Annotated in this window: 69 protein-coding genes, 1 tRNA gene and 1 pseudogene; 48 read left to right on the plus strand and 23 right to left on the minus strand. The window is 45.6% G+C overall.

All coding sequences use genetic code 11. The features are described 5' to 3' along the window. The 13 genes from AB4558_RS04155 to AB4558_RS04215 all read left to right on the plus strand — a co-directional run. The coding region (locus AB4558_RS04155) for a chemotaxis protein CheW (protein ID WP_372082571.1) at window positions 1-925 on the plus strand (925 nt) is incomplete at its 5' end. Between the two features lie 72 nt (window positions 926-997). After that, entirely contained in the window at window positions 998-1,492 is a 495-nt protein-coding gene (locus AB4558_RS04160; RefSeq protein ID WP_017064109.1) for a chemotaxis protein CheW, read from the plus strand. After that, entirely contained in the window at window positions 1,492-2,004 is a 513-nt protein-coding gene (locus AB4558_RS04165; RefSeq protein WP_017060660.1) for a DUF2802 domain-containing protein, read from the plus strand. Before AB4558_RS04160 ends, AB4558_RS04165 begins: the two co-directional genes overlap by 1 nt. Before the next feature lie 278 nt (window positions 2,005-2,282). Beyond that, entirely contained in the window at window positions 2,283-2,900 is a 618-nt protein-coding gene (gene ccmA / locus AB4558_RS04170) for a cytochrome c biogenesis heme-transporting ATPase CcmA (protein ID WP_017060659.1), read from the plus strand. Between the two features lies 1 nt (window position 2,901). Next, window positions 2,902-3,570: a heme exporter protein CcmB gene (ccmB, locus tag AB4558_RS04175; protein ID WP_017060658.1), complete on the plus strand. Its 669-nt coding sequence runs from the start codon at window positions 2,902-2,904 to the stop codon at window positions 3,568-3,570. Window positions 3,571-3,718: 148 nt separating this feature from the next. After that, complete coding sequence (locus AB4558_RS04180; RefSeq protein ID WP_102332830.1) at window positions 3,719-4,459, plus strand: heme ABC transporter permease; 741 nt, start codon at window positions 3,719-3,721, stop codon at window positions 4,457-4,459. Window positions 4,460-4,473: 14 nt separating this feature from the next. Continuing rightward, complete coding sequence (gene ccmD / locus AB4558_RS04185; protein ID WP_009848525.1) at window positions 4,474-4,680, plus strand: heme exporter protein CcmD; 207 nt, start codon at window positions 4,474-4,476, stop codon at window positions 4,678-4,680. After that, the gene (gene ccmE, locus AB4558_RS04190; protein WP_017064106.1) at window positions 4,677-5,159 is read left to right on the plus strand and encodes a cytochrome c maturation protein CcmE; all 483 of its coding nucleotides are present in this window, start codon (window positions 4,677-4,679) and stop codon (window positions 5,157-5,159) included. The genes ccmD and ccmE overlap by 4 nt, the downstream gene beginning before the upstream one ends. Further along, window positions 5,156-7,126 (plus strand): heme lyase CcmF/NrfE family subunit, encoded by a 1,971-nt coding sequence (locus AB4558_RS04195; protein ID WP_136979573.1) that lies wholly within the window; start codon window positions 5,156-5,158, stop codon window positions 7,124-7,126. Before ccmE ends, AB4558_RS04195 begins: the two co-directional genes overlap by 4 nt. A 5-nt stretch (window positions 7,127-7,131) precedes the next feature. Continuing rightward, window positions 7,132-7,683 (plus strand): DsbE family thiol:disulfide interchange protein, encoded by a 552-nt coding sequence (locus AB4558_RS04200; protein WP_017060653.1) that lies wholly within the window; start codon window positions 7,132-7,134, stop codon window positions 7,681-7,683. Next, window positions 7,680-8,171: a cytochrome c-type biogenesis protein gene (locus AB4558_RS04205; protein WP_372158167.1), complete on the plus strand. Its 492-nt coding sequence runs from the start codon at window positions 7,680-7,682 to the stop codon at window positions 8,169-8,171. Before AB4558_RS04200 ends, AB4558_RS04205 begins: the two co-directional genes overlap by 4 nt. After that, window positions 8,171-9,391 carry a c-type cytochrome biogenesis protein CcmI gene (ccmI, locus tag AB4558_RS04210; protein ID WP_017064103.1) on the plus strand — a complete coding sequence of 407 codons (1,221 nt, stop codon included), beginning with the start codon at window positions 8,171-8,173 and terminating at the stop codon, window positions 9,389-9,391. Before AB4558_RS04205 ends, ccmI begins: the two co-directional genes overlap by 1 nt. Before the next feature lie 124 nt (window positions 9,392-9,515). Continuing rightward, entirely contained in the window at window positions 9,516-10,301 is a 786-nt protein-coding gene (locus tag AB4558_RS04215) for a VacJ family lipoprotein (protein WP_372158170.1), read from the plus strand. Window positions 10,302-10,392: 91 nt separating this feature from the next. Here AB4558_RS04215 and AB4558_RS04220 read toward each other — a convergent pair whose 3' ends face one another. The 4 genes from AB4558_RS04220 to AB4558_RS04235 form a co-directional block, all read right to left on the minus strand. Continuing rightward, a complete protein-coding gene (locus AB4558_RS04220) occupies window positions 10,393-11,697 on the minus strand; it encodes an outer membrane protein transport protein (protein WP_372113795.1) in 1,305 nt (434 codons plus the stop codon). A gap of 296 nt (window positions 11,698-11,993) precedes the next feature. Beyond that, window positions 11,994-13,256 (minus strand): outer membrane protein transport protein, encoded by a 1,263-nt coding sequence (locus AB4558_RS04225; protein WP_102320197.1) that lies wholly within the window; start codon window positions 13,254-13,256, stop codon window positions 11,994-11,996. Window positions 13,257-13,553: 297 nt separating this feature from the next. Beyond that, window positions 13,554-14,282 carry a DUF3379 domain-containing protein gene (locus AB4558_RS04230; protein ID WP_372073029.1) on the minus strand — a complete coding sequence of 243 codons (729 nt, stop codon included), beginning with the start codon at window positions 14,280-14,282 and terminating at the stop codon, window positions 13,554-13,556. Continuing rightward, complete coding sequence (locus AB4558_RS04235) at window positions 14,275-14,823, minus strand: sigma-70 family RNA polymerase sigma factor (protein ID WP_017060646.1); 549 nt, start codon at window positions 14,821-14,823, stop codon at window positions 14,275-14,277. The genes AB4558_RS04230 and AB4558_RS04235 overlap by 8 nt, the downstream gene beginning before the upstream one ends. Window positions 14,824-15,375: 552 nt before the next feature. Between AB4558_RS04235 and fadI the strand changes: the two genes are divergently transcribed. Together fadI and fadJ are read left to right on the plus strand one after the other, a co-directional pair. Continuing rightward, the gene (gene fadI / locus AB4558_RS04240) at window positions 15,376-16,683 is read left to right on the plus strand and encodes an acetyl-CoA C-acyltransferase FadI (RefSeq protein ID WP_372073027.1); all 1,308 of its coding nucleotides are present in this window, start codon (window positions 15,376-15,378) and stop codon (window positions 16,681-16,683) included. Then, a complete protein-coding gene (gene fadJ / locus AB4558_RS04245) occupies window positions 16,683-18,899 on the plus strand; it encodes a fatty acid oxidation complex subunit alpha FadJ (RefSeq protein WP_102332825.1) in 2,217 nt (738 codons plus the stop codon). Before fadI ends, fadJ begins: the two co-directional genes overlap by 1 nt. Window positions 18,900-19,202: 303 nt before the next feature. On the opposite strand, the gene AB4558_RS04250 is transcribed toward fadJ, so the two are convergent. After that, window positions 19,203-21,980: an insulinase family protein gene (locus AB4558_RS04250; protein ID WP_017064099.1), complete on the minus strand. Its 2,778-nt coding sequence runs from the start codon at window positions 21,978-21,980 to the stop codon at window positions 19,203-19,205. A 305-nt stretch (window positions 21,981-22,285) separates the two neighbouring features. Between AB4558_RS04250 and sixA the strand changes: the two genes are divergently transcribed. Continuing rightward, window positions 22,286-22,750, plus strand: coding sequence for a phosphohistidine phosphatase SixA (gene sixA, locus AB4558_RS04255; protein WP_372073024.1), 465 nt, complete (start codon window positions 22,286-22,288; stop codon window positions 22,748-22,750). Window positions 22,751-22,861: 111 nt separating this feature from the next. Here sixA and smrB read toward each other — a convergent pair whose 3' ends face one another. Beyond that, on the minus strand, window positions 22,862-23,392 hold the full coding sequence (smrB, locus tag AB4558_RS04260; protein ID WP_372073022.1) for an endonuclease SmrB: 531 nt from the start codon (window positions 23,390-23,392) through the stop codon (window positions 22,862-22,864). 62 nt (window positions 23,393-23,454) lie between these two features. Here smrB and prmB point away from each other — a divergent pair, with 62 nt between their 5' ends. The 10 genes from prmB to hflX all read left to right on the plus strand — a co-directional run bounded on the left by prmB (window position 23,455) and on the right by hflX (window position 35,742). Beyond that, on the plus strand, window positions 23,455-24,387 hold the full coding sequence (gene prmB / locus AB4558_RS04265; RefSeq protein WP_017060640.1) for a 50S ribosomal protein L3 N(5)-glutamine methyltransferase: 933 nt from the start codon (window positions 23,455-23,457) through the stop codon (window positions 24,385-24,387). Between the two features lie 253 nt (window positions 24,388-24,640). Further along, window positions 24,641-25,282 carry a LysE family translocator gene (locus tag AB4558_RS04270; protein ID WP_017060639.1) on the plus strand — a complete coding sequence of 214 codons (642 nt, stop codon included), beginning with the start codon at window positions 24,641-24,643 and terminating at the stop codon, window positions 25,280-25,282. A gap of 535 nt (window positions 25,283-25,817) precedes the next feature. After that, window positions 25,818-27,275: a protein adenylyltransferase SelO gene (locus AB4558_RS04275; RefSeq protein WP_372073020.1), complete on the plus strand. Its 1,458-nt coding sequence runs from the start codon at window positions 25,818-25,820 to the stop codon at window positions 27,273-27,275. Window positions 27,276-27,434: 159 nt separating this feature from the next. After that, on the plus strand, window positions 27,435-28,163 hold the full coding sequence (locus AB4558_RS04280; RefSeq protein WP_017060637.1) for a response regulator: 729 nt from the start codon (window positions 27,435-27,437) through the stop codon (window positions 28,161-28,163). 45 nt (window positions 28,164-28,208) lie between these two features. Then, window positions 28,209-29,654, plus strand: coding sequence for an ATP-binding protein (locus AB4558_RS04285; protein WP_372073018.1), 1,446 nt, complete (start codon window positions 28,209-28,211; stop codon window positions 29,652-29,654). 110 nt (window positions 29,655-29,764) lie between these two features. Then, window positions 29,765-31,012, plus strand: coding sequence for an ABC transporter substrate-binding protein (locus AB4558_RS04290; protein ID WP_372073016.1), 1,248 nt, complete (start codon window positions 29,765-29,767; stop codon window positions 31,010-31,012). A 181-nt stretch (window positions 31,013-31,193) separates the two neighbouring features. Continuing rightward, on the plus strand, window positions 31,194-32,132 hold the full coding sequence (locus AB4558_RS04295) for a carbohydrate ABC transporter permease (protein ID WP_009848503.1): 939 nt from the start codon (window positions 31,194-31,196) through the stop codon (window positions 32,130-32,132). Then, the gene (locus tag AB4558_RS04300) at window positions 32,129-32,986 is read left to right on the plus strand and encodes a carbohydrate ABC transporter permease (RefSeq protein WP_009848502.1); all 858 of its coding nucleotides are present in this window, start codon (window positions 32,129-32,131) and stop codon (window positions 32,984-32,986) included. Before AB4558_RS04295 ends, AB4558_RS04300 begins: the two co-directional genes overlap by 4 nt. 6 nt (window positions 32,987-32,992) lie before the next feature. After that, window positions 32,993-34,105 carry an ABC transporter ATP-binding protein gene (locus tag AB4558_RS04305; protein WP_017068959.1) on the plus strand — a complete coding sequence of 371 codons (1,113 nt, stop codon included), beginning with the start codon at window positions 32,993-32,995 and terminating at the stop codon, window positions 34,103-34,105. Window positions 34,106-34,374: 269 nt separating this feature from the next. After that, complete coding sequence (gene hflX / locus AB4558_RS04310) at window positions 34,375-35,742, plus strand: GTPase HflX (RefSeq protein ID WP_017056924.1); 1,368 nt, start codon at window positions 34,375-34,377, stop codon at window positions 35,740-35,742. Window positions 35,743-35,839: 97 nt separating this feature from the next. Here hflX and pfaD read toward each other — a convergent pair whose 3' ends face one another. From pfaD to AB4558_RS04330, 4 genes are read right to left on the minus strand one after another with little or no spacing between them, the layout of a single operon-like run. Beyond that, the gene (pfaD, locus tag AB4558_RS04315) at window positions 35,840-37,477 is read right to left on the minus strand and encodes an eicosapentaenoate synthase subunit PfaD (RefSeq protein WP_372073013.1); all 1,638 of its coding nucleotides are present in this window, start codon (window positions 37,475-37,477) and stop codon (window positions 35,840-35,842) included. 30 nt (window positions 37,478-37,507) lie between these two features. Continuing rightward, a complete protein-coding gene (locus AB4558_RS04320; RefSeq protein WP_372158177.1) occupies window positions 37,508-43,405 on the minus strand; it encodes a beta-ketoacyl synthase N-terminal-like domain-containing protein in 5,898 nt (1,965 codons plus the stop codon). Continuing rightward, window positions 43,402-45,459, minus strand: coding sequence for a PfaB family protein (locus tag AB4558_RS04325; RefSeq protein WP_372158179.1), 2,058 nt, complete (start codon window positions 45,457-45,459; stop codon window positions 43,402-43,404). The genes AB4558_RS04320 and AB4558_RS04325 overlap by 4 nt, the downstream gene beginning before the upstream one ends. Continuing rightward, on the minus strand, window positions 45,459-53,267 hold the full coding sequence (locus tag AB4558_RS04330; protein ID WP_372158182.1) for a phosphopantetheine-binding protein: 7,809 nt from the start codon (window positions 53,265-53,267) through the stop codon (window positions 45,459-45,461). Before AB4558_RS04330 ends, AB4558_RS04325 begins: the two co-directional genes overlap by 1 nt. Before the next feature lie 721 nt (window positions 53,268-53,988). On the opposite strand from AB4558_RS04330, the gene AB4558_RS04335 reads away from it, so the two are divergent. Next, window positions 53,989-54,801 (plus strand): 4'-phosphopantetheinyl transferase superfamily protein, encoded by an 813-nt coding sequence (locus AB4558_RS04335; protein ID WP_372158185.1) that lies wholly within the window; start codon window positions 53,989-53,991, stop codon window positions 54,799-54,801. Window positions 54,802-54,876: 75 nt separating this feature from the next. Here the strand turns inward: AB4558_RS04335 and AB4558_RS04340 are convergent, their stop codons facing one another. Continuing rightward, complete coding sequence (locus tag AB4558_RS04340; RefSeq protein ID WP_004736070.1) at window positions 54,877-55,284, minus strand: thioesterase family protein; 408 nt, start codon at window positions 55,282-55,284, stop codon at window positions 54,877-54,879. Between the two features lie 346 nt (window positions 55,285-55,630). Between AB4558_RS04340 and AB4558_RS04345 the strand changes: the two genes are divergently transcribed. The 3 genes from AB4558_RS04345 (at window position 55,631) to AB4558_RS04355 (ending at window position 58,810) form a co-directional block, all read left to right on the plus strand. Then, window positions 55,631-56,626, plus strand: a complete 996-nt coding sequence (locus AB4558_RS04345) for a TRAP transporter substrate-binding protein (protein ID WP_017071719.1) — start codon at window positions 55,631-55,633, stop codon at window positions 56,624-56,626. Window positions 56,627-56,690: 64 nt separating this feature from the next. Continuing rightward, window positions 56,691-57,446 (plus strand): TRAP transporter small permease, encoded by a 756-nt coding sequence (locus AB4558_RS04350; protein WP_029235189.1) that lies wholly within the window; start codon window positions 56,691-56,693, stop codon window positions 57,444-57,446. Window positions 57,447-57,448: 2 nt separating this feature from the next. After that, entirely contained in the window at window positions 57,449-58,810 is a 1,362-nt protein-coding gene (locus AB4558_RS04355; protein WP_017060625.1) for a TRAP transporter large permease, read from the plus strand. A 54-nt stretch (window positions 58,811-58,864) separates the two neighbouring features. Here the strand turns inward: AB4558_RS04355 and AB4558_RS04360 are convergent, their stop codons facing one another. The 3 genes from AB4558_RS04360 to AB4558_RS04370 form a co-directional block, all read right to left on the minus strand. Next, the gene (locus AB4558_RS04360; protein WP_017060624.1) at window positions 58,865-59,038 is read right to left on the minus strand and encodes a hypothetical protein; all 174 of its coding nucleotides are present in this window, start codon (window positions 59,036-59,038) and stop codon (window positions 58,865-58,867) included. A gap of 78 nt (window positions 59,039-59,116) precedes the next feature. After that, complete coding sequence (locus AB4558_RS04365) at window positions 59,117-60,466, minus strand: sigma-54 dependent transcriptional regulator (RefSeq protein WP_065676670.1); 1,350 nt, start codon at window positions 60,464-60,466, stop codon at window positions 59,117-59,119. A gap of 29 nt (window positions 60,467-60,495) precedes the next feature. Then, window positions 60,496-62,316, minus strand: a complete 1,821-nt coding sequence (locus tag AB4558_RS04370; protein ID WP_372158188.1) for an ATP-binding protein — start codon at window positions 62,314-62,316, stop codon at window positions 60,496-60,498. A gap of 163 nt (window positions 62,317-62,479) precedes the next feature. Between AB4558_RS04370 and AB4558_RS04375 the strand changes: the two are divergent. The 8 genes and pseudogenes from AB4558_RS04375 to AB4558_RS04410 form a co-directional block, all read left to right on the plus strand. Next, a pseudogene (locus AB4558_RS04375) lies at window positions 62,480-62,662 on the plus strand (hypothetical protein); the annotation flags it as partial. Between the two features lie 294 nt (window positions 62,663-62,956). Further along, on the plus strand, window positions 62,957-64,255 hold the full coding sequence (tig, locus tag AB4558_RS04380) for a trigger factor (RefSeq protein WP_017060621.1): 1,299 nt from the start codon (window positions 62,957-62,959) through the stop codon (window positions 64,253-64,255). Window positions 64,256-64,360: 105 nt separating this feature from the next. Then, window positions 64,361-64,987, plus strand: coding sequence for an ATP-dependent Clp endopeptidase proteolytic subunit ClpP (clpP, locus tag AB4558_RS04385; RefSeq protein ID WP_004736080.1), 627 nt, complete (start codon window positions 64,361-64,363; stop codon window positions 64,985-64,987). A gap of 81 nt (window positions 64,988-65,068) precedes the next feature. Then, window positions 65,069-66,349, plus strand: coding sequence for an ATP-dependent protease ATP-binding subunit ClpX (clpX, locus tag AB4558_RS04390; RefSeq protein ID WP_009847283.1), 1,281 nt, complete (start codon window positions 65,069-65,071; stop codon window positions 66,347-66,349). 132 nt (window positions 66,350-66,481) lie between these two features. Then, complete coding sequence (gene lon / locus AB4558_RS04395) at window positions 66,482-68,833, plus strand: endopeptidase La (RefSeq protein ID WP_017060619.1); 2,352 nt, start codon at window positions 66,482-66,484, stop codon at window positions 68,831-68,833. Between the two features lie 168 nt (window positions 68,834-69,001). Further along, window positions 69,002-69,295, plus strand: coding sequence for an HU family DNA-binding protein (locus AB4558_RS04400; RefSeq protein WP_012604504.1), 294 nt, complete (start codon window positions 69,002-69,004; stop codon window positions 69,293-69,295). A 218-nt stretch (window positions 69,296-69,513) separates the two neighbouring features. Beyond that, window positions 69,514-71,379, plus strand: coding sequence for a peptidylprolyl isomerase (gene ppiD, locus AB4558_RS04405; protein ID WP_372073000.1), 1,866 nt, complete (start codon window positions 69,514-69,516; stop codon window positions 71,377-71,379). 224 nt (window positions 71,380-71,603) lie between these two features. Beyond that, window positions 71,604-71,903 carry a helix-hairpin-helix domain-containing protein gene (locus AB4558_RS04410; RefSeq protein WP_017060617.1) on the plus strand — a complete coding sequence of 100 codons (300 nt, stop codon included), beginning with the start codon at window positions 71,604-71,606 and terminating at the stop codon, window positions 71,901-71,903. Here the strand turns inward: AB4558_RS04410 and rrtA are convergent. Further along, the gene (rrtA, locus tag AB4558_RS04415; RefSeq protein ID WP_017060616.1) at window positions 71,894-72,442 is read right to left on the minus strand and encodes a rhombosortase; all 549 of its coding nucleotides are present in this window, start codon (window positions 72,440-72,442) and stop codon (window positions 71,894-71,896) included. The genes AB4558_RS04410 and rrtA overlap by 10 nt on opposite strands. A 9-nt stretch (window positions 72,443-72,451) precedes the next feature. Here rrtA and AB4558_RS04420 point away from each other — a divergent pair, with 9 nt between their 5' ends. Beyond that, window positions 72,452-73,051 (plus strand): tRNA-uridine aminocarboxypropyltransferase, encoded by a 600-nt coding sequence (locus AB4558_RS04420; protein WP_017060615.1) that lies wholly within the window; start codon window positions 72,452-72,454, stop codon window positions 73,049-73,051. A 26-nt stretch (window positions 73,052-73,077) separates the two neighbouring features. On the opposite strand, the gene AB4558_RS04425 is transcribed toward AB4558_RS04420, so the two are convergent. From AB4558_RS04425 to AB4558_RS04435, 3 genes are all read right to left on the minus strand, one after another. Beyond that, window positions 73,078-74,421 carry an anti-phage deoxyguanosine triphosphatase gene (locus AB4558_RS04425; protein ID WP_017060614.1) on the minus strand — a complete coding sequence of 448 codons (1,344 nt, stop codon included), beginning with the start codon at window positions 74,419-74,421 and terminating at the stop codon, window positions 73,078-73,080. A 55-nt stretch (window positions 74,422-74,476) separates the two neighbouring features. Continuing rightward, a complete protein-coding gene (gene yfbR, locus AB4558_RS04430; protein ID WP_017060613.1) occupies window positions 74,477-75,061 on the minus strand; it encodes a 5'-deoxynucleotidase in 585 nt (194 codons plus the stop codon). A 344-nt stretch (window positions 75,062-75,405) separates the two neighbouring features. After that, on the minus strand, window positions 75,406-76,638 hold the full coding sequence (locus AB4558_RS04435; protein ID WP_017060166.1) for a pyridoxal phosphate-dependent aminotransferase: 1,233 nt from the start codon (window positions 76,636-76,638) through the stop codon (window positions 75,406-75,408). Window positions 76,639-76,934: 296 nt separating this feature from the next. Between AB4558_RS04435 and AB4558_RS04440 the strand changes: the two genes are divergently transcribed. From AB4558_RS04440 to menE, 6 genes are all read left to right on the plus strand, one after another. After that, window positions 76,935-78,242: an isochorismate synthase MenF gene (locus AB4558_RS04440; RefSeq protein WP_065583685.1), complete on the plus strand. Its 1,308-nt coding sequence runs from the start codon at window positions 76,935-76,937 to the stop codon at window positions 78,240-78,242. Then, window positions 78,239-79,963: a 2-succinyl-5-enolpyruvyl-6-hydroxy-3-cyclohexene-1-carboxylic-acid synthase gene (gene menD / locus AB4558_RS04445; protein WP_372158192.1), complete on the plus strand. Its 1,725-nt coding sequence runs from the start codon at window positions 78,239-78,241 to the stop codon at window positions 79,961-79,963. The genes AB4558_RS04440 and menD overlap by 4 nt, the downstream gene beginning before the upstream one ends. Window positions 79,964-79,972: 9 nt before the next feature. After that, a complete protein-coding gene (gene menH, locus AB4558_RS04450; RefSeq protein WP_132743519.1) occupies window positions 79,973-80,773 on the plus strand; it encodes a 2-succinyl-6-hydroxy-2,4-cyclohexadiene-1-carboxylate synthase in 801 nt (266 codons plus the stop codon). A gap of 102 nt (window positions 80,774-80,875) precedes the next feature. Further along, complete coding sequence (gene menB / locus AB4558_RS04455) at window positions 80,876-81,742, plus strand: 1,4-dihydroxy-2-naphthoyl-CoA synthase (protein ID WP_010439547.1); 867 nt, start codon at window positions 80,876-80,878, stop codon at window positions 81,740-81,742. A gap of 75 nt (window positions 81,743-81,817) precedes the next feature. Then, entirely contained in the window at window positions 81,818-82,825 is a 1,008-nt protein-coding gene (menC, locus tag AB4558_RS04460; RefSeq protein ID WP_372072996.1) for an o-succinylbenzoate synthase, read from the plus strand. 64 nt (window positions 82,826-82,889) lie between these two features. After that, the gene (menE, locus tag AB4558_RS04465; RefSeq protein ID WP_372072994.1) at window positions 82,890-84,326 is read left to right on the plus strand and encodes an o-succinylbenzoate--CoA ligase; all 1,437 of its coding nucleotides are present in this window, start codon (window positions 82,890-82,892) and stop codon (window positions 84,324-84,326) included. Window positions 84,327-84,450: 124 nt separating this feature from the next. Here menE and nagE read toward each other — a convergent pair whose 3' ends face one another. Beyond that, the gene (gene nagE / locus AB4558_RS04470) at window positions 84,451-85,896 is read right to left on the minus strand and encodes an N-acetylglucosamine-specific PTS transporter subunit IIBC (protein ID WP_017064077.1); all 1,446 of its coding nucleotides are present in this window, start codon (window positions 85,894-85,896) and stop codon (window positions 84,451-84,453) included. 193 nt (window positions 85,897-86,089) lie between these two features. Between nagE and AB4558_RS04475 the strand changes: the two genes are divergently transcribed. After that, entirely contained in the window at window positions 86,090-86,968 is an 879-nt protein-coding gene (locus tag AB4558_RS04475; protein ID WP_017064076.1) for a LysR substrate-binding domain-containing protein, read from the plus strand. A gap of 106 nt (window positions 86,969-87,074) precedes the next feature. Next, on the plus strand, window positions 87,075-87,242 hold the full coding sequence (locus AB4558_RS04480; RefSeq protein WP_017060175.1) for a hypothetical protein: 168 nt from the start codon (window positions 87,075-87,077) through the stop codon (window positions 87,240-87,242). Window positions 87,243-87,375: 133 nt separating this feature from the next. Here AB4558_RS04480 and AB4558_RS04485 read toward each other — a convergent pair whose 3' ends face one another. The 3 genes from AB4558_RS04485 to AB4558_RS04495 all read right to left on the minus strand — a co-directional run bounded on the left by AB4558_RS04485 (window position 87,376) and on the right by AB4558_RS04495 (window position 90,925). Further along, on the minus strand, window positions 87,376-88,296 hold the full coding sequence (locus tag AB4558_RS04485) for a YeiH family protein (protein ID WP_017060176.1): 921 nt from the start codon (window positions 88,294-88,296) through the stop codon (window positions 87,376-87,378). A 146-nt stretch (window positions 88,297-88,442) separates the two neighbouring features. Further along, a complete protein-coding gene (locus AB4558_RS04490; protein ID WP_372072992.1) occupies window positions 88,443-90,317 on the minus strand; it encodes an MFS transporter in 1,875 nt (624 codons plus the stop codon). A 17-nt stretch (window positions 90,318-90,334) separates the two neighbouring features. Next, window positions 90,335-90,925, minus strand: a complete 591-nt coding sequence (locus tag AB4558_RS04495) for a TetR/AcrR family transcriptional regulator (RefSeq protein WP_048613073.1) — start codon at window positions 90,923-90,925, stop codon at window positions 90,335-90,337. A 196-nt stretch (window positions 90,926-91,121) separates the two neighbouring features. Between AB4558_RS04495 and AB4558_RS04500 the strand changes: the two genes are divergently transcribed. After that, window positions 91,122-92,030 carry a Tim44 domain-containing protein gene (locus tag AB4558_RS04500; protein WP_017068945.1) on the plus strand — a complete coding sequence of 303 codons (909 nt, stop codon included), beginning with the start codon at window positions 91,122-91,124 and terminating at the stop codon, window positions 92,028-92,030. Between the two features lie 491 nt (window positions 92,031-92,521). Here AB4558_RS04500 and AB4558_RS04505 read toward each other — a convergent pair. Further along, window positions 92,522-92,606: transfer RNA gene (locus tag AB4558_RS04505), tRNA-Tyr, on the minus strand. Between the last annotated feature and the right edge of the window lie 7 nt (window positions 92,607-92,613).

The raw sequence follows: 92,613 nt of genomic DNA on the forward strand, positions 1-92,613 counted from the left end.
GCCAGAGCCAGAGCCAGAGCGCCAATTTTCGAGTCACCACTCAAGCTACGCAGAAATACGCGCGGCTGAGTTTGAGGTTCCTAACCTTGAAGATGTTCAGAAACTACTCAGCCGTTTAGAGGCGACCAATGTTGTTGATGAACTGAACCTTGATGAGTTGATGGATCAGAACACCCAGAAAATCGCCCAGCAAGCAGACATGCAAATGTTTGATGCCGCGGTTGAGTCTGTTCAAGTGTTCGAAGAGCCAGAGATTCAGGATTGGAATCTTCCAGAACCCGATTTATCAATTGTTGTAGAGCCACCTGTTGAATCGCAGCAAATTGAAGAGTTACAAGCTGAATCGTTGGAGACGGAACAAGTAGAAGTTAAGGCTGTTGAGCCTGAACTTGACGTTCCTGATCCCGAGACAGTTATTGAACCCGAAACTCAAGCAGGAGGTGCTGACCAGTTTACCTCTTGGGAAAGTACGGTTCGCAAAGAAGACTTTCAAGTCTTGTATTTTGATGTAAACGGCGTGACCTTTGCGGTGCCACTTGATGAGCTTGGCGGCATCCATCGCCTTGAAGAGTTAAGTCATATCATTGGTAAGCCAGCTTGGTATTTGGGTTTACAAACCAACCGTGATAGTCAGCTAGATGTGGTCGACACCGCAAAATGGGTGATGTCTGAGAAACTATCAGGTGACGAATACAAAGAAAACTATCAATATATAGTGATGCTTGGAGAGAGCTTGTGGGGCCTGGCGGGCACAGAGCTCAAAGGCACCGAGCTACTTAATACAGACAAAGTACGTTGGCGAGAAATGGCAGGGAAACGCCCATGGCTCGCTGGTATGGTAAAAGAAAAAATGTGTGCTTTGATTCATGTTGAAGCATTAATCGCCATGCTAAACGCAGGGCTAGATGTAAAAGCATTAAGCTAGTAATAAGCATTGGGCTAACAATAAGCATCAAGTTAATAATAGTGGTCGGTAACGACGGCAAGAGGATTATCTATGTCTCATATGAGTGAAGTTGAAGTAAGAAAAGAGCAAACGAATGATGAAGTACTTCAATGGGTGACTTTCCAGCTAGAAGAAGAAACTTACGGCATCAACGTAATGCAAGTACGTGAAGTACTACGTTACAGCGAAATTGCTCCAGTACCGGGTGCTCCAGATTACGTTCTAGGTATTATTAACCTACGTGGTAACGTTGTTACTGTTATCGACACTCGTTCTCGCTTTGGTTTGATGCAAGGTGAAATCACAGACAACACTCGTATCATCGTTATTGAATCTGAGCGTCAAGTAATTGGCATTCTAGTAGATAGCGTTGCTGAAGTGGTTTACCTGCGTTCTTCTGAAATCGACACAACGCCAAGTGTTGGTACTGATGAAAGTGCTAAGTTCATCCAAGGTGTAAGTAACCGAGATGGCAAGCTACTTATCTTAGTAGATCTAAACAAACTACTAAGCGAAGACGAATGGGATGAGATGGCTCACCTGTAATGTTTGAAGCGCTTCCTTTAAGCCCTGTCGCTCTGATATCAGGCGTTGGGGTTTTTACGTTATTTATCCTGATTTTGATTAGCAAAGTAAAACGTGCGATTCAAAAGCAGCTCGATCAGTCACGCCTGCAAGTTCGTAACTTGGACAAAGAGCTTCAAAAATCGAGTAAGCAATTACTTGAGGTTCGCTCTGTTGTGGTTGGTCTTGGCCAGAAAGTGACGGAACAACAAGATCTTATCAAACATTTGAATGAACGTATTGTTGAGCTGGAACATGCGGATACCGATGGACGTTTGTACACACGTGCAACGAAAATGGTTCAGCTTGGCGCTGGGATTAACGAGTTAATTGAAGAATGTGAATTACCCAAAGCAGAAGCTGAGCTGATGATGTCTCTGCAGAACAAGCTTGCTGGTAAAGAGAAAATTCCTTCATTACGAAGCGACCCTTCATCGTACGATCAGCAACCCGATGCCTCTCGCGATCGCAGAGACCCGCCTCGACGTCGTTAAATTGAGCGCTTAATTCGTATTGAGCAATTGATGTTTATTACGTATTCCTCTTAAAAGAAGCTTCGGCTTCTTTTTTTATGCCTGTCCGATCTATATAGAACGATGTTTATAAGTGCTTGTATCTACGACAATATCTTGTTTGTTGATGAAAATGTGTAAATTGTGATGAGGTGGTAACAGTTTCTTACCGACTTTGTTCTATCGAAAACGCCTAGTCCTGTTTTGTCACCATGTTGGTGTGCTACTATAGCGCTCTCATTACTCGACTAAATTTACCTATGCTAGAAGTCTCAAATTTAACTGCTATTCGTGACGACAGGATTCTGTTTGAATCGTTGTCTTTTCAATTGAAACCAGGTGAGCTGGTTCAAGTTGAAGGTCGTAACGGTACCGGGAAAACGACACTCCTTAGGATTATTACTGGCTTAGGCGATCGCGATGACGGCACTATCTCTTGGGACGGTGAGTCTATTGAATCGAGTCGAGATGTTTATCATCAAAATTTACTTTTTCTTGGTCACCAAACAGGCGTAAAGCGCGAGCTTAGTGCTTATGAGAATCTGAGCTTTTATCAGTCGATTCACAGTGGCGGTACCAGCAAAGAAGAGCTTTACCACGCGCTGGCTCAAGTCGGGCTTGCGGGCAGAGAAGACGTACCTGCGGGGCAACTTTCAGCAGGCCAACAACGCCGAGTTGCGTTGGCTCGCCTTTGGTTGAGCAAGCAAATGTTGTGGATTCTTGATGAGCCGCTGACTGCCATTGATAAGCAGGGCGTGAAAGTTCTCGAATCTCTTTTTTCTCAGCATGCAGACAACGGTGGCATTGTGTTGTTAACCACACACCAAGATATGTTTGCTGATAGCCCGAAACTAAGAAAAATAAAGTTGGGTGAGTAATATGATCTCTTCAATGACCACGATTATCCGACGCGAACTGCTTATCGCGTTTCGACGTCAAGCGGATATCTTTAACCCTTTGTGGTTCTTCATCATTGTTATCACGCTTTTCCCTTTGAGTATTGGCCCAGAGCCAAACCTACTTGCGCGTATTGCTGCGGGTATTGTTTGGGTGGCCGCTTTGCTCTCTGCATTGCTCTCTTTAGAGCGTCTTTTCCGTGATGATTTTCAAGATGGCGCCCTTGAACAGATGATGCTGATGCCAATCCCGTTGCAGTTGGTAGTATTGTCCAAAGTCATAGCACACTGGTTGTTGACCGGGTTACCATTGATTTTAATCAGCCCATTATTGGCTGTTTTGTTGTCTTTAGATTTTGATACATGGCTCTCAGTTGTGTTGACCTTGCTGGTAGGAACACCTGCATTGAGTTTTATTGGTGCGATTGGTGTTGCGTTAACCGTTGGGTTACAGAAGGGCGGAGTCCTGTTAAGCCTGTTAATCTTGCCGCTTTACATCCCCATTTTAATCTTCGCGACGTCAGCAATTGACGCTGCGGCTTTGGGCGTTGCATACAACGGTCAATTGGCGGTGCTTGGGGCAATGTTAATGGGTGCGATGACTATGACGCCTTTTGCGATCAGTGCCGCACTTAGAGTAAGTGTGAACTGATTGGGGTTCCGTTATCGTATAGCCAATGTGAACCAAATGTGTCGATTGGACTCATAGAGTCAATAAAACTGAAAGCAAGACAAATAAAATTATTATAATTATAGCTTTAATAGCTGTAAGCAATATGAAGTAAGAGTGAGATTACAACATGTGGAAATGGCTCCATCCCTATGCCAAAGCAGAAACCTCTTATCAGCTTGCTGGTAAACTTTTGCCATGGTTTTCGATCCTAGCGCTATTGTGTCTATCCGTCGGTACCGTGTGGGGGCTTGCATTTGCGCCTTCTGATTACCAACAAGGCGATAGCTTCCGTATCATCTACATCCATGTTCCGTCTGCAATCTGGTCGATGGGCGTTTACATGTCGATGGCGATTGCTGCCTTTATCGGTTTGGTATGGCAGGTAAGGCTATCAGACATGGCCGCACTGGCGATGGCACCGATTGGCGCTGTGTTTACCTTCATTGCGTTACTAACTGGCGCAGTTTGGGGTAAACCAATGTGGGGTGCTTGGTGGGTTTGGGATGCGCGTTTAACCTCAGAGCTGATTCTTCTATTCCTATACTTGGGTGTGATCGCACTACACCACGCTTTTGACGACCAAAAAACAGCAGCGAAAGCGGCGGGTATCTTGGCTATCGTAGGCGTGATTAACCTCCCTATCATTCACTTCTCTGTAGAGTGGTGGAATACACTTCATCAAGGCGCGACCATTACTAAGTTCGCAAAACCTTCGATCTCAAGTGACATGCTATGGCCGCTTCTTCTTAACATCTTCGGCTTCGCCTTTTTCTTTGGTGCTGTGACTATGGTTCGTTTCCGTAACGAAATCATCAGTAAAGAGAGTCACCGTCCATGGGTTCGCAAGCTTGCGGCCGAAAAAGCGTAGTAGGGTAGGTAATTATGTATTTTGAATCTTTGAGTGATTTCTTTGCCATGGGGGGCTACGCCTCATATGTATGGAGTGCATTTGGAATCACATTTCTCGCGATGATCATTTTACTGGTCGTAAGCGTTCGTCGTGGTAAGCAATTACTAAATGAAGTACAAGCTAAGATTGATCGTCAGGCTCGTATCGATGCAGCAAAAAATATGGAGAACACTCTATGAACCCAAGACGTAAAAAGAGGCTGGGCATTGTCTTAGCGATCTTTTTTGGTATCAGTGCGACTGTTGGATTGATGGTTTATGCACTTAACCAGAACATGGATCTGTTCTACACACCAACTGAGCTGGTCAACGGCAAAGATGGTAAAAAACCTGAAGTTGGTCAACGCCTACGTATTGGTGGCATGGTCGTAGTCGGCTCTGTAAGCCGTGACAATGAATCACTACGTGTAAGCTTTGATTTGCAAGATGTAGGCCCTAAAGTAACGATTCTATACGATGGCATCCTTCCTGATCTTTTCCGTGAAGGCCAAGGTATTGTTGCTCAGGGTGTGCTTAAAAATGCAACGACAATCGAAGCGTTTGAGGTGTTGGCAAAGCACGATGAAGAGTACATGCCTTCTGAAGTTGCGGAAGCAATGAAGAAAACCCATGAGCCTTTGCAATACACGACTGAACAAAAAGAAGGAAATGCTCAATGATAGCCGAGATCGGCCATTTTGCGATGATCCTGTCCTTGGGACTTGCATTGCTGCTAAGCGTGCTCCCATTGTATGGAGCCGCTCGAAATAACACATTATTGATGAACAGCGCACGACCGTTGTCGTGGGGTATGTTCGGATTCTTAGCGATTTCGTTCTTTATCTTGTGTTACGCGTTCTACACCAATGATTTTACGATTCAATACGTAGCAAGTAACTCGAATAGCCAACTGCCTTGGTACTACCGAATTACGGCGGTTTGGGGCGCTCACGAAGGTTCATTACTGCTTTGGGTTCTTATCCAAGCGGGTTGGACAGTTGCAGTAGCGACATTCAGTCGTGGTATGCCTCAAGAGTCTGTGGCTCGTGTTTTGGCTATCATGGGTCTGATTACTGTCGGCTTCTTGCTGTTCATTATCGTGACGTCTAACCCGTTCTTACGTACATTGCCTTTCTTCCCTGTTGATGGCCGTGACCTGAACCCACTACTGCAAGATCCGGGTTTGATTATTCACCCGCCAATGCTTTACATGGGTTATGTAGGTTTCTCTGTTGCGTTCTCTTTCGCAATCGCTTCTCTAATGAGTGGTCGTCTTGATACGGCATGGGCTCGTTGGTCGCGTCCTTGGACAATCGCAGCTTGGTTATTCCTAACGGTAGGTATCGCACTAGGTTCATGGTGGGCTTACTACGAACTTGGCTGGGGTGGCTGGTGGTTCTGGGATCCAGTAGAAAACGCTTCATTCATGCCTTGGTTGGCTGGTACTGCTCTAATGCACTCACTAGCGGTAACTGAGAAGCGTGGCACATTTAAAGCTTGGACAGTACTGCTGGCTATCTCTGCATTCTCGCTAAGCTTACTAGGGACATTCTTAGTTCGTTCGGGCATCTTGGTATCGGTTCACGCATTCGCGTCGGATCCTGCTCGTGGTATGTTTATTCTAGGTTTCCTAGTCTTTGTTATCGGTGGCTCACTGCTGTTGTTTGCTATTAAAGGCGCATCGGTTCGTGTTCGCGGTAACTTCGATCTGGTTTCTCGTGAAAACGCACTGCTTGGTAACAACATCTTACTGATTGCAGCGCTTGTCGTTGTGTTAGTAGGTACGCTACTGCCATTAGTTCACAAACAGTTAGGCTTGGGCTCGGTATCTATCGGTGCACCATTCTTTGATATGTTGTTCTTCTGGTTAATGATCCCGTTCTCGTTCCTGCTTGGTATCGGTCCTCTGATCCGATGGAAACGTGACAACCTGTCTAAGCTTGTTAAACCAATGCTGATTTCAGGTGCACTCTCACTTGGCTTGAGTGCGCTAATGGTTGCTCTACTGGCTGACCGCTTCAGTGGTACTGCGTTTGCTGGTTGGGTAATGGCGTTCTGGATCATCTTCATGCACGGCTTTGAGCTGCATGAGCGTGCGACTCACCGTCATACATTCTTGAAAGGTCTAACTAAGCTACCTCGTAGCCACTGGGCAATGATGTGTGGTCACATAGGTTTAGCCGTGACAGTGATTGGTATCGCGATGGTGCAAAACTACAGCATCGAACGTGATGTACGTCTGGCGCCAGGTGAAAGCTACCAGCTTGAAGAATACAGCTTCCTGTTTACAGGGGTTCGTGACAAAGATGGTCCTAACTACGATGGTTACATTGCTGACTTTGAAATTACTAAAGAAGGCAAATACATCAACACGCTTCACGCTGAAAAACGTTTCTACACCACAGCTAAGTCTATGATGACAGAAGCAGCGATTGACCGTGGCGTAACGCGCGACCTTTACATTGCAATGGGTGAACGTTTAGACGACAACAAATCTTGGGCTGTACGTATCTACTACAAACCATTTGTACGTTGGATCTGGGCAGGTTCTTTGATTATGTCGATTGGTGGCGCTATTGCTATCAGTGACCGTCGTTACCGTTTCCGTAAGCCAATCAAAAAGTCGGCTGAAGAGCAGGAGGCTTAATTCGAATGAACAAGAAGATTTTATTCATTCCATTGATTGCGTTCATGGTTCTAGCTGGAATCTTTGCAACGCAATTAATGCGCAACCAGTCGGGCGATGACCCAACTAAGCTAGAATCCGTATTGATTGGTAAGCCTGTTCCTGAGTTTGGTCTAGAAGACTTAGAACAACCAGGTAAGTTTCATGATCAAGCGATCTTTAAAGGCGAGCCACTGCTTCTTAACGTGTGGGCGACTTGGTGTCCTACTTGTTATGCAGAGCACTCTTACCTGAACAAGCTTGCGGATCAAGGCGTTAAGATCATTGGTCTTAACTACAAAGATGATCGCAACAAAGCGGTTGGTTGGCTAAAAGAGTTGGGTAACCCGTACCTAATTAGCCTGTTTGATGGTAATGGCATGCTAGGCCTTGACCTTGGCGTGTATGGCGCGCCTGAAACTTTCCTAATCGATGCTAACGGCGTAGTTCGCTACCGCCATGTTGGTGACGTGAACCCAACCAACTGGGCATCGACGCTTGAGCCGATGTATCAAGAGTTGTTGGAGGAATCGAAATGATTAGAAAGGCACTGATTACTCTATTCGCTACGTTCGCAATTTCAGCGACTGTTTCTGCTGCACCTATCGAGTTCCATGAATTTGATACCGTAGATCAAGAACAGCAGTTCAAAGAGTTGAGTAATACGCTACGTTGCCCTAAATGTCAGAACAACACGATTGGTGATTCGAATGCTGAGCTAGCGGTCGACTTACGCCAAAAAGTGTACGAGATGACAAAAGACGGCAAGTCTGAGCAAGAAATTATTGATTACATGATTGCTCGTTACGGTAACTTTGTAACGTACAACCCGCCACTGACCTTAGCTACATCGATCCTTTGGATTGGTCCGTTTGCGGTTGTTGTGTTTGGATTTGGTTTGATTATTTTACGAAGCAGAAAGTCAAAATCAAAAGCAGCAGTAGAGTCAGATAAATACTGGGATGCAGACAAAGAAGCTCGCTTAAAAGCGTTACTCGATGAAGAGAACGACGGAGATAAGAAGTAATGACTCTATTTTGGATTTCTACCATTATCCTTTCGCTAGCGGCAATTTTCTTAATTGTTCTGCCTTTCATTAACAAGAAGGCAAACAATGACGAAATGCTTCGCGACGAGTTGAACAAAGCATTCTATAAAGACCGTCTTGTCGAGTTAGAAGTAGAAGCAGAGGAAGGTCTTGTTGATAACCAACAAGAACTGATCGATGATTTGAAACAGTCTCTGCTTGATGATGTTCCTGCACAAGAAGAGATGAAGAAGACTCAAATCTCTACGCTTGGTGTGGTTGTACCGTCGATCATCCTTGTCGTCGTTGTGACTTATGGTATGTACTTTAAGTTCGGTGCGTTGGACAAAGTTCAACACTGGCAAGAAGTGAGCTCGAACCTTCCTGAATTGTCTAAAAAGCTAATGTCATCGGAAGGTGGTGCACTAACGGATGATGAGTTGGAAGATTTGACTCTAGCGCTTCGTACTCGTCTGCATTACCAACCAAAAGATTCAACAGGTTGGTTGCTACTCGGTCGTATTGCACTGGCTAACCGCGACGCTGAAACAGCAAAAGATTCTATGGAACGAGCTTACAAGCTTGAACCTAAGAATGAAGATGTTCAGTTAGGTTTCGCACAAGCACTGATGCTTTCTCCTGATGAAGCTGATCAAAACCAAGCTCGTTTGATTTTGAGCCGTTTGATTCAAAACGATTACGTTGACCTTCGTGTGTTCTCACTGCTTGCGTTTGATGCGTTTGAGCGTCAAGACTACCCAGGTGCGGTGAAGTACTGGAGCATCATGCAGCAGATGATTGGTCCACAAGACAGTCGCTATGAAATGCTTTCGCGCAGTATTGAAAGTGCTCAGAAGAAAATGGGCGACAATATGGGTGTCGACCAAGGTAAGACTGTTGCTGTAACGCTCGATCTATCTGCAGACGTGAATGCTGACCCTAACTCAGTGTTAATTGTTTCAGTACACAGAGCAGATGGTTCTCCAATGCCTATCGCAGCCGCTCGTTACCCACTAGGGACTTTCCCTCGTACTGTTGTTCTAGATGACGGCAACAGCATGCTGGAAGGACAAGAGCTGTCTAGCCTTGAAACTCTGATGGTTAGAGCTAGGCTTGATACAGACGGCAACGTTTCAACTCGCGAAGGCGATTGGTACGGTGAAAGTGAAGTGGTTGAACTGGGTGCTCCAGTTACCATTGATATCAATAAGCAATATTAATCACCACTTTGCATAGGTGTTAGCTATTCCGATTTGCAGATAAACGGTATAGACTTAGCCAAACAATTGAGGCCAGCGATTGCTGGCCTTTTTTATTATTTGAATTCCTTATGGAAAAGGTGATATGTCTGTCAGTGTTTTAAGACTCTCGAGTTTACTTTTTATCGCAAGCTTAACGGTTGGGTGTTCAAGTGCGCCGGACGAAAGTGTTGACGATGATAACCTCGAAACCTCTGAATACGTCGAAGAGTCCCACCCGAATGATCCTTTTGAAGGCTTCAACCGAGCGATGTGGGATATCAACTACGAATATCTAGATCCTTATTTAGTTCGCCCTGTTTCCCTCGCTTATGTTGACTACACCCCTGTGCCAGTACGTTCTGGTATATCCAATTTTCTAGCCAACTTAGACGAACCATCAAGCATGGTGAATAACCTTATTATGGGCAATGGTGAAAAAGCACTCGACCATTTCAATCGTTTTTGGATTAACTCAACGATTGGTTTGTTAGGCTTAATCGATATTGCTAGCGAAGCTGGGATCACCAAGTACGATGATAAGTCGTTCTCTGATGCGATTGGTCATTACGGGGTAGGAAATGGTCCGTACTTCATGGTACCGGGTTATGGCCCAGTAACAACGCGCGAAGTGACTGAAACCGTTGATGGTATGTATATGCCTCTGTCTTTCTTGAACTTCTGGGCTAGCTTAGGAAAGTGGGCATTCGAAGGCATGGAAACTCGTGCTCAGTTAGTTTCTCAAGAAGCTCTGTTGGATGACTCGCCAGATCCATATGCTCTGACTCGTGAAGTTTACATTCAACGTCGTGACTTTAAAGCCGAAATCGAACCGGAAGAAGTCGATCTTGAAGAAGAAGATTTCATTGACGGATACCTAGAAGATTACTAGATATAAGATTTTGAATAACTGATAAAAGAAAGGCTCGATGTTGAAAATAACATCGAGCCTTTTTAATGCTTTCTACTTTTAGGGAGGTAGATTAGAAGCGGTAGTTAGCTTGGATACCTACTAGCCAGATGCTACCTGTTACTTCACCTTCGAAGTCACCACCAAATGGTGCAGAACTTGCGTCATCTTCAACCATTTTTGCGTCTTTAGCTAGAATGTAAGTGAAGCCAGCATCTAGAGTTAGTTGCTCAGACCATTGATATCCAGCACCAATGCTTAACCAAGTGCGGTCTGTTTCTGGGATCGTTGCCGTACGGTGCTCATCGCTTACCGCTGAAGTATCGTATGCGATACCAGAGCGTAGAGCTAACTTAGGCGTCATTTGGTAAGTAGTACCAAGAGCAAAGCGGTAGTTATCTTCCCAGTTCTCTTGCTTGATATCTTGAGTTCGAGCAGGACCGAATTCAGGGATGTCAGCTACTAGTTCTTTAAAGCTGCTCCAGTTAGTCCAGTTAACGCTCGCATGTACAGCGACCTTATCTGATAGTTGATGGAAGCTTGCTAGCTCGGCGGTAGCTGGCAATGCAAGTTGCATTGAGCCGTTATATTTTGACTTCACAGGAGTACCTAAAGCGCCAGCAACAGCATCAAAAGCGACACCATTTGCGTGGCCTTCAAGCGTTAGGTCTACTTCTGACTTGTAGGTAAAACCAAGGCGGTTGTTTTCATTGATCTGCCAAGCGGTACCAACTTGCCAGCCCCACGCTGTGTCATCACCTTCCATGTATTTTAAAGCTGTACCTTGAGGCATAGGAACTAGAGAGTTAACTGTAGATACCGCTCCAAAGCTACCTTCAGCCATGATGTAACGAATACCACCACCAATAGATACGCTTTCAAGTACTTGGTAAGCCGCGTTTAGGTTTAGCTCCATCGTAGTAACACTTGCTTCGTTACCGTGGTTTGCGCCACCAAAGTCTTTACCTAGGTCTGTTTCCATACCGTAGTTAGTGCCAGCAGCAAAGCCTAATGCGAACTTGTCGTTGTACTTATGAGAAACATAAAAGTTTGGGATTACTGCACTGTGCGCAAAATCGCTAGAATTTGACGAAGTAGATTGTCCCATCATGGACGTAGAAGTACCGTCGATATCGATGTTAGGGTCAACATAGATAGCACCAACAGAAACCTGAGTACCTTCTAGGTAAGTCAGCATGGCAGGGTTACGCCATTGTGCGTCTGCGCCGTCAGCCATTGCAGCTTCACCAGCGTATGCGCGGCCAAGGCCTGTTGCTGAGTATTCTGCTAGTTGAAAACCTGCCGCGTGAGTGACGGTAGAAGTCGAAAGTAGTCCAACTGCCACTGCAGCAGATAGAAGAGTCTTATTCATTTTCATTATTATGTTCGCTGAATCATAAGTATTTAGTGGCGTGATTCTACGTTTAGAGTCATTACTTTAAAAATGAAATTCGAATAAAACAGTGTTTTAGGGATTTAATGAGTAAATGTGTTTAATTATTAGAGAAATAATCTAAATGTTTCTGCTGTGTTGCGAAGTTTGAGCGTACACTTGTAGTCATATATTGACCTTGCAGGCTACAGTTGTAAGCTTAAATTGATGTAGGTCAGTGGTTTAGGCAATAAAAAAGGGTCGCATTATGCGACCCTTTGAGGTTTATAACCTAGCTTTTATTAGAAGCTACGGCTGTACTGTAGACCCATTAGGATTGCATCTGCACGAGTTGTTGCTGAAATTGACGAAACAACAGAAGTTGATTCATTAACTTTAACATCGTCGCCCATTAAGTATGTGAAACCAAAGTCTACGTTTGACGCTTCGTTGATGTGGTATGTGAAACCAGCTGAGAACCATTGGCGATCTGAATCTGGAACTGAAACTGAAGTGACTTCATCTTGTGCACTTGTGTCATACATGTAGCCGGCACGAAGTGTCCAATCGCGATTCATGTAATATGTACCACCTAGAGAGTAGTGCATACCATTCTGCCATTCGTAATTGTTTAGAACACCTGCTTTGTCTGCTTCTAGCTTGTCAAATGAGCTCCAACCAATCCATTGCACTGAGTAATGAACTGCGAATTTAGTATCTTCAATCTTGTGGAAACCAGAGAACTCAACCATATCAGGTAGAGGCATATGAAGAGTATCATCTTTATATTCAGTGCCTTGGTAGCTGATATCGCCTTCAGCTTCAAGTTTCGGAGAGTAGTGGTAAGCCAAACCAAAACGGTTATTTTCATTTAACTCGAAAACAGTACCAAGGTTAAAGCCCACAGCCCAACCATCCGCTTCAGCATCAAGAACTGTTTGACCTGCTTGTGGCAAGCCTGGGATTGGCGGAGTATTAACTTCCGAGCTCATTGTTCGTTTCAGTTCGCCTTTACCGTAAATAAGGTCAAGGCCTGCACCAAAGCTCCACTGTTTGTTTAGACGGTATGAACCAGCTAAACCAAAGTTAACACTTTTTACATCTGTTAGGCCGCCGTATTCACCACCCACATAGCTATCGCTGAATTCAGTTTTTGTACCGAAGTTAGAATAAGCATTTACACCCCATGCAAATTTATCATTTACTGGAACGATTAGATGAATGTTTGGTGCAATCGAAGTATCGCCAGCATCGTCATAGTCAGCATTGCTAGAATTACCGCCCATGAAGCCTGTGTAAGTAGCATCCTTGACTTCAATCATAGAAGTGATGCTTTCAAAACCAAGAGATAGTTCAGTTTTGTCAAACAGTGCCATTGCCGCAGGGTTACGTGCCATTACTGACGCGTTATCTGCGATTACTGCATCACCAGCGAAAGCACGGCCGATACCGGTAGCTGATTGGGCGTTAAGTTGGAAACCTGCTGCCATCGCTTGCGAAGACGCCAGTGTAATTGTTACTGCTAAAAGAGACTTTTTAAACAGACGCGTGTTGTTGGTAGTCATTCATTTATTCCTTTATATATCCGCCTCTACAGGGCGATTAATTTGAGCAATTGCTCAATGGTGGCTGATCCTATTCGCAAGTATACGATATACAAATCCGACCATTGGGAATTTTGAGTGGAAAATTATGGAAATGACGCCTATCTGGCACGAAAATGGTGTGAAATGCTGTTTTTTAGAGTTTTAACTCTAGAGGTATTGGTGGTGTGAATGGTTTTGTGGTTTATTTATAAATAAAGCCCAGCAATATCAGTAATATAATTGCTGGGCCTTTTGTGACGGGGCTTTAAGAGCGAATTAGCTCATTGGTTTGATCATTTTTGTCAGCTTTTCGGCGATTTTGGAAACATCCTCACCATTTTCACCCACAAGGATTAAGCTGCTGCCATCTACGGGTGTTACCGAGCCGGACATGCCTTTTTCATCAAAATCGATAGGTTTGTCTGTTGGAATACCGGTTAAAAACAGTGTTACTTTGCCTTTTGCGCCTTGGAAGACCATATGTACTGCGTTGGATTTACCAAAGCCACAGTGGTTTAGGTAATAAACATGGTAAGGGAAAGCGTCATCAAACTGAAAAGCAAATGGGTTCATTTTTGCGTTGATCTGCTGCGATGTAACCTGTTCATCGATGCTACTAACAAAGCTCTTCTCATCAACAACATGCTTCATCGCTGTATCAACTAAACTAGCTTGCGCAGGTGAAACGAATGCATTTCCCCAATTCACTTGGCCAACTAATAAACCTGCAACGAATGCTACTGAGGCGGCCATTGCCATTGCTCGTCTCGCAAACGTTGGCCTTACTACTTTGCTTTCTTCGCTTGAGGTCTGATTGAACAGAATACGATCAGCAAGATCGTCTGGCACATCCACATTCATCGCAGAGTGGATCTGTTTATCAAGCGCTAGTACATCTTCTAAGAAGTTACTATTGGCTTCGCTATTCGCGGTCGCATCAACAATATCTTGTGTACGTTGTTTAGGTTCCGACAATACACGACGACGAAATTCCAAATCATCCATTATGTTGCCCCCTCTCTGCCTCTTCTGTATCCAACAGCTCTTTCAACTGATTTCGAGCTCTGAATAAACGTGTCATCACCGTGTTTTTGTTGAGATCGAGAATATCGGCAATCTCATCACCACTAAAACCACCAATCACTTGCAAGAAGAGAGGTTCACGGTAATCAATTTCAAGTTTCATGATCTGGGCTTGCAACCACTGATGCTGATGGTGCGGGTCATCACTGACACTAGCATCGTTACCGTGATCGTCGATATCAACCAGATCAAACTGTTTGCGTTCAAAACGTCGAGCGTTCTCGCGTCTCAAGATGGTAATCAGCCAAGATTTGGCGGCTTTTTCATCTTGAAGGCTATCGAGTGACTTCCATGCACGAAGGCAAGTTTCTTGAACTAAGTCTTCGGCAATGCTTTTGTCTTTGCATAACCAATAGGCGTAGCGAAAGAGGTCACGATGATAGGCGCGCACAAGTGCTTCGTATTTTCTTTGTTTGTCCATATCAGAGTTGACCGGACGCTTGGCTGTTTTCTTTCCAAACATTTTTATTATTGACACACGAGCCTCCATAATTGCTCTGCGTATAGCTGTCCTCTATACGTTGTGCTTCGTTTTTATATTTTTAGAGCTAACGATCGGCAGGAAATCGTAAAATCACATTAAAATTGATCTACTTCAAAATCTAAGGCCTCGAACTCGTTATAGTACACCTTGTCGTCTAGTTAGTCATTCGTGGCTAGCATGTTGAGCAAGACGACACTTCCTTTTGAAGGCTGACTTTACTTTCTCCTAATCAGGAAACTGATTATTTCAATTGGCGCTAAGTTAATTGCTTTATATACATTCCGACCACACAGCTTTGTGTGGTTTTTTTTTGCCTCAAGAAAACCATTCCCTACACAGCGATAACAGTCTTTGCTTACAATAGTTTAGTCTCTTACGACAACCTTTCCCCCAAAAAGGTTCGCCTGAATGCGCAGTTATATTTTCAAACAGTGAGATACTCGTATCACGTTTATTTAAACGCTCGTTTGATTTAATTAACAACTTCTTTACAATACTTCAGGTCAGACCTCTTAACTTTAAGGAGAAACCATGGGCAAACAGGAAGTCAAAACGCGTTCTGGAGAACGTGTTGCCGTTGTCGCTGGATTACGAACCCCATTCGCTCGTCAGAGCACAGAATTTAGCCAAGTGCCTGCGGTCGACTTAGGCAAAATGGTTGTGAGTGAAATGCTTGCAAGAACGGATGTCGATCCTGCGCTTATCGAACAAGTTGTGTTCGGCCAAGTAGTGCAAATGCCAGAAGCGCCGAACATTGCGCGTGAAATCGTGTTGGGCACAGGCATGAACATCAATACCGATGCCTACAGTGTCACACGAGCATGTGCGACCAGCTTCCAATCGGCAGTTAACGTGACCGAAAGCATTATGGCTGGCACGATTGATGTCGGTATTGCGGGCGGTGCGGACTCTTCTTCTGTATTGCCTATCGGTGTTTCGAAAAAGTTAGCGGCAAATCTATTAGCGCTGAGTAAAACGAAAACTATGGGTCAAAAGCTGAAGATTCTTAAAACGCTTTCCGTAAAAGATTTGATGCCAGTACCACCTGCAGTTGCAGAGTACTCGACCGGTTTATCCATGGGACAAACGGCTGAGCAAATGGCTAAGACGCATGGTATTACTCGCGAAGCTCAAGACGCACTTGCTCACCGTTCTCACTCTTTGGCTTCTCAGGCATGGAAAGAAGGCAAGATTAAAGACGAAGTGATGACGGCATTCCCGGCACCTTACAAAAAGTATCTAGCGGAAGACAACAACATTCGCCACGACTCAACGGTTGAAGGATACGCCAAGCTACGTCCTGCTTTTGATAGAAAGTACGGCAGTGTAACGGCAGCCAATGCTACGCCTCTTACCGATGGCGGTGCAGCAGTGATGTTGATGCGCGAAGGTAAAGCGAAAGAACTAGGCTTAGAAGTGCTTGGTTATATTCGTGGTTATGCGTTCTCAGCGATTGGTGTTGAAACAGATATGCTGATGGGCCCGACTTACGCGACCTCACAAGTATTAAAGAACACCGGTTTAGAGTTGTCAGACCTAACACTGATCGAAATGCACGAAGCATTCGCTGCCCAAGTTTTGGCTAACGTGAAAATGTTCGCAAGCGATGAGTTTGCACAGAAGAATCTTGGCCGCGATAAAGCGATCGGTGAGATTGATATGGAGAAGTTCAACGTGCTGGGTAGCTCGATTGCTTACGGACATCCGTTTGCAGCGACTGGCGCACGCATGATGACTCAAACATTACGTGAACTGAAACGTCGCGGTGGCGGCTTGGCACTGAACACAGCGTGTGCGGCTGGTGGTTTAGGTGCAGCAATGATCTTGGAGGTAGAATAATGTCTACGACTCTTGATGCAACAACAGAAAAAGAAACAGTCGCTCAACCAGATTCAACCTCTGCGACTGAATCAACCAAAAAGAAAGCGACAGCATTTACTCTCAATATCGATGAGCAAGATATTGCTTGGTTAGCGATTGATGTACCAAACGAGAAAATGAACACGCTGCAAGCGGCTTTTGCTGAAGAAATGAAAGCCATCTTCGAGCAACTCAAAGAAAAGCAAAGCCGAGTTAAGGGCCTAATCGTTCATTCTCTTAAGCCAGATAACTTTATCGCTGGTGCTGATGTAAGAATGCTTGATGCGTGTAAAACGGCTGACGAAGCACAGTCTCTGGCTCGCCAAGGGCAGGAGATGTTCCAAACGCTTTCTGAACTACCGTACCCAGTAGTCGCAGCGATTCACGGCCCATGTTTAGGTGGTGGTTTAGAGCTTGCACTGGCGTGTGATTACCGTGTATGTACCGATTCAGATAAGACTCGCGTTGGTCTGCCAGAAGTACAGTTAGGTCTGTTACCAGGCTCTGGCGGTACACAGCGTCTACCTCGCCTTATTGGTTTGCTGCCATCTCTTGACCTAATCCTTACGGGTAAGCAACTGCGCGCTAAGAAAGCGAAATCGCTCGGTGTTGTCGATGCTTGTGTGCCTGAAACTATCCTGCTTGAAGTCGCTAAAAGCTTTGTTGAAAAGAATACGGGCAGTAAAAAAGGTAAGCGCCTTGCGTCGAAAAGCCAAGCGTCGACCAAAGAAAAGCTGATTTCACGTAACGGCCTTGGTCGTAAAGTGATTTTTGAACAAGCTTCTAAGAAGACCAATCAGAAAACACGCGGCAATTACCCAGCAGCGGATGCGATTTTAGACGTGATTCGTTATGGCCTTGAGAACGGCTTTGATAAAGGTCTTCAGTATGAAGCGAAGCGTTTCTCAGAACTGGTTATGACTTCAGAGTCTAAAGCCCTTCGTTCGATTTTCTTTGCAACCACGGAAATGAAAAAAGAACACGGCGCAGACGCAGAACCCAAAGCGGTTAAGCGTGTTGGTGTGCTAGGCGGTGGTCTTATGGGCGCAGGCATCAGCCATGTCAGTGTTGCTAAGGCGAAAGTGCCTGTACGCATTAAAGACGTATCAAATGAAGGTGTACTGAACGCGCTTAACTACAACTTCAAGTTGTTCGATAAGCAGCGTAAGCGTCGCATTCTGAGCCGAGCGGGCCTTGAAAGTAAGATGCTTCAACTGTCTGGTGGTATCGACTTTACGAGCTTTAATCACACCGATGTGGTGATTGAAGCGGTATTTGAAGACCTCGACCTTAAGCAGTCAATGGTTGCGGACATCGAAGCCAATGCCAAGCCAGAGACTATTTTCGCGACGAATACGTCTTCATTGCCGATCCATAAGATTGCGGAGAAGGCGCAGCGACCAGAAAACGTGGTCGGTCTTCACTACTTCAGCCCAGCCGAAAAAATGCCGCTAGTAGAAGTTATCCCTCATGAAACTACGTCAGAAGAGACGATTTCGACGGTTGTAGCATTAGCGAAGAAGCAAGGCAAAACGCCGATTGTTGTTAAAGACACGGCTGGTTTCTACGTGAACCGTATTCTTGCTCCGTACATGAATGAAGCCGCGCACTTATTATTGGCAAACGAGCCGATTGAAAAGCTCGATAGCACGTTATTGGACTTTGGTTTCCCGGTTGGTCCTATCACCTTATTAGACGAGGTGGGTGTTGATATCGGCGCGAAGATTATTCCAATTTTAGTGAATGAGCTAGGCGACCGTTTCCAAGGCCCTGATGTGTTCGATATTCTTTTGAATGACAACCGTAAAGGCCGTAAGAGTGGCAAAGGTTTCTACACTTACAAAGGTAAGAAGAAAGAAGTCGATAAGTCAGTTTATAAGCTGCTTAAGCTGCAACCAGATCCTAAGTTGAGCGATAACGATATCGCGATGCGCTGTGTGTTACCTATGCTAAACGAAGCGGTTCGTTGTCTAGACGACGGCATTATCCGCAGCCCTCGTGATGGTGATATCGGTGCGATTTTCGGTATCGGTTTCCCGCCATTCCTAGGTGGTCCGTTCCGTTATATGGATCAAATCGGCATTAAGTCACTGGTTGAGATGATGAACGATTTCGCTAAGAAGTACGGTGATCGTTTCGCGCCATGTGATGGCCTACTGACACGTGCTGGATTGGGTGAGTCTTTCTACAAGTAACTCTCTAACTCATTGATTAAGAAGCCCGTATCAAGCAATTGATGCGGGCTTTTCTGTTTTATGAACGAGTGTGAAAGGAATGAGATTCCCGACTCAGTCGTTCCTCCTTCTCGGGAATGATGATTGAGAGATAAAAAGTAAGTTATTGCGTTGATTAGAAAGGTGGTCAAACACACGTCAATCAAAACTACCGTCATCTCCTAAAGCGACGAAGGAGCGTAATAGGAGATCTGCTTTTGGACTGCATCCAATAAAAAAGGTTGATGCTTTCACATCAACCTTATGATTTTCATTCCAGCTTTATCAGCCTAGCTCAGTATCTTTCGGGCGTAACTGAAACTCATCAATAGAGCCAATTTCAACACCTGCTGACAGCTTCTCTTCCTCATTATGAGCATTACCGTGAGCATGCATAATCAGGCGATTTGCCGTGCGTGGTTTTAGCTGGCTAACCACAAAACGCATCATGTCAGAGCGAGTTAACCCCTTAAGGTCTTCTAATACGCGCTCTCTCTGGTTGAACTCAACATCCTTATTGCCTATCGCAACCCATAAGCGCTGAGCTCGTCCTCGCAAAGTCGTATCTGGTGTCGAAATCTGATTCCAGAGACCGCGTTTACTGCTGTGCCATTGGTAGTCATTAAGCTCCAACAACACCATATAAAAGGCATTGAGGAACTCATCTATTGAGGCTAACAAGTCAGCAGGGGCTGCATTTGGTGATTGCACGTACAACACAATACCTGGGTGTCGGTTTAGTGGCATATTGCCGGTACCGACCATGTAACCTAGCTGCTGCTTGGTTCGTATCTCATGGAAGAAAGTGGCCGACATCAAATGGTTTGCCAGTGAATACAGCGCGATGTTTTTAGGAGAAATATCAGGACATTGGTAATAAACCACGATGGCCGAATCATCTTGGTTACACACCACTTCACGTTGGAAGCTGCCATTTTCACCGAGCATGATGAGCGGACGCAGTGATTCTTCGTAAGCCTGATCTTGAACACGCAGTGCATCTTTTAGCGTTTCAGCCATCTTGTGTGCATCGGCTTTTTTCCAGTCGCCATACACAAACATCTCAACATGAAGTTCCGCCAAGATTGCTTGAACAAAAGAGGAGAGCTCATCGACCTCTATCGTTTCTAAGGCTTCAATTAACACGGAATAGGGCGGGTTATTTGGTTGAAGTATCCCAGTCATTGCATTAAACAACTGCGAAATAGGGCGATCTTGCGACGCGTTGTTCCAGTTTCTGAGCAATTGATGTTTGATGGTTTCGAAGCGTGTTGGACTAAAGTCGCGTGCTTGGAAACGTTCAAGAATCATATTGAGCAGTTGTGGCTGTTTCTCGCTAAACCCGGACAGAGTGAGCGTTACACCGCCCTGATGGGTGTACATGTTGTAGCCCATTCCGGCGATTTCAGCCTGATACGTATCTTTTTCGAGTGAGTCTAAGAACATCTCTACGCACAAGCGTGTTTTAACGATATTTCTTGGGCTAGCAACTGAGTGCGGGCTATCGATAGCGACATACACCACACCTTTAGGAACTCGAAATTGATGGTCTTGCAGGTGCCACAGCTTAAAGCCGTCGAGCTCTTCTAACAGTTGTGGGAACTTAGCGTCACCTTCCAGTTCAGTCGGGTCTAGATCGTAGCAAATAAACGGGTTTTTGCTTGGGAGTTCAAACTGCCAACCGGGGTTAATGCACGTAAAGCATTGAACTTGTTCAGCGCTAAAAGGTGTGACCGAGTAGGGAGTAAAGTACCACTTCGCTTCCCTGTCATACTCGAATCCCTGAGCAACAATGGTCGCTCGCATGTTGTCTACGGTTAAGTAAGGCAGCAAAGAACGCTGTAATTCGTCATCGAAATGCGACATTTTGTAATCGCCATACACCACATCTTGCTCTTGGTAGTGCTGCATGTTGATGACGAGGTGGCTGACGACATCAAGCGGTCTTGCTGGCTCTTGAAAGCGGAAAGCAGACTCTAAAACGGCGCGTTTTTCTAGGTAGCGCCACTCTTCTATGCCTTGTTGTTCGACTAACTTGATGTACTGAAATATCGCTTGGATGATGTTATCGGTTTTGGTTAAACCTTCTATGGTCAATGAGCAACTGACTGTGAAATCACGGTAGTTACTGCCACTCGCGCCACCACCTGCAGAGAGAGATGTTATCCAGCCTTTCTCTTTGAGTTGCATCATCAAACTGCCTTCACCTTCGTAACCTAAAAGGTGGGCAAAGAACGACAAAGGCTTAACGCCGTAGTGTTCGTCCATGCTTGGCATCGGGAAGGTTAAGATCAGTTTGCGCACTTCTTTAATCGGCTCAACGCGGACTTGTACACCCGTACTTAACTCGCCGACAATCGGAACTTCAACCTTTTTGCCTTGTAGGTTGTGATTGGTGATTGAGCTAAAGCGATCCTCAACCCAGCTTTGCATCTCATCTAACGACTGATTGCCAGACAGTGTCAGTGTCATCAAGTCAGCAGAGTATTGTTGCTGGTGGAAAGCCAAGATCTCTTGTCGAATCGTCTCGCCGTTTCTGTCACCCAACGTATCGATATTACCGACAGAAAACTTCGAGAATGGGTGATTGTGATTCACCAGTTCTTTGGTAACTTGGTACAAGCGTCGTGAGTCGTCGTTGAGTTTCATCTTGTATTCGGAGTCAACGGCTTGGCGTTCTTTGTCTAACGCTTCTTCGTTGAAAAGGGGAGCGGTAAAAAATTGGCTGAAGCGATCGAGTGCGGTTTCAAAGGCATTCAATTCAACGTCAAAAAAGAAGCAGGTGTGCTCTGTTCCTGTCCAAGCGTTGTTGCTACCGCCATGCTGGCTGATAAAACTTTGGAACTCTCCGACCTTTGGATACTTTTCAGTTCCCAAAAATAGCATATGCTCTAAGTAGTGAGCTAAACCCTCTCGGTCTGTAGGGTCATCAAAATGCCCCACATTGACGGCTAATGCGGCTGCTGCTTTTTGAGCATTTTGATCCTGAACTAACAGTACACGTAACCCGTTATTTAAGGTTATGTAGCGGTATTGATGTTCATCATTTGGGCTTAAGTGCACAGGAGCATCTCCAGAGAAGGTGGTTTTTAAATTATGTACCCGATGATTCGGCGTGCAAACCTTGTGATCATATTTTGGGATATGAAGTGCTTTTTGGCGATTTCTAAATCACTTTTATCGATTTTTATCAGTAATTTATTTTCTTTTAACAAGATTGTTAAGAAAGTCGAACTCTTTGGCAAGTGACTTGATATAATTATTTATATTGACTGCGGTTTCTCTGGATTGAGAGCCAAACCTAAGTAGCGTTTCGCTGATATATGGGATATATCGACTTTCGACATGTTACGAAGACAGGATTGAACATGAAAATATTCATTATGCGCCACGGTGAAGCAGAACATTTTGCCAACTCGGATGTAGAAAGAGCGTTGACCAAGCGCGGGAAAATGGCTTCTCTTGCCGTGGCACAAGCTGCAAATGAGCAGGGGATTAGTCAATTCGATAAAGTGCTGGTGAGCCCATATTTAAGGGCACAAGAAACGTGGTTAGAGATCTCTCAGGCGTTTTCTGGAAAGAAAGTAGAAACCTGTGATGATATTACGCCTTATGGAATGTCCGACGATGTGTTTGATTTGACCTTAGCAATGGCTGAAGTAGAAAAACTAGAGACCATTTTATTTGTTTCTCATTTACCTCTAGTTGGCTACCTAACTGCAGAGTTTGCAACAGGCATGGCGCCGCCTATGTTTCCCACTTCGGGCCTAGCGTGTATCGACTTCAACCTTGAGACACAAAAAGGTGAGTTGCTTTGGAACATCAATCCATAAGCTCGTTGAGCTCTGTTTGATGACAAAGTTGCAGACAATTAGAAAGGGCATCTCAATATGATTGGGATGCCCTTTGTTGTTTTTTGGTGAGAGAGAGTTTGTTAACCAGAATTACTTCTCAGGAACCGAAAGCAAGACTAACAGCGCGCCATTGCCGCCAAACTCTAACGGTGCTTGGTGGAAAGCCATCACGTCTGGGTGCTGTGCTAACCACAAAGGCACCTTCTGTTTAAGGATGTGTTTACCGATACCGTGTTGAACACAGGCACACGCCACGCTCTCTTTCACGCATTGCGCAATCATCGCGCCAAGCTCACGTTTGGCTTCTTGTTGAGTCATACCATGCATATCGAGATACACGTCAGGCACGTAGACACCACGACGGAGGCGCTTGACCTCATATTTAGAGACATCATCACGCGCATAACGCGTCGGACCGTCTTCGCTAAGATGCGGAATGAACTCATCCGAGAAATAAAACTCGCTATCACTGGCTTGTCTTGCCGTTCGAGTAATTTCTTTTTGCTTGGCATTTCTTTTTGGCTGCTGGACTATGGTATCCTGTTGCAACTTTTTAACGCCCTTTACTGCATCGTTGAACAGGGCGAAATCGTCATCGAAGTCGGTGTCTTTTTTGCTCATCAGGTTATGAATTCTAATTAGAAACGTAATTAGCAGTATTGTAGCGCTTTTCGGAGACAATTTTGGATAAGATTTTTGTAGAAGAAGCGGTATCAGAACTACACACGCTTCAAGATGTGATTCGTTGGACTGTTAGCCGCTTTAACGCAGCGGGCCTATTTTATGGTCACGGCACTGATAACGCGTGGGATGAGGCAGTACAACTTATCTTACCTACTCTTTATCTGCCGATTGATGTTCCTTCGCATGTGATGAACTCTCGTCTAACGAGCAGCGAACGTCTACGTATTGTTGAGCGCGTAATCAAGCGTATTAATGATCGTACACCAACGGCTTACCTAACCAACAAAGCTTGGTTCTGTGGTCTTGAGTTCTTCGTTGATGAGCGCGTTCTTGTGCCTCGTTCTCCAATTGGTGAGCTGATCGAAGCTCAATTCCAACCTTGGTTAACTGAAGAGCCAACTCGCATCATGGATATGTGTACGGGTAGTGGTTGTATCGCTATTGCTTGTGCTCACGCATTCCCAGACGCTGAAGTAGATGCGATTGATATCTCTACTGACGCATTGCAAGTTGCAGAGCAGAACGTTCAAGATCACGGCATGGAGCAGCAAGTGTTCCCAATCCGTTCAGATCTTTTCCGTGATTTGCCAAAAGAGAAATACAACCTGATCGTATCTAACCCACCTTACGTGGACGAAGAAGATATGAACAGCCTGCCAGATGAGTTTACTCACGAGCCAGAACTTGGCCTAGCAGCGGGTACAGACGGTCTGAAATTGGTTCGTCGCATCTTAGCTAATGCACCAGACTACCTAACTGACGACGGTATTCTTATCTGTGAAGTTGGTAACTCAATGGTTCATATGATGGATCAGTACCCAGAGATTCCATTCACTTGGATTGAATTCTCTAACGGTGGTCATGGCGTATTCATGATCACTCGTGAGCAGCTTGTTGCTTGCGCTGATGAGTTCTCTATCTACAAAGACTAGGTTTCAATTATTAGGTTAGTGCCCCTATCTTAGGGCTGTAAGCTTAGAACCTGACATCTAGTAAGACGTTCGATTTGAAACGTTTTTATTTAAACGCCATGCAGCAATGCATGGCGTTTTTTATTGCCTAGATTAAAGATGTTTGCATTTATATCGAAGACGTTAAGCGCAATATTTAGTTGATTAATATGAGGGCTTATTACATATTGGTGTTTAATATTTAGTCGTTTTAGTGAGTTAAGGAGGATTCACGATGAGCTTTGATACATGGATTTATTATTTATTAGCGGTGCTAATTTTAACGGCATCACCAGGCCCAAGTTCTTTATTGTGCATGACCAAAGGTGTGCAATCTGGCTTTAAATTATCGATATTTACTGCCTTGGGGAGCTTAACTGCGATTACTGGTATTTTAACTTTATCGTTTACCGGGCTAGGGGTAATTATTGCTTCGTCTGAAGTGGTATTTAATGTCATAAAATGGACTGGTGCAGCTTATCTGATCTTCCTCGGTTGGAAGTCTCTGCGCTCTAGCCAACAAGATTATGACAAGTTATCGGATCAACAAGGCGGTGCTCAATCTGTCAAAGAAAGCGCTGCGCAGCATTACTTAAGTGGCTTTATTGTTGGCGCGAGTAACCCCAAAGCTATCTTGTTTTTTACTGCACTTTTCCCACAGTTTATTGATCCCTCAATTGCGCTATTACCACAGTTTACCGTGTTTGCTTTTACCTTCGCAGTGATGGAATTGTCTTGGTTATTGGTGTATGCCTACTTGGGGGCGAAGTCGTCAAATTGGTTGTTTGCGAAAGGTCGAGCCAAGGTCTTTAATCGTGTCACTGGAGGTGTCTTTATTGGGGCTGGCGCACTGCTTTCGACGACCAGTCGAGCATAACTTTCTGTTTTATCAGAGAGGTGAATGATTACAGAATATTCTTGATGCTGTCATAAAAGGTTAATATTAATGTGCTTGCTGCTTTTGGCGAAAAGCCGATATATTGTAGTTACACCATCACGTTCTCAAGGAGAGACATATGCAGCATCAAGAAATGATTCAACACAGTAACTTTGGCGTAATCAGTCGTACTTGGATTTTCTCTACCCTTTCTCTAGTGGGTATTCTTGCTCTAATGTAGTCAGCTTCATGGCTCTATAGTTTTAGTTTTTATTATGAAATCACTTGTTAAAAAGTCTTCAAAGTCAGAACTCTTTCTCTTATAAATGTGGCTTTTCTCATCAGGCTAGCCACTTAACTTTTTCTTAGTCATCTTCTTCTAGCAAGCATCCCCCAGTAATTTACTCCTAGTCACCACTTTCTTCCTGTGGAATGGTTTATCACTTTACCTCTATAAACAAGCGCCATCGCACTTCTGAAGTTGTTACGAAACTGTGATAATCTTAAGTTATCTTTTATCTACAGTGTATCTCTCATGTCTGTCTGGGATTCTATTTCATTTAACAATCGATTTACTGCATTACCTCGACTGTTCTATACCCCAATTCAACCTACACCGCTCAGCAATGTCCAATGGCTCGCATGGAACCATAAGCTTGCGGATGAACTCGGTTTTTTGTCATTTGATGATGCTTCCGAGGAATTGCTTGAAACGTTATCTGGCAATGTTGAACCTGAGCAGTTTTCGCCTGTAGCAATGAAATACGCAGGCCACCAGTTTGGTTCTTATAACCCGGATTTAGGTGATGGAAGAGGGCTGTTATTAGCTCAAATTGTCGCGAAAAGTGGCGAAACGTTCGATTTACACCTTAAAGGTGCCGGTAAAACGCCCTATTCACGTATGGGCGATGGACGCGCTGTTATTCGATCAACCGTTCGTGAGTACTTATGTAGCGAAGCGATGGCAGGGCTCAATATCCCAACCACTCGCGCGTTGGCTATGATGACCAGCGACACACCGGTATATCGAGAGAAGCAAGAGTGGGGCGCATTGTTGGTGCGTGCTGCCGAATCACACATCCGTTTCGGTCACTTTGAACATCTGTTTTATACCAATCAGTTGGCTGAGCATAAGTTGCTGGCCGATAAAGTCATTGAATGGCACTTCCCTGAGTGTCTCGATGAAGAGAAACCCTACGCTGCTATGTTTAATCAGATTGTTGACCGTACCGCGGAGATGATTGCGTTGTGGCAAGCGAATGGTTTTGCTCATGGCGTGATGAACACCGATAACATGTCGATCATCGGGCAAACTTTCGATTATGGTCCGTTCGCGTTTCTTGATGAATATGACCCAAGATTGATCTGTAATCACTCGGATTACCAAGGTCGTTATGCTTTTAACCAGCAGCCAAGAATAGGGCTTTGGAACCTGTCGGCACTGGCTCACTCACTTTCTCCGCTGGTGGATAAGGCCGACTTAGAGGCGGCTTTAGAGCAGTACGAACCGCAAATGAACGGTTACTTTAGTCAGATGATGCGTCGTAAGTTGGGGCTACTTTCGAAACAAGAAGGTGACAGTCGTTTGTTTGAATCTATGTTCGAGCTGATGTCGCAAAACAAAGTCGACTACCCAAGATTTTTTAGAACGTTGTCGAATTTGGATACCTTGCAGCCGCAAGAAGTGATTGATTTGGTTATCGATCGCGAGGCCGCGAAGCTATGGGTAGATAACTATTTACAGCGCTGCGAATTAGAAGAGAGTTCAGTGGTAAAGCGCTGCGAAAACATGCGACAGGTAAACCCGAAATACATTCTCAGAAACTATCTAGCTCAACTAGCTATCGATAAAGCTGAGCGCGGTGATAGTAGCGACATTGACGCTTTGATGGTGGTGCTTGCAAACCCTTATGCGGAACATCCGGACTATGAACATCTAGCGGCTCTACCTCCTGAGTGGGGCAAAGCCATGGAGATAAGCTGCTCGTCATAATCAACTAATAGCGGATTAAGCCGTTAAGATTCAGATAGAGGTCACTAAGTTGTGATCTTTATCTGTTTGTTCTTCTAACTTTACAAACATGTCAATAATCAAACAATCGGCCAGCCTATACACTATGTGAATAAGTTGTAAATTTAATAGGTTTGGGCGATGCCAACAAATACTCGAATTCTCGTGGTGGATGATGATCAAGAAATCCGCGAGCTGCTGGAAGAGTACCTCACAAAATCTGGTTTCGATGTTTCTTCTGTGGGAGACGGTGTTGAACTAGAAGCTCATCTGCAAAACCAAGGTTATCCAGATCTGATTCTGCTTGATGTGATGCTACCCGGTGACGATGGTTTTACCTTGTGTCAACGCGTCCGTAAGCAATCGAATGTGCCTATCATCATGCTGACTGCCGTATCGGATGAAACCGACCAAATTATCGGCTTAGAAATTGGTGCTGATGATTACATTGCCAAGCCGTTTAGCCCTCGTCAGTTAATGGCGCGTATCAAAGCGTTGTTGCGCCGCGTTCAAGTGGTGGATGACAAGACAAGTGATGCATTGCCAAAACAGATTGTTTTTGGTGATTGGACGCTTGATACGTTAGCGCATCGAATTTCCCACAATGAAAACTCGGAAGAGATGGATTTGTCGGGCAGTGATTTTTCTCTGTTGATGTTGTTCTTAACTCGCCCTAACGAAGTTCTCGACCGTGACACTATCTCATTCGCGACCAGAGGCCGTGAAGCGTTGCCTTTTGAGCGAGGCATTGATGTGCAGCTTAGTCGTCTGAGAAGCCGATTGGGCGACAGTGGCAAGTATCCTCACTACATCAAAACCATGCGCGGTAATGGCTATATCCTCGCTGTGCCTGTTCAGTATGAACACTGATAATCAAGTGATGTTAATGAGCACCTCGGCAATGAAGTATTTCCTATGAACGGGTTGAGTCGGTTAAAGCCAAACTCTTTGGTTGCCAGAACATTGTTACTGACCTTGTTAGCTGTGGTGATAGCTCAAGGTATCGCAACGTCTATTTGGTATAGCGAATCCAAACACAAAGAACTGGAGGGGATTCGTTCTGCCTCTTCAAGCATGGCCAATATGTTTGCCTCGACGGTGACTTTCTTCCAGTCTCTGCCCGTTAAATATCGCCATATCGTGTTGGATCAAATCCGCAATATGGGCGGTACGCGCTTCTTCGTTTCTTTCAATAAAGAGGCTTTGATTGTTGAGCCTATCCCTGACACCCGCTTAAAAACCGCATCGATAGAAGCGATAGAAAGTGTTTTAAGTAGCAAGCTCAATAAAGTCGAATCGGTAAGGGTCGACTTTTCGCGACCTGAGCATCTTCGTTTGCTTAAAAATGATATCTATTTAAGCGACCTCCCGCGATCGTGGGCACATCATACTCTAACGTTAGAACCTCTCAATCCTCCTATTCTGGTTGTCCAAATAGAATTAAAGAGCCATGAATGGGTCTATATTGCGGCGTTGTTGCCTGCGCCTTATGTAAAGCTCGACGATACAATTCTCGGTCGGGAACAGGTGATTTTCTTAGTATCTTCAACGCTCATTCTGCTTGTACTTACCTATTTTATGATTCGTCGCCAAGTGCGTCCTCTCAAAAAGTTAGCAAGAGCGGCTAATGAAATGAGTATGGATATTCAGCAGCCTCCGCTTAACGAAGAAGGGGCAACAGAACTGGTCACCGCGACCCGAGCTTTTAATCGCATGCAGCAACGGATTCGTCGCTATGTTGCCGACCGTGAACATCTTTTCTCTGCTATTTCTCATGACTTAAAGACACCTATCACCCGACTCAGGTTACGGGCAGAATTGTTGGAAAGTGAAGTAAAGAAAGACAAATTCAATAAAGATCTTGATGAGCTTGAGATGATGGTTAAAGGTGCTCTTCAGGCTGTGAGAGACACAGACCTTCATGAAAACAATGCCATTATCGATCTCAACGAGATGATGCTCTCTGTAATTGAACTGCACAACCAACATCAAACCTTAGTTGAGTTTGAGCCGTCCGTGGTTGAACCGTTAGTCGCCAAACCATTAGCCATAAAACGTGTGCTGACCAACCTCATAGATAATGCGGTGAAATATGGGAAATCAGCTGAGGTAGATATCGGTAGTGATTCTGTATGGGTGGTTGTGACGATTCAAGATCACGGTAAGGGTATCCCTGAAGACAAGTTAGAGTTGGTTTTCGAACCCTACTTTAGGCTCGCAACCGATGACCAAGGACACGGACTTGGCCTCGGGATCTGTCGAAACATTCTGCATGGACACGGCGGAGATCTCATTATTCGCAACTCCTCTCATGGTGGCCTAGAAGCCAAAGTCTATATACCAAGAGGCTTAGAAGTATAATGTAACAATTGTGTTACATAAGTCTTACCTTTTGTTTCAATCCTAAAAATCAAAATAAGTAGACTCTTTATTGAACCGGACGTCGAGTCCGCTAAACATGGAAGATTATAATGAAAATCAATAAAACCCTACTTACTCTATCTCTTCTTGCTGCCTCAACATTTTCTCAAGCTGGTGAAGTGGAAGTGCTTCACTGGTGGACTGCCGGTGGCGAAGCGAAATCCGCTGCGGTACTGAAAGAGATGATTGAAGAACAAGGCCATACTTGGAAAGACTTTGCAGTGGCTGGTGGCGGCGGTGAAAGTGCGATGACCGTTTTAAAAACGCGAGCAGTATCAGGCAACCCACCATCTGCAGCGCAGATCAAAGGTCATGATATTCAGGAGTGGGGTGGTTTAGGTTTTCTAACGTCTCTCGATGCAACAGCGAAACAAGAACAGTGGGATGAACTACTACCAGAAGTAGTGACTAAAGTGATGAAGTGGGATGGTGAATATGTCGCGGTTCCTGTTAACGTTCACCGTGTTAACTGGCTTTGGGCTAACCCTGTTGTTTTAGAAAAGTCAGGCGTTACGGTTCCAACTACGTTAGATGAGTTCTTTGTTGCTGCAGACAAGATTAAAGCGGCTGGCTTCATTCCACTGGCTCATGGTGGCCAGCCTTGGCAAGACGCGACGGTATTCGAAGCAGTAGCACTTGATGTATTAGGCAGTGAAGATTACAACAAAGCGTTCGTTGATCTTGATATGGATGTGTTATCTGGCGACAAGATGGTGGAAGTCTTCACCAAGTTCAAAAAGATGCGTGACTACATCGACAGCAACTCTCCCGGTCGTGATTGGAACGTATCAACGTCAATGGTTATCAATGGCGAAGCCGCGATGCAAATCATGGGTGACTGGGCGAAAGGTGAATTTACTGCGGCAGGTAAAGTGCCGGGTAAAGATTACATCTGTGCACCAGCTCCAGGTACTGACGGCCAATTTACCTTCAATATCGATAGCTTTGCGTTCTTTGAGTTAAGTGACAAAGAGAACCAAAAAGCGCAGCAAGACCTAGCGAAAACCATTCTTACCAAAGATTTCCAAGAAGTCTTTAACCTTAACAAAGGTTCTATCCCTGTACGTCTAGATATGGATATGTCTAAGTTTGACCAATGTGCGTTGGACTCAATGGCAACCTTCAAAGCAAGTGCTGAATCGGGCGATCTTGTTCCGAGTATGGCTCACGGCCTAGCGACAACAAGCTACGCTCAAGGCGCTATCTATGACGTAGTGACCAATTTCTTCAATGAGAAAGATGCCGATCCGAAACAAGCGGCAGCTAAGTTAGCAAAAGCAGTGAAAGCGGCTATCTAATCAAACTTGATAAGTGACACACAACGCACGTGAGTGTCGGGTTGTGTTGCTTTATCGAACCCCCAGGGTGGGTAGGCTCGTAGGGAGCCTATCTGCTCTTCACTCCCCATTCTAATATGCGTGATGCTGATGTGGTGCCGAAAGGTAAGCCATTGGCTCGATTGTGCAACAAGGATAAGTTATGGAGCATGTTTTGACTGAGTCGACTCCAAAACCAACAAGGAGCCAGCCGGCACCGAAACCGAGTTTTGCTGACAGGTTGCAACATTGGTTACCTAAAATTGTGCTGGCGCCAACTGCGTTAGTGACCGTGGTGTGTATCTACGGTTATATATTTTGGACGGCCGCATTGTCGTTCACCAACTCTCGATTTCTGCCGAGCTTTAACTTCGTTGGTTTAACCCAATATGAAAAGCTGATGGATAACGATCGCTGGATCACCTCAATCACCAACCTCGGTGTGTTTGGTTTTCTATTCATGGCGATTGCTATCTTGTTAGGTGTTGGTTTGGCTGTGTTGCTTGACCAAAATATCCGCCAAGAAGGCGCGATTCGTACCATTTATTTATACCCAATGGCCTTGTCATTCATCGTGACGGGTACCGCTTGGAAATGGATTCTCAATCCGGGTCTTGGCATTGAAAAACTGATGCAAGATTGGGGCTTTACCGACTTCAAATTCGATTGGTTAGTCGACTCTGAAATGTCGGTGTATACCTTGGTTATCGCAGCACTTTGGCAGTCGTCAGGCTTCGTGATGGCGATGTTCTTAGCCGGCCTTCGTGGCATTGATTCTTCAATCATCAAAGCCGCTCAAATTGATGGGGCAAGCTTACCCACTATCTATCTCAAAATCATTCTACCTTGCTTGCGCCCTGTGGTTTTCAGCGCGGTGATCATCACCTCACACATTGCGATTAAGAGTTTCGACCTTGTGACGGCAATGACGGCAGGTGGCCCAGGTTATTCATCGGATCTTCCTGCGCTATTCATGTACGCACACTCATTTACGCGTGGACAAATCGGCCTTGGTGCTGCCAGTGCCATGATGATGCTTGCTGGTATCTTAGCGATTCTCGTGCCTTATCTTTACTCTGAACTTAGGGAGAAAAAGTCATGATGAATAACATCAATTTTGCTCGAATCTTTATTTATTCAGCACTGCTTTTCTTCTGCTTGGTGTATCTAATGCCATTGTTTGTCATGGCGCTGACCTCATTCAAAACTCTGCCAGACATTAAGGCAGGTAACTTGATGAGCTTACCGAAAGAGTGGGTGTTTGATGCTTGGTATAAAGCGTGGGACACCGCCTGTACGGGCGTGAAATGTGAAGGCATCAAAGGCTACTTCTGGAACTCGTTCCAAATGGTGATTCCTGCGGTTGCGATTTCAACATTGCTCGGTGCATTCAATGGTTATGTAGTGACGAAATGGCAATTCCGAGGCTCGAATCTGTTCTTCAGCTTACTGTTGTTTGGTTGCTTCATTCCGTTCCAAGTGGTGCTACTACCAATGGCAACCATGCTCGGCAAGATGGGGCTAGCGAACACAACCATCGGCTTGGTGATTGTGCACGTTATCTACGGCATGGCGTTTACAACTCTGTTTTTCCGTAACTTCTACATCTCGATTCCGGATGAATTGATCAAAGCAGCAAAACTGGATGGTGCAGGCTTCTTTACCATTTTCTTCAAGATCTTATTACCGATCTCTACGCCTATCATCATGGTGACGGTGATCTGGCAGTTCACCGCAATCTGGAACGATTTCTTGTTCGGGGTGGTGTATTCCGGCTCAGAGACTCAGCCAATCACCGTAGCATTAAATAACTTAGTCAACACCAGCACGGGCGTTAAAGAATACAACGTTGATATGGCTGCCGCGATCATCGCCGCGCTGCCAACGCTGTTGGTGTATGTCTTCGCAGGAAAATATTTTGTTCGTGGCCTAACGGCAGGATCAGTAAAAGGATAATTACCCATGGCAACATTAGATTTAAAACAGATCCGTAAAACCTATCGCAACGCGGACAACGAAACGTTAAAGGGCATCGACATCAGTATCGATTCGGGGGAGTTCTTGATACTTGTCGGCCCTTCGGGGTGTGGAAAATCCACCCTAATGAACACCATTGCTGGGCTAGAAAATATTAGCTCGGGTGAAATCGTGATTGATGGTGTTGACGTGGCCCAGGTTGAACCTAAAGACCGCGACATCGCGATGGTATTCCAGTCGTACGCACTTTACCCAAACATGACGGTACGCGGCAATATCGCCTTCGGCTTGAAGATCCGCAAGATGCCACAAGACGAAATTGATGCAGAAGTGAATCGAGTCGCTGAAATGCTACAAATCGAACAACTGCTTGATCGTAAACCATCACAGCTATCTGGAGGTCAGCGTCAACGTGTCGCGATGGGGCGTGCTTTGGCGCGTCGTCCTAAGCTGTATCTGTTCGATGAGCCGCTTTCTAACTTGGATGCCAAGCTGCGTGTGGAAATGCGTCATCAGATTAAACGTCTGCACCAAAAGCTCAACACTACCATTGTTTACGTGACTCATGATCAGATTGAGGCGATGACTCTGGCTGATCGTATTGCGGTAATGAAAGATGGAGAGCTGCAGCAACTCGGTACGCCACAAGAGATCTACACCAAGCCAAACAATATGTTTGTCGCGGGCTTTATGGGTTCACCATCAATGAATTTCATTAAGACCATGGTGGATTTGGATGATGATCAGAATCCGATCATCAAAGTAACGGGTACGTCTGAGCAAGAGCACCACATTCGATTACCACAAAGCATGCGTGAACAAGATGGCAAAGAAGTGGTGATTGGCCTGCGCCCTGAACACATCACTGAGCAGGAAAGTGAAGATGTGTCGGCAACGACCAAGCTAGATTTACAGCTGGAAGTCTTGGAACCTACAGGGCCAGATACGATTGCGATGGTGAAAGTGAACGACCAAGAAGTAGCGTGTCGCTTGTCGCCAGAATTTGAAGTGTCAGTTGGGCAAATGGCGCCGCTGCATTTTGACTTATCAAAGGCGGTATTCTTTGATGCTCAGACTGAAGCGAGAATTGATTTTTAGTTTTTGAGACAGTAGCTCAATGAGAGTCTAAGCTTAAACAAAGGCAGTATCACTAACTTATAATAAGTAACGTGATGCTGTCTTTTTTGTGTTTTAGCCTGTTTTATTTCCTCACGAAAACAGAGGGATAAACGAGATAAATGGATTAACTGCAATAATATCGCTAATTAGCCTCCGTTAGCTCTATAAAGCTGACCGAGAACAGCGTAGGATCGCGCTACTTTAGACCAAATACTAGGTTGCACATTAGTGCATAAACAGAAGAATACATGAAACTAACAGCAAAACCCTCAGCTAGTAACGCTTTACTTATTTCTATTACGACACCGGACTTCAAAGGTGACGAAGCAAAAGAGTCTCTTGCCGAACTTGCTCGCTTAGTAACAACCCTAGGGTTTAAAGTGGTTGGTACTCAATCGCAGCACCACAGTTCAGCTCAACGACAAAACGTGTTGGGTGCTGGTAAGCTTGCGGAAATTGCTCATCTAACTGGTTACCAAGGTTCGATTGAAGAAGCAGAAGATGAAGACTTCCTTGATGAATCAGGCCTATTTGATTCAGAAATCGACGAGCTAGATTTTGATGATCTTCCAACGGGCAATTTCCAATACGGCGCTGCTGATGTTGTGGTCTTTGACTGTGATTTAAGCCCATCTCAACTGCGCACTGTTGAGGCGAGTTTGGGTGTGGAAGTATTTGACCGTACTGGCATCATCATCGAAATCTTCAGCCGTCACGCTCGTACTCGTACTGCTCGCCTGCAAGTTGATATCGCTCGTCTAAACTACTTAGTGCCACGACTTCGTGAAACGGCTGAGGGTGATAAAGAGCGTCAAATGGGTCAGGGCGCCGGTGAAACTTCACTAGAGCTAGACCGTCGTAACGTACGTGACCAAATTGCTGCGCTTAAGCGTGAACTAGTCAGCGTACAAGATGAAATGAAGACCCGACGCACAAGGCGCGCGGAGCTTTTCACTGTTGCTTTAGTTGGCTACACCAATGCCGGTAAATCTTCGATGATGCGTGCAATGACCGCAACCGAAGTGGTGGGTGAAGATAAACTGTTCGCAACGCTAGACACCACGGTTCGTGCGCTTCAGCCAATCACTCAACCGCGTATTCTGGTTTCAGATACAGTGGGTTTCATCAAGAAATTGCCACACGATCTGGTTGCTTCGTTCCACTCAACGCTAGCAGAAGCGCATGATGCTTCGTTGCTGCTTTATGTCGTTGATGCTTCTGACGTTTCATTCCGCGCACAACTTGATGTAGTGCACGACGTATTAGCTCAAGTGGGCGTTGAAGGCAGCGAAAAACTATTAGTGCTGAATAAGTGCGATAGATTGACTGAAGAGCAGCAATTAGAGCTGATCGAAGAATTCCCAGATGCGATGCTAACGTCAACTCGTGATCCTCTGGATATCACCAAACTGCACAAGTACATCGTTGGTGTTGCTGAAGAAGGCATGATCGAAGAAGAGATCACGATTCCTTATTCTGGCCAAGGCATCATTGGTGAGATTCGCTCAAACATGAGTGTGGTAAAAGAAGAGTACGACTACGAGTGTATTAAGTTGACCGTTCGCTCTAGTGAAATTGACTTAGCTCGACTGAAAAAGCGTATGCAGAAATCTTGATCGTCTATCTAGTTTAGATAAGAACGCCTAAAGAAAAAGCGACCTTAGTGGTCGCTTTTTTTATTCGTTGAGCTTAATTAACGCTACATTGAAATGCCTATGCCATTCTTTGCGTTGGCTTCCAACGTGCTAGCTCTGGATCAAGTTTGATACCTTGTGAAGTCAACAAGTTAACACGAGCCAAGTACGCCGCACCGTGCATCAAATGCTTAGCAAGGTCGACCGCATTACGCTGTTGGTAATCGTCTAGGTAGCTGTCTTTCGCCCATGCGTTGAATGCGCCAAGTGCCGGGCCTGCCCATACTTGGTAATCCATCTCACGACCTTGTTCGCCCGTGTTTGACCAACGGCTCGAAAGCCCCAAGTACCAACGGAAGATCAACGCCATTTTGCGTTTTGGATTGCCTTCAGCACGTTCGATCTGTTTAGGGTCGCGCTCGTTAAAGTGCGCCACAGTACCAGCCCAAATATCATCCAGAGTTGAACGGAATACCTGCTTCTCTAGCTTTTGACGCTCTTCAACTGGAATCGCTTCAATCGAGTCGTAACGTGTGTAGATCTCGTACAGCTTGTTTGCACGCATTGGGAACAAGGTGCCACGTTTAACCACTTGCAGCTTCACGCCCATTTCGAACATGTCTGCTGCCGGAGCCATAGTCACGTCAGCCATTTCGGTTGTCGAAAGTAGCTTACGTGTGTGCTCGCTCGCGCCAGCCTCAACACACGCTTGGTTGATAGAACCGGTAACAATGTATGCCGCACCCATGTTAAACGTTGCTAGAGCAGCGTCAGGCGTACCTACGCCACCACCACAACCGACACGTAGCGGTGTTTTGAATTGGTACTGAGCTTGGATTTGCTCTTTCAGGGCAAGAATCGTTGGTAGTAGAGTTACTAGCGGACGATTATCGGTGTGACCACCAGAATCGGCTTCTGCAGTAATGTCATCCGCCATAGGAACCAGCTGTGCTAGCTCCATCTGTTCTGCTGTGATTCGGCCTTCATCAACCAAAGCTTGCAGCATTTTCACAGGAGCAGGCTGCATGAACTTACTAGCGACTTCAGTACGGCTTACCTTAGCAATAACCTTGTTGCCAATCTGAATCTCACCTTGTGCATCGCGGCTAAGGCCAGCGGCACGGTAGTGAACGATTTGCGGTGTTAAACCTAAGAATGCTGAAGCCTCAACCGTTTTCACTTTGTGCTTCAAAAACAGCTCAACACTACCGCGCTCTAGCGCGGGTTCACTTGGGCTGTGAATCAAGTTAAACGCGTAAGGACCGTTTGGCAGTGCAGCTTGAATGCGGTTGATAGCTTGCTCAACGCGAGACGGGATTAAGCCCGCCGCGCCAAATGAACAAAGAATGCCTGCCTGGCCAAGCGCAATCACCAACTCTTCAGATGAAATGCCGTTAGCCATTGCGCCCGCGTAGTAAGCGTATTTCACGCCGTGGCAGCGACGAAAATCTTCGTCGCCTAGGCTTTGTGTACCAAGAGCGGGAGCAAAGGCGCTAACAGGTTGGCTGTTCGAAGAGCTTGCTGAATCGCTTGATGCAATCTCAGCTTGTTGGCTTACGCCTAAGCCTTTTTCTGGGTGGTTCACCACGTAACAAGCAAGGCTTAAATCTTTCAAGATTGTCGACATTGCTGCGTTATCGAAACGCGTTGTGTTCTCTTCGATCTGCCAAGGCCACGGAGATAGCTTTTCGTTATTGATTGTAGTTTGAGTTGTCATAGTTATTTCTTTCCTAGTTCCGTGTCAGGCTTATGCTTCTTCGATACAAATAGCGATGTCTTTCACTTCGTAAATACGCAGACCATCTTTGCTCAGGTTTGCGTCACCAACGATGATGCGTTTACCGTCTTCATCTTTAATCGCAGTGATGTGGACATCCAGAGACATCTGTTTGTTCAGAGGGTTAATCTGACCACGATATTTCCATTTCACTTCCGATTGGATTTGACCAAACTTCGGGTTGCGGAAGCCAGCGCCAAGATCTTTGTTTAGCGCGTATGTTTGCATCAGTTCGATGATCGCTTCGACACCTAGAGAGCCAGGCATTACCGGATCTTGATGGAAGTGGAACTGGAAGAACCAATCGCTTGGGTCAATCGTACGCTCAGCGTATAGGTAACCAAGGCCGTCTTTACCACCATCGCTAGTGATCTGCACCGTATCGATAAAGTTCAAACGACCACCAGCCAGTTGGTAGTGCTCTTGCACTTCACCAGTAGCAGAAACAGGTGCATTGAAGTAACGCGTCGTTTTGTCTAACAGGTTGATGTTTACATCCGGTGTGCGGTTGTTATCAACGTGCCAAGGATGAGTCACCTTACCGTTGTCCAAACCAAGTTGGTCTTTCAGTGCTGCGCCTTTGAAGTAACCAAATACCGCTGTACCTTCGTAGAAAGGCACGCCGTCAGTGCTCAGTTCGAAGCTAAAGCTCTGTACGATGTTTGTACCCATCATTACGGTTGAAAGCAGGCGAGAATCGTTGGTGATCGTTTTGCCACGCAAGTCGACGTTACGCAGCATTTTGCCGCTGCCGTCTAGGTTACGGAAAAACAGTTCTTCACCTGGGAAGCCTAGTGTGGTGCCCATGTAGCCAGAGATGAAGCCGTTTGGCTGCAGTGAAATCTCCATCAATACTGAATAAGGCATCAAGGTATGGTGGCTGTTTTCATCAAAGTACCATGCATTTTCTGGCACTTCGTATTCAGCGATACACGATGAAGGTTTCTTGAAGTCGCCACGCTTGCCGTCGATCTCAACGACACGAGTGGTTAACTGCAAGTCGCCACACGGAGTACGTGGTGGAATCATGCCACGGTAAATAGAGAAGTCAGGGCCGAAACATTTCTCGATATCACCAGTCGCGAATTCGAACATGTGATAAGGCGTGAACGGAACCGTATCGGGTGTTCGGTTCGGGTAATCTGGAGTCACCGGAGCTTCAACGTGTTGAAGTGGAATCACACCTTTGTTTGGCGCAGTTTCTAGGTCTTCAATTTGAGCCATAAGTGGCGCATTTGCTGAAGCTTGTTGGTTCACTGCTGGTGTATGGCCCAAGCTTTTATGGTCCAAGTTTTCGATAACAGGGGTCGCGACAGCTGTTTCTAAAGAAGGTAGGTAACGAGTACATTCGTCGTCTTCTTTGATCATCACACCCAAGTTTTGGAAATCAACAATCACTTTGCCGTTCAGTAAAATATCGATGTTAGCTTTCGCGTATGGGCGAGGGCTTAGACTAATCTCGGTCACTTCCATGCGGTAAGTCAGCTCTGCCGATTGTGGGAGAACTTGACCACGACAGCGTACTTGTTGAGGCGCATTTTCAAGCGGTTGGAAACGACCATTTTGAACAAGCGTATGCATGCCAAGGTGCATCATGAAGAATTGAAGCAGTTGACCACAACCTTCTGCCATCAAAGAGCCAGCCATTACTGAATCATCTTTGAAGTGACAAGGGAAGTACCAGTGCTCAGGTTCTAGCTGCTTGTGACCTTCAATCAGCCCAAGTCCCCATGTGCCGCCTTGCGGTTCAACACGGCTGACCTTTTCGATCATCATGAACTTCTCTGAGCTGAAGCATAGAGAAGGCTGGTGGCGATCAGATTGGTGAGTTGGACCAAAACACTCTGCAATGTTTGCAGTCAGTAGGTGGCGCAGTTCTTGGTGGTTAAACTGGGTTTTAGGACAATGCAACATAGGGTCGAAGCGTTGCTTAGTTGCCAGCTTACGAGCCTTGATTTCATCTTCAGTGTGAATCACACCTTTGCCATCGGCTAGCTCTTCATCAGTAAAGAAGCCTGCACAACCGTTATCCATTTTCAGGATCATCTTGTCGCCAACGAAACATTCGTACGAGAAGAAGAACAGTAGCGTGTCGCCATTGCGAGCAAAGCTGTTGATTGAGATGTCGTAACGCAGCGTATCGCCACCACGAGGCAAGTCGCCAAGGAAGGTCAGCGTACAATCAAGCAGGCGATAAACACGCTCGCCTTTGTTTTCAAAATCAATGCCTAAGTAGCTGATCAGCATTAAGTCACACTGACCAGATTCAACTGCAACAGCCCAAGGGATCTGACCATCAACAAGATACGGCGCATCAACTGGGATGTCGTATTCGGTGGTCATTGTGCTTGGTTTGTACTCGTTCATTGTCGCGTTGAGCTTAGTGACACGAGATACCAGTAGGTAGTCGGTGGTTGGCAAACGAACGCGGCGCGAGTAGCTATCGATGATCGCGTAGTCAGGGCCAAATACGTTGGCGATGTCGCCTTCCGCGTACTCAACCAGATCATCGTAATCCCAGATACATGGTTTACGGATAGGTTTTACTGGTGCAGGTGTCGCAAGTGCGTTTACTGGCGCTGACTGAACCTGAGTTGGTTGAGCTTGAACAGGCTGAGTTGATGTTTCGGCTGAGCTATCTAAACCAGACGTCACTGCGTTTAGCTGTGCTTTTAATAGCGCATCAGCCATCTGCATGCCTTGGGCACGTGTGTGCAGGAATGCTTTGTGTACTTGCTGTGCTGCTTGCTGGTTTTGAGCAAAAGCTTGGTTGTGTGGTGTTACAGACGGCTGTAATGTCGCGTCGATTTGAGACGCGCCATTTTTAGCGGATAGGACATGAGTCATATTGCTGTGGTTACCTGTTAGCTGACTGTGGCGAGTTGGCGCCAGAGTAGGGGATACTGATTTAGGAGTTTCGATGACTGGCTCTGCCGCGTTCTGCGCTAATGCCTTCTTCTCTAACTCTTTTTGCGCAAGGGCTGCTTGAATGCTTGCTGTCGTTGGAATCGACGCCACTCTTGCTGCTTGTTTACCAGAAGCTTTCTGTTGAATATGCGCTAGGTTAGCGATTGGTGTCTCTGCGATGTGTTGATAAATATCGCGACCACCAAGAGCCACTTGTTTAACCAATTGACGCTTAGCATCACTCGCCAGTTCACTGCTTAAACGAACGGACAGTGATTGAGATTCAACACTCGACTGGCTTAGTAGCAGCTGTGAACATTGTCCTTCGCTGATGTTGGCAACAATCGCGTTCTTAGAACTGACATTCGGATTCAGAGACTCAAGGTTCAGGTTGAGCAGACTGTGTAGCAGGCTTGCCATACCAGAAGCTGCAGAGCAATGACCAACACGCTGACTCGCTTGAGTCGTCTTTGTGTTCGCGAAACTTAGAGACGAAGACTGATGTAATGAAGATTCAGGTGCATGGTTAAGCTCAAGCAGATAAACATCGTTTGAGCTCATACCGACTTGAGTCAGTAACTCATCAGCAACGGCGTTGTTATTCTCGCTTGAACCAAACGCCAATGCGTTGATGCTGCCGTAAGCCGCATCTTGGTTGCTCGCCACTCGACTCTCTTCAACAAGAACAATTGCACCTGCGCCTTCGCCCACATTCCAACTGCCGTCTTGCGGTTGTCCGAATTTTGGAGCAAGTGACACTGGGGTCACGCTGTTCTTCAGAATCACATGTTCTGCACTGCCGCTTAGGTCAACGGCTGCAATTACAACGGCGTCCATTGATTCTTGCGACATTAAGTTTTGCGCGACATCGATACAACGAGCAACCGACTGTTCAGCGGCTGAAATCGTAAAGGCAGGGCCGTTAAAGTCCCACAATGAAGAGATACGCGAAGCCATGATATTGCCGATGAAACTGGTGTATTGGTTCAGTTTGGCTGCGTCCATCACACTGTCCATCGCGATGGTTTCTAGCGATTGGTATTCGTCTTGTGTTAGCTCAATACCCATGTTGGCAAAGCTGTCAGCCAGTTGGCTATGCAGGTTTACGCGTCCACGGAATTGGTGCATCTCAAGCTCAGTTTCCATTGCGACGAGTACAGCAACCTTTTGACCAGCAACAAGCTTGGCATCTTTGATCGCTTCGTCTGCAACTTTCATCAGTAGCAACTGCTGAGAGATCAAACGGTCATCTTCATTTGGCGGCACTTTGAAGCGAAGGAAGTCGAGATCGAACTGATCGATGTAGGCTCCGTTTGGAATACCGTGTAAACCAAACTGACTCAGTAGTTCTGGATGTTGGTCTAAGCCTTTCCAGCGTTTCTTAGGTAAAGCAATGAAAGCATCGTTGTTGGTCTCAATCGCAGTGCTTAGCGCGTTGATGCTTTGCAGAGAACCAAAGTGAGACGCTAGACCTGTAATGCTTAAATTAGACGGTTGTAGGCTTGGAGAAGCCGACTCTTGAGTCTGGTTTACATGACGAGTGTCTGAATACGCTTCAAGCAATAAGTGAGCGTTACAACCACCGAAACCAAAGACAGAAACACCCGAACATCGCTCTGAGTTGCCCGCTTTACTTGGCCAAGGTTGAACCTGTGTTGGTAGCGTCTGTGGGCCAAATAAACCTTCAGGTGACGATAGTGGTTTGTCCAGATTAATACTTGGAGGAAGCACGCCTTCTTTCATCGCAAAGATCATCTTCATGATCCCTGGCATACCTGCCGCAGTCAGTAAGTGACCGAGGTTTGACTTCGCAGAGCCAATCAATGGCGGGTTAGAACCATTCAATTTCTCAGTAAAGAATCGTTCCATTGAGGTTAACTCAACCTTGTCACCTAATGGTGTTCCAGTTGCGTGACACTCAATCACTTCGATGCTGTCTGGTGTTAGATTTGATGCCTCGTAAGCGCGTTCAAAGGCTTGTACTTGTCCTTTGCTGTTTGGGCTTAATACGAACTGGCCACGGCCATCGTTCGACAAGCCAATACCGCTGACGACTGCGTAGATATTGTCGCCATCATGCTCTGCATCAGCCAAACGTTTTAGCACTAAAACACCGGCACCTTCGCCAGCAAACAGACCTTTACTATTGCTATCAAACGGAACCGACACACCGTGATCAGGGTAAGCGTGGAAGATGGAAAAACCCATGTTGATAAAGAATGGGTCAGCACCGGATACCGCGCCTGCCAACATCATGTCGGCTTTGCCCGTGTTCAAGTAATCACACGCTAACTTCAATGAATATACTGAACTTGCACATGCGGCATCTAGGCTAAGTTGCACGTTGCCTAAACCCAAGGCATCAGCCACTAACTTAGAGGCGTTGTGTGCCGCTGCACCATTGATCGGATTGAGGTCTTGCGCGGTTTCATTGGTTGGTAGCAGTGAAAACTGGTCATTAGCCAATTTATCTTTAAGTGCTTTTTCGACCACTGAGTGATACATCGGCAGAAACAAATCGTTTGAACGTGTAGTTGGGAACGAAAGGGCACCCATGATCACGCCTGTACGCTCTAAAATATCGGCATTCAGATCAATACCTGCGTCGACTAACGCCTTACGGCTGGTATCTAACGCCCAAAGGAAACTCTGGTCGACACCCTTGAACGATTCCGCTGTTAAGCGGTAGCCATTGCTGTCGAAATTGAAGTTTTCGATGTAGCCGCCTTTATCACAGTAAAAGCGGTCTGATTCGCCTTGCACACCCTGATAGCTTTCAGGTTTAGCACCTAATTTTTCAGCGCTTAATGTGGTTCGAGAATCTTTTTTGTTTAGCAAGTTTTGCCAAAAATCTTTTGGCGTATCAGCTTCGGGGTATTGGTTGGCAATACCGACAATCGCGATCTTATTGCACTTCACTTGCTGCTTAGTCTTGGCTTGAGCCTGATATTGAGAACTCATACTAGCTCTCCTTGATGATTCACTGCGCTGCCTTGAGACACACCACGTAATTGCTTAGCGGCGGTGATCTGTTGTTCTAGCCCTTGAATAAGTGGCTCGACAGACAGTGGAATTTGATGAGTGATGAGCTGACCAATGCACTTGATGAGCGTGACAACATCGTCACCACCCTTGGCATTAGAAGCGATTGAGCAGTACTGGTCGGCTAGGTTTTCGCTGCGGTTGATCTTGTCGATCAATGTGCTAGTTTGACGATCGGCACCTACTTCGACAAACAGACGAGCACCTTGTTGACGAGCACTCTGGATCAACGCGGTGAAATCCAGCGTTGAACAGAAAGTATCGGCAATCGAAAGGGCGATGCTGTCGCTGTCTATATTGATTGGTGCGCCAGTCGGTAGACCTGCTGCGCTGATAAAGCGGATATGCTTTGGCAATTCGTCGAACAGTGGTTGCGTGTAAAACTCACGCACTTGGCTATGTTGGCTCAATGCTGGTGTAGTGTGCATTGCGGTAACACGATTCGCGGCAATGCCACGTTTACCCAGTTTCTTAAGCAATGCACGACAGGTGCTTTCACAACCTGCCAGTACACAAGTGTCACCTTGGATGATAGCGAGATAAGCGCGTGGGAACTTTGGTAACAGAGCCTCAATCGCTTGCGCATCACTGCGAACCACAAAGCTATTCCATTGGATGCTTTCGTCACCGTTCAGCTGCCAATCTTGACGTACTGCGGTGAGTTCGCCAGAAATAGCCGTAGTGAAGATAGGACTGGTTTGAGTCATCTCAATTAGCGCATGTGGGTTTTTCCAAACATTTAAGCTAGCCCACATGGATGCTTCACCTTTGGAGTAACCCAAAGCGAAATCTGGCTGCACTTTAAATTCATCACATAGCAGTTGTGTTAACAGATAACTACTGCCCACACCTGCAATAGCCAGCTCACTGAGCGACATTTCTTGCGAGTCTTCAGCGTAGGTTTTGTCAGCCTGCAGCATCTCTTTCAAGTTACCTTCTCGTTCTAAGCGAGCAAATAACTGTGGGAAATGGTGATAAAATTCACGCAACATACCGGGATAAACCGTGCCAACACCAGGGTAAACAAATGCAACGCCACCTTTGCTTTGAGGCTTCGGTGAGAAACAACTGCCCGCTGGAGTCTTGTATTGACTATTGTCAGCCATTACTTTTGGAAACGCATTTTCTATCGCTGTGATCTCTTGTAGTGTAGCCTCAATTGAAGCTGCTTGAATCACGATGTTCGCGCCACGGTCAACATTGTGTTGAACGCTTTGGAAGTGACTTAGGTTTGAATGCATCAAGCTGGCGATAGCAAGTTCACTGTCTGCCGATTCGCTAACACATTTAAGCTCAGTTCTTAGTGAAGCTAGCTGAGAAACCAATTCAGCTTGGTCATTGCCAGAAACCACAAACATTAAACGTTCGCTGGATAGCAAGGGTTTTGGTTGTTGCAAACCGGTCGCTTGAGTCAATATCAGGCTGGTGGATTGTTGGCTATCGTCACTGAAAGTTAACGCGGCAACACGGGCTTTGTTCGGCTCAGTGAACCAGTAATAGTTAGGTAATGAATGGCTCGGCAATGAACGGCTCGATATCGCATTAACCATATTCAACAATTCGTCAAATTGCTGCGAAGCAGAAAGTGCTGAGTATTGCTGTTGATGGCTTAAATCTGAAGCGGGGCGGTGTGCAATATCCAGAGCAAGCTGAATGCTATCTCCATTCTCTAGATCGAGAGCTTCGACAAAACCCGCTAAATTCGCGTGTGGGTGAATCTTATTCTGAGCAGCATTCAGCGCACTTAACATCAACAATGATGGTGAGTGAGAATCTAAACAAAGTTTAATAACACTACCTTGAATGACAGCCTCAATCGCTTGAGCAAGTGCTTGATTAAAATTGCCATCGACCACAACAGTAACCATCTCTGGAAGCGAAGGTGATAAGTCGGCAGAAAGCTCAGCCGCGTTTGCTGGCTGAGCTAAAAGAGCGATGCGCAATGGCATCGCTTTATTAGTAGGAACAGTCACTATGACAATTGCTCCTTTTCTGCGTTTTTAGTCGCCTCTTTCTTTGATACTGCTGAGCTAGACTTTGGCAAAAATGCATCGTTTAAACTCTTGCTGATGGTGACTTTGGCACCTTTCATTACCGCGCTTAAACGACCATCTTGGTGGTAAAGTGAGATATCAGCTTGCAGCGAACGAGCCGTGCTTTTTATCACGCTCAGCTCTAGCCAACCTTGGTCACCATTGTGCATCGGTGCGTAACAAATAAACTCACCGATTGCAGACGGTAGGCTTGCCGCGCCGTACTTCAATCGAGCCCATACCAGCATTGCTTGCAACAGATAATCTTCAGCAAATGGTTGGCTATCGCCAAAGCCTTGCTTAGGAATAAATGATCCGCAGTCGCTGTTTTCAATCTGAGGCAACTGGCACTGAGCCAATAAGCCTAAGTCGTCAAAGCGCTCAACTGAGGTAATACCTTGCAATCTTGGTCCATGAAACAGAGTGCCGTCACTGTATAGAGCTTGTGCCGTTGTTACAGGTGCTGAAGTGCTGGCTTCAAAGCGTTTTGTCGACGCTTGTTGAACATCTTCAGACATTTGCACAGAGGCAACTTGCAACTGAGCTTGATACTGTGGTCGTCCTTGGCAGCTGATTACTGCTTTTAGCTGATCTTTTGATTTAGCATCAGAGGAAAGAACCAGTTTCAGCTCTTTCACTTCATCAGTATCAAAAATCACACCTTTCAGCAGTTTGTAGTTGTGAACGCTAACGTTCACCCCTAACAGTTGCTCTGCGACTTCACGCATCCATTGGATGGCACACACTGTCGGTAACACTGGGTTACCGGCAATGCAGTGATCTTGAATGAAAGGCAATGCCTTTGGATCAAGATGACGTGTCACAGTAATGCTTGTATTCAGCGGACTCTCTGCAAGGTGCACAGACTCCGCATTAAGCTTTTTTACAGCAGCTTCCTTGTTGTCAGAACCTTGCATGCTCGTACCAACCAGCAGTTGAATGCCAGTTTCGTTCAGTAGTTGAGAACTAAATAGCTCTGCACCCGCCTGAAGAGGAATTACGTACACACCGCGCTCTGTAAACATACGTTTCAGTGCTGCGTTGACCATGCCACCGTCCCACGGTCCCCAGTTGAAGCTCATCACTTTCGCTTGAGGGTTACGAGCAGACAGCTGTAGAGCCGCTTTGTTCAGGATCTCGTTGGACATTGAGTAATCGCTTTGGCCTGTGTTTCCGTAGAAACCCGCCGCCGAAGAGAACATCGCAATCAGTTTTAGCTTGCTGCTATCAAGACCACCAAGAACCGCTTCTAGTCCGCCCACTTTGGTGCCGTAAACCATGTTCAGTTCATCAAGCGTTTTGTCTTGAATATGCTTGTCAGCCAGTACACCTGCACCGTGGATAAGACCTGTGATGCCTTCGAAGTTTGCCAGTGTTTTTGCTACTGACTCATGGTTCGATACATCTAGGCTTAGGTATTCAGCGCTCGCGCCGATCTCATTGAAAGCGGCAAGTGCTGCGTTGATTTCAAGGCTGCTCAATACAGGTTTTAGCAAGGCATCTACTTTCTTCGGCGTTGGTTTGTCACCTGTTGCTTGTAGGTGGGCGATAGCCGCTGTTTTTAGCTCTTTCTCTTGCTTACCTTGTGCCCACTGAGGTAGCTCAACTGAAGTAATATGCTTACTACGACCTGCAAGAACGAAATGAGATTTACATTGCTTAGCAAGCGTCAGTGCACATTCAAACGTCACGCCTTTAGCGCCACCAGTTACGAGAACTTTGTCGCTCTTGGTGAGTTGAGCGCCTGTGTTTTTAGTTTGTGCAGCGCCTGGTGTTGTCGCAATCAGTGTTGCACGACCAGATTCACCGTTTTCCGTATGGCTAAGGCCGATTTCAACCGTGTTGGTATCGATATCGAACAGTTCACCTGTGATAGCTTCAGCTAGGTGACGAGCATCAATAGAAGCGTCAGCATCCAATGCACGGCAGAATACGTTTGACCATTCATGGCTCAGTGTCTTAGTTAGACCAGATAGAGCCGCTTGGTTAAGTTCTGCATTCGCTAATTGCTTAGTATCTAGGTAACCAAAGCCACCATCGATACGGCTTAGTGTGAAGAACACGCTACGACCAGAAACGGCATTCAGTTGGCCATTTAGGTGCTTGGCGAATAAGAACGCTGTCGTCAGTGAAGCTCTTGAGTCTGCATTCAAGTTAACCGCTTGCTCGTTGCTTTGTTTAGCATCAACGATAGCTTGTAGGTGAATGAAGCCAGCAATCACTTTGTTCGACGTTTTAAGGTCTGCTTCGATGTCGTTAATAACTGCAGTCACACCAGCATCATCGACGCTGTTGAGTGTGTAGCTTGCGATTTCACTGTTTAAAGGTGACGCGGCAGAAAGAGCACTACGCACTACAGCAACTTGAATGCCGTTAGCGGTCAACTTTTCTGCTAGAACACCGGCGTTGTGACCATCATCTGTGATCACGACACAAGCGTCTTTTGAGAAACAATCGACGAGTTTATCTGCCGCTGGTAGCTTTTTTAGCGCTACCTCATTGTGTGGAGGAAGTTCCGCTGTCGCTGTTTCTGCGATAGGCGTTACTGATTCAGCTTTTGGAGTCGCTACGGGAGCAGCAGCGGATAGCTTGCTTTGCATGTAGGTAACGATTTCACCAAGCGTACGACACTCAGCTAAGTCTTCAGGGTTTAGCTCTGGCAGCGTTGGCAATTGGTCTTGAACTGTACCTAGAATTTCAACGCGTTTGATTGAGTCGATACCAAGGTCTGCTTCCATGTCCATCGCTAGGTCGAGCATTTCTGCTGGGTAGCCAGTTTTATCGGCAACCACTTCCATCATTGTCGATTGAACATGAGCAGGGTTTAGGTCGTTGCTCGTGCTTTCTACAGCGGCTTCTGGAGCACGCGCTGCGTTAGGAGCTTCATTAGCGCCTAGCTTGCTATTCATGTAGTCAACGATTTCGCCCAGAGTACGACACTCAGCTAGGTCTTCAGGGTTTAGCTCTGGCAAGGTTGGTAGTTGGTCTTGAACCGTACCAAGGATCTCAACACGTTTGATTGAGTCGATGCCAAGGTCAGCTTCCATGTCCATTGCTAGGTCGAGCATTTCTGTTGGGTAGCCCGTTTTATCCGCTACTACGCTCAACATTGTGCTTTGAACTTGTTCTGCGTTTAAACCGTTTGATACTGCTGGCGCAGATGCTTGAGCTGCTACTGGAGCAGAAGCTGGAAGCTTGCTGTTCATGTAGGCTACGATTTCGCCTAGAGTGCGACATTCAGCTAAGTCTTCAGGGTTTAGTTCTGGAAGAGTCGGTAGTTCATCTTGAACCGTACCAAGAATCTCAACACGCTTGATTGAATCGATACCAAGGTCAGCTTCCATATCCATTGCTAGGTCTAGCATTTCAGTCGGGTAGCCCGTTTTCTCTGCTACTACTTCTAACATGGTTTTTTGAACGACAGCCGCATCTAGTCCGTTGTTAGCTGCTGCTGGCGCCACTACTTCCGTTTTTGCTGCAACTGGTGCAGAAGTCGGAAGTTTACTGTTCATGCTTTTAGTATTCATGTAAGCAACAATTTCGCCAAGAGTGCGGCACTCAGCTAAATCTTCAGGGTTTAGCTCTGGAAGAGTAGGCAGTTCATCTTGAACCGTGCCTAGAATCTCAACCCGTTTGATTGAGTCGATACCAAGGTCTGCTTCCATATCCATTTCTAGATCAAGCATTTCCGTTGGGTAACCTGTCTTCTCAGCAACCACTTCAAGCATGGTTTGTTGAACGACTTTCGCATCAAGACCGTTAGCGGCTTGAACAGGAACGGCTGCGCTTGGCTGTGCTGCCACAGGCGCTGATGCTGGCATCTTGCTGTTCATGCTTTTACTGTTCATGTACTCGACGATTTCGCCAAGAGTACGACACTCAGCTAAATCTTCAGGGTTCAGCTCAGGTAGGTTTGGCATTTCGTCTTGAACGGTACCAAGGATCTCTACGCGCTTGATTGAGTCGATACCAAGATCTGCTTCCATGTCCATTTCTAGATCAAGCATTTCCGTTGGGTAACCCGTTTTCTCAGCGACCACTTCTAGCATCACTTTTTCAGCATCGGCTGATTGTACTGCTACTGGTGCAGCCACAGGAGCCGGTTGTGCTTTAACTGGCACAGGCTGAGCTGCAACCTGTGCTGCCGCTTGAGCCGCTACTTGTGGTGCAGGAGCTGCTTTCTGTACTGGAGCTTGCTGAGCTGCTGTCTTTTGAAGCGGTGCAGCTTGAACTGGCGCAGCTTGTACAGGAGCAGCTTGAATCACTGGCTGAGCATTTACTGGCGCAACGAAGGTTGGTTGTACCGTTTGTACTGAACCTTGTGTCAGCATATTAAGTGCTGAGTTGTTGCTGTGCGCTTGCATTTCTAGGTAATGAGCGTGAGCTTTTAGCGTTTCAGCTTGGTGCTGGTGGAACATCTCCATAGAACGCTGTAGGTTCTCAGGAATTGCTACGCCTGCTGTTGCCATTTTCGCTTGCTCAGACATTAGGGTGTTGAACGTGTCACCGTATTGCTGAGGAATTGCAAGGAACTGCTGATGTACTTCTGCTGCTTGTTGTTGAGCATTGAAGAATGATTGCAGTGAAGACTCATCAACCGTTACTGAAGCTGTTGGTTGAATAGTCGCCGATGCAGGTTGTGCCACTTGAGGTTGCTGAGCTGCTTGTGCACTTGGCGCTGCTGCAACTGACTGTTGTACATTTGAAGCTTGAGGAGCAGCCACAGGTACTTCAACGATTTCTGTTTTAATCACTTCTTTTTCCACGATTTTCTCGACTTCAACTTTCACTTCAACAATCTCAGTCTTTTCGGTGACGTTGCCCGAAGCCAATGATTGATCCATTTTCTTACGAGTAGCAGGGCTGATGTAGTTGGTTGCATTCAGCTTGATGTTCATTGGTGATGCCTTTGCAGGTTCAGCAATGTCAGCTTGGTAAGGGTCAATGTTGTCTAATGAAACACCAGCCACGCACAGTTGAACGGCAGCTAAACGAAGCTGTTGGTCACTGTCGCCTTTAGGGTTTGGGTTGATGCTGATTGCATAAAGTTCTTCGTTCTTATCAGCCAGTGTTTTTTCAACCAGCTTTTGAAGAATGTTCTTGGGACCGAACTCAACGAATACACGCGCACCGGCTTCGTACATCGCTTCAATTTGCTCGCTAAAACGAACCGATTGCAGCATGTGTTGCTTGAACGCTTTCTTAATCGCTTTAGCGTCTTTGCTGTGCAGTTTGCCCGTTGCGTTTGAGTAAAGCGGCAGCGTTGGAGCGCTAAATGAAGCTTTATCAATTGCAGCTGCAAATGGCTTTTGAGCATGAGCAACAAGCGGGGTGTGGAAAGCACCAGATACTGGCAGAGCAATTGCTTTGAAGCCTTGCTCAGTTAGCGCTTGGGCTGCCTGCTGAACGGTTGCTGTTGGACCAGCAATAACCAATTGAGTCGGAGCGTTGTAGTTGGCAATGCTCACGCCTTCGAATTGGCTGATGCAGCTTTCAACGGCTGGAAGTTTGTCTGCGTCTAGAATGACCGCAAACATAGTACCGCTGTCGCCTTGTTCAGGTGTCGCCGCCATCGCATCGCCACGAGCGAAAGCTAGTTGGTAGTAATCGTCTTGCGAGATAACACCCGAAGCACATAGTGCGCTTAGTTCACCAAAGCTGTGGCCTGCAACCATGTCTGCTTTGAAGCCAGCTTGAGTCATGATGTCGAACTGACCCATAGACACAGTACCAATTGCACTTTGCGCATTGGCCGTGTTGGTTAACACCGCTTCTTGAGCTTTGGTTGCTTCTGGTGTGAAGGTTGGAATGGGGAATAGAATTTGGGACAGAGCCGTCTTCTTGTGCTGACCAAATACTTGGTCCGCTTGAGCAAGCTGTTGGCGCATCTCTGGGTAATGACAAGCAAGCTCGCGACCCATGTTGAGATATTGCGAACCTTGACCTGCAAATAGCGCTGCTACTTTACTAGTGCCGTTTTCAGCAATCAGTGCTGACTCACGGTAGCTAGTACCGTTTGGCATCTGCCAATGTGCTTTGGTTTGGCTCTCAAGCATAGGAATCGCTTGAGTCAGTTGCGCTTGAAGGTCTGCTTGGTCAGTGACAACTAAACCAAGACGAGCATGCTTAGCGTCAACTTCGCGTAGAGCGTGTTGCTCAGCAAGCGCTTCCAGTTTGAACGCTGCATCTGCAGTTTGAGTTGAAACCTGTTTAAGTTCATTGATCAGTGCTTGACGAGATTCTGCGCTGAATAACAGAGTTTGCGGCACTTGGCGTTGACGGTATTTGTCACCGCGAGTGTGCTCTGGTGTGTACTCTTCCAATACCACGTGGAAGTTAGTGCCACCAAAACCGAATGAGCTGATACCTGCACGGCGTGGTGTGCCGTCGACACGTTGCATCCAAGGACGCGTTTGTGTGTTTAGGTAGAACGGCGAGTTTTCGATATCCAGTTTAGGATTCGGAGCCGATACGTTAATCGTTGGCGGCAGTACTTTGTGGTGCAGTGCTAAGGCAGCTTTGATTAAACCTGCAGTACCCGCGGTTGATTTAGTGTGACCAATTTGAGATTTCACAGAGCCTAACGCAATGTGTTGCTTCTCTTCATTGTTCTCACTGAATACCGAGTTTAAGCCACCAAATTCAGCAACATCGCCTGCTGCAGTACCTGTGCCGTGCGCTTCTAGTAGGCCAAGCGTGTGCGGTGCGAAACCTGCATCATCATAAGCACGTTTGAGTGCTTTTGCTTGTCCTTCAGGGCGAGGCGCGTAAATACTCTTGAACTTACCATCCGAAGAAGAACCGACACCTTTAATCACTGAGTAGATTCTGTCGCCGTCACGTTCAGCATCTTCAAGGCGCTTAAGAGCAACCATGCCGATGCCTTCACCAATCATCATGCCTTTTGAATCGATGTCGAAAGGTTGAATGGTTTCGTTTGTAGTGAATGCTGGGGTTTTAGAGAAGCTCATGTACATGGTTGGTGAGTTATCAGTACACACACCACCAGTGATCATCATTTCACTGCGGCCTTCAACCAGCTCGCTCAGTGCCATGCGCATTGCGGCTAGAGAACCTGCACACGCAGCATCTACTACACAGTTGATGCCACCAAGGTCAAAGCGGTTAGCAATACGACCTGAAATTACGTTACCTAATGAACCAGGGAATGAGTTCTCTTCCCAGTGGATGTATTGGTCTTGGAATTTTTTGATCAGCATTTCGCTGTCTTCGTCGTTGATGCCACTGCTCTTGAAGACTTTTTTCAAAACAGGGTATTGAAGACGAGCATTCAAGCTTTGAGCGATCTTCTGACCACCGCCTACACCGAGTGTAATACCGATCTTATCGCGATCGTAACCTTCAGGAAGTTTCGCATCTTCAAGTACTTCTTTTGCCACGATCAGAGATAGCAGCTGTGACGTATCAGTCAGTTCTAGGATATTTGGCGGAAGGCCGAATTCCATAGGGTTGAAGTCAACTTCTGGGATGAAGCCACCGCGCTTACAGTAAGATTTGTCTGGCGTAGTACGATCTGAATCGTAGTAATCTTCTGGGCGCCAGTGTGTATCAGGCACTTCGGTAATTGCATCGATCTTTTCGCTGATCAAATCCCAGAATTTGTTTAGGTAGCGAGAGTTCGCAAACATGCTTGCCATACCAACGATAGCAATAGGCATGTCTTTAAGACGTTTATTAAGTCGAGTGTCGTCGACTGATTCCGGTGTATTTTTTTCGGGTTGGCTCATTATGAGTCTCCACTTGAAATCACTGAGGGCGATGTCGTGTTTTGAGGCTGCGCTTTTAATTGAATCGAAAATAAATCTGAAACAGATTTGGGCAAACGCAGCTGAAGAGTAAGGCTGCCGAAAGTTGGCCACCTGACTGAAATAGGGGGTGCGAAGTTCATTGACTTGCAGACGTTGAGAACGTGTTTCATGCGTGAAGGGGGTATTCGAATGTGAGGTTAATGTCCATTTAAATCCTGTCCAAAGTACTGCTTTATGCAAAGCAGGTATCCGCAATAAAAACGTGTGAATTTGTTTAATGGTTGAGCAGGCTACCCGAGGTGAGTGGCCGATACAATGCTCCCAGAGGCCACTATGATCTGTTCAGACCAGATGATTTTACTGAACTTTTGTTTTTTGTATTTTTAATGCAATTAACTTATTGATAATTAATGGATATGAGTAGTTTTTTAGTGTTTATGCTCTATTTTTTGACTTGGTGAGATCTATGTCAGATTTTTGTAAGTAACATTTAATGGATGACTGTTCCGTAAGGCTGAGTGTGATCTGTGTTTTAATTTGTTATTATTTGAAAAATTAGTTTTAAGTCCGCATATGAAGGGTGTTTCCTGCCCAAATTCTCTATGTTTCTCTCAAAACATAGGTGAGTTAAATTTGTTCGTTTTGATGTTTTATTGATGGCTTTATGAATAGTGATTTTTAAGAAGTGAGTGCTCAAAAGATGGAAACACCAGTCGTTGATTTGTGGCTTTGTTCTCTAAGCAATTTGGATGAAGGTACTGATCATGTGTCGTGCCTTAAACAGAAACTGACCGACGATGAAGTCGCTAAGGTTGAGCGTTATCGAATGCCTTCATCTCAGATCCAAGCGCTCTATGTTCGTAGCTACTTACGAGAGGTTCTGTCGATCTACTCTGATTTGACGGCTGAAGAGTGGCGATTTGAGTATGGTGAAAAAGGCAAACCAAGCTTGATTGCAGAGCAGCAACACAAAACCGGACTGAATTTCAATATTAGCCACAGTCAAGATCATTTACTGATTGCTGTCTGCCGAACGAAAGGGCAACCACTACAGCTTGGGGTGGATATAGAACATGCAAGAAGCTCGACCAACATCGCGGCGATCATGAAGCATTACTTTTCGGAATTTGAGATTAACGATTTACTCGAGCTGGATGAGGTATCTCAAAGAGAACGTTTTTTTGATTTGTGGGCACTGAAAGAGTCGTACATCAAAGCGACAGGTAAGGGGTTGGCCACATCATTGAAAAGTTTTTCGTTCGATTTTTCCAATCTAACTCAACAAACGCTGCCAGTTCATTCGTCGGGTTTACGACCAGAGTTACATGGAGGAATCATTGTCCATAACGGTGTAGGGTTGGATGCTGCTGAAAATGACAATACTTCAACAGATTGGCAATGCAGTTTAGGAAGGCTGGATAACCAGTTTCGATTTGCCGTGACGCTTGGTGGTGCAACGCTTCCTATGCAATTAGAGATTAAGTGCTTCCCCAAATCGAAGCTACTTGGCTGAGTTTACGTTCGTTACACTAGAACCTTTAGCTTCTAATCTTGAACACGGCTCGCTCTCAGCCATTCGTAATATTGGCTAACTCGTTTCGCCAAGCATCGCTTTTAATACTTCTGCGGGTACAGGCTGAAGTTGTTTGTCTTTATCTAGGCAAACCATCTCGATATCACCAATCACGGCAGGTTTGGTTGCATCTTTACGCCATACCTCTTGTCGCCATAAGGTTTTGTATTTGCCATCGAGCTCAAAAGAGGTTCGGATATCGCAGATCTCTGCGAACTCAACGCCGTCTTGAAAGGTCATATTGGCTTTATACACCGCAAACCCCAGTCCATGTTCATTCCACAACTCTGCCAGTTTATCGCTGCCCAAGACATGTTCGCGCGCACGCTCGAAGTATTTAAGAAAGTTAGGGTGATAAACCACACCAGAGTGATCGGTATCTTCATAGTAAATTTGTACTGGGTGATGGTAGATCTGACTCATTGGTATCAACTCTTGGTAAGTAGTGGGACAGTAAATCTGGCTAAGTTGTGCAGCACTCTACAGGATAGGTCGAAATTACTTCAAGGCATCATCGGTAATGTGGCTTTTGGTCAGACCTCATTCATTACTATTACATTGGTCAGCTTCCACCCATTTACAAATATTCTATGTGTCATTTTCCACCCATTAATTTTTGTAGCGAGTTAGCGGCAACTGCAGGCAGATCTGATGAAGCCTTGCGGTTAAAGGCTTGTTAATGAATTGTGTCAATGTGGCGCGCTAATTGCCTTAGTGAAAGCACGCAGTTCCCATTGAAGGGCTGCTTTGTTTACTAAGGAGAATAATAATGTTTAAGCCTCTTACCCTGCTGTCTGTATCTGCTCTGGCGCTCACAAGTTTTAATGCTGCTGCAAACTGTGACCCTGGTGAAATCGTGATTAAATTCAGTCATGTAACCAATACCGATAAGCACCCGAAAGGCATCGCCGCTTCTTTACTGGAAGAGCGAGTAAACACAGAAATGAATGGAAAAGCTTGTATGCAAGTTTTCCCTAACTCAACACTTTACGATGATAATAAGGTACTGGAAGCCCTGTTAAATGGTGATGTTCAAATGGCGGCGCCATCGCTGTCAAAATTTGAGAAGTTCACTAAGAAATACCGCATTTTTGACCTTCCTTTCCTATTTGAAGACGTAGAAGCCGTTGACCGTTTCCAAAACTCAGAATCTGGTGAAAAGCTGAAGAACGCGATGAAGCGTCGTGGCCTGCAAGGTCTTGCGTTTTGGCACAATGGCATGAAACAGATGTCGGCGAACAAACCTCTTATCAGCCCTGAAGATGCAAAAGGTTTGAAATTCCGTGTTCAAGCATCGGATGTATTGGTGGCTCAGTTTGAACAACTGGGTGCTAACCCACAGAAGATGTCTTTCAAAGAAGTATACGGTGGCCTACAAACTAAGGTTATCGATGGCCAAGAGAACACATGGTCAAACATCTACGGTAAGAAGTTCTTTGAAGTACAAGACGGCGTGACAGAAACTAACCACGGTATCCTTGATTACCTGGTAGTAACGTCGAACGACTTCTGGAAAGACCTACCTGAAGATGTACGCACACAGCTTGGCACTATCGTTCAAGAAGTGTCTGAGACTCGTAACGCAGAATCTTCAAAAGTTAACCTAGCGAACAAAAATAACATCATCGAAGCGGGTGGTGAGGTTCGTACGCTTACGCCTGAACAGCGTGAAGCATGGGTAACTGCGCTTCAACCAGTATGGAAGAAGTTTGAAAAAGACATCGGTTCAGACCTTATCGATGCAGCGTTAGCTTCAAACCAATAACACCGCTAAGGGAGTGGCGAGTATTCGTCACTCCTTATTAAAACAATTATAAGCGGAGTCAATTATGGAAAAGCCTCAAATGGAACAACCAAATTCTAGCGAATCAGCACTGGAAACCTCTCTTTTTTCCAAAGTCGGAAGAGTTACGGATGTGATTGAAGAGTCACTAATCGCATTTTTCCTTGGCGCAATGACGCTACTTACTTTTGCCAACGTGGTATTTCGATACGCATTCAATGACAACATCTTATGGGCACTGGAACTGACCGTGTTCATGTTTGCTTGGATGGTGTTAGTGGGCGCATCTTATGGCGTTAAAAAACACTTCCACATTGGTGTTGATGTGATCATCAACCTTGCCCCAGAAAAGCTACGCAAAGTGTATGCGCTCATCGCCGTGACAAGCTGCTTAGCATTTTCAATCTTACTTCTTATCGGTTCTTGGAATTATTGGTACCCATTCGCGACCGATCGCGCATGGTACGAGACCGACGATATTCCAATGCCAGAGATGCTTCAGTTTCTTGCTGACTGGCTGAATGAAGGCGAGCGATACGAGAAACTGCCACGTTTTATTCCTTATATGGCGCTGCCGATTGGTATGGCAATGCTAACGTTCCGTTTTGCTCAAGTTGCTTACCAAGTCGTCACAGGCAAGCTTGACCGCATGATTGCAGGACACGAAGCCGAAGAAGAGCTGGATGCGTTGAAAGCAGACGTGCTAGCGGGCCCTGACGAAGATGCAACAGCGGTATTGAATTCGACTCCGCAGAACAAAGCGAATGAGTCGAGTACAAAATCTAACGGTAAGGAAGACTAATCATGGCAATGTTATTTCTATTTTTAATGGTAATTGCTTTCATGTTGGTCGGTGTACCAATTGCAATTTCCCTCGGTTTATCGAGCGTAATATTCTTATTGATGCACTCAGATGCGTCATTAGCTTCAGTCGCACAAACGCTGTTTAATGCATTTGCAGGCCACTACACACTCTTAGCGATTCCTTTCTTTATCTTGGCCTCTAGCTTTATGTCTACTGGTGGCGTGGCGAAACGTATTATCCGTTTTGCTATCGCGATGGTGGGTTGGTTCCGCGGCGGCTTGGCGATGGCGTCGGTTGTGGCATGTATGATGTTCGCAGCCCTTTCTGGTTCATCTCCTGCAACGGTAGTGGCGATCGGTAGTATCGTTATCGCAGGTATGATCAAAAACGGCTACTCAAAAGAGTTCGCGGCAGGGGTTATCTGTAACGCAGGTACGTTGGGGATCTTGATTCCACCGTCCATCGTGATGGTGGTATACGCGGCGGCGACCGATGTATCGGTAGGTCGTATGTTCTTAGGTGGCGTTATTCCTGGTTTGCTGGCGGGTGTGATGTTGATGATTGCTATCTACATTGCAGCACGTATTAAGAAGATTCCGGCACAGCCATTTGTGGGCTGGGGCGAGATGTTCGCAGCTGCGAAAGATGCGAGCTGGGGCTTGCTGCTGATTGTCATCATTCTAGGTGGTATCTACGGCGGCATCTTTACTCCGACAGAAGCGGCGGCAGTGGCTGCGGTGTATGCCTTCTTCATTGCCAACTTTATCTATAAAGATATGGGGCCTTTCGCTGACAAGAACAATACAAAGCCTGCTTTGGTTAAGGTGTTCCAAACGTTTTTCCATAAAGACACCAAAGACACACTTTACGATGCAGGCAAGCTGACGATCATGCTGCTGTTTATCATTGCCAATGCTCTGATTCTTAAGCATGTACTGACCGAAGAACGCATTCCTCAAATGATCACTGAGTCTATGCTATCTGCGGGCTTGGGTCCGATCACCTTTTTGATTGTAGTAAACGTTTTACTCTTGATTGGTGGGCAGTTCATGGAGCCATCAGGCTTGCTGATCATCGTTGCTCCTTTGGTATTCCCAATTGCAATTGCGCTCGGTATCGACCCAATTCACCTAGGTATCATGATGGTGGTGAACATGGAGATAGGGATGATAACGCCGCCTGTCGGGCTCAATTTGTTTGTGACCGCAGGTGTCGCGAAGATGTCGATGATGAACGTGGTAAAAGCCGCATTGCCGTGGGTTGGGGTGATGTTCTTATTCCTGATTATCGTCACTTACGTACCTTGGGTATCAACATGGTTACCAACCACCTTGATGGGACCAGAGATCATAACCAAGTAGCTATTTGAGTCATTCACTGACATGGAATTTAATCCATAAAAAATGAGGAGGTCGCTAGACCTCCTCATCTATATTTCTGCCACGATTTGAATGAGGCTTTATCTGCTCATACAAAGCGCGTTTTGCCTCTAATTCTGGCGTGTGTAGATCGACATGATTGTCAGCATAAAAAATACCATCTATCTCGAAAGTATCGGTAATCGATGGCACTTTTGTTTTCTCACCCATAACCACTTCCTTATTATATTTATTGCATAACATCCTGTTGTCGAAATAAGTATAGGTGATCTTGCTCCCAAATCTAATTTAGTTTGGTTCTACCTTATAAGATTCTTTCGTTAGCTGGTGCTTTTGCATCTTATCGTAGAGGGTTTTCCTCGGTAATTGCAGCCTCTCCATGGTCTCTTTTATACTGCCATTGCATTCAATAAGTGCCTGCTTCAACGTATTTTTTTCAAAGTCAGATACCAATTCTGCCAAAGACAGTTCTTGAGTAGTTTCAGTGGCGCTGTCTGATAAGTGAGAAAGCTTACCTAAAAGTACAAAACGCTCTGCAGTATTACGTAATTCTCGAACATTTCCCGGCCAATCATGAGCCAAAAGTGCGTGCAGCTCCTTTTGTGGAAGGGCAGGGGCAGTCTTGCCATAACGCGCCGCAGCGACCAGTAGGAAGTGGTGGAAGAGTGCTGGGATATCTTCTTGTCGGCTTCTTAACGGCGGTAAATCTAAGGTCACAACATTGAGTCGATAATAGAGGTCTTGGCGGAAAGTGCCTTCTTCAGCGGCTTTCTTTAGGTCGACTTTAGTTGCCGCAATCACTCGAATGTCTAGAGGGACTAAACCATTAGACCCAACCCTTTCGATGACGCGTTCTTGCAAGACGCGCAACAGGCGAATTTGTGCCTGCATTGGCATGGACTCAATTTCATCTAAGAATAGAGTTCCGCCCTGAGCAAATTCAAATTTACCGACACGTTTGCTTTCTGCGCCAGTGAATGCCCCTTTCTCATGGCCATACAGTTCACTCTCAATCAGATTTTCAGGTACTGCGCCGCAGTTGACTGCGACGAAGTTTTGTTCTCGCCTGCTGCTTTGTTCATGCAGAGAGCGTGCAACTAATTCTTTGCCAGTGCCTGTTTCGCCAAATAGCAATATGTCGGCATTGGTATCGGCAACGTGAGTGATGATAGACCGCAGCTCCGTCATTGATTGCGTGTCACCAATGATCCTTGGACCAAGTGCTTGGCTGGCTTTGAGTGAACGTTTTAACTCAAGGTTCTCGAGGGTGAGCTGACGTTTTTCTATCGCTCGCTTAGTGGTTTCGACTAGGCGTTCATTAGCGAAAGGTTTTTCAATGAAGTCATAGGCGCCGTATTGGATGGCTTGAACGGCCATTGAAATATCGCCGTGACCAGTAATCATGATCACAGGGATCTCTTTGTCTTTGTGCATTACGGTGTTGAGCAGATCATGCCCGGATAGACCCGGTAAACAGATATCAGTGATGATCACGTGAGGTAAGCCGTTTTCTTGAATCGCGAGCAGAGCAGACTCCGCATCGGGAAAGAATTCGGCATCAATGTCGGCGAGCTCGAAGCTCTGTTCAATCGCCATTCTTAGATCGGATTCATCATCAATGAAATAGACGTGACACATAGTGATTCCTTTACTTCTTTGTATTCTGGTTATTGCTGAGTTTTTGTTTGCTGTTCATGTCCAACAAGGGGCAACTCTATGCTGATTCGAGCACCGCCTTGAGGGCTACTACCGGTAACGAGCTTGCCATTTATTCCGTTGATTATTTGTTGAGAAATCGATAGCCCAAGTCCAAGTCCGTTTTTCTTGGTGGTATGGAAGGGTTCAAAAAAGTTTCCGCTAGAAGGGGAGGTGAAGCCGGGGCCGTTATCATCGACATGAATTAGCAAGGTATTGGCTTGTTGATGGTCGGACTCTCTAATCTCTAACAGAATAGCTAATTGTTTGTCATCTTGTTGTTCCACCGCCTGAATCGCGTTGGTCAGCAGGTTAATGATCACCTGTTCCAGTTGAATGGCGTTGGCGAGCACGCAAGCATCAAAGGTCTCAGGGAGTTCGTTGACCTTAACTCGCTCGCTCTTGAGTTGTGGCTTCATCAGCTCTTTCGATGAATGTAAAACTGGGAGTATTTGTAAGGTGTGTAGCTCTTCCGAAGTAGATTTTTTGGCGAACGAGCGAAGCTGGTGGCTGATTTTCGCCATACGATCAGTGAGTGCCGAGATTCGCGATAGATTGTCATCGACACGATCGGTTTTTTCTTTGGCAAGAAACAATCGGCCGTTGTCGGCATAACTGCGAATCGCGGCAAGCGGGTTATTCAGTTCGTGACTGATGCTCGCTGACATCTGCCCTAGCACTGCTAGTTTGGCGGCTTGGATGAGCTCGTCTTGGGTTTGCCTCAGAACATGCTCGGTTTCGATACGGTGTTTGATCTCAACATGTAACTCCGATGTACGTTCAAGCACTTGAAATTCGAGTTTTTGCTTGGCTTCGGATTGCAGCCTGTCTATCTGTGCTCGTCTTTGTTGTCTATGGTGGTTGAGCTGCATTGTTAGATAAATAATCGCAAAGATTAGGCTCAAAACCACAAGGTAAGCAACCAAGTCCCACCAAACTAAGTGGGTTGGAGAAAATACCCGTATGGTGAGTCTTGGTTCGGCTAGGAAACGCAAAGAACTAAAGAACTGCTCTTGGACGAGTTTGTGTGGCGACTCAATACGACTGGTGGCACTGTCTAAATCGCCGGAGAAGTGCAGGCTTTCTATTTTTGTATCGAGATACTGCCTGCTTTCTTGAATTCGAGTGTGTTGTACTTCGCTTAGCGGCTGAAGGCTTTTGAACAGCCACTCAGGGTTACTCGACATAAATACAATTTGATCTTTATCGTCAGCAACAAAAAAACTCTGTTTGCCTTTCCAACTTGCTTCAATCAGCGATAAATCCATCTTTACGACAATGACGCCAATAATCTCGGCGGCATAGGAGACGGGGTAAGAATAATAATAGCCTCGCTTTCCAGAGGTTGAACCTAGCGCAAAATATTGATTTTCATTGCCAATAATCGCTTCTTGAAAGTAGGGGCGGAAAGCAAAGTTACGACGAATAAAAGAACGCGGTTGATTCCAGTTACTGGCTGCAATGGTGGTGCCGATACTGTCTAGTAGGTAGGTGTCGGATGCTTGAATCACCGAGTTTACGTGCTCTAGATAACGATTAGTGAGTTCGATTTGCGCAGAGTTACTTGGAGAGTGCAGGGCATCGACCAGCTCTTTGTCTTTTGAAAGCAGCTCGGGAATGTGCGCGAACTTATCCAATTGGCTTGAAATATGAACAGAAAAGCGGTCCAGCTTAGATTGATGATCATTTAACAAACTTTCATGGCTCGTGCTCCACACCCAATGACCGCCAAACACCATCAGTAAACTGTATGTAACCATTAACAGTATTGGGATTTTAAAAGCTTGAAACATGAAGGCTCTCCGCTGATTTCTTTGGTAAACAATCAAGCCTGTCTTCTCTCGTTTATGGTAGCAAATAGCGGTAGTTTTTGCTGAAAGCAGAGAGTGAACAGATGGATGTAGGTTAAGGGTTTGTAACGGGGATTGTTGAAAAAGTTATCGACTCTGAGGGGTAAAACAAGAGCAAGATCTCTTTTTAAGGTTTTTAGCAAAAAAAGCCCTCGATTCCCTTGAAAAAGTCGCTATTGTCCCCATTTCTGTTGTGCTAAGTGATGATTTGATCGTTTTTGTATCACTTAGTTGGACGAATTTAGAGCATTCATCATCATGCAGAGGTGAACGGCTCGACAGAGATTAAACAGATCGCTAGAATGTCGCGTCTAAAATTTCTGTCCTGAGGCTAATCGGAGATACCTTTCTTGTTTCTGAAAACAAGCTTTATTGCGTTTTAATCGACGTGTGAAGAACGAAGATATCGCTGATTAGTCTGGTGTTTGGTTGAATAATCAATTCAGACATCAATGCTCGATTTTAAATTAGGTGTTCGGATAGAGCACTACACAAGGATGCAGCCAACAACGTCTGCTTTTGAATTAAAGCTAAGTTACGGCTCATATGCTCAGATTACTGAGCCAGTTTTGAGGTTTATATAATGCAAGTTACTGTTGAAACGCTAGAAGGCCTAGAGCGCCGTCTTAATATTACTGTTCCTGCTGCTAACATCGAAGATGCAGTTACAGCTGAACTACGCAACATCGCGAAAAACCGTCGTTTCGATGGTTTCCGTAAAGGCAAAGTGCCAATGAAGATGGTTGCTAAAATGTACGGCAAAGCAGTACGTCAAGACGTGATGGGCGAAGTAATGCAACGTCACTTCATCGAAGCGATCGTTAAAGAGAAAATCAACCCAGCTGGCGCACCTACTTTCGCACCAGTTGAAAACAACGAAGGCGCTGACCTAGTATTCAACGCAACTTTTGAAGTTTACCCAGAAGTTGAGCTGAAAGGTCTAGAAAACATCACTGTTGAGAAACCAGCAGTAGAAGTTAAAGAAGCTGACGTTGAAGAGATGATCGAAACTCTACGTAAGCAACAAGCAACTTGGACTGAAGTTGAAGCTGCTGCTGACGCTGGTTCTCGTGCAACTATCGACTTCGTTGGTTCTATCGACGGTGAAGAGTTTGAAGGCGGCAAAGCTGAGAACTTCCCACTAGAGATGGGCGCTGGTCGAATGATCCCTGGCTTCGAAGACGGTATCGTTGGTAAAACAGCAGGTATGGAATTCGAAATCGACGTAAACTTCCCAGAAGATTACCACGCTGAAAACCTAAAAGGTAAAGCAGCTAAGTTTGCAATCAAAGTAAACAAAGTTGAAGCTCGTGAACTTCCAGAACTAAACGAAGAATTCGTTGCTAAGTTCGGCGCAACTGACGGCGTTGAAGGTCTTAAAGCTGAAGTTCGTAAGAACATGGAGCGTGAGCTTAAGCAAGCTGTTAAGAACCGCATCAAAGAGCAAGCTATCGACGGTCTAGTTAACGAAAACAACATCGACGTACCTTCTGCTCTAATCGATCAAGAGATCGGTGTTCTACGTCAACAAGCTGCTCAACGTTTCGGTGGCAACACTGAAGCTGCTGACCAACTTCCACGTGAGCTGTTCGAAGAGCAAGCTAAACGTCGCGTAGTTGTAGGTCTTCTACTTGGTGAAGTAATCAAGACTGAAGAGCTAAAAGCTGACGACGAGAAAGTTAAAGCTATCATCGAAGAGATGGCTACAGCATACGAAGATCCAACAGAAGTTATTGCTTACTACGAGCAAAACGAGCAAATGATGAACAACATGCGCAACGTTGCTCTAGAAGAGCAAGCTATTGATGCAATCATCGCTAAAGCTCAAGTTTCTGATAAAGAAGTTAGCTTCAACGAGCTAATGAATCAGCAACCTGCTTAATATAGTAATATCTGACGTAGAAGGTTGACGTACGGTCAACAATTCTGCTAACAATGGTCCGTATGATTTAATCATTCGGGCCATTTATTTTAGGGACATAAGAATATGAGCTACCAAGAAAAAAATACAATGCCATCGATTATGGACGCACTAGTTCCTATGGTGGTTGAACAGACTTCCCGTGGTGAACGTTCTTACGATATTTATTCTCGTCTATTAAAAGAACGTATCATTTTCTTAACAGGTCAAGTGGAAGACCACATGGCAAATCTTGTCGTGGCTCAACTGCTTTTCTTGGAATCAGAAAACCCAGACAAAGATATCTATCTTTACATCAACTCACCTGGCGGTAGCGTAACAGCAGGCATGTCTATCTACGACACAATGCAGTTCATCAAGCCAAACGTGAGCACAGTATGTATGGGTCAAGCTTGCTCTATGGGTGCATTCTTACTAGCGGGTGGTACTCCTGGTAAGCGTCACGTGCTTCCAAACTCACGTGTAATGATTCACCAGCCACTTGGCGGTTTCCAAGGCCAAGCGTCTGATATTCAAATTCACGCGCAAGAGATCCTAACGATCAAACAAAAGCTAAACAAACTATTGGCAGAGCACACAGGTCAGCCTCTAGAAGTTGTTGAGCGCGATACAGATCGTGATAACTTCATGTCTGCTGATCAAGCAGTAGAATACGGCTTGGTGGATTCAGTTCTTAATCACCGCGGTCAATAATTGCAGGGCAATTGTTTAACGCAAAGTGATTCAAATTGATATACACTCAAGCATAGAGAGTTAAGGCTAAGAGGTTAGCGAATGACAGATAAAAGCAAAGAGGGTGGTAGCGGTAAACTGCTTTACTGCTCTTTCTGTGGCAAAAGCCAACACGAAGTTCGCAAGTTAATCGCAGGTCCTTCTGTTTACATTTGTGATGAATGTGTCGATCTTTGTAACGACATTATTCGTGAAGAAATTAAAGATGTTCTTCCTAAGAAAGAATCGGAATCGCTGCCAACGCCGCGTGAGATTCGTGAGCATCTTGACGACTATGTAATCGGTCAAGAATACGCGAAGAAAGTGCTAGCAGTTGCAGTTTATAACCACTACAAGCGTTTACGTAATGGTGATACGACAGCTGAAGGCGTAGAGCTAGGTAAGAGTAACATTCTTCTTATCGGTCCTACTGGTAGTGGTAAAACACTACTGGCTGAAACATTGGCTCGTTTCCTAGACGTTCCTTTCACAATGGCAGACGCAACAACACTAACCGAAGCGGGTTACGTGGGCGAAGATGTTGAAAACATCATCCAGAAGTTGCTTCAGAAATGTGATTACGACGTAGCGAAAGCGGAACGCGGCATTGTTTACATCGATGAAATCGACAAGATTTCTCGTAAAGCTGAAAACCCATCAATCACGCGTGACGTGTCTGGTGAAGGTGTACAGCAAGCTCTACTAAAACTTGTTGAAGGTACAGTAGCTTCTGTTCCACCTCAAGGTGGTCGTAAGCATCCACAGCAAGAGTTCTTGCAAGTGGACACGTCTAAGATCTTATTTATCTGTGGTGGTGCGTTTGCAGGCCTAGATAAAGTGATTGAACAGCGTGTAGAAACAGGTTCAGGTATCGGCTTTGGCGCAGAAGTGCGTTCAAAAGATGAAACCAAAACTATCGGTGAATTGTTCACTCAAGTAGAACCTGAAGATCTAGTGAAATATGGTCTGATTCCAGAATTCATTGGTCGTCTACCTGTGACAACAACACTGACAGAGCTTGATGAAGAAGCGCTAATCCAAATCCTATGTGAGCCAAAGAATGCACTTACAAAACAGTACGCAGCATTATTTGAGCTTGAGGATACAGAGCTAGAATTCCGTGAAGATGCTTTACGTGCCATTGCTAAGAAAGCAATGAACCGTAAAACAGGTGCTCGTGGTCTACGTTCTATCTTGGAGGGTGTTCTACTAGAAACTATGTACGAACTGCCATCTTCAACTGATGTAAGCAAGGTTGTGATTGATGAGTCGGTAATTAATGGTGAGTCAGAACCACTATTAATTTACAGCAACTCAGATAACCAAGCAGCTGTTGCAGAGTAGGTCTTTTTTAGACAAGTCACTCAAATTGAAAAAGGAGGTAAGCAATTACCTCCTTTTTTTTATTCTTCCATTGAATCCAGTCGTTTAAGCCCCATATACTGCTTTATAAGTTAAAGCGGAAGAGAGAAATATATGAACTTGGAACGTTCCGAGCGTATCGAAATCCCCGTGCTACCTCTACGTGATGTAGTGGTTTACCCACACATGGTTATTCCATTGTTTGTTGGTCGTGAAAAATCGATTACTTGCCTTGAATCGGCAATGGAAGCTAACAAACAAGTACTACTTGTAGCGCAGAAAGAAGCGGACACTGATGAGCCTTCAATTGACGACCTATTTAAAGTAGGAACTGTCGCTACCATTCTTCAGTTACTAAAGCTCCCTGATGGTACTGTTAAAGTGCTTGTCGAAGGTCAGCAGCGTGCAAAAATTCACCAATTCAAAGAAAGTGAGTTTTTCTTAGCGGACGCAGAATACGTTGTAACCTCAGAACTTGACGAAAAAGAACAAGAAGTGGTTGTTCGCAGCGCGATCAATCAATTCGAAGGCTTTATTAAGCTGAACAAAAAGATTCCACCAGAAGTTCTAACATCTCTGAACGGTATTGATGAGGCAGCTCGCCTTGCTGATACGATTGCTGCACACATGCCACTTAAACTGGTAGACAAGCAGCACGTTCTAGAAATCTTAGATGTGACTGAACGTCTGGAATTCTTGATGGGCCAAATGGAGTCAGAAATTGACATCTTGCAAGTTGAAAAACGCATTCGTGGCCGCGTTAAGAAGCAAATGGAAAAATCTCAGCGTGAGTACTACCTGAATGAGCAAATGAAAGCGATTCAGAAAGAACTTGGCGAGATGGACGACGCTCCTGATGAATTCGAGACTCTGAAGAAGAAGATCGAAGACTCTAAGATGCCTCAAGAAGCTCGTGAAAAAACCGAGCAAGAACTGCAAAAACTGAAAATGATGTCGCCAATGTCTGCTGAAGCAACAGTAGTACGTAGCTACATTGATTGGATGGTGGGCGTTCCTTGGGCTAAGCGTTCAAAAGTGAAAAAGAATCTAGCGAAAGCGGAAGAGATCTTAAACGAAGACCACTACGGCTTAGAGCGTGTTAAAGAACGTATTCTTGAATACTTGGCAGTACAAAACCGTATCAACAAGCTAAAAGGCCCAATCCTTTGTCTTGTTGGTCCTCCTGGTGTAGGTAAAACCTCGCTAGGTCGTTCGATTGCTGCGGCAACGGGTCGTAAGTACACGCGTATGGCACTTGGTGGCGTTCGTGATGAAGCTGAGATTCGTGGTCACCGTCGTACGTACATCGGTTCACTTCCGGGTAAACTGATCCAGAAGATGTCTAAAGTTGGTGTTAAGAACCCACTGTTCCTATTAGATGAGATCGATAAGATGTCTTCTGATATGCGTGGCGACCCATCTTCAGCACTTCTAGAAGTTCTAGATCCAGAACAAAACAACGCATTTAACGATCACTACCTAGAAGTAGATTACGATCTGTCAGATGTTATGTTCGTGGCAACATCGAACTCGATGGACATTCCTGGGCCTCTACTGGACCGTATGGAAGTGATTCGTCTATCTGGTTACACAGAAGATGAGAAGCTGAACATTGCTAAGAGCCATTTACTGGACAAGCAAGTTCAACGCAACGGTCTTAAGCCTCATGAAATTGAGATTGAAGACTCTGCAATCATCGGCATCATTCGTTACTACACGCGTGAAGCGGGTGTACGTAGCCTAGAGCGTGAAATCTCAAAGATCTGTCGTAAAGCAGTGAAGAACATCTTGCTAGACAGCGATCTTAAGTCTGTAACGGTTAACATTGATAACCTGAAAGAGTACTTAGGTGTTCAACGCCACGACTTCGGTAAAGCGGATGAAAGCAACCGTATCGGTCAAGTAACAGGCCTAGCGTGGACTCAAGTGGGTGGTGATCTACTGACTATCGAGACCGAAGCAATGCCGGGCAAAGGTAAGCTAACGCAAACTGGCTCACTTGGCGACGTGATGAAAGAGTCGATTCAAGCGGCAATGACAGTGGTTCGTTCTCGTGCTGAAAAACTGGGTATCAACTCAGATTTCTACGAAAAACGTGACATTCACGTTCACGTACCAGAAGGTGCTACACCGAAAGATGGCCCGAGTGCGGGTATCGCAATGTGTACTGCACTTGTCTCTAGCTTGACGGGTAACCCGGTTAAAGCAGAGGTCGGTATGACAGGTGAAATTACCCTTCGTGGTGAAGTTTTACCTATCGGTGGCTTGAAAGAAAAACTGCTTGCTGCACACCGTGGCGGCATCAAAACTGTACTGATCCCTAAAGACAATGAGCGTGATTTGGAAGAGATTCCAGACAACGTAATCGCTGACTTGAAGGTGATCCCGGTTCAGTGGATTGATGAAGTACTCAAAGTCGCGCTAGAACGAGATCCGTCAGGGGTCGAGTTTGACGTGAAAAAATAGTGATGCATAGCAAAAATAAGTAAAGAATTACGCTGATAGGCCCGAAAAGGCTTGTCAGCGTTTTTTTTGGACGCTAAGTTATTGATCAAAGCGGCAGCCCTTTTGCAATAAGGCTTGCGGCTAAATTAAAACCAAAATGGAACGTACAGTCATCAGAAGTAGTCACAGATGACACATAGGGGAAAAACAGTGAATAAAACACAACTAGTAGAATCAATCGCAGAAAACGCAGACATCTCTAAAGCTTCAGCTGGCCGCGCTCTAGACGCATTCATCGAAGCAGTTGGCACAACGCTACAATCTGGTGACCAAGTTGCACTTGTTGGCTTTGGTACTTTCAGTGTTCGTACTCGTGCTGCTCGTACAGGTCGTAACCCAAAAACTGGTGAAGAGATCCAAATCGCAGAAGCTAAAGTACCTGGCTTCAAAGCGGGTAAAGCACTTAAAGACGCATGTAACTAATTTTCACTGCTGAAACCTCCATTTAAGAGGGGAAGGCAGTAAAATGCGTTTACTGTTTGAAAAATGATGTTTCATTCTTAAACAGTATGTGTACAAAGCACATTGAACTTATTTAAATTATGCGCATCCTACTGATGCGCATTTCTTTTTCTGATAATATCGCGTGAATAGATTTTTATTTTGAAGCCAATGCTTCATATCCGGAGAGCACTTAAATTATGATGGATCGATTACGCGAAGGCGTGAATAGCATCGCGGTAAAAATTATCCTTGGGTTGATTATCCTGTCATTCGTATTCGCAGGTGTAGGCAGCTACATCACCGGTGGCGGTAACAACGCAGCAGCTAAAGTTGGCAACACAGAAATTGCTCGTGGTGAGTTCGAACAGGCTTACCAAAACGAACGTAATCGTATGCAGTCTCAACTTGGCGATTACTTCGCGCAAATGCTTGCAGACCCTGCTTACGTAGAGTCTTTCCGTAAATCAGTACTTGATCGCATGATCAATGACGTACTGCTTGAGCAGCAAGCTGAGTCTCTAGGCCTACGAATCAGTGATTCTCAAATCCGCACCATGATTCTAGAAATGCCTCAGTTCCAAACGGCGGGTCAATTCGACCAAGAAGTTTACCAATCGGCACTACGTCGTGCAGGTTTCAGCGCAGAGAGCTTCGCTGAATACATGCGTCGTGACCTTATGCGCAACCAGCTTGTGACTGCACTTCAAGGCAGTGAATTCGTTCTTCAGGGCGAAATCGATACTCAGAGCAAGCTTATCGCACAAACTCGTGACATTCGCACAGTGACACTGTCTGTTGCTGACCTTGCAAAAGACATCGAGTTAACTGACGAGCAAATCGAACAGTACTACCAAGAGAACCCAGCAGCTTACACTCGTCCAGAGCAAGCTAAGGTATCTTACATTGAGCTTTCTGCTGAAGCGCTTAAGTCTCAGCTTGAAGTAAGCGATGAAGAAGCACAGAAATACTACCAAGAGCACCTAGACAAGTACTCAACGGAAGAGCAACGTAAAGTTAGCCACATCCTAGTTCAAGGCGATGACGAAGCGAAAGCTCAGGCAATCCTAGACGAGCTAAATTCAGGCGCTGATTTTGCTACGCTAGCGGAAGAGAAATCTGACGACTTCGGTAGTGCAGACGTTGGCGGTGACCTAGGTTGGATTGAGCGCGATGTTATGGACCCTGCATTCGAAGACGCGGCTTTCGCTCTTGAGAATATTGGCGATACTACTGGCCTAGTTAAATCTGATTTCGGCTACCACATCATCAAGCTAGACGAACTAAAAGCGTCTCAAGCTCAGCCTTACACTGAAGTAGCGGCAGAGATTAAGACAGAGCTTCTAGACCAACACGCAGTTGATCAGTTCTACGAGCAACAAACTGAGCTAGAAAAAGTAGCGTTTGAATTCCCAGATTCTCTAGATGATTCTGCAGAAGCTATCAACGCGAAGATCACAACGACAGATTTCATCTCTCAAGTTGACGCTCCAGAAGTTCTGATGACGCCTGCAGTTATGCAAGCTATCTTGAGCCCTGAAGTGAAAGAAGACGGTCTAAACTCGGAAGTTATCGAAGTTGCACCTGAGCACGTAATTGTTGTTCGTGTAGAAGAGACTCGTGATGAGACAGTTCTTCCTCTAGCTGAAGTGAAAGATCAAGTTGTCGCTGCACTGTCTGCTGTACAAGCAGAGCAGCAAGCGGTTGAGCTAGGTGTTTCTCTAGTGAACGAACTTGAGCAAGGCAATGAAGCAGTACTAGCGGACAACAACCTTGAGTTCACTGAACTTGAAACGATTGACCGTAACTCGCCATTAGCGGCATCTGTATTCGCTCTAGCGAAACCAGAAGCAGGTCAAGCTGTGTTCGGTCAATCTAAAGACCAAGACGGTAATATCGTTGTTGTTGAGCTTTCTAAAGTAACGGCTGAGATCAACCCAGCCTACAGCACTCAAATTGGTGCACAGTTGGAGCGAGTTGGTAACCAGCAAGACCTGACTAACGTATTAAACGTACTTCGTAAAAACGCAGACGTTGAATACTACGTAGTGGGTCAAGGTCAGTAAGCGTTTGATTACCTCAGTAGCAAGCTCAAGTTAGAGCTTACTACTGAAATCAACACGTGATTGTTAGGCTTTAATTCAGATTTGTGAGCCAACAAACAAGCTGATGAAAATAAGATGTATAACGAAGCGGGTCACTTAGGTGATCCGCTTTATTTTTATCTGGTGATTGTGTTATCTAGCGCGGCAAATGCATAAGTTACGTTTTTTGAACAAAGGAACTATTTATGCGCACGATATATTCAACACTAATTCTTTCATTTCTGATGCTCTTAAGCCCTGCCGTGTTTGCAGACAGCCCAACCAAGGCTGAGCTTTACGAAGGCATTGAGATTACGGTCAACATCAATACCGCGACGGCAGAAGAACTTTCAGCACTATTGGTTGGCGTGGGTGACAAGAAAGCCAAAGAAATCGTCGATTACAGAGATCAGAACGGGGCATTTACTACTGCTGATGATTTGGTGAGTGTCAAAGGGATAGGTGAAGCGACGGTTGAAAAGAACCGCGAAAGAATTCAACTTTGACCCGTTTTTCTACTTGTTAGAAATGAAGCGATAGATATGAAGCCTCCGGCCAATGCACCTGCTAGGTGGGCTTCAATCGCGATACGAGCATTAATCAGTTCACCAGTCGTGCTAGAAGGGCCAATAAGCTGCTCCCAAGCGATTTTAGCGACTAATCCGAATACTAACAGCCAACTAGACTTCCTGCCGTTTAAAGCCTCTCTGAGCGCGAATAAGCCAAACAACCCATGCAAAGTGCCCGATAGGCCAACGTAGATCTGAATACTTGAAAACAACAGAGCGACGCCAGTCACTAAACTGATCACAAGCAAAGCAACAACAAGCTGTTTTTTACTCGGTTGAAACAGGTAGCTGATGATCCACAAGCCTGCTAGATTCATCAGAAGATGCGAGTAGTTGGTATGTGAAAAGTTTCCTGTTAGGATTCGCCACCATTGCCCATCGGCAATCGCATTGCTATCCCAAACGACCCAAGCTTGTATTGGCTCAAATTGGAATAAGACGCATAAAAGTGAAATGAAAATTAAAACAGGGTACACATTAAATCCATGTCTCGTTATTGCCCCCAATGCAGCAAGGCTTTGAAAGCTTGTATTTGTCAGTGGGTTACACCACTCGAATCGAATGTTGAGCTTATCATTCTTCAGCACCCATCAGAAGAGCATCGTCCGATGGGAACAGCGCGTATTCTCTCGTTATCTCTTAATAACAGCGTGACGTTTGTTGGCGAAGACTTTTCAGACAACGAACAACTCAACGCATTGTTGTGCGATGAACAGTATCAACATGTGATTTTATACCCAAGCGAAAACTCTGTTTCAGTTGAGTCGGCGACATCTCCCAATAAGAAGCTGCGTGTGATTTTATTGGATGGCACGTGGAAGAAAGCATTCAAGATGTGGCAAGTATCGAGTAACTTGCATGCGTTGAACACGGTTCATTTACCGAAAGATCTCAAGGGTAATTACCGAATTCGCAAAGCACCCAGTGAAAATAGCCTTTCAACCGTTGAAGCTGGCTATCATTTACTTAGCTTGTTAGAGCGTGATGGCGACTTTAGCCCTTTGCTAACGGCATTTGACCAAATGATTCAGTTTCAAATCAATCAAATGCCGCCGGGCGTGTTTGAGAAAAACTACTTAGATTAAGCCGTTTTAGTAAAGTGAGTCAGGAATTAAAACTCGGTATGAGCTGAGAACAGTTGCTGATGCATTTTCTGCGCAAGATCATCAGTCATCGATGAAATGTAATCGGCTATCACGCGCATTTTTCGAGACTCATCTTGATGTTGTAGCCATTGCTTCTTGATGGGCAGTGGCAGCAAGCGTTCAGGATCTGCGCTGAATGCTTCAAACATATCCATGATGATCTGTTGACCTTTGTATTCGATGACCTGAACCTGTGGCACTTGAATAACGAACTCGCTGACAAAGTGTTTCAGCTTATCGAGTGTGCCGTCCATGCTCGGCTCGAGCACCGCATTGTAAGCCAACAGTACATTCTCAAAGTTAGCCTCCACTCGCTTAATCGAGATACTGGTCAACAGTGCGTTGACTATCCCACCAATCGCATCCTTTCGACGATACTGTTCACCAGAGAAAAGCATCTCTGTAATTGAATCTAGGTGTTCACAAATCCATGGGTCGGCCATCTCTTTCAGTTGAGGGTAAGCCGACTCGACCCACTGAGCTTTGGTCACAGAGCCAAGCACAATCGCATCTTCTAAATCGTGCACGCCATACGCGATGTCGTCAGCAAGTTCCATGATCGAACAATCCAGTGACTTATATTTGGTCTTGTTGTGCTCAAGTGGCTCGGTATGCGTTTTTCTTTTCTGTTTTAGGAGCTGTTGGTCGCTGCTTGAAAGCGGTTCAAGCACCCAGTTAAACAACTCTTCATCATGATCGTAGATGCCTTTTGCTGGCATCCAATCTTTAGCTCGGAGTTGTCGTTGATGCTTAACGGGTTCAGACTGCAATTTAGCTTGAACCTCACTCAGCAGAGAAGGGTACTTAATTAGACCTAACAAAGTGCGTCTAGATAGGTTCATCCCGTGATGTTCAGTGTAAGGTTCTAGCTGTGTGACTATGCGAAACGTTTGAGCGTTGCCCTCAAAGCCGCCGTGGTCGCGCATCATGTAGTTGAGTGCGACTTCGCCGCCATGTCCATAGGGTGGATGACCGATGTCGTGAGCCAAACACAGTGAATCAATCAAACTGTCTGAGGGTAATAGGTCTCGAAATTCGGGCTGCTTTTTCTTCAGTTGAGCGACGATACCGGTGCCAAGCTGAGCGGCCTCAAGAGAGTGGGTAAGGCGCGTTCGGTGAAAGTCGTTGACCGTGGTGCCATGGATCTGGGTTTTCGCTTGTAAGCGACGGAAAGCAGCAGAGTGAAGCACGCGCGCACGGTCACGCTGATACGGGCTGCGGTGGTCATCCCGTCTTATTTTATGTTCATCGTCATTTCGATGCTGCCATTCTTGTTCGAGTACAAAGGGTGGTTCGAGTTGAGAATTCAAAATAGCACCTATCAAATTGATTTTATTTAGCTAATTAAAAACAACTTATACCCAGCTAGCTTATCTCGTCTAGTGATAATTCAAAGCTCGGTGCGAATGTGGTGAGAAAGTAGTCCATTTCTGGGCTTTTGCGTTGTTCGAGTGTCTCTTCCAATCGGCGCTTGGCTTGCTCGTATTCATGATTGCCCGCACTGAGCTCTTCCAAGCATTTCAGGTACGCACAGATAGTATCTGCCTGCTTGACGATGCTTTGCTCTTCTTTACTCGCAGTACCAGATATTAAGAAGGGGGCGAAGTCGTCTCTGAACTCTTCTGGCAACATCGAAAGCAGTCTTTGTTCTGCCGCGGCTTCTATCTTCTTATACTCTTGTGCAATATCCGGGTTGTAGTATTTAACAGGCGTTGGCAAATCTCCAGTCAGTACCTCACTGGTGTCGTGGTACATGCCAAGCAGAGCAATGTGCTCGGGGTTAAGCTGACCATCAAACTTCTTGTTTTTGATCAGTGCCAAGGCGTGTGCCACGAAAGCAACCTGTAGGCTATGTTCTGAAATGTTCTCGCTTGATACCGAACGCATCAGAGGCCAGCGTTGAATTAGCTTCATGCGTGCGAGATGGGCAAAGAAATGGCTCTGTTTCATAAATGTCCTTATAGTACCAATCGTAGTAAATAACTGGTCATCCTAGCTTGTTAAAAAACTCGATAACTATGTTAGAATTTTTGATTGTAGAATAACTACTTATCGAAGCTGCTTGTCGAAAATAGCTGCCTTGTTCTCAAGCTTTTTCCCTACGCTATTTCTGAACACTTACTTACTGTGATTGGTATAAACAATACTCCACTCGTATCTTGTGTTTGCACAGGGATACGAGACAGCGGATACAAAAAAGGCTCCTAAACAGGAGCCTTTTAAGCATAGAAGTGAATGAATACAAGTTAAAGTCTTTTAAAACAGCAAATTGTAGCCATCTTTCTTTGTGCTCATTAACCTTCGATGAGGTCGTCTTGGCTGTAAGTCTGTAAGAAGCGCTCTAAACGACCAATTGCGATTTCTAGATCTTCGATGTGCGGCAGAGTCACGATACGGAAGTGATCCGGTTTCGGCCAATTGAAGCCCGTACCTTGAACCAATAGCACCTTCTCTTGCTTAAGGAAGTCGAGTACAAACTTCTGATCGTCTTTGATGTTGTACATGTTGGTGTCGATTTTAGGGAACAGGTACATTGCACCTTTCGGTTTCACACAAGAAACGCCAGGGATCTTGTTGATCAGTTCCCATGCACGGTCACGCTGTTCAAGCAGTCGACCGCCTGGAAGAATCAGCTCATTGATACTCTGATAGCCACCGAGTGCGGTTTGGATAGCGTGTTGCATCGGAACGTTGGCACACAAACGCATTGAGGCCAGCATTTCTAGTCCTTCAACGTAGCCTTTCGCTAGGTGTTTAGGGCCTGTTAAGAACATCCAACCACCACGGAAACCACATACACGGTAAGCTTTAGATAGGCCGTTGAACGTGACCATTAATACGTCTTCAGCAAGCGTTGCCACTGAAGTGTGTACCGCACCGTCGTAAAGTACTTTGTCGTAGATTTCATCGGCGAAGATGATCAAACCGTGCTCACGAGCAATCTCAACCACTTGCAGTAGGAAATCACGGCTGTATACCGCGCCTGTTGGGTTGTTCGGGTTGATAAGAACGATGCCGCGCGTCTTTGGTGAGATCTTCGCGCGCATGTCGTCTAAATCTGGATACCAATCAGCATCTTCATCACACATGTAGTGAACCGGTGTACCACCAGAAAGCGCAACAGACGCTGTCCATAGTGGGTAATCCGGAGCGGGAACTAAGATTTCATCACCATTATCCAGTAGCGCTTGCATAGACATAACGATAAGCTCTGATGCGCCGTTACCAATGTAAACGTCTTCTACATCAAGGTTACGTAGGCCTTTTTTCTGGTAGTGCTGAACAACCGCTTTGCGGGCTGAATAGATGCCTTTTGAGTCGCAGTAACCTTGAGATGTCGGTAGGTTACGGATTACGTCAACAAGGATTTCATCAGGGGCGTCAAAACCAAATGGGGCGGGGTTACCAATATTAAGCTTCAGTATTTTATGCCCTTCTTCTTCCATGCGCTTAGCATGTTTTAGTACAGGTCCCCTGATTTCGTAGCATACGCTGTTGAGTTTTGACGACATCCCGATATTTTGCATTGCCGATTTCCTGAAATTAATTTAAATACTTTATTAAAGTACCGCAAAATGGCGTTTGATAGAATAAAAATCTGATGAATGTCGCATTTCAGTGTCACGTTTAGCCTTTTTGTTGTCACTCTTTTCTAAATTTTAATTAATCGCTTTCTTGGTTATTGGCTAAGATGAATAAAGGGGCGGGATCGCTTAAAATCACAGGAATGTTGAAAAGATATAGTACATTCTTGATCTAAGTGGGTACTGCCCATAAAGTATCAAACTAATATAATAATAATTTAGATGTGAACGAGGTCGATTTGTCACATTTCCAGCAAACTATCTCCGCTTTGATTGAGCGAGTACAAAATGCCCAAGCAAGCGAAGTTCGTTGTGTTGAAGTTCTAACGCAAAAACCATCGTTTGCATTTATAGAATGGCTTCATGCTCAACCGCTCTTTCCAAAGTTCTACTGGCAGTCACGCGACACTCGTGAAGAGGTTGTTGCGCTCGGACAGTTACATACGTTTTCAGATCCTGCACCCGCGTACGCTATTCTTGGTGAAGACCAACGAATCTGGGGTGGACGCTCGTTTGATGGGCACACCGCAAAGAACCGTCGCTGCATGGAGTCGTTTTTCTTCCTTCCTCAGGTTGAATTGATCCGCTTTGACAATACTTGGTCGCTGGCGGTTAATTTGTCCCCTGATCGCGTTTCTTCTATTAATGCTTTGAATAAGCTTTCTGTAGAAGCCGCGATATTGGCGCCTTTGTCTGCCCATATTGAACAGATCAATCACGTTCCAGAAAGAGAGCAGTGGGGCAACCTTGTCGATAAAGTGCTGCAAGGCATTAGCGATGAAGAGTACAAAAAAGTCGTTTTAGCACGTAAAACCACACTGCAACTCGATGCGCCTATCTGCGCAGCTCAATTACTTAAAGCCAGCTATCTGCAAAATCACCACAGTTTCCACTTTATGTTGGTGCTGGATTCTAAACACAGTTTCATTGGCTCGACACCAGAGCGCTTATATAGCCGACATGGTACGGAGCTTGATACCGAGGCGCTTGCTGGAACCATTGGTCGCGGAGAGAACGCTACTGAGGATATGGAACTGGCCAACTGGCTTTCTCAAGACAGCAAAAACCTCAATGAGAACCAGTATGTGGTCGACGACATCATTGAGCGTCTCACTCCTCATTCTCAAACGGTCCATGTTGAAAAGGATGCGCGTCTAGTGCGCTTGCGTAAGGTGCAGCATTTGAAGCGCAATATCCATGCTCAGCTCAACAATGGCGTTAATGGTGTGCAGTTGCTTGCTGCCTTACAGCCAACTGCTGCGGTGGCGGGTTTACCTCGTAAAGAGGCGATGGATTTCATTCTTGAACACGAACCGTTTGCACGAGGTTGGTATGCAGGCTCTGTAGGCTATATCAGTCATCAGCGAGCGGAATTCTGCGTGGCGATTCGAAGCGCCTTGATTGTAAACGATCAAGTACAACTGTTTGCTGGCGCGGGGATCGTGCCGGGATCGGTTGCCGAACATGAATGGCAAGAGCTGAACAAGAAGATGTCTACTCTGCTTAGCTTAATTTCAGATCACCCTCCATTGGGTGTCGCGTCATGAATCACGACCAAGCCGTATTAAATAGAGTTTGGTGTCACACGTTACTTGAAGAGCTTGCACGCAATGGCGTTGAACATGTTTGTGTTGCTCCGGGCTCTCGCTCAACGCCGCTAACTCTCGAAGCTGAAGCCAACTCCAAGTTAACCTTACACACGCACTTTGATGAGCGTGGTCTTGGGTTTTTAGCTTTAGGCTTAGCAAAGGCTAGCAACAAACCGGTTGCGGTGATTGTGACATCAGGAACCGCTGTGGCGAATTTGCTTCCTGCGACGGCTGAATCTGAGCTGACCCGAGAGAAGCTGATCTTGCTAACCTCTGATAGGCCCATCGACTTGGTCGACTGTGGTGCCAATCAAGCGATTCAGCAGCAGGGTATCTTTTCGTCTCACGTTGAAACGGCACTAAACCTTCCAAGTCCAACGACACAAGTTTCTTTGAATTGGCTTTTGACGTCGGTTGATAACGCACTGGCGAAACAGCGCAGCGTCGGTGGGGCTATTCATATCAACTGTCCGTTCCCAGAACCGCTTTATTCCGCTAATAGCGCCGAGATGTATGCGGATTATACAAAGAGCGTGGCAGCTTGGAGAGCTTCAACCTGCCTTTACTCGAACACTTATTTGCCCAGTCATTTAATCGCTCAGCCTGTCTCAGCAAGTGATTATGTCGCTCGTAAAGGCGCAGTGATTATTGGTTCTATCGAGAATGAAGCCGCAATTAAAGCCAAGCAGTTTGCGACAGCTTTGGGCTGGCCAGTATTCTGTGACCCTCAATCGGGTGTCAGTAGTGACTGGAAACACTATGATTTATGGATACAAAGTGACGCAGCCAAAGCACAGCTTAGTCAGTGTGATTTTATTATCCAGTTTGGTGAGCGCATCGTATCTAAACGACTAAACCAATGGATTAAGTCACAAGCGGCTTCGTTCGATTCCACGCAATATGTAGTGGTTTCACCTGATGCGCACCGTATAAATCAAGATCATCTACCTCAAACTCATATTGTTGCCAATATTGAGTCATGGATAACCGATCAACATCTGCCAACATTGTTAGGCAAACACTCTGGTTGGGCGACGCCTTTAATCGAGGTCGCAAATACCGTTCAGCAACTCGCACTCGCACAAATATCCAATAATGACCAACTGACAGAGTTGAGTGTTGCGGTTGACTTGTCGTCTAGACTTAAAGACAGAGAGTTGTTTGTGGGAAACAGCTTGATGGTAAGGCTGGTGGATATGTTGTCGTCAATATCTGCGAATCGAGTTTACAGCAATCGTGGTGCATCGGGCATTGATGGCTTGGTGGCGACGGCTGCGGGCGTGGTGAAAGCTAACCAGAATCCTTTATTGATGTTGATTGGCGATACTTCTTTGCTTTACGATATCAACTCACTGGCTCTGCTGACTCATAATTTAACGCCGATGGTTATTGTTGTGACCAACAATGATGGTGGTGCGATCTTTGATTTATTGCCGGTGCCAGAGCAGCAGAAACAGTCACTTTATCAAATGCCTCATGGTTTCAGTTTTGAACACGCTGCTGCGCAATTCCAGTTGGGATACGCTGCGCCAGAAACCTTGAATTGCTATCAAACCATTATCGAACAACATTTCGAACAGGGTCAGGGTACCTTGCTCGTGGAAGTTAAGACGCCTCCCGAACAAGCGTCTACTTTGCTGAAACAATTCAGTTCAATGCTCACCGAGGCATTAGCCTAAGGACTTTACATGCTTTACTCCGATTATTACCCAGCTGTACAAGATTCTTCTGACAAACCTTTGCTTGTTTTCTTACATGGTTTACTCGGGAGCGGGGATGATTGGAGTGCATGTCATCCATTCCTAGAGGGTTTTCCTCTCCTTTGCATAGATTTACCCGGACACGGACAAAGTCGCTTTATCGATCCGGTAGGGTTTGATCATTGCTGCAAGAAAATTGTCCAGTGCATCACATCTCAACTGGCGCTCAACGATCTTCCTGCTGATTACCCTATCGTGGTGATCGGATATTCTATGGGCGGCAGACTCGCTATGTATGGGGTGACAAGCCCTTGCTTCGAGACGCTTAACCTAGAGAAAGTCATCATTGAAGGTGGCAACTTTGGTTTGGAATGTGATGAAGAAAGAGCACAAAGGTTAGTACATGATACGCAGTGGGCTGTTCGCTTTGCACAGCAGTCGATTGAAGATGTTTTAGACGATTGGTATCAACAAAGCGTCTTTTCTTCACTAAATCATGAGCAAAGACAAACTTTGGTCATAAAGCGTAGTGGTAACCTTGGAGTATCCGTAGCAAATATGTTGTTATCTACTTCGTTAGCTAAGCAACCGGATTTACGTGCCACATTGAAATCTCATGAGCACTTATTGCATTATGTGTGTGGAGAAAAAGACCGTAAATTCATGGAGCTAGCTGAGAATAGTGGCTTTGAATATAGTCAGGTGGATTACGCTGGTCATAATGTTCATTTCGAGCAACCAGAGTTGTTTTCTAACCTGATCATCCAATGTATCGCCAGTCGTCGTTAAACTGACTGAGCGGTTCTCTCGTATCAAGCACTATCAAAAGCAGAGCAACACCGTCACGACTATTCGTTAGTCGTGGTCTCTAATAGAACAATGGGAATCACCATGGCTAAAACAGTAGGCATCACAGAAGAAGAACTTTACGCAGCAGTTAACTGGCGCGATGAAAGCAGTCAATTTGAAGATATTCAGTACCACAAGTCTGACGACGGTATTGCGAAAATCACGATTGCTCGTCCTCAAGTCCACAATGCGTTCCGTCCACAAACCGTAAAAGAGATGATCAATGCACTGGCTGATGCTCGTTATGACGAGAAGGTTGGCGTAATCATTTTGACGGGTCTTGGTGAGAAGGCGTTCTGTTCTGGTGGTGACCAAAGTATCCGTGGTGACTACGGCGGTTATCAAGATGATTCAGGTACACATCACCTGAACGTGCTTGATTTCCAACGTCAAATTCGAACTTGTCCAAAACCGGTTATCGCAGCGGTATCGGGTTGGGCAGTCGGTGGCGGTCATGTACTTCACATGATGGCAGACCTTACCATTGCAGCTGAAAACGCTCAGTTTGGTCAGACCGGCCCTAAAGTAGGTTCATTCGATGGCGGTTGGGGTGCTTCTTACATGGCTCGTATCGTTGGCCAAAAGAAAGCACGTGAAATCTGGTTCTTGTGTCGTTTCTACGATGCTCAAGAAGCATTGGACATGGGTCTAGTAAACACAGTCGTGCCTGTTGCTGACCTAGAAAAAGAAACGGTTCGTTGGTGTCGTGAGGTTCTTCAACACAGCCCAATGGCGCTGCGTTGCTTGAAAGCCGCACTAAACGCAGACTGTGACGGCCAAGCTGGTCTTCAAGAGTTGGCGGGTAACGCAACCATGATGTTCTACATGACAGAAGAAGGTCAAGAAGGCCGAAACGCATTTAACGAGAAGCGTCGACCTGATTTCGACAAATTTCCGCGTAACCCATAGTCTTTATCTTCTTTAAAATGAGTCGCTAATAGCGGCTCGTTTTGTTTTGATGTTCCCCGTTTTTTAGGAAACTTTATGAACTCAGTGAATTCTAAACGTCACGCTAAACTCTACCGTTATCAATTACCTATGGATAGTGGTGTGATTCTTCGTGACAATAAGTTGAACGAACGCGTTGGCTATATCATCCAACTTGAGTGTGATGGTAAAACTGGTTTTGGCGAAGTTGCGCCTTTGCCAGGTTTTAGCCAAGAAGATGCCGAACAAGCTGGCATTCAGCTGCAACACGAATTAGAGCTTTGGAGCCACAATAACCCTCAAACGCCTTTTGATGAGTTATATCCTTCTGTTGCCTTCGGTTTTTCGATGGCGATGATGGAATTACGAGGCGAACTCAACGCTGAAGGTAACTACCAAGCGGCGCCTTTGTGTACAGGCGATCCAGATGAACTGATTCCTGTATTGAATGAGATGGTAGGCGAGAAGGTCGCGAAAGTGAAAGTCGGCCTCTACGAAGCGATTCGCGATGGCATGTTGGTTAGCTTATTCCTTGAGTCGATCCCTGATTTGATTCTAAGACTTGATGCCAACCGTGCGTGGAAGCCAGAGAAAGCGAAGCAATTCATTAAATACATTTCGCCGTCAATGCGCCAGCGTATAAGCTTTATCGAAGAGCCTTGCCAAAAGCCAGAAGACAGTTTGGCCTTTGCCATTGACCATGGTGTGGCGATTGCGTGGGACGAGACACTGCAAGAAGCGGTGCGCAGCCCGGAATTTGATCTTAGCGACCTTACTGGTGTTAAAGCAGTCGTGATCAAGCCAACTCTTATTGGTTCTGTCGAGCGTTGCGTGGCAATCATTGAGCGAGCACAGAAGCTTGGAATGAAACCTGTATTGAGCTCAAGCATTGAGTCGAGCCTAGGTCTGACTCAGATTGCTCGTCTGGCGCAGCAATATTTGCCAAATGAAGTGCCGGGGTTGGATACGATTGGCTTGTTCAAGCAGCAGCTAGAGGTTTCTTGGCCGGGCTGTCAGTTGCCTGTCTCTACGCTTGAAAAGCAACAATTGATTTGGTCTTCTTAGACCGAGCTATTTGAATGGCTATTTAGTTAGCTTAACAAGTTCTTAATCTATTTTTGGTTATCATATGATGCGCCCACAATCTAATCATCCCCCGCTCTGGGTAAAGTGGGCGCAGCAAAACCCACTTCAACCAGCGTTAGTGACCACTCACCGCACTTATACTTGGCAGCAAGTGTTTGTGTTGGTTAGTGAGTACCAACAACAGCTATCTCATCAAGGCCTATCTGAAGGTGATGTACTGACGATTGTTGGTAAGAATCAAGCTGAAGTGATCCCTGTTTATCTTGCCGCACTCAATTTGGGTGTGGTTTGTGCGTTTACGATGCCTCAGCCTAGTTTACGCCTGAAGCAAAAGCTCGATTCCTTATATCAAGCAGATCAACAGAGCTACCTTTGGCTCTTGGGCAATAGCGGAATAGAGCAATCAGAGACTGCCGATTTGAATACTCAGTTGGTGACCTTGCCTTGCCTAAGTGAACTGAAGTTTGATGGTGATGATGAGCAGATAACGACACCTCAAGAATCCAATTTCAATCCGCAAAATCTAGCGAGCATCGTATTCACTTCAGGTTCTACCGGAAACCCAAAAGCGGTCGCTCATACACTTGAGCAGCACCTATGCTCTGCGTCAGGGCTGCTTGAGGTGTTTCGTTATCAACAAGGTGACACGTGGTTACTGAGTTTACCTATGTACCATGTGTCGGGGCTGGCGATAGTTCATCGTTGGTTGGCGGCTGGTGGTTGCATCAAAATAGGCACAGGTCAGCTTGAAACCGATATAGAAGAATGCAGTCATGCTTCATTGGTCGCTACTCAACTACATCGATTGTTAAAGAGTAAGCAAGCACTTACTTTAACGCATGTACTTTTGGGTGGTAGTCATATACCAGAAGCACTTGGGCTCGAAGCTCAACAAATGGGCATCGAAACATGGCTTGGATACGGCATGACTGAAGCGGCTTCAACCGTGACTGCGAAGCCCGTTGATGCCGACAGCACCGCCGGTTTTGTCCTTAACCATCGCCAGCTAAAAATTGAAGAACAACGTATCTTTATTGGTGGCGAGACGCTCGCGTCCGGGTATTACTATCAAGGTAACTTAACGCCATTAGTTGATAAGAGCGGTTGGTTTGATAGCAAAGATCTTGGTGAGTGGCTTGGCGAACAAGTGTTGATTATTGGCCGTGCCGACAACCAGTTTATTTCTGGTGGTGAGAACATTCATTGCGAAGAAATTGAGCGAGTACTCAATCAATTGTCTGAGGTTAATCAGGCTTTTATTGTTCCCATTGAAGATGATGAGTTCGGATTTCGACCTGCAGCGATTGTCGATTGTGCTGAGTTGCCAACCAAAGAGTGGTTTATCGAGCAGTTAACTGGTCGTCTTGAACGGTTCAAATTTCCTATTGAGTATTATCGAATGCCTCAGCAGGAACAACATGGTATTAAGGTTTCGCGCGCTGGATTGGCGCAGTGGTTACAGCAGACCCGTTCTAAATAGAGCGAAGAGCAATAAAATGAAGCGCAATACACGGTGACTAGTCGTAATTGCGCTTCAGGGGGTTGTGACGGTGGTGAAGCCGTCACAAATTCTAATTATTTATCGTGTCATTCAAGATTTGGCGTTAAGCGAGTGCCTTCTTCATTTGTTCAGCGACTTTATCTACCTTACCTAGACCAATGATAACTTGTAGACCACCTTTCCCAACCGGTACCACACCTGCCGCACCGAGTTTCTTCAGTTTCTCGCTGTCTGCTGCACCTGAGTCTTTCACAGTTAAGCGTAGACGAGTAATACAGTTATCGACTTCTAGAATGTTGTCTGCACCGCCAACCGCTTCAATGTAGCTGTTGGTTAGGTTAGCCAATGCTTCTGGCGTTTCAGTTTCTTTTTCTGCTTCCATCTCTTCACCACGACCTGGAGTACGTAGGTTGAACTTGATGATAGCGAAGCGGAAAATACCGTAGTAAAGCGCGAAGAACACCACACCTTGAACCAGTAGCATGTACCAGTTAACCGCGAGTGGGTTTTGGCTTGATAGTACTAGGTCAACGAAACCAGCAGAGAAGCCGAAGCCTGCCATCCATTCCATGCTTGCTGCAATGTAAAGCGATAGGCCTGTTAATACTGCGTGCAGTAGGAACAACACGGGTGCTAGGAACATGAAGCTGAATTCTAGTGGCTCTGTGATACCCGTGAAGAATGAAGCCATAGCTGCCGCAAGCATGATTGCGAATACTTGGTTTTTGTTTTTCGCATCAGAACAGTGATACATCGCCAATGCTGCTGCTGGTAGGCCAAACATCATGATAGGGAAGAAGCCCGCTTGGTACATGCCAGTTTTACCTGGAATACCCGTACCGTTAGCGATAGATTGCGCGCCGCCTAAGAAGTTTGGAATGTCGTTAATACCAACAACGTCGAACCAGAACACAGGGTAAAGAGCGTGGTGCATACCTACTGATAGGAACAAACGGTTGAAGAAACCAAACAGACCAGCACCCACCGCACCCATGCTTTCTAGTTTAATACCCAGAACGATCAGAGCGTCGTAAACAGCTGGCCAGATGTAAAGTAGAGCAAAAGAGAGAGCCATACCTGCGATTGAGGTCAGGATAGGAACCAAACGCTTACCGCTGAAGAACGCTAGAGCTTGAGGAAGTTCAACCGTTGAGTAGCGGTTGTAGATCTCAGCAGAGATGATACCCACAATGATACCTACGAATTGGTTGCTGATTTTGCCAAATGCCGCAGGCACTTCACTGAGTTCAACATCCATTAACTGAGCAACAGAGCCCGGAGCAAGTAGCGTGGTGACGACGAGGAACATCACAAAGCCAGACAGTGCCGCAGAACCATTCTTATCACGGCTCAAACCAAATGCGACACCCACCGCGAATAGAACCGCCATGTTGTCGATGATCGCGCCACCAGATTTGATCAAGAATGCGGCTAAGATACTTTCAGAACCCCAACCAACAGGATCCAACCAATAGCCGATCCCCATAAGGATTGCTGCAGCTGGCAGTGTGGCTACGGGAACCATCAATGCCTTACCTACTTTTTGCATATACCCGAGTATATTCATATGTGCCCCTAAGTTTGTAATTAATTTTTTTAATGTTTCTGCTCGTCAACGTATGGAGTCAAATATTGATCGAGGCAGGATTTTAAGTAACTGCGGTTATTAAAAACTTATTTCTTGATGCAAACAAACGAAACGGGTAGTAGTATGAATTAAAATTTTTAATGCATGAGTTCGTATGGCTAACCATCAATCTTTACTTAGAAATCTTCATACTTTTAATGTTGCTGCAGAGAAAATGAGCTTTACGCTAGCGGCTAGAAAGTTGCATTTGACTCAGGGAGCCGTTAGCCATCGAATCAAAGTGTTAGAAGGTGAACTCGGATTTAACTTGTTTGTGCGAGGGACTCGTAAACTGGAACTAACGGAAGAAGGTCAGCGCTTTCAACGAACGTTATCCAAGTCGTTAAGCTCTATTTTTGGTGAGATCGAAGACATTACCAACACAGACTTGTATGGACAGATCAATATCGGTACCAGTCCTGCATTTGCCAACAGTTGGTTACTGCCGAGGTTGGCTGATTTTAAACAGCGATACCCAAAGTTTAATCTCAATATTTTCTCGCAAGAAGAGCAGGATTTTCATCAAAATCATCTCGATGTCGCTATTTACTATGGTGCTGAAAATCTCAAAGACATGCATCGACAGCGCCTGTTTGGTGAAAAGTATATTCCGGTATGTACACCGAGTTACGCGGCTGAACACGACATCTTTGATGATGGCTTAGAATCGCTGCACCGGATTAATTTCATTCATGCACTAGGGTCAGATGTATGGCAGCGTTGGATTAAACACCACGGCTTAGATGTGAACTTGTTTGAGCAATTTTACTGTGTGAGCCACCGGGATATGGGCGTAAGAAGTGCCCTCAGCAATATCGGTGTCGCGATGGGACGCTATCATTTTGTTAAGCAGTATGTTCAGACTGGTGAGCTGATAACACCTTATCCGAGCATGGATACAGACCAAGGGTATGACTTAATCTGCCCGCTAGGCACGGAAAAACGCCCTAAGGTAAGAACCTTTATTAAGTGGTTAGAAGGGCAGTTGCGCTAGGTTAGTTAATTTAGCAATTAGATAGTTCAAAACAGAATTTATTATCTTTATAACCATCCATCATAATAAGCCATATAAATAACGGATTATAGAATAAGGTCTTATTATGAAAATTGCCCTCACCATTGCGGTTTTACTGCAGATAGGCCAAGCAATCATCTCGTCAGGGTTGACTCGTTCGTTGGCTGAGCTCACCGCATTTGTGTTGGTTGTGGTACTTGTTTTAATGAAAAGAGAGAGCAAGAAGAGTGATAAGCCCCTGTTTGATTCGTGATTGTTACAACAAAGAATACCCTTACCACAAACGATAAAGGCAAAGCCCATTGGATCTTTGCCTTTTTGTTTTGTTGCTCGCTAACTTGAGTGTCTAGTTCACCGAACAAACATCTAAAGCGTTTCTATGCGGGCTAAGCGAGAGTTAACCACGCCAATGAACCCGTTGAGATCATGACCCACATTGTAATACCAAACATCAGTGGTTTCGGCCCTGCCGCTTTTAACTTCTCAACTGAAATACCACAGCCAATTAAGAACAAACACACGACCAGTGCTCGCTTAGACACATCAAAGATTCCTTGATAGACCATCTCAAATTGTGGCAGTAAGTCACTCACCGCGATAGCGGCGCAATAGAAGAAAATGAAGTAGGGAACCGTAATCTTCTTTTGATCGTTCTTGAAGATCATCGCACTAATTAAAGCGATAGGGATGATCCAAAGTGCGCGAGCGAGCTTCAATGTTGTCGCTGTCGTCAGTGCTTCTTCGCCATACGCTGAAGCTGCACCTACTACAGAAGACGTATCGTGAATCGCTATCGCTGCCCAAGTACCAAATGTTTGTTGGCTGAGCTCAAGCGCGTGACCAATCATCGGGAATAAGAATAGAGCAACCGAGTTCAACACGAATACGGTGGCTAATGCCAAGCCAATCTGTTCATCGTCTGCTTTGATCGCGGGTGCCACTGCTGCTATCGCGCTACCACCACAAATCGCGGTACCAGAAGATATAAGATAGCCCGTAGTGCGGTCTAGCCCCATTTGTTTCGCCAAGAACCAACCAATGACTAATGTACCGATAATCGTCGTTACAATGAGCCCAATACCATCGCCTGTTACTGCTAATGCTTTTTCAAACTGAATACCAAAACCCAAGCCAACAATAGAGTAGGCCAGTAGCTTTTTGGTAAGTTTGCCGACTTCCAAGTGTTCAGGGACTAATCCTAAACTAGCAAGCAGGAAACCGATAACCAGGGCTGTCGGTGAGCTAACCCAAGGCGTTAAGCAAAACAGTGCAGCAAGATAAAATGGAACGGACTTTTTTAGGTTCATTGTATTTAGAGTCTTGTTTTGTTGTGGCGTTATTGTGATGAGACCACTATACGTTCAATAAAATGATAAGTAAGTCTAAATGAATTGAACAAACGTTAAGGAAAACTTAACGCTTGTTCAACTGATATGAATAAAGGGCTGGTTAACTAGCGTAATGATCCGCGAAGGTCAGAGACTGACTGTCGAAGCGTTTCACAAGAGGCTTGTTTAGGTGAAATCGGCTCGCCAGCTTCTATCTCTAGCTTAGTCCAGAAGCGAGTGGGTAACCCTTTGCAGGCACGGCCTTTGTAACGACTAAAGTAGCTACCCCATAATCCTTTAAGAGCCATAGGAATCACTGGGACAGGGGAACGTTTGATGATCAGCTCCATACCACGCATGAACTCAGCCATTTCGCCATCAGAGGTGAGCTTTCCTTCTGGGAAAATACACACGATGTGACCTTCATGCAGGGCACGCTCTACTTCTTTGAAAGCGTTTCGAATCGAGTTGCGGTTGGTCGCGGAGATTGGAATCACCCCAGCTCTTTTCAAGAAGCGTCGAATTGGCGGCAACTTGGTGTAATCCTCTTCCATCACAAAACGGATCAAGCGAGGGCAAACCGCACTCAGCAGCAGTGCATCCATATAACTCACATGGTTGCAGACAATCAACGCACCGCCCTTTTCTGGCAGGTGATGTAAGTTCTTATGTTTAACTCTGTACATGGTGTGAGTGACCACCCACGTAAAGAAGCGGAAAGCGTAGATAGGCACCTGATAAAACAGGTACAGCATCACCAAAGTGTTGCCCACTGCGAGCAAGATAAACAGCTGCGGAATTGAAAGATCTAGAACACTAAGGCAAACAATACCTAATACCGCACTTCCCACCATGAACAGTGAGTTGTAGATATTGAGCCCGGCAATCACTTGGGCACGCTCGTCGGGCTTGGCACGTAACTGCATCAGTGAATACAGAGGAACAATAAAGACACCGCCAGAGATACCCAGAAGCAGAAGGTAAGCAAACAGTGGCCACAGCTCTGAGTAGGTTACGAATTGATGGAAAGAACTAAAGTCAGGCAAAGACTCCGGGATGGATATCGCCATCAGAAGACCGAAGATCGAGATACCTAAGCTGCCCATTGGCACGATGCCGATTTCAATTCGGTGATTAGATAACTTATCACAAGCTAAAGAGCCGATTGCAATGCCTACCGAGAATAGTGCCAGTAAAAAGGCGACGGAGCTTTCAGTGCTGTTTAGATGCAGTTTAGTGAAGTTGGGAAACTGAGTTAGGTAAGCCGCACCAAGGAACCAGAACCAGCTGATAGACATCAGAGCTTGAAAGGTCGGGCGATCTTTTTTTGCAATCGCCAGTGTCGCGCGGGTCAGTTTTACAGGTTGCCACTTTACTTTAAGGTCTGGTGCATTACTTGGCGCTTGTGGGATAAACCAGCTTGATACATAGCCAAGCACGGCGAACGAAACAATACACACCGCAGCAATGAGCTTCGCGCCTTCTTCAGATGCAATGATGCCTGCGCCGAGAGTACCAATCAGGATCGCTAAGAATGTACCTGTCTCGACGAGAGCGTTACCAGATACCAGTTCTTTTGTTTCTAATTGTTGTGGAAGCAGGGCGTATTTCACCGGGCCAAAGAAAGCACTCTGCGTTCCCATAAGGAACAGGAGCAGAAGTAATATTCCGTAGCTTTCGTAGATGAATCCGATCGCACCCAGTGACATGATCACTACTTCGAGGAGCTTAACTTTACGGATAAACCACGATTTTTCGTATTTGTCGGCCAGTACACCAGCCAAAGCTGAAAATAGGAAGAAGGGCAGAATAAAAAGGCCAGCGGCCAAATTAATGAATAGATTGCTGGAAATAGGCAGCGTGTCTACGCTTGCGAAAGCAACAAACAGTAACAGGACATTTTTGAATATGTTGTCGTTAAAGGCTCCTAGAAATTGGGTAATAAAGTAGGGTAGGAACCTTTTTTGCGTTAACAGCGAAGATTGGCTGCTGTTGTCCATTGTCTTTCCTTGGATGATTACCAGTTGGTTAAGTAGTTTGAGACTAGGTTATTGATCAGCTCTTTACCATCAATAGGCTCAGAGGCGAAAAATTTATCATCAACGCTAAGTAGAGTAATTCCGTGTACTCCAGACCATAATACACGGCTGGCTTTAACGACTTCGCTTTTCGTATGTTCAGGAGCAATCGCTACTAGCAACTGTTCTAGCATGCCTGTCATTCTATCGATGCGGTTCGATTGCCATTCAGGAAGGTTTTCACCGTTCATGTTGTGCTCAAAGATAAGCTGCCAACGGTGAGGGTGTCTCTGTGCAAAATCGTGGTAGCAGTAGGCAAGGTTGAATAGAGCTTGTTGAGGGTTGCTCGATTGTTCAACAGTTGCAGCGGATTCTGACGCCAGTTCATCTAATGTTTGAGCGACCACATGCAAAAGCAGTAGGTTGTAATTACCAAATACATTTACTAAGGTACTTGGAACGTAACCAATCATATTGGCGATTTTACGTAGACTTAGCTCGTGATAAGAGTGCTCTTCTAAGAAGTCGGTCACCGTTTTTAAGGTTAATTGCACTAATTGTTCGCGAGTATGATCGTTTCGTCTTGCCATGGGTACTTTCTATTAAATGAACATCGTTCAATATTTTAATGCTGCCCCAGAGTGCCGTCAATCCCTTCGCTAGTTTAGTAATCAATTAATAGCCGCAATATTATGATACATGTGTAAACACGGTGAATATTTCATTGTTCTTTGTTAACGAGTATGATTAAGGTGTCGAAAGATAAAAAACCTATAAAGGATAATAATGAAACGATTTTTCTCACTAGTCGCGATCCTGTTGGTAACAGTCGCGGTGACGCCAATCGCGGAAGCGAAAAAGTTTGGTGGTGGTAAGTCATTTGGCAAAAGCTTTAAAACGGCTCCAGCACCAAAACAACAAAACACGAATTCGATCCGCCAAGATCAAACAGGTAAGAACACAGCAGCTAACTCTAGCAAGAAAGGCCTTATGGGCGGTCTGCTAGGTGGTTTACTTGCTGGTGGTCTTTTAGCTGCATTCTTTGGTGGCGCATTTGAAGGTATCCAGTTCATGGATATTCTGATCATGGGTCTGATTGCTTTCCTAGCGTTTAAATTCCTACGCGGAATGTTGGGCGCGAAGCAGGGCTCAATGAATCAGCAGAATGCACGTGGCCAACAGCCAGCATTCGGCGGCATGGGTCAGAACAAGTTTGAACAACCTAAGCAACAACCAAATGTTCATAACTTCGAGCAAACACAACCTCAATCACAAGGCGCTGCTGGTGGTTTCGGTTTTGGTGCACAAAGCGATGTTCCACATAACTACCCACCGGGCTTTGATCAAGCGGCATTCATCAATGGTTCTCGTGAGCACTACCGTACACTGCAAGGTGCATGGAATCACAACGAGCTAAACACGATTGAAGAATACGTATCTCCAAGCCTATTTGAAGACCTAAAAGCTGAGCGTAATAAGCTAGACGGTGATCAGCACACAGACGTAATGTACGTTGATGCTGAAATCGTTCGCGCAGACCACGATGGTAGCAAAGCACAGCTAAGCCTTCAGTTTAGCGGTCGTTACCGTGACACAGCGGATGGCGTTGAAGAAGATATCACTGATATCTGGCATCTAGAGCGTGACCTAACAACTAACAATGCACCTTGGTTAATTGTTGGTATTCAAGGTTAATTCCAGGATTTAACTCAACATCAATAGGATGTAGTTATTCGGAATAACACCAAATAATAGAAAGCCCCTGCTGAGAAATCAGCAGGGGCTTTTTTGCGTCTAATGATATGTATCTTAGTTAAAGATTGGATTAACCTGAGACTAACTAACTGATTTTATTTGGATGTAATGAGTAATGACAAAGTTCTTTGAACCCGTATTGGAGCCTGAGGTTACTTTGCAGCAGAAACAGATAATTGCGAACGAATGCGAAGAACATGTATCGAGCAATTGTTTAGGCTGCGCTGCTTATCTGGTTTGTGAGCGTCATGCTGAAGTATGGGATCACTGATGTTTGAATGATTTAGCTCGATTAGTTATTTGTAGTAGCGGGTTAGTGTTTAGGAAGTTGAGGGTTGTTTTAGAAGACACGTTTAGTAAGAGATAAAGCTCAGAAACGAAAAAAGCCAACTCAATGAGTTGGCTTTTCGATTTTCCAATTAAGGAGAATATGGTGGAGGGAGACGGATTCGAACCATCGAAGGCAGTGCCGGCAGATTTACAGTCTGCTCCCTTTGGCCACTCGGGAACCCCTCCAGGGTGT

Origin of the sequence: Vibrio sp. 10N.222.51.C5, from assembly GCF_041474575.1 — a bacterium.
In the GTDB taxonomy this organism is placed as follows: Bacteria; Pseudomonadota; Gammaproteobacteria; order Enterobacterales; family Vibrionaceae; genus Vibrio; species Vibrio crassostreae_C.

Coding starts and splice junctions, on each gene's coding strand:
- AB4558_RS04290 (WP_372073016.1), top strand. CDS start 29,765: ATGAAAATCAATAAAACCCTACTTACTCTATCTCTTCTTGCTGCCTCA.
- AB4558_RS04180 (WP_102332830.1), top strand. CDS start 3,719: ATGTGGAAATGGCTCCATCCCTATGCCAAAGCAGAAACCTCTTATCAG.
- menH (WP_132743519.1), top strand. CDS start 79,973: ATGCTTTACTCCGATTATTACCCAGCTGTACAAGATTCTTCTGACAAA.
- AB4558_RS04295 (WP_009848503.1), top strand. CDS start 31,194: ATGGAGCATGTTTTGACTGAGTCGACTCCAAAACCAACAAGGAGCCAG.
- AB4558_RS04370 (WP_372158188.1), bottom strand. CDS start 62,316: ATGTTTCAAGCTTTTAAAATCCCAATACTGTTAATGGTTACATACAGT.
- AB4558_RS04335 (WP_372158185.1), top strand. CDS start 53,989: ATGGAAACACCAGTCGTTGATTTGTGGCTTTGTTCTCTAAGCAATTTG.
- fadI (WP_372073027.1), top strand. CDS start 15,376: ATGGGCAAACAGGAAGTCAAAACGCGTTCTGGAGAACGTGTTGCCGTT.
- AB4558_RS04495 (WP_048613073.1), bottom strand. CDS start 90,925: ATGGCAAGACGAAACGATCATACTCGCGAACAATTAGTGCAATTAACC.
- AB4558_RS04285 (WP_372073018.1), top strand. CDS start 28,209: ATGAACGGGTTGAGTCGGTTAAAGCCAAACTCTTTGGTTGCCAGAACA.
- AB4558_RS04215 (WP_372158170.1), top strand. CDS start 9,516: ATGTCTGTCAGTGTTTTAAGACTCTCGAGTTTACTTTTTATCGCAAGC.
- AB4558_RS04345 (WP_017071719.1), top strand. CDS start 55,631: ATGTTTAAGCCTCTTACCCTGCTGTCTGTATCTGCTCTGGCGCTCACA.
- AB4558_RS04200 (WP_017060653.1), top strand. CDS start 7,132: ATGAACAAGAAGATTTTATTCATTCCATTGATTGCGTTCATGGTTCTA.
- AB4558_RS04235 (WP_017060646.1), bottom strand. CDS start 14,823: ATGTTTGGAAAGAAAACAGCCAAGCGTCCGGTCAACTCTGATATGGAC.
- AB4558_RS04475 (WP_017064076.1), top strand. CDS start 86,090: ATGGCTAACCATCAATCTTTACTTAGAAATCTTCATACTTTTAATGTT.
- ccmE (WP_017064106.1), top strand. CDS start 4,677: ATGAACCCAAGACGTAAAAAGAGGCTGGGCATTGTCTTAGCGATCTTT.
- AB4558_RS04195 (WP_136979573.1), top strand. CDS start 5,156: ATGATAGCCGAGATCGGCCATTTTGCGATGATCCTGTCCTTGGGACTT.
- hflX (WP_017056924.1), top strand. CDS start 34,375: ATGAAACTAACAGCAAAACCCTCAGCTAGTAACGCTTTACTTATTTCT.
- AB4558_RS04340 (WP_004736070.1), bottom strand. CDS start 55,284: ATGAGTCAGATCTACCATCACCCAGTACAAATTTACTATGAAGATACC.
- yfbR (WP_017060613.1), bottom strand. CDS start 75,061: ATGAAACAGAGCCATTTCTTTGCCCATCTCGCACGCATGAAGCTAATT.
- ppiD (WP_372073000.1), top strand. CDS start 69,514: ATGATGGATCGATTACGCGAAGGCGTGAATAGCATCGCGGTAAAAATT.
- AB4558_RS04410 (WP_017060617.1), top strand. CDS start 71,604: ATGCGCACGATATATTCAACACTAATTCTTTCATTTCTGATGCTCTTA.
- ccmB (WP_017060658.1), top strand. CDS start 2,902: ATGATCTCTTCAATGACCACGATTATCCGACGCGAACTGCTTATCGCG.
- menB (WP_010439547.1), top strand. CDS start 80,876: ATGGCTAAAACAGTAGGCATCACAGAAGAAGAACTTTACGCAGCAGTT.
- AB4558_RS04360 (WP_017060624.1), bottom strand. CDS start 59,038: ATGGGTGAGAAAACAAAAGTGCCATCGATTACCGATACTTTCGAGATA.
- AB4558_RS04225 (WP_102320197.1), bottom strand. CDS start 13,256: ATGACTACCAACAACACGCGTCTGTTTAAAAAGTCTCTTTTAGCAGTA.
- fadJ (WP_102332825.1), top strand. CDS start 16,683: ATGTCTACGACTCTTGATGCAACAACAGAAAAAGAAACAGTCGCTCAA.
- AB4558_RS04350 (WP_029235189.1), top strand. CDS start 56,691: ATGGAAAAGCCTCAAATGGAACAACCAAATTCTAGCGAATCAGCACTG.
- AB4558_RS04480 (WP_017060175.1), top strand. CDS start 87,075: ATGAAAATTGCCCTCACCATTGCGGTTTTACTGCAGATAGGCCAAGCA.
- clpX (WP_009847283.1), top strand. CDS start 65,069: ATGACAGATAAAAGCAAAGAGGGTGGTAGCGGTAAACTGCTTTACTGC.
- AB4558_RS04500 (WP_017068945.1), top strand. CDS start 91,122: ATGAAACGATTTTTCTCACTAGTCGCGATCCTGTTGGTAACAGTCGCG.
- menC (WP_372072996.1), top strand. CDS start 81,818: ATGAACTCAGTGAATTCTAAACGTCACGCTAAACTCTACCGTTATCAA.
- AB4558_RS04435 (WP_017060166.1), bottom strand. CDS start 76,638: ATGCAAAATATCGGGATGTCGTCAAAACTCAACAGCGTATGCTACGAA.
- AB4558_RS04305 (WP_017068959.1), top strand. CDS start 32,993: ATGGCAACATTAGATTTAAAACAGATCCGTAAAACCTATCGCAACGCG.
- AB4558_RS04220 (WP_372113795.1), bottom strand. CDS start 11,697: ATGAAAATGAATAAGACTCTTCTATCTGCTGCAGTGGCAGTTGGACTA.
- ccmI (WP_017064103.1), top strand. CDS start 8,171: ATGACTCTATTTTGGATTTCTACCATTATCCTTTCGCTAGCGGCAATT.
- AB4558_RS04490 (WP_372072992.1), bottom strand. CDS start 90,317: ATGGACAACAGCAGCCAATCTTCGCTGTTAACGCAAAAAAGGTTCCTA.
- pfaD (WP_372073013.1), bottom strand. CDS start 37,477: ATGACAACTCAAACTACAATCAATAACGAAAAGCTATCTCCGTGGCCT.
- AB4558_RS04320 (WP_372158177.1), bottom strand. CDS start 43,405: ATGAGTTCTCAATATCAGGCTCAAGCCAAGACTAAGCAGCAAGTGAAG.
- menD (WP_372158192.1), top strand. CDS start 78,239: ATGAATCACGACCAAGCCGTATTAAATAGAGTTTGGTGTCACACGTTA.
- AB4558_RS04355 (WP_017060625.1), top strand. CDS start 57,449: ATGGCAATGTTATTTCTATTTTTAATGGTAATTGCTTTCATGTTGGTC.
- AB4558_RS04165 (WP_017060660.1), top strand. CDS start 1,492: ATGTTTGAAGCGCTTCCTTTAAGCCCTGTCGCTCTGATATCAGGCGTT.
- AB4558_RS04420 (WP_017060615.1), top strand. CDS start 72,452: ATGTCTCGTTATTGCCCCCAATGCAGCAAGGCTTTGAAAGCTTGTATT.
- AB4558_RS04205 (WP_372158167.1), top strand. CDS start 7,680: ATGATTAGAAAGGCACTGATTACTCTATTCGCTACGTTCGCAATTTCA.
- smrB (WP_372073022.1), bottom strand. CDS start 23,392: ATGAGCAAAAAAGACACCGACTTCGATGACGATTTCGCCCTGTTCAAC.
- lon (WP_017060619.1), top strand. CDS start 66,482: ATGAACTTGGAACGTTCCGAGCGTATCGAAATCCCCGTGCTACCTCTA.
- AB4558_RS04300 (WP_009848502.1), top strand. CDS start 32,129: ATGATGAATAACATCAATTTTGCTCGAATCTTTATTTATTCAGCACTG.
- AB4558_RS04400 (WP_012604504.1), top strand. CDS start 69,002: ATGACACATAGGGGAAAAACAGTGAATAAAACACAACTAGTAGAATCA.
- ccmA (WP_017060659.1), top strand. CDS start 2,283: ATGCTAGAAGTCTCAAATTTAACTGCTATTCGTGACGACAGGATTCTG.
- tig (WP_017060621.1), top strand. CDS start 62,957: ATGCAAGTTACTGTTGAAACGCTAGAAGGCCTAGAGCGCCGTCTTAAT.
- AB4558_RS04365 (WP_065676670.1), bottom strand. CDS start 60,466: ATGTGTCACGTCTATTTCATTGATGATGAATCCGATCTAAGAATGGCG.
- AB4558_RS04270 (WP_017060639.1), top strand. CDS start 24,641: ATGAGCTTTGATACATGGATTTATTATTTATTAGCGGTGCTAATTTTA.
- sixA (WP_372073024.1), top strand. CDS start 22,286: ATGAAAATATTCATTATGCGCCACGGTGAAGCAGAACATTTTGCCAAC.
- ccmD (WP_009848525.1), top strand. CDS start 4,474: ATGTATTTTGAATCTTTGAGTGATTTCTTTGCCATGGGGGGCTACGCC.
- nagE (WP_017064077.1), bottom strand. CDS start 85,896: ATGCAAAAAGTAGGTAAGGCATTGATGGTTCCCGTAGCCACACTGCCA.
- AB4558_RS04160 (WP_017064109.1), top strand. CDS start 998: ATGTCTCATATGAGTGAAGTTGAAGTAAGAAAAGAGCAAACGAATGAT.
- menE (WP_372072994.1), top strand. CDS start 82,890: ATGATGCGCCCACAATCTAATCATCCCCCGCTCTGGGTAAAGTGGGCG.
- AB4558_RS04485 (WP_017060176.1), bottom strand. CDS start 88,296: ATGAACCTAAAAAAGTCCGTTCCATTTTATCTTGCTGCACTGTTTTGC.
- AB4558_RS04230 (WP_372073029.1), bottom strand. CDS start 14,282: ATGGATGATTTGGAATTTCGTCGTCGTGTATTGTCGGAACCTAAACAA.
- AB4558_RS04275 (WP_372073020.1), top strand. CDS start 25,818: ATGTCTGTCTGGGATTCTATTTCATTTAACAATCGATTTACTGCATTA.
- clpP (WP_004736080.1), top strand. CDS start 64,361: ATGAGCTACCAAGAAAAAAATACAATGCCATCGATTATGGACGCACTA.
- AB4558_RS04280 (WP_017060637.1), top strand. CDS start 27,435: ATGCCAACAAATACTCGAATTCTCGTGGTGGATGATGATCAAGAAATC.
- AB4558_RS04330 (WP_372158182.1), bottom strand. CDS start 53,267: ATGAGCCAACCCGAAAAAAATACACCGGAATCAGTCGACGACACTCGA.